At 28.5% G+C, this 115,343-nt stretch carries 99 protein-coding genes, 1 pseudogene and 2 other annotated features (1 of these 102 running past the window's edge); of the genes and pseudogenes, 84 read left to right on the forward strand and 16 right to left on the reverse strand.

Annotated features, from left to right (window positions below; all coding sequences use genetic code 11):
* Positions 1-483 precede the first annotated feature (483 nt).
* A complete protein-coding gene (locus tag IC175_RS09950; protein WP_227483798.1) occupies positions 484-1,695 on the forward strand; it encodes a dicarboxylate/amino acid:cation symporter in 1,212 nt (403 codons plus the stop codon).
* Positions 1,696-1,814: 119 nt separating this feature from the next.
* Here IC175_RS09950 and IC175_RS09955 read toward each other — a convergent pair whose 3' ends face one another.
* Positions 1,815-2,891, reverse strand: coding sequence for a pyridoxal phosphate-dependent aminotransferase (locus tag IC175_RS09955; RefSeq protein ID WP_227845583.1), 1,077 nt, complete (start codon positions 2,889-2,891; stop codon positions 1,815-1,817).
* Between the two features lie 228 nt (positions 2,892-3,119).
* On the opposite strand from IC175_RS09955, the gene hpt reads away from it, so the two are divergent.
* The 5 genes from hpt (at position 3,120) to IC175_RS09980 (ending at position 6,630) form a co-directional block, all read left to right on the forward strand.
* A complete protein-coding gene (gene hpt, locus IC175_RS09960; protein WP_227432377.1) occupies positions 3,120-3,647 on the forward strand; it encodes a hypoxanthine phosphoribosyltransferase in 528 nt (175 codons plus the stop codon).
* Between the two features lie 88 nt (positions 3,648-3,735).
* Positions 3,736-4,668 (forward strand): phosphatase PAP2 family protein, encoded by a 933-nt coding sequence (locus IC175_RS09965; RefSeq protein WP_227483796.1) that lies wholly within the window; start codon positions 3,736-3,738, stop codon positions 4,666-4,668.
* A gap of 70 nt (positions 4,669-4,738) precedes the next feature.
* On the forward strand, positions 4,739-5,965 hold the full coding sequence (locus IC175_RS09970) for an NAD(P)/FAD-dependent oxidoreductase (protein WP_227851483.1): 1,227 nt from the start codon (positions 4,739-4,741) through the stop codon (positions 5,963-5,965).
* A gap of 83 nt (positions 5,966-6,048) precedes the next feature.
* Complete coding sequence (locus IC175_RS09975) at positions 6,049-6,270, forward strand: alpha/beta-type small acid-soluble spore protein (RefSeq protein WP_227432380.1); 222 nt, start codon at positions 6,049-6,051, stop codon at positions 6,268-6,270.
* 189 nt (positions 6,271-6,459) lie between these two features.
* The gene (locus tag IC175_RS09980; RefSeq protein WP_003416012.1) at positions 6,460-6,630 is read left to right on the forward strand and encodes a hypothetical protein; all 171 of its coding nucleotides are present in this window, start codon (positions 6,460-6,462) and stop codon (positions 6,628-6,630) included.
* Positions 6,631-6,727: 97 nt separating this feature from the next.
* Here IC175_RS09980 and IC175_RS09985 read toward each other — a convergent pair whose 3' ends face one another.
* Positions 6,728-7,189: a hypothetical protein gene (locus tag IC175_RS09985; RefSeq protein ID WP_227432381.1), complete on the reverse strand. Its 462-nt coding sequence runs from the start codon at positions 7,187-7,189 to the stop codon at positions 6,728-6,730.
* Between the two features lie 191 nt (positions 7,190-7,380).
* Here IC175_RS09985 and IC175_RS09990 point away from each other — a divergent pair, with 191 nt between their 5' ends.
* The 6 genes from IC175_RS09990 to IC175_RS10015 all read left to right on the forward strand — a co-directional run bounded on the left by IC175_RS09990 (position 7,381) and on the right by IC175_RS10015 (position 15,548).
* Positions 7,381-7,842 (forward strand): hypothetical protein, encoded by a 462-nt coding sequence (locus IC175_RS09990; protein ID WP_227483794.1) that lies wholly within the window; start codon positions 7,381-7,383, stop codon positions 7,840-7,842.
* 42 nt (positions 7,843-7,884) lie between these two features.
* The gene (locus tag IC175_RS09995; RefSeq protein WP_227432383.1) at positions 7,885-9,648 is read left to right on the forward strand and encodes a GAF domain-containing SpoIIE family protein phosphatase; all 1,764 of its coding nucleotides are present in this window, start codon (positions 7,885-7,887) and stop codon (positions 9,646-9,648) included.
* A 7-nt stretch (positions 9,649-9,655) separates the two neighbouring features.
* A complete protein-coding gene (locus tag IC175_RS10000; protein WP_227835290.1) occupies positions 9,656-10,264 on the forward strand; it encodes a flavodoxin family protein in 609 nt (202 codons plus the stop codon).
* A 72-nt stretch (positions 10,265-10,336) separates the two neighbouring features.
* Entirely contained in the window at positions 10,337-10,906 is a 570-nt protein-coding gene (gene pduL / locus IC175_RS10005) for a phosphate propanoyltransferase (protein ID WP_227432385.1), read from the forward strand.
* Between the two features lie 514 nt (positions 10,907-11,420).
* On the forward strand, positions 11,421-14,960 hold the full coding sequence (gene nifJ, locus IC175_RS10010; RefSeq protein ID WP_227432386.1) for a pyruvate:ferredoxin (flavodoxin) oxidoreductase: 3,540 nt from the start codon (positions 11,421-11,423) through the stop codon (positions 14,958-14,960).
* Between the two features lie 285 nt (positions 14,961-15,245).
* Positions 15,246-15,548 (forward strand): hypothetical protein, encoded by a 303-nt coding sequence (locus tag IC175_RS10015; RefSeq protein ID WP_227851484.1) that lies wholly within the window; start codon positions 15,246-15,248, stop codon positions 15,546-15,548.
* A 293-nt stretch (positions 15,549-15,841) separates the two neighbouring features.
* Here IC175_RS10015 and IC175_RS10020 read toward each other — a convergent pair whose 3' ends face one another.
* From IC175_RS10020 to IC175_RS10045, 6 genes are all read right to left on the reverse strand, one after another.
* Positions 15,842-16,807 (reverse strand): CAP domain-containing protein, encoded by a 966-nt coding sequence (locus tag IC175_RS10020; RefSeq protein ID WP_227851485.1) that lies wholly within the window; start codon positions 16,805-16,807, stop codon positions 15,842-15,844.
* Between the two features lie 409 nt (positions 16,808-17,216).
* Positions 17,217-18,551 (reverse strand): GntP family permease, encoded by a 1,335-nt coding sequence (locus IC175_RS10025; protein WP_227432389.1) that lies wholly within the window; start codon positions 18,549-18,551, stop codon positions 17,217-17,219.
* Positions 18,552-18,614: 63 nt separating this feature from the next.
* Positions 18,615-19,391: a 3-hydroxybutyrate dehydrogenase gene (locus IC175_RS10030; RefSeq protein WP_227851486.1), complete on the reverse strand. Its 777-nt coding sequence runs from the start codon at positions 19,389-19,391 to the stop codon at positions 18,615-18,617.
* A gap of 97 nt (positions 19,392-19,488) precedes the next feature.
* Positions 19,489-20,154 carry a 3-oxoacid CoA-transferase subunit B gene (locus tag IC175_RS10035; protein WP_227824225.1) on the reverse strand — a complete coding sequence of 222 codons (666 nt, stop codon included), beginning with the start codon at positions 20,152-20,154 and terminating at the stop codon, positions 19,489-19,491.
* A complete protein-coding gene (locus IC175_RS10040) occupies positions 20,154-20,810 on the reverse strand; it encodes a CoA transferase subunit A (protein WP_227824224.1) in 657 nt (218 codons plus the stop codon). Before IC175_RS10040 ends, IC175_RS10035 begins: the two co-directional genes overlap by 1 nt.
* Before the next feature lie 8 nt (positions 20,811-20,818).
* Positions 20,819-21,997, reverse strand: coding sequence for an acetyl-CoA C-acetyltransferase (locus IC175_RS10045; RefSeq protein WP_227851487.1), 1,179 nt, complete (start codon positions 21,995-21,997; stop codon positions 20,819-20,821).
* A gap of 352 nt (positions 21,998-22,349) precedes the next feature.
* Between IC175_RS10045 and IC175_RS10050 the strand changes: the two genes are divergently transcribed.
* The gene (locus IC175_RS10050) at positions 22,350-23,252 is read left to right on the forward strand and encodes a LysR family transcriptional regulator (protein WP_227432394.1); all 903 of its coding nucleotides are present in this window, start codon (positions 22,350-22,352) and stop codon (positions 23,250-23,252) included.
* 476 nt (positions 23,253-23,728) lie between these two features.
* Here the strand turns inward: IC175_RS10050 and IC175_RS19660 are convergent, their stop codons facing one another.
* The gene (locus IC175_RS19660; protein WP_413927242.1) at positions 23,729-23,923 is read right to left on the reverse strand and encodes an ABC transporter permease subunit; all 195 of its coding nucleotides are present in this window, start codon (positions 23,921-23,923) and stop codon (positions 23,729-23,731) included.
* A gap of 133 nt (positions 23,924-24,056) precedes the next feature.
* On the opposite strand from IC175_RS19660, the pseudogene IC175_RS10060 reads away from it, so the two are divergent.
* The 4 genes and pseudogenes from IC175_RS10060 to ptsG form a co-directional block, all read left to right on the forward strand.
* Positions 24,057-24,197, forward strand: a pseudogene (locus tag IC175_RS10060) (oligopeptide/dipeptide ABC transporter ATP-binding protein); the annotation flags it as partial.
* A gap of 151 nt (positions 24,198-24,348) precedes the next feature.
* Positions 24,349-26,388: a cation:proton antiporter gene (locus tag IC175_RS10065; protein ID WP_227851488.1), complete on the forward strand. Its 2,040-nt coding sequence runs from the start codon at positions 24,349-24,351 to the stop codon at positions 26,386-26,388.
* Positions 26,389-26,644: 256 nt separating this feature from the next.
* Entirely contained in the window at positions 26,645-27,487 is an 843-nt protein-coding gene (gene licT, locus IC175_RS10070) for a BglG family transcription antiterminator LicT (protein WP_227483783.1), read from the forward strand.
* A 289-nt stretch (positions 27,488-27,776) separates the two neighbouring features.
* Positions 27,777-29,858: a glucose-specific PTS transporter subunit IIBC gene (gene ptsG, locus IC175_RS10075; protein WP_227851489.1), complete on the forward strand. Its 2,082-nt coding sequence runs from the start codon at positions 27,777-27,779 to the stop codon at positions 29,856-29,858.
* Positions 29,859-30,043: 185 nt separating this feature from the next.
* On the opposite strand, the gene IC175_RS10080 is transcribed toward ptsG, so the two are convergent.
* A complete protein-coding gene (locus IC175_RS10080; protein WP_227851490.1) occupies positions 30,044-30,922 on the reverse strand; it encodes an AraC family transcriptional regulator in 879 nt (292 codons plus the stop codon).
* Positions 30,923-31,076: 154 nt separating this feature from the next.
* Between IC175_RS10080 and IC175_RS10085 the strand changes: the two genes are divergently transcribed.
* Positions 31,077-32,531 carry a UDP-N-acetylmuramoyl-L-alanyl-D-glutamate--2,6-diaminopimelate ligase gene (locus IC175_RS10085; RefSeq protein ID WP_227835294.1) on the forward strand — a complete coding sequence of 485 codons (1,455 nt, stop codon included), beginning with the start codon at positions 31,077-31,079 and terminating at the stop codon, positions 32,529-32,531.
* 295 nt (positions 32,532-32,826) lie between these two features.
* Complete coding sequence (locus IC175_RS10090) at positions 32,827-35,094, forward strand: EAL domain-containing protein (RefSeq protein WP_227835295.1); 2,268 nt, start codon at positions 32,827-32,829, stop codon at positions 35,092-35,094.
* A gap of 538 nt (positions 35,095-35,632) precedes the next feature.
* On the opposite strand, the gene ychF is transcribed toward IC175_RS10090, so the two are convergent.
* Positions 35,633-36,730, reverse strand: coding sequence for a redox-regulated ATPase YchF (gene ychF, locus IC175_RS10095; RefSeq protein WP_227482907.1), 1,098 nt, complete (start codon positions 36,728-36,730; stop codon positions 35,633-35,635).
* A 315-nt stretch (positions 36,731-37,045) separates the two neighbouring features.
* Between ychF and yfmF the strand changes: the two genes are divergently transcribed.
* From yfmF to IC175_RS10260, 33 genes are all read left to right on the forward strand, one after another.
* The gene (yfmF, locus tag IC175_RS10100) at positions 37,046-38,311 is read left to right on the forward strand and encodes an EF-P 5-aminopentanol modification-associated protein YfmF (protein ID WP_227851491.1); all 1,266 of its coding nucleotides are present in this window, start codon (positions 37,046-37,048) and stop codon (positions 38,309-38,311) included.
* A gap of 14 nt (positions 38,312-38,325) precedes the next feature.
* Positions 38,326-39,612 carry an EF-P 5-aminopentanol modification-associated protein YfmH gene (yfmH, locus tag IC175_RS10105; RefSeq protein ID WP_227432404.1) on the forward strand — a complete coding sequence of 429 codons (1,287 nt, stop codon included), beginning with the start codon at positions 38,326-38,328 and terminating at the stop codon, positions 39,610-39,612.
* Between the two features lie 369 nt (positions 39,613-39,981).
* Entirely contained in the window at positions 39,982-40,728 is a 747-nt protein-coding gene (lgt, locus tag IC175_RS10110) for a prolipoprotein diacylglyceryl transferase (protein WP_227432405.1), read from the forward strand.
* Positions 40,729-40,757: 29 nt separating this feature from the next.
* Complete coding sequence (gene rsmH / locus IC175_RS10115; protein WP_227851492.1) at positions 40,758-41,693, forward strand: 16S rRNA (cytosine(1402)-N(4))-methyltransferase RsmH; 936 nt, start codon at positions 40,758-40,760, stop codon at positions 41,691-41,693.
* A gap of 277 nt (positions 41,694-41,970) precedes the next feature.
* Positions 41,971-42,552 carry a TVP38/TMEM64 family protein gene (locus IC175_RS10120; protein WP_413927243.1) on the forward strand — a complete coding sequence of 194 codons (582 nt, stop codon included), beginning with the start codon at positions 41,971-41,973 and terminating at the stop codon, positions 42,550-42,552.
* A 196-nt stretch (positions 42,553-42,748) separates the two neighbouring features.
* On the forward strand, positions 42,749-43,096 hold the full coding sequence (locus IC175_RS10125) for a hypothetical protein (RefSeq protein ID WP_227432407.1): 348 nt from the start codon (positions 42,749-42,751) through the stop codon (positions 43,094-43,096).
* 11 nt (positions 43,097-43,107) lie between these two features.
* A complete protein-coding gene (locus tag IC175_RS10130) occupies positions 43,108-45,087 on the forward strand; it encodes a stage V sporulation protein D (RefSeq protein ID WP_227432408.1) in 1,980 nt (659 codons plus the stop codon).
* 167 nt (positions 45,088-45,254) lie between these two features.
* The gene (locus IC175_RS10135; protein ID WP_227851493.1) at positions 45,255-46,628 is read left to right on the forward strand and encodes a UDP-N-acetylmuramoyl-tripeptide--D-alanyl-D-alanine ligase; all 1,374 of its coding nucleotides are present in this window, start codon (positions 45,255-45,257) and stop codon (positions 46,626-46,628) included.
* Between the two features lie 40 nt (positions 46,629-46,668).
* Positions 46,669-47,637, forward strand: coding sequence for a phospho-N-acetylmuramoyl-pentapeptide-transferase (gene mraY, locus IC175_RS10140; RefSeq protein WP_227432410.1), 969 nt, complete (start codon positions 46,669-46,671; stop codon positions 47,635-47,637).
* Positions 47,638-47,655: 18 nt separating this feature from the next.
* The gene (gene murD / locus IC175_RS10145; protein ID WP_227482902.1) at positions 47,656-49,011 is read left to right on the forward strand and encodes a UDP-N-acetylmuramoyl-L-alanine--D-glutamate ligase; all 1,356 of its coding nucleotides are present in this window, start codon (positions 47,656-47,658) and stop codon (positions 49,009-49,011) included.
* A gap of 51 nt (positions 49,012-49,062) precedes the next feature.
* Positions 49,063-50,193: a stage V sporulation protein E gene (gene spoVE, locus IC175_RS10150; protein ID WP_227432412.1), complete on the forward strand. Its 1,131-nt coding sequence runs from the start codon at positions 49,063-49,065 to the stop codon at positions 50,191-50,193.
* A 17-nt stretch (positions 50,194-50,210) separates the two neighbouring features.
* The gene (murG, locus tag IC175_RS10155) at positions 50,211-51,428 is read left to right on the forward strand and encodes an undecaprenyldiphospho-muramoylpentapeptide beta-N-acetylglucosaminyltransferase (protein WP_227482901.1); all 1,218 of its coding nucleotides are present in this window, start codon (positions 50,211-50,213) and stop codon (positions 51,426-51,428) included.
* A 269-nt stretch (positions 51,429-51,697) separates the two neighbouring features.
* Positions 51,698-52,438, forward strand: a complete 741-nt coding sequence (locus IC175_RS10160; protein ID WP_227482900.1) for a cell division protein FtsQ/DivIB — start codon at positions 51,698-51,700, stop codon at positions 52,436-52,438.
* Between the two features lie 22 nt (positions 52,439-52,460).
* On the forward strand, positions 52,461-53,159 hold the full coding sequence (locus IC175_RS10165) for a DUF881 domain-containing protein (RefSeq protein ID WP_227432415.1): 699 nt from the start codon (positions 52,461-52,463) through the stop codon (positions 53,157-53,159).
* 4 nt (positions 53,160-53,163) lie between these two features.
* The gene (locus IC175_RS10170; protein ID WP_227432416.1) at positions 53,164-53,838 is read left to right on the forward strand and encodes a DUF881 domain-containing protein; all 675 of its coding nucleotides are present in this window, start codon (positions 53,164-53,166) and stop codon (positions 53,836-53,838) included.
* Positions 53,839-53,936: 98 nt separating this feature from the next.
* Complete coding sequence (locus IC175_RS10175; RefSeq protein WP_227432417.1) at positions 53,937-54,290, forward strand: small basic family protein; 354 nt, start codon at positions 53,937-53,939, stop codon at positions 54,288-54,290.
* A 189-nt stretch (positions 54,291-54,479) separates the two neighbouring features.
* Positions 54,480-55,640, forward strand: a complete 1,161-nt coding sequence (gene ftsZ, locus IC175_RS10180) for a cell division protein FtsZ (protein WP_227432418.1) — start codon at positions 54,480-54,482, stop codon at positions 55,638-55,640.
* 262 nt (positions 55,641-55,902) lie between these two features.
* On the forward strand, positions 55,903-57,177 hold the full coding sequence (locus IC175_RS10185; RefSeq protein ID WP_227482899.1) for an ABC transporter substrate-binding protein: 1,275 nt from the start codon (positions 55,903-55,905) through the stop codon (positions 57,175-57,177).
* Positions 57,178-57,501: 324 nt separating this feature from the next.
* Complete coding sequence (locus IC175_RS10190; protein ID WP_227432420.1) at positions 57,502-58,347, forward strand: sigma-E processing peptidase SpoIIGA; 846 nt, start codon at positions 57,502-57,504, stop codon at positions 58,345-58,347.
* Between the two features lie 24 nt (positions 58,348-58,371).
* Positions 58,372-59,094 (forward strand): RNA polymerase sporulation sigma factor SigE, encoded by a 723-nt coding sequence (gene sigE, locus IC175_RS10195; protein WP_227432421.1) that lies wholly within the window; start codon positions 58,372-58,374, stop codon positions 59,092-59,094.
* 91 nt (positions 59,095-59,185) lie between these two features.
* Positions 59,186-59,959: an RNA polymerase sporulation sigma factor SigG gene (gene sigG, locus IC175_RS10200; RefSeq protein ID WP_169468424.1), complete on the forward strand. Its 774-nt coding sequence runs from the start codon at positions 59,186-59,188 to the stop codon at positions 59,957-59,959.
* A 104-nt stretch (positions 59,960-60,063) separates the two neighbouring features.
* Positions 60,064-60,327, forward strand: a complete 264-nt coding sequence (locus tag IC175_RS10205; RefSeq protein WP_227432422.1) for a YlmC/YmxH family sporulation protein — start codon at positions 60,064-60,066, stop codon at positions 60,325-60,327.
* Positions 60,328-60,348: 21 nt separating this feature from the next.
* The gene (gene nrdR / locus IC175_RS10210; RefSeq protein ID WP_227824212.1) at positions 60,349-60,810 is read left to right on the forward strand and encodes a transcriptional regulator NrdR; all 462 of its coding nucleotides are present in this window, start codon (positions 60,349-60,351) and stop codon (positions 60,808-60,810) included.
* On the forward strand, positions 60,807-61,568 hold the full coding sequence (gene pgeF, locus IC175_RS10215; RefSeq protein WP_413926908.1) for a peptidoglycan editing factor PgeF: 762 nt from the start codon (positions 60,807-60,809) through the stop codon (positions 61,566-61,568). The genes nrdR and pgeF overlap by 4 nt, the downstream gene beginning before the upstream one ends.
* Positions 61,569-61,582: 14 nt before the next feature.
* Positions 61,583-62,275: a winged helix-turn-helix domain-containing protein gene (locus IC175_RS10220; RefSeq protein WP_227432425.1), complete on the forward strand. Its 693-nt coding sequence runs from the start codon at positions 61,583-61,585 to the stop codon at positions 62,273-62,275.
* Between the two features lie 29 nt (positions 62,276-62,304).
* The gene (locus IC175_RS10225) at positions 62,305-63,594 is read left to right on the forward strand and encodes a HAMP domain-containing sensor histidine kinase (protein ID WP_227432426.1); all 1,290 of its coding nucleotides are present in this window, start codon (positions 62,305-62,307) and stop codon (positions 63,592-63,594) included.
* Positions 63,595-63,648: 54 nt separating this feature from the next.
* Positions 63,649-64,581: a YIEGIA family protein gene (locus IC175_RS10230; RefSeq protein ID WP_227432427.1), complete on the forward strand. Its 933-nt coding sequence runs from the start codon at positions 63,649-63,651 to the stop codon at positions 64,579-64,581.
* A gap of 45 nt (positions 64,582-64,626) precedes the next feature.
* Positions 64,627-65,559, forward strand: coding sequence for a YIEGIA family protein (locus IC175_RS10235; protein ID WP_227432428.1), 933 nt, complete (start codon positions 64,627-64,629; stop codon positions 65,557-65,559).
* 1 nt (position 65,560) lies between these two features.
* Entirely contained in the window at positions 65,561-65,761 is a 201-nt protein-coding gene (locus tag IC175_RS10240) for a capping complex subunit for YIEGIA (RefSeq protein ID WP_227432429.1), read from the forward strand.
* Positions 65,762-65,997: 236 nt separating this feature from the next.
* The gene (locus IC175_RS10245) at positions 65,998-67,326 is read left to right on the forward strand and encodes a DUF512 domain-containing protein (protein ID WP_227482895.1); all 1,329 of its coding nucleotides are present in this window, start codon (positions 65,998-66,000) and stop codon (positions 67,324-67,326) included.
* Between the two features lie 27 nt (positions 67,327-67,353).
* Positions 67,354-68,679: a ribosome biogenesis GTPase Der gene (gene der, locus IC175_RS10250; RefSeq protein ID WP_255612844.1), complete on the forward strand. Its 1,326-nt coding sequence runs from the start codon at positions 67,354-67,356 to the stop codon at positions 68,677-68,679.
* A gap of 33 nt (positions 68,680-68,712) precedes the next feature.
* A complete protein-coding gene (plsY, locus tag IC175_RS10255; RefSeq protein WP_227432431.1) occupies positions 68,713-69,327 on the forward strand; it encodes a glycerol-3-phosphate 1-O-acyltransferase PlsY in 615 nt (204 codons plus the stop codon).
* Positions 69,328-69,357: 30 nt separating this feature from the next.
* On the forward strand, positions 69,358-70,377 hold the full coding sequence (locus tag IC175_RS10260; RefSeq protein ID WP_227432432.1) for an NAD(P)H-dependent glycerol-3-phosphate dehydrogenase: 1,020 nt from the start codon (positions 69,358-69,360) through the stop codon (positions 70,375-70,377).
* Positions 70,378-70,450: 73 nt separating this feature from the next.
* Here IC175_RS10260 and IC175_RS10265 read toward each other — a convergent pair whose 3' ends face one another.
* A complete protein-coding gene (locus tag IC175_RS10265; protein WP_227482894.1) occupies positions 70,451-71,101 on the reverse strand; it encodes a TetR/AcrR family transcriptional regulator in 651 nt (216 codons plus the stop codon).
* Positions 71,102-71,419: 318 nt separating this feature from the next.
* Between IC175_RS10265 and IC175_RS10270 the strand changes: the two genes are divergently transcribed.
* The 8 genes from IC175_RS10270 (at position 71,420) to IC175_RS10305 (ending at position 83,231) form a co-directional block, all read left to right on the forward strand.
* Positions 71,420-72,559 carry a M24 family metallopeptidase gene (locus tag IC175_RS10270; RefSeq protein ID WP_227432434.1) on the forward strand — a complete coding sequence of 380 codons (1,140 nt, stop codon included), beginning with the start codon at positions 71,420-71,422 and terminating at the stop codon, positions 72,557-72,559.
* 14 nt (positions 72,560-72,573) lie between these two features.
* On the forward strand, positions 72,574-74,028 hold the full coding sequence (locus IC175_RS10275; RefSeq protein WP_255612845.1) for an amino acid permease: 1,455 nt from the start codon (positions 72,574-72,576) through the stop codon (positions 74,026-74,028).
* A gap of 162 nt (positions 74,029-74,190) precedes the next feature.
* Entirely contained in the window at positions 74,191-75,486 is a 1,296-nt protein-coding gene (locus tag IC175_RS10280; RefSeq protein WP_227432436.1) for an MFS transporter, read from the forward strand.
* 170 nt (positions 75,487-75,656) lie between these two features.
* Positions 75,657-77,132, forward strand: a complete 1,476-nt coding sequence (gene spoIVA / locus IC175_RS10285) for a stage IV sporulation protein A (protein ID WP_227432437.1) — start codon at positions 75,657-75,659, stop codon at positions 77,130-77,132.
* A gap of 182 nt (positions 77,133-77,314) precedes the next feature.
* Complete coding sequence (locus tag IC175_RS10290) at positions 77,315-79,246, forward strand: hypothetical protein (protein WP_227432438.1); 1,932 nt, start codon at positions 77,315-77,317, stop codon at positions 79,244-79,246.
* 66 nt (positions 79,247-79,312) lie between these two features.
* The gene (locus IC175_RS10295) at positions 79,313-81,289 is read left to right on the forward strand and encodes an Ig-like domain-containing protein (protein WP_227432439.1); all 1,977 of its coding nucleotides are present in this window, start codon (positions 79,313-79,315) and stop codon (positions 81,287-81,289) included.
* A gap of 291 nt (positions 81,290-81,580) precedes the next feature.
* Entirely contained in the window at positions 81,581-81,850 is a 270-nt protein-coding gene (locus IC175_RS10300; protein ID WP_227432440.1) for an ACT domain-containing protein, read from the forward strand.
* Positions 81,851-81,875: 25 nt separating this feature from the next.
* Positions 81,876-83,231 carry a PFL family protein gene (locus tag IC175_RS10305; protein WP_227432441.1) on the forward strand — a complete coding sequence of 452 codons (1,356 nt, stop codon included), beginning with the start codon at positions 81,876-81,878 and terminating at the stop codon, positions 83,229-83,231.
* A gap of 464 nt (positions 83,232-83,695) precedes the next feature.
* Here IC175_RS10305 and IC175_RS10310 read toward each other — a convergent pair whose 3' ends face one another.
* Positions 83,696-84,736: a PTS sugar transporter subunit IIC gene (locus IC175_RS10310; RefSeq protein ID WP_227432442.1), complete on the reverse strand. Its 1,041-nt coding sequence runs from the start codon at positions 84,734-84,736 to the stop codon at positions 83,696-83,698.
* A gap of 359 nt (positions 84,737-85,095) precedes the next feature.
* Between IC175_RS10310 and IC175_RS10315 the strand changes: the two genes are divergently transcribed.
* The 9 genes from IC175_RS10315 (at position 85,096) to IC175_RS10355 (ending at position 93,762) form a co-directional block, all read left to right on the forward strand.
* A complete protein-coding gene (locus tag IC175_RS10315) occupies positions 85,096-85,731 on the forward strand; it encodes an HlyD family efflux transporter periplasmic adaptor subunit (protein WP_227482890.1) in 636 nt (211 codons plus the stop codon).
* A gap of 9 nt (positions 85,732-85,740) precedes the next feature.
* Positions 85,741-86,445: a YggS family pyridoxal phosphate-dependent enzyme gene (locus tag IC175_RS10320; RefSeq protein ID WP_227432444.1), complete on the forward strand. Its 705-nt coding sequence runs from the start codon at positions 85,741-85,743 to the stop codon at positions 86,443-86,445.
* A gap of 39 nt (positions 86,446-86,484) precedes the next feature.
* A complete protein-coding gene (locus IC175_RS10325) occupies positions 86,485-86,943 on the forward strand; it encodes a cell division protein SepF (protein ID WP_227432445.1) in 459 nt (152 codons plus the stop codon).
* 18 nt (positions 86,944-86,961) lie between these two features.
* Entirely contained in the window at positions 86,962-87,219 is a 258-nt protein-coding gene (locus IC175_RS10330) for a YggT family protein (RefSeq protein WP_054274603.1), read from the forward strand.
* A 9-nt stretch (positions 87,220-87,228) separates the two neighbouring features.
* Complete coding sequence (locus tag IC175_RS10335; RefSeq protein WP_227482889.1) at positions 87,229-88,014, forward strand: RNA-binding protein; 786 nt, start codon at positions 87,229-87,231, stop codon at positions 88,012-88,014.
* A gap of 34 nt (positions 88,015-88,048) precedes the next feature.
* Complete coding sequence (locus IC175_RS10340) at positions 88,049-88,576, forward strand: DivIVA domain-containing protein (RefSeq protein ID WP_227432447.1); 528 nt, start codon at positions 88,049-88,051, stop codon at positions 88,574-88,576.
* Positions 88,577-88,749: 173 nt separating this feature from the next.
* Positions 88,750-88,982, forward strand: a binding site (T-box leader).
* An 89-nt stretch (positions 88,983-89,071) separates the two neighbouring features.
* Complete coding sequence (ileS, locus tag IC175_RS10345; RefSeq protein ID WP_227432448.1) at positions 89,072-92,179, forward strand: isoleucine--tRNA ligase; 3,108 nt, start codon at positions 89,072-89,074, stop codon at positions 92,177-92,179.
* Positions 92,180-92,505: 326 nt separating this feature from the next.
* A complete protein-coding gene (locus IC175_RS10350; protein WP_227851494.1) occupies positions 92,506-93,378 on the forward strand; it encodes a YitT family protein in 873 nt (290 codons plus the stop codon).
* A 111-nt stretch (positions 93,379-93,489) separates the two neighbouring features.
* Positions 93,490-93,762: a hypothetical protein gene (locus IC175_RS10355; RefSeq protein ID WP_227432450.1), complete on the forward strand. Its 273-nt coding sequence runs from the start codon at positions 93,490-93,492 to the stop codon at positions 93,760-93,762.
* A gap of 143 nt (positions 93,763-93,905) precedes the next feature.
* Here IC175_RS10355 and IC175_RS10360 read toward each other — a convergent pair whose 3' ends face one another.
* On the reverse strand, positions 93,906-94,478 hold the full coding sequence (locus IC175_RS10360) for a TetR/AcrR family transcriptional regulator (protein ID WP_227432451.1): 573 nt from the start codon (positions 94,476-94,478) through the stop codon (positions 93,906-93,908).
* Between the two features lie 184 nt (positions 94,479-94,662).
* Here IC175_RS10360 and IC175_RS10365 point away from each other — a divergent pair, with 184 nt between their 5' ends.
* A complete protein-coding gene (locus tag IC175_RS10365; RefSeq protein ID WP_227482886.1) occupies positions 94,663-95,505 on the forward strand; it encodes a DegV family protein in 843 nt (280 codons plus the stop codon).
* Positions 95,506-95,593: 88 nt separating this feature from the next.
* On the opposite strand, the gene IC175_RS10370 is transcribed toward IC175_RS10365, so the two are convergent.
* Entirely contained in the window at positions 95,594-96,670 is a 1,077-nt protein-coding gene (locus IC175_RS10370) for a M24 family metallopeptidase (RefSeq protein ID WP_227432453.1), read from the reverse strand.
* Between the two features lie 494 nt (positions 96,671-97,164).
* On the opposite strand from IC175_RS10370, the gene IC175_RS10375 reads away from it, so the two are divergent.
* The 13 genes from IC175_RS10375 to cplR all read left to right on the forward strand — a co-directional run bounded on the left by IC175_RS10375 (position 97,165) and on the right by cplR (position 112,243).
* Entirely contained in the window at positions 97,165-98,568 is a 1,404-nt protein-coding gene (locus tag IC175_RS10375; protein ID WP_227432454.1) for an APC family permease, read from the forward strand.
* Between the two features lie 93 nt (positions 98,569-98,661).
* Positions 98,662-98,902, forward strand: a binding site (T-box leader).
* Between the two features lie 42 nt (positions 98,903-98,944).
* Positions 98,945-99,643 (forward strand): 5'-methylthioadenosine/adenosylhomocysteine nucleosidase, encoded by a 699-nt coding sequence (locus tag IC175_RS10380; protein WP_227432455.1) that lies wholly within the window; start codon positions 98,945-98,947, stop codon positions 99,641-99,643.
* 23 nt (positions 99,644-99,666) lie between these two features.
* Entirely contained in the window at positions 99,667-100,668 is a 1,002-nt protein-coding gene (gene trpS, locus IC175_RS10385; RefSeq protein ID WP_227482885.1) for a tryptophan--tRNA ligase, read from the forward strand.
* Between the two features lie 531 nt (positions 100,669-101,199).
* Complete coding sequence (locus tag IC175_RS10390; protein ID WP_227432457.1) at positions 101,200-102,402, forward strand: sensor histidine kinase; 1,203 nt, start codon at positions 101,200-101,202, stop codon at positions 102,400-102,402.
* Positions 102,403-102,406: 4 nt separating this feature from the next.
* Complete coding sequence (locus IC175_RS10395; protein WP_227432458.1) at positions 102,407-103,177, forward strand: LytR/AlgR family response regulator transcription factor; 771 nt, start codon at positions 102,407-102,409, stop codon at positions 103,175-103,177.
* A gap of 145 nt (positions 103,178-103,322) precedes the next feature.
* Entirely contained in the window at positions 103,323-104,744 is a 1,422-nt protein-coding gene (locus tag IC175_RS10400) for a carbon starvation protein A (protein ID WP_227432459.1), read from the forward strand.
* A 181-nt stretch (positions 104,745-104,925) separates the two neighbouring features.
* Positions 104,926-105,408, forward strand: coding sequence for a TraR/DksA C4-type zinc finger protein (locus IC175_RS10405; protein WP_227432460.1), 483 nt, complete (start codon positions 104,926-104,928; stop codon positions 105,406-105,408).
* A 50-nt stretch (positions 105,409-105,458) separates the two neighbouring features.
* Positions 105,459-106,238, forward strand: a complete 780-nt coding sequence (locus tag IC175_RS10410; RefSeq protein ID WP_227432461.1) for a polysaccharide deacetylase family protein — start codon at positions 105,459-105,461, stop codon at positions 106,236-106,238.
* Between the two features lie 302 nt (positions 106,239-106,540).
* Positions 106,541-106,987: a signal peptidase II gene (gene lspA / locus IC175_RS10415; protein ID WP_227432462.1), complete on the forward strand. Its 447-nt coding sequence runs from the start codon at positions 106,541-106,543 to the stop codon at positions 106,985-106,987.
* Entirely contained in the window at positions 106,956-107,903 is a 948-nt protein-coding gene (locus tag IC175_RS10420; protein ID WP_413927244.1) for an RluA family pseudouridine synthase, read from the forward strand. The genes lspA and IC175_RS10420 overlap by 32 nt, the downstream gene beginning before the upstream one ends.
* 362 nt (positions 107,904-108,265) lie before the next feature.
* Positions 108,266-108,799, forward strand: a complete 534-nt coding sequence (gene pyrR, locus IC175_RS10425) for a bifunctional pyr operon transcriptional regulator/uracil phosphoribosyltransferase PyrR (protein ID WP_227432464.1) — start codon at positions 108,266-108,268, stop codon at positions 108,797-108,799.
* A gap of 284 nt (positions 108,800-109,083) precedes the next feature.
* Positions 109,084-110,292 carry a uracil-xanthine permease family protein gene (locus IC175_RS10430; RefSeq protein ID WP_227432465.1) on the forward strand — a complete coding sequence of 403 codons (1,209 nt, stop codon included), beginning with the start codon at positions 109,084-109,086 and terminating at the stop codon, positions 110,290-110,292.
* 292 nt (positions 110,293-110,584) lie between these two features.
* Entirely contained in the window at positions 110,585-112,243 is a 1,659-nt protein-coding gene (gene cplR, locus IC175_RS10435; RefSeq protein ID WP_227824208.1) for an ABC-F type ribosomal protection protein CplR, read from the forward strand.
* 189 nt (positions 112,244-112,432) lie between these two features.
* On the opposite strand, the gene IC175_RS10440 is transcribed toward cplR, so the two are convergent.
* The gene (locus IC175_RS10440) at positions 112,433-114,208 is read right to left on the reverse strand and encodes an NFACT family protein (protein WP_227432466.1); all 1,776 of its coding nucleotides are present in this window, start codon (positions 114,206-114,208) and stop codon (positions 112,433-112,435) included.
* Positions 114,209-114,518: 310 nt separating this feature from the next.
* On the opposite strand from IC175_RS10440, the gene ltaE reads away from it, so the two are divergent.
* A protein-coding gene (ltaE, locus tag IC175_RS10445) for a low-specificity L-threonine aldolase (protein WP_227830781.1) crosses the window boundary here: on the forward strand, positions 114,519-115,343 show its 5' portion. 210 nt of this gene lie beyond the right edge of the window; only the first 825 of its 1,035 coding nucleotides appear in the window; its start codon is at positions 114,519-114,521; its stop codon lies off the right edge, out of view.

Here is a 115,343-nt window from a genome sequence, read left to right on the forward strand (position 1 = left end):
CATAACAATCCTTTATCAGAACTAATTTCAAAGCTACATAAAGAGGAAATAACAGAAGACAAAATAACAGAAATATGAGAATGGATAAAAACTTGGAAAGATGAAGATTAATAGAGTAAAAGGTAGCATCTATATAAATAGTTGCTACCTTTTTTATTGCTGTGGATAGTTGTGTTAATAAGTTGTGGAAAACTTATATAAAAATTGTGGATAAAATATTTTACTGACATCTAACTGACAAAAGTTAAAAAAATAAATAGTCTGAACATTAAAAAATATTGAAAAATAGCCATATATAAAAAATAAAATAAATAAAAGTAACACTTTATAAGTGTTATTCTTTTTATTATTAACAAAAAATGGTTAAAATGTTGACGGAGAGATAAAACTCTATTATCATAAGAAGTGGGGGGATTCAATGATTGACAAAGTATTCAATGTACAAGAATACTTAATCTAAAAAAATTTATGGAGGGAAAAATTATGAGTAAGAAAAAGATAGGTTTAGTGCCTAAACTAATCATCGGTATCATAGTCGGTATTTTAATCGGAAGTTATGCACCAGAAATAATAGTTCAAATATTAGTAACAGTTAGTACTTTATTCTCAGCATTCTTAAAGTTTGTCATACCATTTATAATTATAGGATTTGTAACAGCAGGGATAGCTGATTTAGCAACAGGAGCAGGAAAGTTATTAGGAATAACTACAGGAATAGCATATGGTTCTACTTTAATTGCAGGAGTATTGTCATTTGCAGTATCTATGTTAATATTTCCAAATTTTATTGATGCAAGTGTAGCAAGTCAAATTGGAGACCCAGAAGCAGGAATGTTAGCACCAATATTTACAATTCCACTAGAGCCTATGGTAGATGTAACAGCAGCAATAGTGTTTGCATTTGTAATGGGACTTGGAATATCAGCTTTAAGAAATCATGGAAAAGGAGAAGTTCTATTTAATTTCTTCCAAGAATTCCAAGAAATAGTAACGAAAACGTTGTCAACAGTAATTATACCCTTATTACCATTATATATAGCAGGAACTTTTGCAAATATAACTATAGCAGGACAAGTATGGACAATATTAGGAGTATTCTGGAAAGTTTATTTAGTTGTAATACCATTACACTTTGTATACATGGCATGTCAATTCACAGCAGCAGGAGCATTCTCAGGAAAGAATCCAATCAAAATGTTAAAAAATCAAATACCTGGATATTTAACAGCTATAGGTACTCAATCTTCAGCAGCAACTATACCAGTTAACGTTGGTTGTGCAGAAAACAATGGTGTAAGTAAACAAATAAGAGAATTCGTTGTACCTCTTTGTGCAACAATACATCTATCAGGTAGTATGATATCTATAACTGGATTTACAACAGCAGTTTTAATGATGAATGGTATGCCTCATGGAATCAATGTATTATTCCCTTACATTGCAATGTTGGGGATAGCAATGGTTGCAGCACCAGGAGCACCAGGAGGAGCTATAATGAGTGCACTTCCTTTCTTACCAATGGTTGGAATACCATCAGATGGTGGTCTTGCGAGCTTAATGATAGCTTTATACTTAACTCAAGATAGTTTTGGTACAGCATGTAATGTATCAGGAGATAATGCAATAGCAGTAGTTGTCGATAAAATAAATGATGGAATGAGTAAAAAAGGAAATAAAGAAAAGCAAAGTGCTTAATTTCTTAATAAATAAAAATGAGTTATCTCAAAAAGAGATAGCTCATTTTTTTATAATTATAAGTCTTTCGTAATTATATATTTTTGTATTCTTTATGCTAATCTGTATCTAGTATTTTTCTATCTAAAAACTGTTTTAAGAGATGATATTAATAATTTATTTTCATCAGGCTTTAATATACATACTCTAAAAAAGTATTCATCTAAACCTTCAAATGAATAACAATCTCTTATTATTATCTTTTGAGGAATTAGTTTCTCACGAAGAGCTTTAGCAGTAAATTCCTTTGTTTTAATTTTACATAATATAAAATTACCTTGAGTATCATATACATCTAGGCTGTCTATGCTTTTAAGCTCCCCAAGTAAGTAATTTCTTTCAGTATTCATTAAGGAAATAGTACTAGAGATAAAGTTTGAATCTCTAAACATTATTTCTCCCATCTTAGAGGCTATTATGTTGATATTCCATAAATCTAAGTTGTTATTTATTTTATTCTTAACAGCATTATCAGATATAAGTCCATATCCAAGTCTTATGCCTGGTGTTGAAAAAAATTTTGATGTTCCTCTTATAACAAATAAATTAGAATAATCATCGACTAATTGAGTAGAAGAGTATATATTTGTATCAGTAAACTCTACATAAGTTTCATCAATCATTAAAAATTTATTTGTGTTTTTTAATATTTCTTTTATTTCTATTTTGTTAAATGCAAATCCAGTTGGATTGTTAGGATTGCAGATTACAACTAAATCATAGTCTTTAGAATTAATAGTCTTTATAAGATTTTCTAATTTTATATGAAAATTATCTTCTTCATTAGCAAAATATTTATCTATAGAACAATTAATTTTAGATAGTTCTTTTTCATACTCTGAATAAGCAGGAGAAAGTAAAAGAGCTTGTTTAGGGTTAATTGTATGTATAAAAGATGAAATTAATTCTGTAGCTCCACTACCAAGTACTATATTATCTATAGAACACTTACAGTAGTTAGATATAGAAGTTTTTAAGTCTATGTAATCAGGGTCAGGATACATAGATACTATATCTATATTGTTTACAATGTATTGTTTGGCTAAAACTGATGTACCAAAAGGGTTTATATTAGAACTAAAATCCATAAATTCTTCTTTTGAAAAGCCATACTTACTAGATAAACTATATAAATTAGCTCCATGATTTGTGCTCATAAAAGTACCTCCAAAAATAAAATTATATAATTAATAAAAATAACTGATTAATATATTTACATATAGATTATAATACAAAGGAATATTTATTCCAAATTTTTAAGAGAAAAAGCAAAAAAGTATGGATAAGCTGTTAATTTAGGTTTAAAAATGATGAAAAAGATTTTAATTGATATTTCAGTATGCTATAATATATAGGTTAATAGATGGAAAGCGGGAGGATTCAAGATGTACAAAGTTACAGGAAAAATGTTGACAGAAGAACAGATAAAAGCAAAAGTTTATGAATTAGGTAAAAAAATAGAAGAAGATTTTAAAGGTGAAGATTTACTAGTAGTAGGTATACTTAAAGGAGCTAGTGTATTTGTTTCAGATTTAATAAGATGTATAGATTTAGATGTAAATATAGATTTTATGAGTGTTACAAGTTATGGAAATTCAACAGAATCTTCTGGTACAGTTAAAATATTAAAAGATTTAGATGTAGATATTGAAGGAAAGAATGTGTTAATTGTAGAGGATATAATAGATTCTGGTTTAACATTAAGTAATCTAGTTGCAGCTTTAAAAACTAGAAATCCAAAATCTCTAAAATTATGCACTCTACTTGATAAGCCTCAAAGAAGAAAAGCTAATATACCTGTAGACTATGTTGGATTTGTTATAGAAGATAAATTCATTGTTGGTTATGGAATAGATTATGCTGAAAAATACAGAAATTTACCTTATATAGGTATAGTTGAGGATGTAGAATAGACTTAAATGTGAATTAAAAGCACTAATCTCTGTAGGAGTTAGTGCTTTTTAATTAAGTATATAAAATTTTAGTAAAGGAGACATCGGTATGGATATTCAATTGAGTATATTATTATTTTTCCAGAGTTTAAGAAATCCAATTTTAAATTTTATATTTCTTGTATTTACAGTAAGTACAGAAGCACCATTATTGATATTAATTACAGCAGTTATATATTGGTGTATAAATAAAAAATGTGGACAAAAAATGTTGTTCGCGATAGTTGGAAATTTTATTGTGAACCTAGGTATTAAAGAATTTATAAAAGCTCCTAGACCAATAGGTATAAAAGGTCTTGAATCACTGAGAGTTTCTACCGCTGGAGGATACTCTTTTCCAAGTGCACATACTCAAACTGCAACTACATTTTGGGTTAGTATTATGACTATATTTAAAAGAAACTATATACGTTTGTTGGGTGCAGTGATGGTTTTAGGAGTAGGATTATCTCGACTATATTTGGCTGTTCATTGGCCTATAGATGTAATTGCTGGTTGGATACTTGGCATATTTTTTACCATTGTATTTGTAAAAGTATTTGACTATATCGATGATAATAAAAAATATATTTTTCTTGTAGCATTACTCATCCCATTTATATTAATAGCAATATTTCTAAAAAGCCCTGAATATTTTGAAAAATTTGGTATTCTAGTAGGATTTATATTTGGGTATATAGTTGAAGATAAGTTTGTTAAATTTACTACAGAAAATAATAATAAAAAGATTAATTTTAGTAATAAAAATAAAAAGAGCAAAAACATAGTATTTTCGAGAATATGTAGGTTTTTGATTGGAATAGTCACAATAGGAATTTTATATGTTGCTATTAAAGTGTTGATTTCAATATTAATAACGACTTTAAATATAAGTGACTCTAGTATGAGTATAATTTTCATGAATTTTATTAAGTATACATTGGTTGTTTTTTATGGAATAGCAGGAGCTCCTGCATTATTTAAAATTTTGAAATTAAATTAATTTAATTTGTACTATTGTATAGAGACTAATTTAATTTTAAGAAAATTTAAGGGTAGAAAAGAGTGATTATTTGAAGAAAATAGTAGTAATAGGCGGTGGACCAGCAGGGATGATAGCAGCCTCAACTGCATCTAAAAGAGGGTTTGATGTAACTTTAATTGAAAAAAATCATAAGTTAGGCAAGAAGCTTGCAATAACAGGAAAAGGTAGATGCAATATAACTAATGATTGTGATATAGAAGAATTAATAGAAAATGTTCCTACAAATGGTAAATTCTTATATAGTGCTTTTTACACTTTTACAAATGATGATGTAATAAGTATGTTTAATAATCTTGGAGTAAAAACTAAAACAGAAAGAGGAAAAAGAGTTTTTCCAGAAAGCGATAAAGCGTTTGATGTTGTAAAAGCTCTTGAAAAACAAGTAAGAAGCAAAAAAGTAAATATATTATTAAACTCTAAGGTAGAAAAAATAATATCTAAAAATAATAAAATTGAAAAAGTAGTTCTAAACAATAAAAAAGAAATCAAGTGTGATTCTGTCATAATAGCAACGGGTGGATTAAGTTATCCACTTACTGGCTCTACTGGTGATGGATATAAATTTGCTATTTCGCAGGGTCATACTATTGTAGATACAAAACCATCTTTGATTGGTATGGAAGTTCAAGAAGGTTTTGTAAAAGATTTAGAAAAATTATCATTAAGAAATGTTGAGATAAGTGTGTTTAATAGTAAAAAAAAGAAAGTGTATAATGATTTTGGAGAACTTGAATTTACTAAATTTGGTTTAGATGGACCTATAATAAAGTCTGCAAGCTGTAGGATGAAAGATACAACTAAAGAAAATTATACTATACTGTTGGATTTAAAACCTGCATTAGATGAAGAAAAATTAGATAAAAGAGTTCAAAAAGATTTTCAAAAATATACAAATAAAAAATTTGAAAAAGCATTGGATGACTTGCTTCCTAAAAAACTTATACCTATAATAATAAATTTAAGTGAGATTTCTCCAGATACAGTTGTTCATCAAGTTTCTAGAGAACAAAGAAAAAATTTAGTTCATTTACTAAAAAATTTGAAATTTACAGTAAAAAGATATAGACCTATTGACGAAGCCATAATAACTTCTGGTGGAGTAAAAGTGAATGAGATAAACTCAAGTACAATGGAATCAAAATTGATAGAAGGTTTATTTTTTGCTGGTGAAGTAATAGATATAGATGCGTACACAGGAGGATTTAATTTGCAAATAGCTTTTTCGACTGGATATTTGGCAGGTTTTAATTGCTAAAAATTACCTGAATTAAAAATGTTTAAAATCACATAATATTATCAGCAACACAAAATAAATTAAACAGAAGGAAGGTAATCAACATGGCAAGTAACAATAACAACAACAAAACAGTAGTACCAGGAGCAAAAGAAGCTTTAAACCAAATGAAATTAGAAATAGCTAATGAACTTGGTATGAGTAATTATCAACAAGTTGATAAAGGAAACCTTACTGCAAGAGAAAATGGTTATGTAGGTGGATACATGACTAAAAAATTAGTTGAAATGGCTGAACAACAAATGGCTGGAAAAAACAACAGATAGTTAATAAATAATTATTTATAACTATTAGGCTATTGTTATAGCTAGAGCTATCTCAAATATAGAAAGTAATTTCTAAATTGAGATAGCTTTTTTTTATTAAGTTTTATATGTCGATATTTTTATGTAATAAATTTTAGAAATCTGGATAAAATAGTACAAATGAATATATTACATAAGGAGTGATGTAAAATGAGTAGTGTAAACTTTGAAGATTTAAAAAATAAATTTATTAATAGTGATTTAGATGAAAAAATAAGAATATATACGACAACAGAAGGATTATCAGTAGAACAGTTTAAAGAACTATTAAAATATTATCCAATACAACACTTATCTAAATTAGAAAAAGCTCTTGGATAATATCATATAGAAATAAAAATTAAAAAGGCAATTTGTTTAATATAAAAAAATAGATTTTATATTAAATAAATTGCCTTTTTATAATAAATTTATTTTATTATGCTTTTGATATATAATTATATATTCTTTCATTTCCAAGTTCAATAGACCCAGTATTGATAAGTGTAATAATACCTTCTATATCCTTAGGAGTCAGGTACTTGTATGGAATTGATAGATTATAACCAGTATCATGTAATAAATTTTTCAATTGAATTATTTGAGTGATATTAAAACTTTTTATAGACTTAGTAGATTTTTTTCTTGAATTAGACAAATTTTCATTTTGTATTTTTATTAAAGTTTCAATATAGTCTATATAAGATAACTTAAATTCATATTCACTTATTATTTTTTCATCAAGTATACTATTTATAAAATCTTGAGATAATATATTATCTGCAAATTTATCTGCTGTTAATTTTCCAGATATAATACCTTTTTGGTATTTTCTAAGAATTTTTTTTGTATAGCAGTATATTTTATTTCTTGTTTCTAAATCGAGTTGTTCTATTTGCACAAAAACACTTCCTTTTAATTGTAAGAATATTTATTTTGAAAAGTTTATACTTAGTCTATAAAGTTTTAATAATTTATTTACAATAAATACTAAATTATAAAATATTTGTTATTTTTTATTATTACCAAGTATAAAAAATATTATAATTGTAAAACTTACAAATATATGTAAAATATTTAGGAGTGATGAAAATGTTAAATGGGATAATAAAACTTTTTTATTCTGAAATTGTAAAAACAAAGATTAATAACTTAGATTCAAGTGGATATTCATTAAGGGATGAATGTAAAGAAATCAGAAATATAACTTTAAAGATAGACAGTGTGTTTTTTAAACTTTTAAAGTTAGTTTTTGGTTCAATACTGCTTATTGTAGCATTTAATCTAAATTGGATATTAGGTATAGGAGTATTTTTAGTTGGAGTGGTATACATTCTTTATAAGAGAAATATGGAAGAACAAGTGAAGGAACATATAAACAATGTAAAAAATAATATCGACATCTCTAAGATAACTTTTATGGATGAAAAGGGAAGAACAGGTCTAAATGCATTGATTACACTACTTCTTATAGGAATATTGACAGGATTTAACTGGATATTAGTTCTTAGTTTTGTCGTTGTTTTTGTTTTTACTATAAAGAATGTATGTTAAAATACTAATAAATAGTTTAATATATAGGGGGAGAAATTGAGTATGACTAATGGCAATTATAAAATGAAGAATTTAGTGGAAATATCTGCTATGGTGACTGAATCTACAGATTTTTTTAATATAAAAGATAAAATAATAGAAAAAATGTTAGAGGTTGTTCACCCTACAAAGGCATGTGTAAATCTATTTTATAAAAATGATTCTAAATATGCCTATTTAGTATGTTCACAAACTTTAGAATATGTACCTCAAATTTTTCCAATCAATAGTCTTAAAGGTGCAAAAATTGATTTTGACACATATCCAGAATATATCCATGAAGCTGTAAATGAGAAAAAGATAATATATGTAAAAAATGTATTTGAAGATTCTAGAGCAGAAGGGGAACGAGATTTAGCAAAATCTGAAGGTTACATTGGTAGAATAGTTTTTCCTTTTATCATAAATAATGAAGTAGTTGGATTTATGACTTGCTTTTTGACAGAAGAAGATTTTCTAACAGAACAAGATATAGACTTTATATCTTCTGTTGCATCTCTCTTAAGTTTATCAATAGAAATAACTAATAAAAATAATAATGTACAAATTTTGGTTGATAAATTAAGAGGTTCAATAAGTGCTATAAATGAAGCTACTAAAAAATTATATCTCAATAAAAGTATAGATGGATTTTTAGAAAACTTAAGTAAACAGGCGTGTAACATCACTAATAGTAAAGAAGCTTTGATAATTATAACAGGTCATGATAATAAAGATAAGATATTTAGCTGTTATAATACAGAGCATAAGAAGAAAACAAATTTATATCCTATGTTGGACAAGTTTGTAAATAAAGAATCCTTAGGAGGATATTTAAATAATTTAAAACCATGTTCACAAAAAGGGATAAACTTGGAAAGTTATATATATTACAAACTCCAAGATAAAAATGAGACTATAGGATGCATTGTTTGTGCAAACAGCAAAAACTACACTAGTGATGATTTAAATATTCTTAGTATATTATCTAAACAGGTTTTGGTTGGTATGCAGTTATATGAGCACAATGAAAAAGAAGTAAAGCACAAGGTTCTTGAGAATGAGTTAAATGTATTAAATAAACAGCAACAACTTATTATGGACAAAGGTAAAATGGATTGTAATGATGAAAAAGAACTTTATTTTTATCATAAACCAGCAAGAGTAGTAGGTGGAGATTTTTACTATGCTACAAAGGTAGATTCTGAACACATAGTTTATATTGTTGCTGATGTAATGGGTCATGGAATGGTTTCGAATTATGTTGTTGCAATGATAAAAGGTGCTTTTAAAGTGTTATGTAATCAGTATAAGACACCACAGGAAATAATGACAAATTTAAATAGTATGTTATATGATGAATTTGACAAGATGGGAGTATTTACAACTTGTTTGATTGGACTTATAGATATTAAAGAAAATATGATTACAGTATCTAATGCAGGACACTATAGCCCTGTAGTTGTAAAAAAAGATGGAACAATAGAAACTAACTTAAATTGTAAAAAGGGAATACCTATTGGGGTAATGGAAGATGCAACATATGAAAACAATACTCTTTCAATGGAAGATTATGCAATGGTATGTATGTATACTGATGGAATTTTAGAAATAAAAAATAAATCAAAAGAAGAATATGGTATAGATAGATTAGAAAACTTTTTAAAAGAAAATTTTAGATTAAATCACCAGTTGATAGTAGAAAATTTAAAGTTAGATTTAAGAAACTTTTCATCAAAAGATAATTATGATGATGATATTTTAATCGTTATGTTAAAGGATAGGTAGATTGATTATGGATTTAAATAATAAAATAGAACTTGAAAGTCCAGAAATTATAATAATAAATGGAAGTCCGAGAAATAATAGAAACTGTAGTTTTATAGCAAATGAAATAAAACTTAAATTAGAAGAGAGTGGACTTAGTAGTAAAATATTCAATATATATGATATGTATATTGAATATTGTACAGCATGTGGGTTTTGTAATAAGACAGGGTATTGCAAATTTAATGATGATATGAAACCTTTATATAAAATGTTTGATAAATCAAAAGGAACTATAGTAATAAGTCCTGTACATTTTGATTCAATATCAGCTAAAGTAAAAACTGTTGTTGATAGAACTCAAGCTATCTATGCGAGTAAGTATATATTAAATAAGCCTTCAATTGATAGGAATAAAAAGCGTATAGGTATGTACATTGCAGTAGGAGGTAGTAAACCTTATGATTCACAATTTAAAGGTGGGCAAATAGTTATGGACTTTTTCTTTAAGAGTATAAATACTAAACTTTTACACAATATATATTTAAACAATACAGATAATATACCCTACAGAGATAATCAAGAGTTTAAAGACACTCTGTCGAAGAGTCTAAAAGTTTATATTGATTCAATATAATTTGATTTTGTAAGTAATATTATGTATAATTGTATTGCAATAATTTAAAAATAATTAAAGGAGGGAATTTCAATGAAATTACCAATAGCATTATCTAATAAACATGTTCATTTGAGTCAAGCTGATATAGACGTATTATTTGGAGCAGGTCATGAATTAACTAAATTTAAACCATTATCTCAACCAGGACAATTTGCCTGTGAAGAAAAAGTTGATTTAGTCGGTCCAAAGGGGACTCTAAAAGGAGTTAGAGTTTTAGGACCAGCTAGACCTCAAACTCAAGTTGAGATTTCTTTAGCAGATGGATTCCCATTAGGAGTAAAAGCTCCAATAAAAGAATCTGGTGATATAGCTGGAACTCCTGGTGTTAAATTAGTAGGACCAGCTGGAGAAGTTGAAATGAAAGAAGGAGTTATAGTTGCTTCTAGACATATACATATGAGCAATGAAGATGCTGCTAAATTTGGTGTAACTGATAAACAAATAGTAAAAGTTAAAACATCTGGACCAAGAGCATTAGTATTTGAAAATGTATTAGTAAGAGCTAGTGATAGCTTTAATTTAGAAATGCATGTTGACATGGAAGAAGGAAATGCAGCAGGTGTTAAAAATGGAGATTTAGTAGAATTAATAGTTGATTAGTTTTATGTATGAAATTTATGCTAGTGAATATTTTATTTACTAGCATATTTTTTAATGTAATAAATTTCTATATTATAAATTTAATCTATCAGATTAATTTATAATATAAAGGGGTATTATGAAAATTATAATAAAAACTTACAAAAATATGATATAATATGGTAAAATTAGATATATAAAATTTATATATGATAAAGAAGGCTCTTTTACTCCTAATACCAATATATGCAAATAGATAAAAAAGTTTGAAAAATCTAACTTAATTTATTATATATTGTATACAAAATTATGAAAAAAACTTAACATATTTAATTTAAAAAAAAATCTACTTAAATATGTAATTAATTTACAATTTTCAAAGGAATTTTATCCAATCTGTAGTATTATATTAGAAGATAGAGTATTTGCGCGACTATGTGTGTTTATATTTTTGTTGTGTAAATTATATGTAAATATAAAAAAATAGACTTGTTATAAACAAGTACAATTGTAGCTATCAAGGAGGATACATATTATGGCTAAGTTTATGAAAACACTTGATGGGAATACAGCTGCAGCTCACGTTGCCTATGCATTTACAGATGTAGCAGCTATATACCCAATCACACCATCTTCAACTATGGCTGAAGTAGTTGATGAATGGGCGTCACAAGGAAGAAAAAATATATTTGGACAAAAAGTTAATGTTGTTGAAATGCAATCAGAAGCAGGAGCAGCAGGAGCATTCCACGGTTCTTTACAAGGTGGAGCTTTAACTTCTACTTTTACAGCATCTCAAGGTTTATTATTAATGATACCTAACATGTATAAAGTTGCAGGGGAGTTATTACCAGGAGTATTCCATGTAAGTGCTCGTGCTTTAGCATCTCAAGCTTTATCAATATTTGGGGATCATCAAGACGTTATGGCTGCTAGACAAACTGGATGTGTATTATTAGCTTCTGGTTCAGTTCAAGAAGTAGCTGATATAGCACCTGTTGCACATTTAGCTGCAATAGAAGGTAAATTACCATTTATACATTTCTTTGATGGATTCAGAACTTCACATGAAATCCAAAAAGTGGAATTATTAGAAAATGAAGATTATGCAAGTTTATTAAACTTTGAAGCAGTTCAAGCATTTAGAGATAATGCTTTATCTCCAAATCACCCAGTTACTCGTGGTACTGCTCAAAACCCAGATATATATTTCCAAACTAGAGAAGCTTCTAACAAATACTATCAAAATATAGTGGGTATAGTTGAAAAATACATGGAAAAAATGAGTGATTTAACAGGTAGAAAACATAGTTTATTTGATTACTATGGAGCAGAAGATGCTAAATCTATATTAATTGCTATGGGTTCTGTAACAGAAACAATAGAAGAAACTATAGATTACTTAAATGCTAAGGGAGAAAAATATGGTTTAGTTAAAGTTCATTTATATAGACCATTCTCAATGAAACATTTCTTAGATGCTGTGCCATCTACTGTTGAAAGAATATGTGTACTTGATAGAACTAAAGAGCCAGGTTCAACTGGTGAACCATTATACTTAGATGTACGTGATGTATTCTATGGAAAAGAAAATGCTCCTATGATAATAGGTGGAAGATACGGATTAGGTTCAAAAGACACTACTCCTTCAGATATAAAAACTGTTTTTGATAACTTAGTTTCAGAACAACCTAAGAATGGATTTACAGTAGGTATAGTTGATGATGTAACTAATACTTCTTTAGCTCCATCTGAATCAATTAAAATAGCTTCTAAAGGGACTATAAGATGTAAGTTCTGGGGATTAGGTTCTGACGGTACTGTTGGAGCTAACAAACAAGCTATAAAAATAATCGGTGACCACACTGAAAAATATGCTCAAGCTTACTTTGATTATGACTCTAAAAAATCTGGTGGTATAACTATGTCTCACTTAAGATTTGGTGATACTCCAATAAGAGCTACTTATTTAATAGATGAGGCTGACTATATTGCCTGTCATAAACAATCATATGTTTATCAATATGATTTATTAAAAGGTCTTAAAAAAGGTGGTACATTTGTACTTAACACTATATGGGACCAAGCAGGAATTGAAGAAAACTTACCAGCTCATATGAAACAATATATAGCTAAAAATGATATAAAATTCTATACAGTTAATGCTGTTAAACTAGGACAAGAAATAGGTCTTGGAAATAGAATAAACATGATAATGCAATCTGCATTCTTTAAATTAGCTGAAATAATACCAGAAGAAGATGCTGTTAAATACTTAAAAGATTCTATAGTTAAAGCTTATGGTAAAAAAGGTGAAAAGATAGTTAACATGAACTATGCTGCTGTTGATGCAGGAATAAATGCTTTAGTTAAAGTTGAAGTTCCAGCTTCTTGGGCAAATGCTGTTGATGCAGATAAAGAAGAAGTTAAAGAACCAGAATTTATAAGAAATATATTAAGACCAATGACTGCACAAGAAGGTAATAACTTACCAGTAAGTACATTCAATGGTATAGAAGATGGAACATTCCCTTGTGGTACTTCAGCTTATGAAAAACGTGGTATAGCTGTTGATGTTCCTGAGTGGGTAATGGATAACTGTATCCAATGTAACCAATGTTCTTTTATATGCCCTCATGCATGTATAAGACCAGTTTTAGTTACAGAAGAAGAATTAGCTAATGCTCCAAAAGGATTTGAAGCTAAAAAAGCATTAGGTAAAGGATTAGAAGGATTAAAATATAGAATCCAAGTTAGTCCACTAGATTGTACAGGATGTGGAAACTGTGCTGACATATGTCCAGCTAAAGAAAAAGCTTTAGTTATGAAACCAATAGATACTCAACTTGATACAGAGTTAGATAATTGGGCATTTGCAGTAAATCCTGAAGAGGTAGCTCCAAAAGTTGATGTTATGCCTGCAAACACTGTTAAAGGAAGTCAATTTAGACAACCATTAATGGAATTCTCAGGAGCATGTGCTGGATGTGGAGAAACTGCATACATCAAGTTAGTTACACAATTATATGGAGATAGAATGATGATATCTAATGCTACTGGATGTTCTTCTATATGGGGAGCTTCTGCACCTTCAACTCCTTATACTTGTAACCATGAAGGCAAAGGTCCATCTTGGGCAAACTCTTTATTTGAAGACAATGCTGAATACGGATTTGGTATGTATACAGCTGTTAAACAAATAAGAGGAAAAATAGTAGATGCTATGACAGAATTAGTTTCTATGGATATCTGTGAAGATGCTAAAGCAGTATTTACAGAATGGTTAGATTCTAGAAATGATGGAGAAGCATCTAAAGTAGCAAGTGCTAAAGTTGTTGAATTATTAGAAAAACCAGCTTGTGATTGCACAGATGAAAAAGCTAAAGAATTAGTAAAAGCTATAAGAGATAGAAAAGATTATCTAGTTAAGAGATCTCAATGGATACTAGGTGGAGACGGTTGGGCATATGACATCGGTTACGGTGGATTAGACCATGTTCTTGCATCTGGCGAAAATGTAAATGTACTTGTATTTGATACAGAAGTATATTCAAATACAGGAGGTCAAGCTTCTAAAGCTACTCCAGCTGCTGCTATGGCTAAATTTGCTGCAGCAGGTAAACAATCTAGAAAGAAAGACCTAGGTATGATGGCTATGACTTACGGAAACGTATATGTAGCTCAAGTTGCTATGGGTGCTGATAAAAACCAATTTATCAAAGCTGTTCTAGAAGCTGAAAAACATGATGGACCATCTTTAATAATAGCTTACGCTCCATGTATAAACCATGGATTAAAAGAAGGTATGGGAAGAACTGTAGCTAACGAAGCACAAGCTGTTGCTTGCGGATACTGGCATTTATACAGATTCAATCCAGAAGTAAAAGCTGAAGGTAAAAACCCATTCACTTTAGATTCTAAGGAACCAACTGCAAGCTTCAGAGATTTCATACTTGCACAAGTAAGATACTCTGCTATAGCTAAACAATTCCCAGAAGAAGCTGATGGATTATTTGCAAAAGCTGAAGCTGATGCTAAAGAAAGATACGAAGGATATAAAAAATTAGCTGAATAATAATTAAAATATTATAATGCTTATTTAAGATATGATTTGATAATAATTAGGGATACTATTAAAAAATAGTATCCCTTTTTTATTTATATCAAACTGTGAGAATTAAGATTTTGTTTCGGTATATTGTCCATGTTTTTTTAGGCGTATTTTAGGAAGAAACATACCTGTTTTGTTGCGATAAATAATATAATTGTTTCCAAATTCATTTATCATGTCTTTTTCTTCTTTTTTTGCTAATCTATAATATACAATTACTAGTATAGACCACATAATTTTTCAAAACTGATGTTATTATTTCAAAGTTATATAACATCAACAGTTGAATCTTCAATTGATGAATATCTTCATCAACAATTTAATGTTTCAATCCATGAAAAATCTCTTGCAGAAATACTTACTTCACTTTCTACTATTGTTGCAGAACTATTTCAACAAGGAGTGGAAGAAGGCATATTTAAATGTGAATATACTTTAGAAGTATCAGAGATAATTTTATCTGTTTTTACTTTTTTACTTGACCCAGGTATTTTTTATTGGAATAAAGAGGAGAAAAAACGCAAATTAGAAGCATTAAGTTTGATTTTATAAAGAAGTCTAATGGCACCAAAAGGAAGGTTTAATTTTTTTATAAGGGATTTTTAAATTATTTAATTATTAAATAATATTTATAATATAGGAATTTATATTTTATATTCAAATATAAGTATTCATTTTTGTGATTTAGCTTTGAATCTATCATTTTAAAAGAATCTATATTTAGTATAAAAAATATATTAAAGATAAAACACTATATAATAGTATAGATACAAAAGAGTATCCCATTTAAGATTTTTAAAAATCATCTTGAGATACTCTTTTTGTATATATAGAAAAAGAGTATTTTATCCTACAAAGATTTGTGTCCAGTAAATTGAACCACCACTTTTTTGTGCTACTCCAACACCTATTTTACTGTAATTTGGATTTAATATATTTTTTCTATGACCTTCAGAATTCATCCAAGCATTTACAACTTCTTTTGGTGTTTTTTGTCCCATTGCTATATTTTCACCAGCTGTTTTATAGCTTATCCCAAACTTTTTCAACATGTCAAATGGAGAACCATAAGTTGGAGAATTATGTGCAAAGTAGTTGTTGTCAATCATATCTTGAGATTTTTTTGTAGCGACATTTGATACATCAGCATCAAGAGTAAGTGGATTTAATCCAGCTTTAGATCTCTCTACATTTACTAAATCAACAACTTCTTTTTGGTAAGCTGAAAAATTTCCAGTTGTAGAGCCTGAATTGTTATTATCTTCAGGTTTATTAGATTCTGAGTTATTATTATCTTCAGGCTTATTAGTAGAGTCTGAATTGTTGTTGTCCTCAGGTTTATTAGATTCTGAGTTATTATTGTCTTCAGGCTTATTAGTAGAGTCTGAATTGTTGTTGTCCTCAGGTTTATTGTCTTCTGGTTTATTACTATCTTCAGGCTTATTAGTAGAACCTGAATTGTCATTATCTTCAGGCTTAGTAGAGTCTGAGTTATTATTATCCTCAGGTTTATTAGTAGAACCTGAGTTATTGTTGCCATTAGGCTTGTTAGTAATATTACAATTCTTGTCATTGTGATTTTTATCTTTACAAGAATTATCTTTGTCAGGTTTAAGTTCTGGTTTTACAGAACAATTTGGTTTTGCTGAAAACTTAAATTTAGCATTAGTATATACTAAATTTTTATTACTTATATTCATATTATTTTCAAGTGACGAAGCACTTGCAGTAACAGCACTGGAAGCTGTTGCTAAGGTTAACACTCCTAAAGCTAGTATAGTTTTTAATTTTGTTGGTATATTTTTTCTCATTATAAACACCTCTCAATCTAAAAATTCTAAAAATGTTACTAAATTGTAACCTTTAGTGTAGGGGGTACCCGTGCATTTATACTAACATAGAATCAAGTGTTTTTTTACTGTAAAGATATGTAAATAAAATATACCTGGAATAAATAGGTATATTTTATGATGTTTGATAATTTTCATCATTAATCTGCATAGTATGGCATAACTGCTTTAGAAGAAATAGTGTTTTTATAATAATTCTATGATGTAAAATTCTGGTTGTGGTAAATTTTTTTTATAGTTAGTGATATTTATTTAATATATACTTTGAAAATCAGTAAAAAAAGTATCTTTAATTAGATTCTTGAAAATAGAAAAGCCATCTATCATAAATAGATGACTTTTTATATAATAAATTGTAGTTTGATTTAGTTTAATACATTAGTAATCCTAATGTAATTACAATGATTTCTGCTATTAATGAACCAACTGCAACCACAATAAAAGTTTCTTTAAAACCAGTTTTATGTGTTAATTTAGATAAACTCAAGAATGTAAGAAACACACCACTTTGAGGTACTATTGTTAATATATTTGAAGCAATTGTAGCAACACGATGGATTAACTCTGGGTTCATACCAGTACTTAGATAATAATCTGCAAAGTTCGGCATTACTATTCCCAAAGCCCCAGAAGAGGAGCCTGTTATTGCTGACATTGTTGAAGTTAAAACAGTAAGACTTATAAGTGGACTACCTGGTATTGACATGATAAGTTTACTGAATATATCAAAGCCTGGTGCAGCCATTATTACAGCTCCAAATGCAACAGCAGAAGATGTTGCAAAAATAGGTCCTATAGAACCACTAGCACCAATACTCAATGTTTGTATTTTTGATGATAAAAATTTACGGAATAGAAAAGCAGATAAAACAATTGCAACTATTAAAGCTATGTAAATTACATTTTTTTTCATAAACTCTGAACCAAAAGTACTTCCAGATATTGCTATGACTACAAGTGACAATAGAGGAAAAATACTTGCAAAAAACCCTGGTAACTCTCTATCTAAAGATTCTTCTTCTACATCTGAAGTGTAAGTTGCATAAGTTTCTCCTTTCCTAAGACTCTTGTTTAAAGTATATTTCATGTATACCAGACCAAATACAGCACAACCTATACTTCCTGCAATACTTGGTATAGCTGCTGCAGTAAGAGATGTGTTTAAGTACTGAATAGGAATAACATTTTGAATAGCTGGTGTACCAGGAATCATAGTCATAGTAATTGTTGCAATTCCAAGCCAAAGAGGTATCTGAATAAGATTCCAAGAAATATCAAGTTTTTTAAATAGAGTTCTTGCAAGTGGAATAACTGCAAACATAACTACAAATAAACTTATTCCACCATATGTTAATATAAAACTTACTATAAATATAGCCACTAAAACTCTATAAGGGTGATTAGAACCAAATTTATTTAGAATAAAATCAGCTATAGATACAGTAGCTCCACTTTCCTCCATAAACTTGGCAAGTATAGAACCTAACAAGAATATTGCAAAGTAACTCATTATATAGTTTCCAAGTGCTCCCATATAATTATTTTTGTCAGCACCCAGCATTGATGTCACAACATCCATTTTATTTAAGAGAACAACTATCAAAGTTGCTATTGGAGCAGCTATAGTTATATGAATTTCTTTAACTGAAAAATATATAATAGCTATAATACCAATAATTATACCAATTGGTGCGATAATACTCATAAATATCCCTCCTTAGTAGAAGGACCTGAAGAATAAATTCCTCAAGTCCTAAATATGTAATAATTATTGTGCAGTATATCCTCCATCTAGTAGGCAAGCTTGTCCTGTAATTCCTTTAGCCTTATCACTAGCTAAGAACATTGCATAATCAGCAATTTCTTGAACATCTAGTAGACGTTTTTGAGGTACAAGTGGATATAGAACTTCTTCTAATACATTTTCTAGTGGTACATTACGAGTTTTTGATAGGTCATTAAATTGACCTCTAACAAGTGGAGTATCTACATATCCAGGGCATATAGCATTAACTGTTATACCTGAGTCAGCAGCTTCAAGTGCAGCAACTTTTGTTAGACCTATAAGTCCATGTTTAGCTGAATTGTAAGCAGCTTTACCAGCAAATCCAATTACACCATTGATTGAAGCCATGTTTATTATACGACCAAATCCTTGTTTTTTCATTATAGGGAATACTTTTTTAGTAGCTATAAAAGGTGCTGTTAACATTATTTTTATCATAAATTCAAATTTATCAGTTGGGAAATCTTCTATCATAGCAACATGTTGAAGACCAGCATTATTTATTAGTATGTCCAATCTTCCATATTTTTCTATAGTTTTATCTATTGCACGGTTAATTTCTTCTTCTTTAGTTACATCACACTTTACATTTGCACAATCATAACCTTCTTTTTGTAATTCTGCTGTAACTTTATCTAGCGCTTCTTGATTTATATCAGAGAATACTACCTTAGAACCATTCTTCAAGAATGATTCAGCTATTTGTTTACCTATTCCACTTGCAGCTCCTGTTACGAATACAACTTTGTCTTTAACCATTTTTATTTCCTCCAATTTAATTTTATTTTTATATTAATTTTTTGTATTAATATTTTACATCTTTTAAATTTATTTTCTGATGTAATTTTGATTAATTTTAAATAATCGATGCCTCTTTATTTAATGAATCTGACAATATTAAAGGTGCTTCAGTAGCAGAAAGAACTTCGTCTAATGTGAAGATAGGATTTATTTCTATAAGAAGGAGTCCATCTGTAGTTACTTCTATAACTCCCATCTCAGTTACAATTAAATCTACAGCATTGGTTGCAGTAAGTGGGAGAGTACAGTTATTTAATATTTTTGCTGAACCTTTTGAAGTGTGTTCCATTGCTACAATGACTTTTTTTGCTCCAGTTACTAAATCCATAGCTCCACCCATCCCAGGAACCATTTTACCTGGAATCATATAATTTGCTATGTTACCATATTTGTCAACTTGGAGTGCTCCAAGAACAGTTATATCTACATGACCTCCTCTAATTATTCCAAAAGAAGTGGCACTATCGAAAAAACAACCTCCAGGAAGGATAGTAACTGGCTGACCACCAGCATTTACAATAGTTTCATCACTTGAATTTCCACTTTCAGCTGGTCCTAGACCTAGAAATCCATTTTCAGATTGTAAAATAACGTTTACCTCATCTGGAATATAATTGGCTACTTTGGTTGGTAAGCCTATACCAAGGTTTACAACAGCTCCATCCTTTAATTCCTTAGAGACTCTGTTTGCAATATATTCTTGTATTTCTAATTTATCCATTATAAATTACCTCCTTCAACGATGTAATTCACAAAAATACCTGGTGTAGTAACTTCATTTGGGTCGATATCACCTATTTCAACAATTTCGCCTGCCTCGACTATTGTAATATTAGCAGCTGAAGCCATTAAATTATTAAAGTTATTCATAGAACCTTTGTAAACTAAGTTACCTGCTTTATCTACCTTTGAAGCAAATAAAAGAGCAACATCAGCATGAATTGGTTTTTCAAGAAGATATTCTTTACTATCGACAACAATCTTTTGCTTTCCTTCTTCTATAAGAGTACCAATGCCAGTTGGTGTTAGTATTCCACCTAAGCCATAACCAGCTGCACGAATTTGTTCAGCAAGAGTTCCTTGAGGAACTAATTCAACACATGTTTCATTATCATTCATCTGTCTTCCTGTTTCTTTGTTTAATCCTATGTGAGAGGCAATTATCTTTTTGAACTGCTTATTAACAACCATCTTTCCAACACCCTTGTCAATAAAACCAGTATCATTACAAACTAATGTTAAATCTTTTATACCTTTATCACATAAATAATCAATTAAATTTTCTGGGGAACCATTGGCCATGAATCCACCAACCATTACTGTATCTCCATCTTTGATGTGAGATAGAGCCTCATCAATGCTAACTATTTTATTCATATTTCCTCCTATCGTGAAACTATCATCGCTATTCCTTGACCACCACCAATACAAAGTGTTGCAAGGCCAGTTTCTACTTTACGTTTTTGCATTTCATAAATAAGGGTTACAAGTACTCTAGCTCCACTTGCTCCTATTGGATGTCCTAGTGCTATTGCACCACCATTTACATTTAGTTTAGACGAATCTATTTGAAGTTCATTTTTAACTGCAAGTGCTTGTGCTGCAAATGCTTCATTCGCCTCTATCAAGTCTATATCGTTAATATTAAGACCTACTTTTTCTAGTGCTTTTTTAGTTGCAGGAATTGGACCAGTTCCCATTATTTCAGGTTCTACACCAGATGATGCATATGATTTTATTGTAGCAAGCGGCTTAAGCCCAAGTTCATCTGCTTTTTGTTGACTCATTAGTATCATCATTGCTGCACCATCATTAATTCCTGATGCATTTCCAGCTGTTACAGTACCATCTTTTTTAAAGGCAGGTTTAAGCTTGGATAGTATTTCAGATGTCATGCTTAATTTAGGATATTCGTCTGTATAAATAGTTTTAATTTCTCTATGATTTATCGCAGCTTCTACTGGAACAATTTCGTCTTTAAAACGATTGTTTTTTATAGCTTCTTCAGCTTTATTTTGGCTTTCTAGTGCTATTTTATCTTGCATTTCCCTTGTAATTCCAAATTTATCAGCAACATTTTCGGCAGTAATTCCCATATGATATTGATTGAAAGCATCTATAAGACCATCTGTTAGCATACTATCTACCATAGTAACATTGCCCATTTTACTACCAAAACGAGCAGTAGGAATAATGTAAGGTGATTGACTCATATTTTCAGTACCACCTGCAATTACTACATCATTTTCACCAGCTATAATTGATTGAGCTGCTAGTTGAATGCTTTTAAGTCCTGAGCCACATAATTTATTTACTGTGTAACTTGGTACAGAACTTGGTATACCTGAGTTTATGGCAATTTGCCTAGCAACATTTTGTCCAAGACCTGCTTGTAGAACATTTCCAATTATCACTTCATCTATCTCAGATAAATCAAGTTTTATACGTGATATAGCTTCCTTAACAGCTACAACTCCAAGTTGAACAGCAGAAGTATTTTTAAATACGCCACCAAAGTTTCCTATAGGTGTTCTTACTGCTGATACAATTACTACATCTTTCATATTTAATAGTTCCTCCTTGAATGATTATTTGAAATTTTCTGAATAAAAAACTTTGAAGAACACTATAATAAATTACTTATAATACAAGCTTGTTTTTAAGTAGTTTAATTATTTTTATTCCTAATGCATTAGGTTTTCCTCTTTCTAACTATAGATTACGGCTAAAAATGTGTTTTGTCTAAGTCTAATTTTTTATACAACATATAAGGAAAATTTATAGGATAAAAATTTAGAATATATATATAGGAATATTTTGTTAAAATATTAATGAAATTATTTCGCTTTTCTTATAAAATGTTCTTATAAGAAAAAATATTAATATCAACTATACTTGTAAGAAAGGTGGTTTGAAATGGATATAAAACAGTTAAAATATTTTGTTGAAATAGTGAAATCTGGTTTTAATTTATCAATTGCATCAAAAACTCTTCACATATCTCAACCAGCCTTAAGTCAAATTATAAAAACCTTTGAAGAAAATGAAAATGTATATTTATTTGAGAGATATAAAGGCAGGTTAAATGGCTTAACTCCAGCAGGAGAAAGATTTTATGTAAATGCAGAAAATATTATAAATGAATATAAAAATATGATGGAGGATTTGCGAGAAGATTCTGTTCAGTTTAAAGGGAAAGTTAGAATAGGAATACCACCACTTATACTTGGAATAGCTTTTTCTGATGTAGTTGCACAATTAGTTGCAAACAATCCAGACATAGAATTTGATATAGTAGAGAAGGGGGCATACGATTTAAGTAGAATGCTTATTTTGCAAGAATTAGATTATGCAGTTCTTTTACACCCACATAAAATTGATAGGAGTGTAGTAACAGAACATGTACTTCAAGAAGACGAACTTACAGCATTTTTAAATATAAATCATCATCTCGCAAAGAAAAATAAAATAGATTGGAATGATTTAAATGAAGAACTGCTTGCAATATTTAATCCTACATTTATGATACATCATAAATTAATGCAAAAATTTACTGATGAAAAAGTTAAACTTAAGAGGTATATTATGTCTGGTTCGTGGGATTTCTTGTTGTTGTCAACTACAAATTCTGACTTTATAACTATTTTACCATCACCAGTACACGATTTTTTTGAAAATAGTCAAATTATAGAAAAACCATTTAATGACCCTATCACATGGAAGGTTGTGTTATGTAGACCTAAAAAAGAGCGTTATAGTCATGTAGATGAACATGTATTTAAATTTATTATAGATTTCTTTAGTAAAAAGAATCTATGATTTGTTATTTTAATAACAAATCATAGATAAAATAATTAAGTTCAATTACAATAAACTATTAGTTTTTCAACTACATATTAATTAAGGGAAAATAAATTTTATATAATATATAAATAATTTAGAAGGTTATTAAAGTTACTTAATATATAACTTCATTAAATTCTATAATATATAAAATTTTTATTTTGAAATATATAAAAAGCAGTGAGTGTATTTATACACTCACTGTAAAATATTTTGTATTTTTATTTTAAAGTATTGATATTATCAAGTGTTATTAGAGAACTTTTTACTTATTATAGTTAAACTCATAACTGTTAAGAAGATAAGTAAGCCAGGAAATACAGCTAAGTATAACTTATCAAAAATATGTCTTTGAGCATCTTGAAGCATGTTACCCCATGATGCAAGAGGTAACTGTATACCAAGTCCTAAAAAACTAAGTGCAGATTCAGTTAAGATAGCATTTGCAATATTTAATGAACCAGCAACTGTGATAGTTTCTTTATAGAAGCCTTAGGAGCTAGATAAGTATTTAATACAATTAAAACTAAAAAACTTGGAATACTCATAAGCATGTCTACTAATCTCATCAAGAACTGGTCTAGTTTCCCACCAATATAGCCACTAATAACACCTATAGTAGTACCAAATACTATAGAAATAAGCATTGATAAGATACCAACACTAAGTGAAATTCGTCCACCATAAAGTGTTCTAGCAAAGTAATCTCTTCCTAGTTCATCTGTACCAAAAATATGTTTTAACCTAGGTTCTTGAAGTTTAGTAGTAGTATCATAGAGAGATATTCCATCTCCAACAAACCCACCATCTGGATGTAAGTTCCATACAAGATGTCCTTATTGTAAGGAAATATGTAAAATAGAAGTGCCAGCTTTAAAGGAAATCTCAAAAAATCATATGGTTGCATCTCACTTAGTATAGAGGTTTTCAAAACTAAATTTGGCGTATATAATAAGAATAATAGATTAAAGTAAATATTTTATAATTACATGTAAAGTGTAATACTATCAATATTAAGATAGTTAATATATAAGTCTAATCTATAAATTATATATTGAAAAGAGATGTAGCTATGTCAATTTTAGTAACTTTATTAGGTTTGTTGGTCTGTACAATAATTTCAACTATACTTAGTAAAAAATGGAGCAATATTCCTCTTGCAATTTATCAAATTGTATTAGGTGTTTTATTGTCTATTTTACCATTTAAATTTTCCTTTTCGTTTAGTCCAGATATATTCGTAATATGTGTCATAGCTCCACTATTATTTAGTGAAGGTCAAAATGTATCAAGAAGAGAATTATTAGAACTTAGAAGACCAATTTTACTTCTTGCATTTGGACTGGTTTTAACAACAGTATTTGCAGGTGGGATTTTTATACATTTTCTTATTCCTGAAATGCCACTATCAGTTTCATTCGCTTTGGCAGCAGTAATATCTCCAACTGATTTAGTAGCAGTAAAATCAATTACACAAGGTTTAGATTTTCCTAAAAATATGATGAATATACTTGAAGGAGAATCGCTATTAAATGATGCTGCAGGAGTAGTGGCATTTAAAGTTGCAGTACTTGCTACCGTTACAGGCTTTTTTTCAATAAAAGAAGCAAGTATTCAATTTTTGATTACTGCATTTGGAGGAATAATAGTAGGAAGTATTTTAGGATATATAATTATAAAAATAAGACTTAATTTGCACAAGTGGAATTTAGAAGAAATACCAATGGTAATAGTAATACAGATAATGACTCCACTTTTTGTGTATTTTGTGTCAGAAGAGCTAGGAGTATCCGGAATTTTAGCAGTTGTAATGGCAGGTATAGCCCATGGAATCGAAAAAGAACATTTACAAAATACAACAACTAAATTGAGAATAATATCAGATAATACATGGTATGTTTTGGAGTATGTACTGAATGGGTTTGTCTTTACATTACTTGGTTTTTTGTTGCCATGTATATATCAAGGAATTATCACTAACAACGAAGATATAGCATTAAATTTAACTTTTATTGCTATTTTAATTGTAGTTATATTATTTATTATAAGATTTATATGGGTGTATTTATGGCACAGTTCTTTTATAAAAATCAAGAAAAATCCTTTAAATAATTTCTTTACAGGTTTTTTAGGATTTAAGAATGAAGAATTTGAAAAAGATGATACTTCTAGATGGAAATATTCATTAATAGTTGCTACTTGTGGTGTTCATGGTACATTTACACTTGCAACTGCTCTATCTATACCATTTTACCTAGACAATAAAGATATGTTTCCAATGAGAGATATTGTTTTGTTTATATCATCAGAAGTCATACTTATAAGTTTATTACTCGCAACAGTTTTATTGCCAGTACTATTAAAAAAGAATGTACAAAAGTCAGAAGACTTATTGTCTGATAGAGAGGCATATAAATTAATTTTAAAAGAAGCTATTTTAAAACTTAGCAATGAAAAAGCGCAAGAGGTACAGCCAGTAATACATGATTTAAATGAGCAGCTAGTAGATTTAGAAAAGGGTATATTAAATATTCCAGATAACAAAATTATAAATATGATGATTGCAGAGGCAGATAATCAAGGCTTAATAGCTGTTCATAAATTATTGAATGATGGAAAAATTTCTGGTAGAGCATTTGAGTTATATAGATTTTATATTACAAAATCGAGAAAATCTGTCCAAAAATCAATATTTAAGATTGTAAAATTAAAAATAAGTATGTGGATTATAGATAGAAAGGTAAAAACAGAAGTAAAAGAAAAGATTACAAAAATAATATCTGAAAATAAGGAACTAATTAAAGAGTTTCACCATGCATATGCACTTTCTACAAAGACAGCTATATCATTTATAAATAAAAATATTAATGAAGATAATAGGCATGAATCATTAATAGTAATTAGATTTTATAATCGTTATCTAAATTGGCTAACTAGAAAAATTCATAATGATGAGAAATTTGAAGCAAAAGTAGTATACTATAGATTAATGGCAATACAAAGTGAAAGAGATAGTATTCAACAACTAGTTGAAACCAAACAAATATCAAGAGACGTAGCTAAAGAACTATTGGAAAATATTCTCTATGATGAAATGATGATGATAGAATGAAAAAAATAAACTGTATAGGATTTAAATTTTATTGGTACTAAAAAATAGGAAACAGTTTTCAATAATTGCTTGACATAGATATCCATTTATAATAGAATAAAGCTATAAATTGAATACAATATTTATGAGCGTTAACAAATTGGATTGTTACTGGGAAGCAGGCAATACCTAAGTTAGGATATACAGGTGAATTGTATCTTAATTTAGGTGTTTTTTTATGAATAAGGGAAATTGTATTTTGGGAGAGATATTGATTATGATTATTCAACAAATTTACAATAATAATGTTGTGTTAGTTTTAGATGAAAACCAAAAAAAAGAATTAATACTAACAGGATGTGGAATAGGATTTCAAAAAAAGAAAGGTCAAGAAGTAGATAAAAGTAAAATTGAAAGAACCTTTGTAACACAAGATGAAAGTTTTATAGATAAAATTGGAAAATTAGCAAGCCAGGTTGATGAGAAGTTTTTTGAAGTGAGTACAGAGGTAATTGCTCATGCAGAAGGCATTTTAAATACTGAACTTTATGAGTACATATATGTAGCACTTACTGACCATATTGCATTTGCAATTAAAAGATATCATGAAAATATAAATATAAAAAATGATTTACTACATGAAATAAAAAGAATTCACAAAAAAGAATACGAGATTGGAAAATGGGCTGTAGATTATATAAATAAAGAATTTAATGTAGAGTTTCCTTTAGATGAGGCAGGATTTATAGCTATGCACATAGTAAATTCAAATTATAAAGGCAGTTCAAAGGAATCCCTGTTAATTACTAAAATTGTAAAAGACATACTAAATATTATAAGATATTATTATAGAGTTGAGTTTAAAGAAGATGATATAAATTATGATAGACTTCTTACACACTTAAAATTTTTTGCAAATAGATTAGTAAAAAGAGAGGAACTCAATGATACTAATAATGATATTGTAGATATAATCAAGATAAAGTATGAAAAAGACTATAATTGTGCATATAAAATAAAGACACATGTAGAGAAAAACTATGAGTACTATGTAAGTCAAGATGAATTATTATATTTAACACTACATATTAAAAGAGTCATATCTGTGTTGAATTCATGATAAACATACTAAATAAATATAAATTCAATATCGGTGTTTAAGATATTATGTAAAATTTAATAGCAATATAATAATTTTAAAACATTAAGATTGTTACTGATAATGCAGGCAAGACTTAGGTTTATAAGAAAATTATAACAGTTTATTTTTAATTCTAAAATTAGGTTGATATAGGTTTATTTATATTAACATGAGGTTTATTTTTAGGATTAAAGTTACTAGTGTAATTTTTTATAAACTTAAGTCTTTTTTATTTAAAAAATATAAAATAATAAGGAGAGAGAAGTAAATGAAAAAAATATTTGGTGTTTTACAAAAAGTAGGAAAATCTTTAATGTTACCAGTTGCATTACTTCCAGCAGCAGGTATATTGCTTGGTGTAAGTAATGCTTTAGCAGGAGATGCGTTACTTGCTCATTTTCCAGCACTAGCAAATCCTACATTCCAACTTATAATAAGTATAATGGAAAGTTCAGGGCAAATCATATTCAATAACTTGCCACTTATATTTGCAGTTGGTGTAGCCGTGGGTCTAACCGAAGGCGAAGGTGTAGCAGCATTGGCAGCTATAGTAGGTTTTTTAATCCTTAATACGTCTATGGGTGTTATGGCAGGTGTCACAGAAGATATGATAGATAATTCTATGTATGCAAGTATTGTTGGAATACCAACAATTCAAACAGGTGTATTTGGTGGTATTATAATAGGCATAGTGGCTGCTTATCTTTATAAAAAATTTTATAAAATTGAACTACCTCAATATTTAGGTTTTTTTGCAGGTAAAAGATTTGTGCCTATTGTTACATCATTAACAGCAATAGTAATAGGAATTATATTATCATTTATTTGGCCACCAATACAAGAAGGATTACTTAGTTTTTCAAAAAATGTTATAGAAGCAAATCAAACATTAGCAGCATTTATGGAAGGGTCTTTAGAAAGGTTATTAATACCATTTGGTTTACATCATGTTTTCCATAATCCATTTTGGTATCAATTTGGAGAATATGTAAACAAAGCAGGTGAACTTGTAATGGGTGACCAAAAGATATTCTTTGCTCAACTTAAAGATGGAGTAAATTTCACAGCAGGTACTTTTATGACAGGGGCGTTTCCGTTTATGATGTTTGGTCTTCCAGCAGCAGCACTTGCTATGGTACATGAAGCAAAGCCAGAAAAGAGAAAATTTGTAGCAGGAATAATGGTATCAGCTGCACTTACATCTTTTTTAACAGGAATAACTGAACCAATAGAGTTTGCATTTTTATTTGTTGCACCAGCATTATTTGTAGTACATTGTTTGTTTTCAGGTTTATCATATGCAGTAATGCAACTATTAGGAGTTAAAATCGGATTCACATTTTCAGGAGGATTAATAGATTTCTTACTATTTGGTGTACTTCCTAATAGAACTCCATGGTATCTAGCTATTTTAGTAGGTATTGGATTTGCAGTATTATATTATAGTGTGTTTAGATTTATGATAAGAAAGTTTAACCTAAAGACGCCAGGAAGAGAAGATGAATCAGAGTCTAATGTGGAGACTAGTGAGATTTCAAAAGATAAGTTAGCATCAGAAATACTAATAGCTTTAGGAAATAAAGAAAATTTAAAAAGTTTAGATGCTTGTATAACAAGACTTAGATTAGTTGTAAATGATATAGATAAAGTGGATAAAGAAAAGTTGAAATCACTTGGAGCAGCAGGTGTAATGGTTATTGGAAACAATGTCCAAGCTATATTTGGTCCAAAATCAGATGCAATAAAATCTAATATAAAAGATATAATAGAGGGAAAAGTAAAGATTGAAAATACTGATATTAAAAATATAGATAAAAAGAAAATGGAAAAAAATAATAACACAGAAAACACTAATATAGGTAATACTTTGGTGGAAGAAGAAATTTATTCATTGACAAATGGAGAAATCTTAGGTATAGAAGAAGTTCCAGACTCTGTATTTTCAAGTAAATTAATGGGCGATGGTTTTGCAATTAAATCTGATGATGGATTAATTTATTCACCAGTAGATGGAACTATTGGAGTTGTATTTCCAACTAAACATGCAATAATAATCAAATCTAAAAAAACTGGAGTAGAAATACTTATACATTTAGGTATAGAGACTGTAAACTTAGAAGGAAATGGGTTTGATGTATTTGTAAATGTAGGAGATGAAGTTAAATCGGGTGATAAACTGGTTAATATGGATTTAGAATATATTGAAAAAAATGGTTTATCAACAATAAGCCCAGTAGTATTTACTAATTTAGAACAAAATCAAAAACTAAACATTAAAAAGGGAAAAGTCACAGCAAAAGAAAGTAATCGTGTAAGTATATTAAAAGAGAGTATTGAAAAAATAGGATAGACACATCAGTATGTATACTTAAAACTTGTATGAGTTTTAGTAATTATATAAGCATAATTTTAATTTATATATTTTAGTTTAATTAATAAAAATATATGATTTATATTTCAATCAATTAGAGGTACTAGTATATCTATTTTACTAATACCTCTAATTTTTCTTGAAATAAAATCTATAATAATTATTTATTCATCTAACAAATTACTATCTAAAGGGCTTTTATTGTTTAGATAGTTTTTAGGAGATACACCATAATACTTTTTAAATGCTCTTACAAAGCTAGAATAATCATTAAATCCACATTTACTACAAACTTCACTCATAAGATGTCCATTGGTTATTAATGATTTAGCTAAAATCAGTCTTTTTTGAATTATATAATTGTGTATGGATGTTCCAGTATGAGATTTAAATCTTCTCATGAGATAATATTTGCTTATAAAAAATTCAGATGCAATGCAGTCTATAGAAAGTTTATTCTCTATATTTAAGTTTATATAGTTTAATATTTTTTTTATAGTTTCATCATAAAATACATCTTCTACAGATTCTATGTTCTCGCTTTTTAAGAAAATTCTATTTAAAAATATCATAAGCTGTATGAACAAGGTATTTCTCAGTATTTCATTTCCAAATTCATTACTAGATTCAGAAATATTTATTTGCTCAATAAAAAGTTTGAGTGATTCGATGTCATGTATCTTTAAACGCAATAGATTACATTTATTTTCTGTGGCTGTCTTAAAACATTTTTCTAAATCACTAGTATTATCACTGTTTTTTTTCATAAATTCTGGGCTAATCCATATTGCAATTCTTTCATAAAATACATTTGAATCTATAACTGGTTTGTGAATTTCATTACTACTAATAAAAAGTATGTCCCAAGGTTTTAGTTTATATGGAATTCCTTCAACAAAATAAGTTACATTTCCATCTATAAATATAATTATCTTATTAAAATCGTGATTATGGTATTCAAATTCTATGTCTTTTTTATCTCGGATACTAAATATTTTAAAATTATCATTTAAGTATCCAATTTTATTGTCTGTAATTTTCATAAAAGACCTCTCTTAGATTATATTATAGAGAATTATAGAGCATTTTTTACAATATTTCAAGCATTTTTAACCATTCACATAGTAAAAAATTCTTAATATAATATTACATGAAGTGTAATTTTAGCAAAAAGAGTTTAAAGGGAGGAAAGCATTTATGAAATTAAATGATATTATACAGGGGTTGGATATAATCAGTGTCAAAGGTGAATTAAATATAGATATTAATAGTGTACAATATGATTCAAGAAAGGTTACAGAAGGTACATTATTTGTATGTATAAAAGGATTTGTGTCAGATGGTCATAAATATATAAAAGATGCTATAAACAAAGGAGCAAAAGCTTTTATTGTTGAAGAAGATGTAGACATAAAAGGGTATACGTTTATAAAAGTAAAAAATACAAGAGAAGATATGGCAAAGATAGCTGACAATTTTTATAATCATCCATCACAAAAATTTAATGTTATAGGAGTTACAGGTACTAACGGAAAAACTAGTATAACTACTATACTAAATGAAATATTAACTTTGAATAAAAATAAAGTTGGTCTTATTGGTACTATAAAAATATTTGATGGTGAAAAAGACATTATTTCTAATTCAACAACTCCAGAAAGTATAGATTTACAATATCATTTTAATAATATGTTAAACAATGGATGTGATTACTGTGCTATGGAAGTTTCATCACACTCATTAGCATTAAATAGAGTTGATGAAACAGACTTTAAACTAGGAATATTCACAAACTTAACACCAGACCATTTAGATTTTCACAAAGATTTAGAAGACTATAGAAAAGCTAAAGAAAAATTGTTTTTTAAGACTACTATGGCAAACATAATAAATATGGATGATGAGGGTGGTAAAAAGATATACGAAAATATAAAAGATATAGATGTTCCTTGTTACACATATGGAGTTGAAACTAATGCTGATTTTATGGCTAGAGATATAAAATCAGATTCAGATGGTGTATCTTATAGATTAATAACTCCTTCTTATGAAGAAGTTATATTTATACCAGTTCCAGGAATGTTTACAGTATATAATACTTTAGCTGTTATAGCTGCTTGTTATGTACTTGGCATACCTAAACCAGTATATAAAGAAGGTCTTAGACTTTCTAATGGAGTATCAGGAAGATTTGAAACTGTACCAAACGATAAAGGTATAAGTGTAATTGTTGATTATGCTCATACTCCTGACGCACTTGAGAATGTATTAAAGACAACACAACAATTTGCAGAAGGAAAAATAATTTCTGTATTTGGATGTGGTGGAGATAGAGATACTGAAAAGAGACCTTTAATGGGTGCTATTGGACAAAAATATTCTGATATATGTATTGTAACTTCTGATAATCCAAGAACTGAAGAACCAGAAGCAATAATAAAGGATATACTTGAAGGAATAGATAAGGAAAAGAAAAATTATCATGTTGTTGCTGATAGAAAGCAAGCTATAGAAGAAGCTATAAGTATGGCAAAGAAAGATGATGTTGTAATTATAACAGGTAAAGGGCATGAAAATTACCAAATAATAGGTAAGGTTAAGCATCATTTTGATGATAAAGAGATTGCCAATGAATGTTTAAGTAAAATGTAAGGTGAAAATTTAATAAAATATATATTTTAAGAATATAATATCAAAATTATTTTGATATTATATTCTTTTTATGTAGTGTACATTAATACAAATTATGTTAGTAACCTTTAATATAGATAATATAATTTATTAAAATTGTATTATCTATATTAATTAATTTTTTATTGTAATAAAGTTGATAATTTTGTATAATTACAGTAAATATGGAAAAATAAGTATTGTCGCAAAATTGTTAGAATAATTGATATAAAATAATAATTGTATACATATAGATTCCAGAAAGGCAGGAAGCGTGATGTTGGGTGATGCAAAAAATAATAGGCAGGGTTTGTCCATAATTGCTATCATAAGTATCTTAGTAGTTACAATTTCCTGTTTGATTTATGGTTCAAAGTTGAATAAGACACTAGGTGAGGAAACGAATCAATATCTTTCAGAAATAGCAAATCAAAGTGTCAATGTGTTAAAAAAACAAATTAATGGCGATATAAAATTGTTACAATCAATTTCAATATGTATTGAAGGAGAAAAATCTTTTGAATTGGACAATATTATTTCAATACTTAAAAGAGAATCTGTAAATAGTTCATTTAAAAGAATGGGTGTTATTCTACCAGATGGTATGGCATATACTACAGATGGTTATGTAGAAGATTTTTCTAAGAGAGATTATTTTTCCAAGTCAATGCAAGGAGAAGTAGTCATAACAGGTAAGTTAAAAGATGTAATAAAAGATCATAAAGACATTAATGTGTACTCTGTACCAATTTATAAGGGGAACAAGATTATTGGTGTTATATTTGCTACACATAGTACAAAGTTATATGAAAAGATACTCTCTGTACCAACTTTTAATGGAAAAGGATATTCTTATATAGCTAATAGTAATGGTGATATTGTTTTAAATCCAAGTAGCAAAAACGCAAACTCTAATATGGAAAATTTATTTTCATATATAAATAAAAGTAATGCCTTATCAAAATCTACTCTTAATGATATGAAGTTAAATATAAAAAATTCTAAATCAGGTTCATTAAGTTATAATATGTCTGGAAAAGGATATTATTTAAGTTATGCTCCAATAGGAATTAATGATTGGTATCTTTTTTCTGAAGTTCCTAGAACTGCTGTATCTGAAAAATCATATGCTATTATAAAACTTACACTATCAGCATGTATAGTTTTAATTGTGATATTTACATCATTAATAATTTATATCTTGATTATGCAAAAAAAGAGTAAGGAAAGGTTAGAAGAATTTGCGTTTAAAGACAGTATTACAGGAATTGGAAATTCAAATAAATTTAATCTGGAAGGTGGTAAATTTTTATCCACTCATGAGAAAAAAAATCTAGTTTTAATTTATTTTGATATAGATAAATTTAAGTTAGTAAATGATAGATTTGGATATGAAGAGGGAGATAGAGTATTAAGAAAAATTGCAGAGATGATTGAAAATATGTTTAAAGAAGAGTCTGTATTTTCAAGAATTTCAAATGATAATTTTGCTATAATATTTGAAAAAAAGAAGGATAAAGAATCAGTTATAGAGATATGTGAAATTATGCGTAAAAAATTATCTATGATAAAAACTAGCTTAGATGTAGAACTTAATCTGATACCATCTATAGGAGTGTATTTTATTGAAGAGGGAGAAACGAATATATCTACTTGTCTTGATAAGGCTATGATTGCAAAGACTACAGTAAAAAGAAAATACTTAAAAGTGTATGAAATTTATGCTGAGAATTTAAAGGAAACTCTTATAGAAGAACGTGATATTGAGCAAGAGATGCACGATGCTTTAAAAAATGAACAATTTAAGGTGTATTTGCAACCTAAAATTGAATTATCTACAGGTAAAATAGTAGGTTCTGAAGCTCTTGTACGTTGGCAACATCCCAAAAAGGGATTAATAAGTCCAGGTGTGTTTATTCCTATTTTTGAAAAGAATGGTTTTATAACAGAATTGGATATGTTTGTATTTATTCAAGTTTGTAAAAACTTTAAACGTTGGGAAAATGAAGGCTTACCTAGATTTCCTATATCAGTAAATTTATCAAGAGTACATCTTGAAAATCCAGACTTTATAGAAAAGTTTGAAAACATTGCAAAAGAATATGATATTGAACCAAATTTAATTGAAATTGAACTAACAGAGAGTGCAATATTTGATAATACAAAAATGTTATTTAAAATAATGCAGAATTTAAAATCTGTAGGATTTAAAATATCTATGGATGATTTTGGCTCAGGGTATTCTTCTTTAAATATGCTTAAAGATATGCCAATTGATGTATTGAAATTAGATAGACAGTTTTTTATAACAGTAGAAGATACAAAAAAGAGTCAAATTGTGGTTTCAAGCATTGTTCAGATGGCAAAGCAACTTGATATAAAAGTTGTTTCAGAGGGAGTTGAAACCTTAGAGCAAGCAGAGTTTTTAAGATTTATAGGATGTGATATGGCTCAAGGATTTTTATTTGCAAAACCAATGCCAATAGAAGAATACGAAAAGTTGATATTAAATAGGAATGATATTGAAGGTATGAGTACAAATTAAAAAACTTAGTACAAAATGAAATAAAGATTTGTAAGAAGAGTGAACTTTGTATAGTCAAAGTTCACTTTATTTATGTAAAAATACTTTGGTATAAAAATATGAATTAGGTTTAGAGTATTACTTTACATTATATGGAGCATATAATATTTTCTAAAAGAGATATAATTTTTCTATGACTAGAAGTTTTTAATTTGAGTGTAGCAGTTTGTGAATATAAGAATATCAGCAATTATGTAAGTACTTGAGGGAGGAAAATTTTTGAGTAATATAACAATTAGGGAAATGGTAAATGATGAAAGAAAGCTTGTTTTGGTGGAAAGCGTATTTGGGATTACAGTAAAGTACTGTCGTTGTTGACAATCATAATTTCTGTGGGAATACTATAAAAAAGAGAGCTTCTATTATGATTTTTAAAAATCATTTAGAAAAACTCTCTTTTTTATAAAATCTAAATAGCTATTATAATATAATAGAAGTTTCTATTATTCTAATTTTCTTATTGTAATACAATAGTTAAGATTGTAGATAAATAAGCATTTTAAACATTAAATCTAAATAATATTACATCTCCATCTTTAACTATGTATTCTTTGCCTTCTAATTTAACTAATCCTTTTTCTTTTGCAGCTGCCATAGTACCATGTTCAACTAAATCATTAAAAGCAATTGTTTCAGCCCTGATAAATCCTCTTTCTATGTCAGAATGTATCTTTCCTCCTGCTTGAGGTGCTTTACTTCCAATCTTTATAGTCCATGCTCTGACTTCTTTTGGACCAGCTGTTAAGAATGAAATTAGACCAAGTAAGGCATAAGATGATTTTATAAGTTTATCAAGCCCTGATTGTTCAAGACCTAATGTTTCTAAAAATTCTTTCTTTTCTTCAGCAGAATCAAGTTCAGAAATTTCTGCTTCTATTTGTGCACATACAACAACAACTTCAGCATCTTCTGTTTCTGCAAATACTTTAACTTGTTGAACATACTTATTACTTTCTCCATCATCTGCCAAATCATCTTCTGATACATTTGCAGCGTATATTACAGGTTTAGATGTAAGTAAATCTAATGAATTTACAAAGCTTTGTTCATCTTCTGTAAATTGCATAGTTCTTACACACTTACTATTTTCTAAAGTAGACATGATTGAATTTAACAAATCAAGCTCAGAAACTAAAGTTTTATCAGCTTTAGCGGCTTTTTGAGTTTTATGAATTCTTCTTTCAAGAATCTCTATATCAGAGAAAATTAATTCTAAATTTATAGTTTCTATATCGCGAAGTGGTTCAACAGAACCATCTACATGTATAACATTTTCATCTTCAAAACATCTAACAACATGTACGATTGCATCAACTTCTCTTATATGTGATAAAAATTTATTTCCTAAGCCTTCTCCTTTAGAAGCACCTCTAACTAAACCAGCTATGTCACAAAATTCTATAGCAGTAGGAACTATTTTTTCAGAGTTGTACAATTCTTTTAGTTTATCTAATCTTTCATCTGGAACAGATACAACTCCAACGTTTGGGTCTATTGTACAAAAAGGGTAATTTGCAGATTCTGCGCCTGCTTGAGTTATTGCGTTAAATAGTGTGCTTTTACCTACATTTGGTAAACCAACTATACCTAATTTCATATTAATCGTCCTCTCTCTTATTCTTTTTATATTCTTTATATAACTTTAAACAATCAATCTATGGGATTGTAAAATTGTTTTAATTATAGACATACATATTGATTATACATCATATATATGAAGCTTGTAAACTAGACTTTAAAGCAGACTGCTCTAAATAACTTTATATTTAAATTTAAATAAAAATATTACTTTTAGAAAATAATAAAAAGGATATAATTAAATAGAAGGTTTTTATATATAAATATATACAATCAAAAAATGAATAAATTTCAATTTTAAAATTGATGTTTAAATAAAAAATAGGAGGTACATATGGTTAATACTAAGAAAATAATAAATTTAGGTAATAATATTAATTTGACTTTGATAAAAACAGAAAAGTTTAAATCAAATCTTATAAGTTTGTATGTTCAGAGATTGTTGGATAAAAAAGAAACTACAAAAAATGCTTTGATACCATCAATAATAGCAAGTGGAAGTGAAAAATATCCTAGTGCCAGAGCAATATCCAATAAACTAGATGATTTATATGGTTCGTCTATGGGAGCTGATGCTGTAAAACGTGGAGAGCGTCAAGTACTAAGTTTTAAAATAATTAATATAAGTGAAAAGTATTTAGATGAAAATATATTTGAAGAAGTAGTAGAATTTTTTAATGAAGTAATAAATAATACACTTGTTGTAGATGGTGGATTTAAAGAAGAATATTTAAATATTGAAAAAGAAAATTTAAGAGATAAGATACAATCAATAATAAATGATAAAAAAGAATATGTACAAGATAAATGTATAGAAGCTATGTGTGGAAATGAAAGATACAGTATAAGTGAGTTTGGTTACGAAGATGAAATAGATAACATAACTTCAAAAGAGCTATATGAGCATTATAGAAATATACTTAAAACATCTCCAATAGATATAGTTGTAGAAGGTAATTTTGATGAAGATAAGGTTGTAGACATAATAAGTAAGAATTTAAAATTCGAAAGAGAAGATATTATAGATATACCAAAAGAAGATTTCATAAAACATGTAGATGAAGTAAAAGTAATAGACGAAAAAATGGAAATAACTCAAGGTAAATTAGTTATGGGGTATAGAGCAAATGTAGATTATGTAGATAATGATAAATATTATGCCCTTGTGGTCGGAAGTAATGTATTAGGTGGTGGTCCACACTCTAAACTATTTGTGAATGTAAGAGAAAAGGAAAGCTTATGCTATTATATTTTCTCTTCAATAGAGAAGTATAAAAGTATTATGCTTATATCATCTGGAATAGAAACTAAAGATTATGATAAAGCTGTAAAATTAATAAAAGAACAATTAGAAAGTTTAAAAGCAGGAGATATATCTGATGAAGAGTTAGAAAATAGTAAGCTTGCTTTAGTTAACTCTATGAAATCTATAACAGATAATATAGGTGGAATGTCTGATTTTGCTTTTTCTCAGTCTATGGCAAAGACAAATTCTGAAGTAGAAGACATAATATCTAGCATAGAGAAAGTTACTAAAAAAGATATAGTTGAGGCTGTAAAAGATATAGAACTTGATACTGTATACTTTTTAAGAAATTAATGGAGGAGATGTCTATGGAAAAAATAGTTAATGATATATTAAGAGAAGAAGTTTATTATGAAAAATTACAAAATGGCTTAGATGTATATTTTATGCCAAAGAGAGGCTTTACAAAAAAATATGCTATTTTAGCTACTAATTATGGTTCAAATGACTTAGAATTTATTCCAATAGGAGAAGATAAAAAGATTAGAGTAAATGAAGGAATTGCACATTTTTTAGAACATAAGATGTTTGAACAACCTGATGGAGGAGATGCTTTTGAAAAATTTTCTAAATTAGGTGTAAGCGCAAATGCATTTACTAACTTTACAATGACAGCATACTTATTTTCAGCTACGGAAAATTTTTATGAAAGTTTAGAGCACTTAATTGATTATGTTCAAACACCTTATTTTACAGATGAAAATGTTGAAAAGGAAAAAGGTATAATAGCACAAGAGATAAAAATGTACAATGATGATCCAGACTGGAATGTGTATTTTAATTGTCTAAAGGCTATGTATGTAAATTATCCTGCTAGAATTGATATAGCTGGTACAGTAGATAGTATATATAAGATAACTAAGGAAGAACTATATAAGTGTTACAATACTTTCTATAATCCAGGAAATATGGCTTTATTCGTTGTAGGTGATTTGGATGTAGAAAAGGTAATAGATGTAACTAAAAAAGCAAACAATTATGATGTGGATAAACTTTCTAAGAATATAGAAAGATTTTATCCTGAAGAACCAGCAACTGTAAAGGAAAAAGAAGTTATAGAAAAGTTTCCTATATCTATACCTATGTTTAACATAGGTTTTAAAGATAATAATGTAGGTGTAAAAGGAAAAGAACTTTTACGTAAAGAAATTGTAACTGATATCCTTATAGGTATGTTATTTAAAAAGGGCAGTAAACTTTATGAAGATTTGTATATGCAAGGTCTAATAAATGAAAATTTTGGAGCTGGATTTTCATCTCAAGTAGACTATGCTTTTAGCGTAATTGCTGGAGATTCTAAGGAACCTAAAAAAGTAAAAGAGATAATTCTTGAATATATAGAAAGAGCTAAAAAAGAAGGATTATCTAAAGAGGAGTTTGAAAGAACTAAAAAGAAAAAAATTGGTTCATTTATTAAATGTTTTGATTCTATAAACTTTATAGGAAATAGTTTTATATCTTATATCTTTAAAGATATAAATATATTGGATTATTTAGATATTATTAAGGATGTTGCTTTTGAGGAAGTTGAAGAGAGATTAAAAGAACACTTTAAAGAAGAGTATTGCGTTATTTCTATTGTAGAACCTAAGTAGAACGTTTGAATATTACAAATAAGTAGCTAAAGGCCAAATAGTTAATTTTGATACTTGTTTTATTTAGGTAGCAAGTGATTTTGTTGAATATACTTATACAAATTAAGTTAGTAAAAATTAAATATTATTAATAAAAATTTGTAGAGAGATTGGTGTATAATATACACCAATTTCTTTGCTTGTAAATAATTTATGCATAATTTTGTTGAGACAGCATGTATAATATATTTTAAGTATTTGTAGAATCAACATCAATATGTTTTGTAGAATTAACATTAATATGTTATCATAATTTAGTATAATTACAATTAATTGTAAACATGGTGTATTGCTTTGGAAATATTTTAATTAAGATAAAGAGGTGGAGTTATGGATAGAGTCGCATTTACACTGTTTGGGATAGACATAATGTGGTATGGAATACTTATGGCTAGTGGCATGATTTTGGGAACTTTAATAGCAATAAAAGAGTCGAAAAGAGTTGGGCTTAAAGAAGATGATGTATTAAATATAGCTATCATAGCAATTCCTGTTGGATTAATATGTGCAAGAATATATTATGTTATATTTAATTGGAGTTATTATGCTCAAAATCTATTTCAAATACTTAATTTCAGAGGTGGCGGACTTGCTATACATGGAGGGTTAATAGGTGGAATCTTAGCTGGCTATATATACACTAAGTTTAAAAATATTAATTTCTTAAAAATGGCTGATACTGTCATACTTGGAATGCCTTTAGCACAAGCTATAGGAAGATGGGGGAACTTTATTAACGGAGAAGCTCATGGAGGTACAACTAATTTACCATGGGGAATAATGGTTGATGGAGTAAAGGTTCATCCAACTTTTCTATATGAGTCTATATGGGATTTTGGAATATTTATAGTTTTATTATTGTTTAGAAAAAATAAAAAATACGAAGGACAAGTTATAGTGACTTATATAACCCTTTATTCAATAGGAAGATTTTTTATAGAAGGACTAAGAACAGATAGTTTAATGTTAGGACCACTTAGAATGGCTCAAGTGATAAGTTTAGTTGGTGTTATTGGTGGTATAATAGCACATATTTATTTATCAAAGAGAAATAAAAGCAACAGTATTGAAGAATAATTTAAATAGTAAGTTTGAAGGAGGTAGTTATGGAATTTCATCATGTATCAGTTCTTTTAAATGAATGTATAGAAAATTTAAAGATAAAACCAGATGGAGTATATGTTGACTGTACTATGGGTGGTGCAGGACATTCCAAAGAAATAGTAAAAAAATTATCAGATAAAGGATTATTTATAGGGTTTGACCAAGATAAAAATGCTATAAATACAGCAAGAGAAAGATTAAGTGAATATGAAAGCAGAGTAAAATTTGTTCATAGCAATTTTGAAAATATAAAAGAAGAATTGGAAAAAATCGGAGTTTATAAGATAGATGGTGTATTAGCAGATTTAGGAGTTTCATCTCATCAACTTGATGAAGCTGAGAGAGGATTTTCTTATATGCAAGATGCACCACTTGATATGAGGATGGATGTTAGGTGTGAATTTTCAGCATATGATGTTGTAAACACTTATGCAGAAGATGAGCTAGCTAAGATAATTAAAGATTATGGTGAAGATAACTGGGCTAAACGTATAGCTAAATTTATAGTTGAGGAAAGAGTGAACAAAACAATAGAAACTACAGGTGAATTGGTTGATATAATTAAAAAAGCTATTCCTAAAAAAGCTAGAATAGATGGGCCTCATCCAGCTAAAAGGACTTTTCAAGCTATACGAATAGAAGTAAATAATGAACTTGGAGTAATTACAAAAATGATAAATGATGCCTCTTCTATAATGAATGAAGATGGTAGAATTTGTATAATAACATTTCATTCGTTAGAAGATAGAATAGTAAAGAATGCATTTAAATATCTCGCATCAGATTGTATATGCCCACAGCATTTACCAATATGTCAATGTGATAAAGAATCTGAAGTAAAAATAATAACTAGAAAACCAATATTACCTAGTGCTGAAGAAATAGAAGTAAATCCACGTTCAAGAAGTGCTAAATTGAGAGTAGCGGAAAAAATATAATTTATATAGTTTGAGAGTAAGGACTAGCGATGTAATAAAATAATAAACTTCTTAATTATAGTTAAAACCTATTATAGTTTTTATTAGAATAGAAAACAACTATGATATAATCGACAATATAGAAAAATATTTTCTGTTATAATATAACTAAAGTAGATATTAGGAGTGGAGAAAAATAGAGAATAAGCATAAAAAATTATTAATAAAAATTTGTATTATATTGGGGGTATTTGGTATTTACTTTTTTATACCTCCTGTTAAAAAAATGGTAAATCAGATGATATTTTATCTGAGTATGTTAAATCTAGATGCAATTAAGGAGTACATATTATCATTTGGAGTTTGGGCACCGATAATATCATTTGCACTTATGATATTACAATCAATAGCTGCACCTCTTCCTGCATTTTTAATTACTTTTGCAAATGCAGCCTTATTTGGATGGGTAAATGGTGCTATACTGTCATGGATTAGTGCAATGGCAGGTGCTGCAATTTGTTTTGTAATTGGAAGATTTTTAGGTAGAGATGTAGTTGTAAAACTTACAAGCAAATTTGCACTAGAAAGTATAGATGGTTTTTTTGATAAGTATGGAAAACATACGATTTTAATTGCAAGATTGCTTCCTTTTATATCTTTTGACCTTGTGAGCTATGCAGCAGGTCTAACATCCATGAGTTTTATATCTTTCTTTATAGCTACTGGAGTAGGACAATTACCAGCAACCATTGTATATTCTTATGTTGGTGGTATGTTGACTGGTGGAGCTAAAGTCATGATGACAGGACTTTTAATATTATTTGCTTTAAGTGTATTGATTTATATGTTAAAGAAAATATATAGTGATAAAAATAAATAAAAATTAGTGTAAAATCTATAGGTTTGAATTCAAGAATTAGTGAATCTATAGATTTTTTGTTGTGTATAGAAAAAATTACAAATAGATTGTGTAACAGTGTATTAATTTAGCGATGAAATTTTAAAGGAAGAGATATGATTAATAACAAATATAGTATAGAGGAAAATCTAAAAATCTATATTATCGGGGTGATAATTTGAAAAAAAATTATAAAATACATAATCTAAATGAATATAAAAATAAAAAAAAGAATAATTATAAAAAGAGAATTAATAAAAAAATAGGGGCTAAATGTATTTTATTGATTACAACTTTCGTAGTAATAATATTGAATCTATGTGGTTATTCAAAAATTTCAGAAATGAAATATGATATTCATTATTTACAAAAAGATTTAAGAAAAAAAGAGATAGTACTAGAGGAACTAAAGGCAAAAGAAACTGAAAAAACATCAATAAAAGAAATTGAGTTAAAAGCAAAGGAATTGCTCAATATGGACTATCCAAAAGATGGACAAATAAAGTATATAAATGTGGATAACTAGGGGGAATAGGTTTGAGAAAAGTAAAAAGGATAAGCAAAAAAAGACTGGTACTTGTTCTTGTTTTAGCATGTGCACTGTTTTTTTGCCTTGTTATTAGGACTGGATACCTACAACTTATGAAAGGTAATTGGTTAAGTACAAAAGCATTAGAACAACAAACAAGAGATATACCTATAGAGCCTAAAAGAGGAACTATATATGATAGAAACATGAAAGAATTGGCAGTAAGTGTAACTAAATATACAGTTTGGTGCAAACCTGTAGAAGTTGAAGATAAAAAAGAAGCGGCTGAAAAAGTGGCTGAAATTTTGGACGAAGATTATAAAGATATTTATGCTTTAATAAGCAAAAAAAATATGGCTCTTGTAAAGGTCAAAAGATGGATAGATGATGATAAGGCAAGTAAAATAAGAGATGCTAAATTAGGTGGAATATGGGTAGCAGAAGACAATCAAAGATATTATCCTTATGGAAATTTTGCACCATATGTAATAGGTCATACTTCTTCAGATGCAACAGGGATATCTGGTATAGAAATGCAATATGATAAAAAATTAAAAGGAAAAGCTGGAAAATTAATAGTAAGTACTGATGCTTCAGGTAGAGAAATTCCACAAGGTATGGAAAAATATTATGAACCTGTTCAGGGGAATGGTCTTGTATTGTCTATAGATGAAGTAATCCAACATTATACTGAAAAAGCAGTACAAAAGGCTTATGAAATAAATAATGCAAAGAAAGTCACTGCAATAGCAATGAATCCTAAAACTGGCGATATACTTGCTCTAGCATCAAAACCAGATTATGACCCTAATGACTCAAGAACGCCAATATATCCATATTATCAAGAAGAACTTGAAAAATATAGCGATAAAGACAAAATAAAGGGTTATTATCAAATGTGGAGAAATCCAGCAGTAAGTGATACATATGAACCAGGTTCTACATTTAAACTTATTACATCTTCCAGTGCTCTTGAAGAAGGAGTAATAAAAGATGGTGAGAAATTCACATGTACAGGTAGTGTAACTGTAGGAGGAAGAAAGATTAAATGTTGGAGACACTATAGACCTCATGGAACACAAGAGTTTAAACAAGCAGTACAAAATTCTTGTAACCCTGTGTTTGTTGAATTAGGAAGTAGATTAGGTGTTGGTAAAATGTATGATTATATAGAATCTTTTGGTCTTATGAATAAGACAGGTATAGATTTACCAGGAGAAGCTAAAGGAATATTGTATAATGAAAAAAATGTAGGTCCAGTTGAGTTAGCTACAATATCATTTGGTCAATCAATATCAGTAACTCCAATACAACTTATAACAGCTATATCATCAATAGCAAATGGTGGAGATTTAATGCAACCAAGAGTAGTAAAATCTTATACTGATAACAAAGGTAATATAACTGAGACAGTAAAACCAAAAAAAGTAAGAAATGTTATATCTAAAGAAACATCTAAAAAAATGTTAGAAATTGCAGAGTCAGTTGTAACTGATGGTGGAGGAAAAATTGCATATATACCAGGATATAGACTAGGTGGGAAAACAGGTACAGCTCAAAAGGTTATAGATGGTAAATATGCTCAAGGAAAATATATATGTTCATTCGTGGGAATAGCACCTTGTGATGACCCACAAATTGTAGTTCTTGCTATTGTTGATGAGCCAACAGGAGTAAGTGCATTTGGTAGTACTACAGCAGGACCTATAGTAAAAGAAATAATGAATGATTCTCTAAAATATTTAGGGGTCAAACCAGTATATAAAGAAGAAGAAAAAGCTGAATATGAAAAGAAACAAGTCAAAGTACCAGATGTAAGAAATTTAAAAATTGGGGATGCAGTGAAAGCATTAGAAGATGCGAAGTTAAAACCAAATTTAGATACAGATATAGAAATTCCAAAGGATACAAAAGTAAAGGATGTTTTTCCAAAACCTGGAATAAAAGTTAATGAAGATTCAAGTATAACACTATATTTTGAAAACTAAAAAGTAACAGATAATTAACATATATCCATAAACATCTTCAAAAAAACAGAAATATAGTATATAATTATAAAGTTAAGAGTTATCGTAGGCAATGTATATGTAACGGTATACATTGCCTTTTGTTGCTAAGATAATATAGCTAATGTTTTATAAGGAGGAGTTTGAGAATGGAGTGCTTAACAATAAAGGAGTTAGTACTTGCAACTAATGGAAAGTTAATATATGGAGATTATAATGACTGTGTAAGTGATATAGTTATAGATAGCAGGGAAGCAAATGCACAAAATGCATTTGTAGCCATAGTTGGAGAAAATTTAGATGGGCATACCTTTATAAAGTCTGCATATGATAGTGGATGCAAAACTTTTATAAAAAATGAAAGTAATGGAATAAAATTAGAAAGTTCGGATATAAATTTAATAGAGGTAAAAGATACAACTTTGGCTCTAGGAAATATTTCCAAATATTATAAAGAAAAATTTGACATTCCATTTATAGGTGTTACAGGTAGTGTAGGAAAAACAACTACTAGAGATATGATATATGCAGCTATTTCTGCAAAATTAAACATCTTGAAAAATGAAAAGAACCTAAATAATCATTTTGGGGTTCCTTTGACTTTGTTTAATTTAAATAAAGAACATGAGTGTGCTGTAATAGAAATGGGAATGTCTGGATTTAATGAAATAAAGTATTTGGTGGACATAGTAAATCCTAAAATTGCAGTTATATCAAATATAGGATTGTCACACATAGAAAACCTAGGTTCACAGGAAGGGATTTTAAAGGCAAAGCTGGAGATTGCTTCAAATTTTGATGATACAAATACTTTGATTGTAAATGGCGATGATAAATTTTTATCTACATTAAAAGAAAAAGAGCATGTATATCAGTTAAAAACATTTGGATTTAAGAAAGATAATGACATTTATTGTGAAGATTATACTATGGAAGAAGATAGTTTGACATTTACGTGTGTCATAAATGGAAAAAAAGAGGAAATATTTATACCAACAATAGGAGAGCATAATATATATAATGCTATGTCGGCGATATTAGTTGGCATGAGTTTAAATATTTCTTTGGATTGTATAAAAACAGGTTTAAAAAACTTCAAAGGGACAAAAATGAGATTAGATATAATAAAAAATGAAAGATTAACAATAATTAATGACTCATATAATGCCAGTCCAGATTCTATGGAAGCAGCCTTGAAAATACTTGGTAGATATAAAGGTAGAAAAGTAGCAATACTTGGAGATATGCTTGAGATGGGTGAAATTTCAGAGTATGGTCATAGATTAGTTGGAAAATCATCTATGAATAATACTGATATCATAATAACTATAGGTGAAAACTCAGTGTTTATTGGAGACGAAGCAAAACGATTAGGATTCGATTCATCCAATATATATCACTTTAAAAATAGAGACGATGTATTTAATCGATTAGATGAATTAATAAAAACAGGAGACACTATTTTAGTGAAAGGCTCAAGAGGCATGAAATTAGAAAAAATAGTTGAATATCTAAATAAATAAGCTTAAACTAATGAGTTGATTGACAAGGGAGAGGAGTTTTATGATGTTAGGAATAACAGAGCTTACGTACACCGCATTGATTGCGTTTTTGATAGTAATTATAATAGGACCAATATTTATACCAATGCTTAGGAAATTTAAATTTGGTCAGACAGTTAGAGATGATGGACCTCAAACACATCTAGCTAAGAATGGAACACCTACTATGGGTGGAATTATAATGATTGTTGCAATTCTAATAACTGGACTTACAAGAGTAAAAGTTAGTCATGACATGGCAGTAGGTCTTATATGTATTGCTGGTTTTGGTTTTATTGGTTTTTTAGATGACTTTATAAAAATAAAGCTAAAAAGGTCACTTGGACTAAAAGCATATCAAAAAATAATCCTTCAAGTTGCATTATCTTTTTATGTTGCTTTTTATCAGTATACATCGTCATCAAGTGCTTCGCAACTTATGATACCATTTACAGATTTTGTAATAAATGTTGGAATACTATATATACCAATAATGATGTTTATAATAGTAGCAATAGTAAATGCTGTAAATTTAACTGATGGTCTAGATGGTCTAGCATCAGGAGTGACTTTAGTTGTTTCTGTATTTTTTATGTTGTTTGCAAGTTCAGTTGCAGGCAATACAGAAGTTGCAGTTTTAGCAGCAGCAACTGTTGGAGCATGTCTAGGCTTTTTAGGATTTAATTCATATCCAGCTAGAGTGTTTATGGGAGATACAGGTTCAATGGCATTAGGTGGTGCGGTTGTAGCATTTTCAGTTTTAACTAATTCAGTGCTTATAATACCTATAATTGGAGGCATTTATTTTGCAGAAGCTCTATCAGTTTTAATTCAAGTTGGATATTTTAAAGTAACTAGAAAGAGATTCTTTAAGATGGCTCCAATACACCATCATTTTGAACAATGTGGTTGGCCAGAAACAAGAGTTGTATTTGTTTTTTGGATTATTACAGTTGTTTTAGCTTGGATAAGTATAATAGCAGTATTTTAGGCCTAGGGGGAATAAAAAATGGACTTAAGTGGAAAAAAAGTTTTATTAGTAGGGCTTGCAAAAACTGGTATATCTACAATTAAACATTTAGATAAATTAGGAGCAAGTATAATTGTAAATGATATTAAAGATGAAAATAAATTAAAAAACATACTTGATGAATTAAAATCTATAAATGACATAGAATACATATTAGGATGCCATCCAGAGGCTGTAGACGATGTAGATATGGTTGTAGTATCTCCAGGAGTACCATTAGACTTGCCATTTATTTTGAAGCTAAAAAATTCAGGCAAGTATATAATTGGTGAGGTAGAATTAGCTTTTAAATTGTCAAATAATCCAACTTTTATAGGGATTACAGGTACAAATGGTAAGACAACTACAACTAGCTTAGTAGGAGAAATTTTTTCAAGTGCCAAAAAAGATACATATGTAGTTGGTAATATAGGGAATCCTGTAATAGATACTATAGAAACTTCAAATGAAGAATCTATACTTGTAACTGAACTGAGTAGTTTCCAACTTGAAAGTGTGGATGAATTTAGACCTAAAGTAAGTGCAATATTAAATATTACAGAAGATCATTTAAATAGACATCATACTATGGAAAAGTACATAGAAGCTAAATCAAAAATATTTATGAATCAAAATGATGAAGATTTTTGTATATTAAATTATGATGATGAAATAGTGAGAGACCTAGCTGATAAATGTAATGCCAAAGTAATTTACTTTTCAAGAACTCATAGAGTAAATGGAGGAGTATATTTAGAAAATAATGACATAATAATAGATATAGAGGATAAGATTAAGTTTCTAAATAAAGATGATGTAAGTTTGCCTGGAGGCCATAATTTAGAAAATTGTATGGCAGCAATAGCAATAGCATATGTTTGTAAAGTAGATTTAGAAGTAATAAAAGATGTATTGATGACATTTAAAGGAGTTGAACACAGACAAGAGTTTGTAAGAAACTTAGATAATGTAATATATGTAAATGACTCAAAGGGAACTAATCCAGATTCTACTATAAAAGCTGTACAGTCTTATAATAGACCAATAGTGCTTATAGCAGGAGGAATGGATAAGGGAAGCAACTTTGATGAACTTCTTGAAATTGCAAAATCATATGTTAAATCATTAATCTTATTAGGAGAAACTGCACCAAAGATAGAAAATTGTGCTAAAAATAAAGGATTTAATGACATACATATAGTAAAAGATATGGAGGAAGCAGTTAAGACTTCTCATGAGATTTCAAAAAATGGAGATATAGTGCTTCTTTCACCAGCTTGTGCAAGTTGGGATATGTATGAAAGTTTTGAAGTAAGAGGAAAAGACTTCAAAGATAATGTAAACAATTTAAAATAATCTCTTACCTCTAAACTTACTTAGATGGAAGAATGGAGGTAGATTAGTTGGATGCCTAAAGAAAATTTGAAAAAACAAATTGACATAAGGATGAAGACTGAATTTGATGGAGTAGTATTTTATACTACTATGCTTTTAGTATTTGTAGGAATAGTTATGGTGTTTAGTGCAAGTTTTATACAATCTTCATTTAAACACAATGATGCATACTATTTTCTAAAGAAAAATGTAATATATGCTATACTAGGATTTATAGTTATGATTATTACATCTAGAATAGACTATAATTTTTGGAAGAAAAATGCTACAGCAATTGGAGCTATAGCAGTAGTATTATTATTGTTGGTTTTAACTCCTTTGGGAATAGAAGCAAACGGAGCAAAAAGATGGTTAGGGATAGGTGCTTTAACATTTCAGCCTGCAGAAATTGCAAAGTTTGCTACAATAATATTAACTGCAAAATTGATTGAGAAAAATTATGATAAAATAAAATCTTTGACAAAAGGTGTTGTACCACTTCTCGTAGTTCCAGGAATATTTTTTGCGTTGATAATACTTCAACCAAATTTGTCAACAGCAGGTACTGTAATTCTAGTTACATTTGTAATGATATTTGTTGCTGGAATGGATATGAAAATTGTATTTGCTATGATAGGAAGTGGGGCTGCTTTATTTGCTGCATTAGTAATTGCTGAACCATATAGACTTAGTCGTGTTACATCTTTTTTAGACCCATTTCAAGACCCACTTGGTAAGGGGTATCAGGTAATACAAGGTTTATATGCATTAGGTTCAGGAGGACTGTTTGGTTTAGGCTTAGGAAAGAGTAAGCAAAAGTATTTTTATATACCAGAGCCACAAAATGACTTTATATTTGCTATAATAGGAGAAGAGTTAGGATTAATTGGTTGTATAATAGTTATAATGCTATTTGTAGCCTTAGTCTACAGATGTGTAAGAATAGCTTTGAAGACTTCTAATGTATTTGCTTGTATGGTTGTCATAGGTATAGGGGCACAAATTGGAATACAAGCAGCTTTAAATATAGCAGTTGCAACATCATCAATGCCAGCTACAGGTGTAGCACTACCATTTATAAGTTATGGAGGTACCTCACTCACCATCTTTATGGGGGCTGTAGGTATAGTGTTGAACATCTCAAAGCATGTCAAAATTAATTAACAGGAGATGATGATTTGATGAAAGTTTTATTATCAGGCGGTGGAACTGGAGGACACGTATATCCAGCTATAGCTATTGCTAACAAAATAAGAGATGAACATCCAGACGCCGAGATAATGTTTGTTGGGACGGAAAAAGGAATAGAATCAGAAATAGTTCCTAAGTATGGATTTGAATTGAAAACTGTAACAGTACAAGGATTTAAGAGAAAAATAGACTTCGATAATGTAAAAAGAGTTTTTAAGCTTTTTAAAGGATTGGAACAATCAAGAAAAATTGTTAAAAAATTTAAGCCAGATGTAGTCATAGGAACTGGTGGATATGTCAGTGGACCTGTTTTATTTAATGCGTCTATGGGAAAAATACCAGCTATAATACATGAGCAAAATTCTTTTCCTGGGGTAACTAATAAGATTTTATCTAAAACAGTTACAAAGGTACTTACAAGTTTTGAAGATTCACATAAAAGATTCCCTGAGGCAGCAGAAGAAAAATTAGTTTTTACAGGAAATCCAGTTAGAAAAGAAATTTTGTTATCAAGAAAAAATATCGCAAGAAAAAATTTAGGAATAAGTGAAGAGAAAAAAATGGTACTTTGCTACGGTGGTAGTGGAGGTTCAAGAAAAATAAATGATGCAATGAGACTTGTCATTAAAAATATGGTAAATGAAGATATAGCTTTTATATTTGCAACAGGAAAAAGCTATTATGAAGAATTTATGGAAAGTATCAGTAATATAAATCTTAAACCATACCAAAAAGTAGTACCTTATTTAGAAGATATGGCAAATGCACTTGCAGCAAGTGATTTAGTTATAGGTAGTGCAGGAGCAATTTCATTAGCTGAAATAACAGCTCTTGGTAAACCTTCTATAATAATACCTAAAGCATATACTGCTGAAAATCATCAAGAGTACAATGCTAAGAGTATAGAGAAGCAAGGGGCAGGGATTGCAATCTTGGAAAAAAACTTAACTCCAGAAAGCCTGAATACAGCCGTATTTAAACTTTTAGGAGATAGAGAACTTTTAGTTGATATGGCAAATGCAAGTAAAACTATAGGTAGACCTGAGGCTATAGACCTTATATATGATGAGATAATAAAGGTATATAACTCAACACAAAAATCAACAGCTAAAAAACCAAAAAAAGAAAAAGCTATTGAGGAAGTAAAGAAAGAAGCAGCTCCAAGTATAGAAGGTCAGGCTAAAGTAATAGGAATAAAGAAACGATAAATAAATATTTACCCCTAATTTATAATATATTAGATTTTCTAAATTATTCTAAATTAGGGGTTTATTTATGTGTATATAAGTTTTAAGTTATAAAATACATATAGTATTTTATATTTATTTTGATGAAATATCAATTTAATCCTCTTTTTTAATGTTTTATTAGATTGTTTTGTAAGAAAATGAGAAAATTTGACTTTAAATATTATATTTTTTTTGTAGGGAATATAAACTCGAAAGGTGTATTTATTAACCAAAGGGGTTGATTGTATTTGAAGAGGAGAAAGAAGCTAAATACGAATAATGTTATGATAGTTTTAGTTTTTATACTTATGCTATCTTTTGGGATATGTATTATTGTAGGGAGTGATTTATTTGATGTAAATAGGATAGATGTGATTGGAAATAAAAGAGTCACCAAGTCAAATATAATGAAAGCGTTAAATGTAAGTTCACATGAAAATATATTTGCATACAATTTTAAAGACATGAAAAGTAAGCTTATGAAAAATCCGTATATAGAAGATGTAGAAATAAAAAGGAAACTTCCAAATAAGATAATTATAAGCTTAAAAGAAAAAGAAATTTTTGCGGTATTAAAGGATGAAGATAACTATTGTTATATAGATAAAAAAGGGAACTTATTAGAGGAATTAAAAGGCACTAATGAAAGTAAAAATGATTTGATAGTGGAAGTAGATTATAGTATTAATGATACAAAATCAATAAAATTTAAAAATTATAAAACTAAAGAGAGTGTATTTAAGACTTTAAATTATTTAAAAGAAGAAGGTATTTATAGAAAAATAAATTATGTAAACTTTAAAAAAGAAGGGAATGTAGATATGCTTACGAGAAGCAATATAAAAATCTTACTTTCTAATGATGATAACTTAGATTATAATATATCTAGGGTAAATAAAATTTTGATTGACCTGCAAAATAAAAATACCAATGGTGGGACTATAAATCTAAATTATGGAAAGCTAGCTGTATATAGTCCAGAAGGATAGACAATTGTAAGGAAGTGATATTTTGAAAAAAAGGTTTATAAATAAGAGTATAATTATAGGAAGTATTGTATTGGGAGTTCTCGTTAGTTTACAACTAAAAATTATTAATATAGAAAATAGAGGAATGACGACCTTTAAGAGAGGCGAGCAACTTACAGAAGAACTTAAATCTCTAAAAAAAGAAAAAGAAAACCTTCAATCAGAAATTAATAGTGTAAAAAAAGATATAGAGACATATAGAGGTAAAAGTGAAAAAGGAGAGCAAGATATACTTAAATCAGAAATAGAAAAATATGAAACTTTAGCTGGATATACAGATGTAGAAGGAAAAGGTATTGAAGTTGAAATAAATTCTACAAAAACTTTAGGAAGCTTTGATAAAAATGACAGTATACTATATAATTATGATTTATTACTGTCAATGATAAATAAATTAAATTCAGCACAAGCAAGTGCCATATCTATAAATAATCAAAGAGTAGTTTCAAATACATATATGTATTTGAAAGAAGATAAACTTTATATGAATGACACTGTTATAAAGGAGCCAATTACAATAAAGGCAATTGGTGATTCTGATACATTAGCTTCTGCGCTCAATATAAAGTATGGTATTGTCTGGGAAATAGAAACGTATTATAATGCAAAGGTAAAAGTAATTAAAGAAGATAATGTAAAAATAAATGGACATGGTGATACAGATAAAGTAGAGAGGAAATAATAGTATGAAAAAGAAAATGATTATATTAGGAGCATTCATATTAGGCATTTTCATATCAACTTATATAAAATCACTGAACCCAAATAAAGTGTATATAACATTGAGCCAGACTAAAAATATTGAAAGTGAGATAGAAAATACAAATAAGGAAATAAAAAATCTAAAAGAAGCTCTTAAAAGTAACAAAAAGACTTTAGATGAATATAAGCAAGCAGAAAATAATGGAAATGAATCTATTCAAACATTGATGAAAAAAGAACTTGAAGAAGTTAAAGAGTTAAGTGGTTATTCAGCTGTCACAGGTCCAGGAATAACTATTACTATGAAGGATAGTGAAAGAGAATTAAAAGATGGACAAAATCCAAACGACCTGATTATACATGATATTGACATTCTAAGAGTTTTAAATGATTTGAAAAAAGCAGGTGCAAAAGCAATATCTATAAATGGAGAAAGAGTATTGTCAACAAGTAAGATAAAATGTTCAGGAGCAACTATTACAGTAAATGATACTACATATGGACAACCATTTATAATAAAAGCTATAGGAGATATAGATTTATTGAGTGCAGCTATAAATTCTCCAGAATCATATGCTAAATCTCTAAAGGATATATATGGGATTAATATAAAAATAGAGGAAAATAATGGAAATAGAGTGAATTTATTTGCAAAATAAAACGAAAAATACAAAAAAATAAAGAAAAAATAAAAAAAATTAATAAAAAGGATTGTAATATAGTTGTGTTTCAAAGTAAAATAAAGAGGTGAGGATTTATGATATGGATTTTAGGAGGATTGGCATTTGGTGTGGTAGTAGGTTACTACATTCCATTTACATATTCTATGGATTATTCGATATATATGTCAGTAGCTATTCTTGCAATAATGGATTCTATATTTGGAGCTATAAAATCCAGTTTTGAAGATAACTATGATAATGTAATTTTTGTTACTGGTTTCATAGGTAATGCTATCTTGGCTATATTATTGACTTATATAGGAGAAAAGTTGGGAATTTCACTTTACTATGTGGCAGTATTAGTTTTTGGGATGAGACTATTTAATAATTTATCTATAATTAGACGTTATATCATTGCCAATATTATGAATAAAAAACATAAAAATTAAAGAACTTTTGAGATATACATAAAATATTTTATACTTAAAGAGTAATATTTGACAATATAAGTAAGAAAATTAAAAAGGAAAATTTACGTTTTTGTGGAATATGTTACTTAAAGGTTAACAAAATAAAAGAAGAAAATGATATAATTAATACATACGATAACTTTGAATCATGAGATAAGGGGGTTTATGATGCTAAACTTTGACGTAGAATTAGAAGAATGTGCACAAATTAAAGTAATAGGTGTAGGTGGCGGTGGAAACAATGCTGTCAATAGAATGGTAGAAGCTCAACTTAAAGGCGTTGAATTTATATCAGTAAATACAGATAAACAAGCTTTATATACATCAAAGGCTGAATATAAAGTTCAAATAGGAGAAAAATTAACTAGAGGACTTGGTGCAGGAGCTAATCCAGAAGTAGGAAAAAGAGCTGCAGAAGAAAGTAAAGATGAAATAGTAAAACTACTTCAAGGAGCTGATATGGTATTTGTTACAGCTGGAATGGGTGGTGGTACTGGTACAGGAGCTGCCCCAGTAGTTGCAGGCCTAGCTAAAGAAATGGGTATCCTCACAGTAGGTGTAGTTACAAAACCTTTTGCATTTGAAGGTAAGATAAGAATGAAAAATGCTGAAGGTGGAATAGCTGAGCTTAAGTCAAAGGTAGATACTCTTATAACAATACCAAATGATAGACTTTTACAAATAGTACAAAAGAATACTTCAATGCTGGATGCTTTTGCAGTTGCAGACGATGTGTTAAAACAAGGTATACAATCAATTTCTGACCTTATAGCAGTTGAAGGATTAATAAACTTAGACTTTGCAGATGTTACTACTATAATGAAAGATAAAGGTCTTGCTCATATGGGTATAGGTAGTGCTAGTGGAGAAACTAGAGCTATAGATGCTGCTAGACAAGCTATCCAATCACCACTTTTAGAAACATCAATACAAGGAGCAAAAGGAGTACTTCTTAATGTTACAGGTGGTCCTAACTTAGGATTATTTGAAGTTAATGAAGCATCTACTTTAGTTATGGAATCTTGTGACCCAGAAGCAAATGTTATATTTGGTGCTTCTATAAAAGAAGATTTAGGCGATGAAATAATGATTACAGTAATCGCAACAGGATTTGAAGGTTTACAAGGTGGGATTTTAGATTTGGATACTAAGCCTAAATCAAGTATAAGGTCTTCTCTGAATACAACTGTAAAACAAGTTGTAAAAGAAATAGAAGAAGAAGAAATTGTGGTTGAAGAAAAGATAGAAGCTCCTAAAAAGGCAAGTATAATAGAAGAAGATGATGATGAGAGCATGGAAATACCTACATTTTTAAGAAGAAGAAGATAATATGTAAACTTATAAAGAAGTCAATAGACTTCTTTTTATTTTTTGTACTTTAATCTCCTATTTTTTTTAACATATTTTAATATCAAAAAAAAATAAAAAAGTAAAGTTTTTTCTACTGAGTATAGAAAAAAATGATAGTTATATAAATGGTTATAGTTTTTTATAATTAGACAATGACATTTTTATTTGGTAATATTAAACCTGAATTGAATTGTAAAAATTTGAGGAAAAAGAGAAATTAAAGTCTGAAAGGGGATTAAGTATGATTAAGCTAAAAAAAATTCTTTCTTTAGCCATGGTTGCTATTTTGTCAACATCACTTCTTGCTGGATGTACAAAAAAAGAAGAATCTAAAGGCAAAGATGGCAAAGAAAAATTAGTTGTATGGTCTGCACCGTTAACAGATCATGATGAAGATGCATGGAAACCAATACTTGAGAAATTTGAAAAGGAAAATAACTGTGAAATTGAATTCCAAATAGTACCATGGGATAATTATGCAGAAAAATATGCTACTGCAATCAGTGCAGGTGAGGGGCCAGATATAGGGTATATGTATGCAGAAATGTTTCCTCAATTTATAGAAATGGGAGCAGTTGAAGATTTAACTCCTTATTTAGAAAAATCAGGAACTTCAGATAATTATTTATACTTAGATAATGCAAAAATGATGGGTGGAATTTACGGTTTACCTATAGAAGCTGCTAATCCAGGTGTATTATACTATAATAAAGATATACTAGAAAAATTGGGAGAAAAACCTCCTAAAACGTGGGAAGATTTTAAAAGAATATGTGAAAAAGCAACAAAAGATACTGATGGAGATGGAAAAATAGACCAATGGGGTCTTGCACAAGGTTGGGGTTCTAAAGTGTTTGGTAGTTTGAACTGGAACTGGTATCCATATCTATGGCAAGCTGGTGGAGATATATATAATGATGATTTAAAATCAGTTAAATTTAACAATAAAGAAGGATTAAAAGCTGCAAACTTTATAAATGATATGAAAAAATATATACCAGATAATGCTTTATCAAAAGACAGTAATGAGATGGTTGAAAGTGTATTTGGACCAGGAAAAGCTGCATTTACTATAATGCTGTCTTCTGCTGCTACAAGTACTTTTGATAAATCATTCCCAGACTTAAACTGGGGATATGTAACTTCATTAGAAGATAAAACAGTTGGTAGTTTTGCCTCAGTAGATGATTTAACTTTAATGTCAGCGTGTAAAAACAAAGAACTTGGATTTAAACTTCTTGAATATATGTTAAGCAAAGACTCAATGGAAGCTTTCCATAAAGAGATACCAAGAGCACCAGTTGCTAAAGGTGAAAAATATCAAGGAGATCCAAGATTTGAAGAAATGGTAACAAAAGATAAAAATATGTACAGACCATTAACAGTTGGACCTCATGGAGTAGAAATATATGAACACTTATGGAAACAACTTCAAATGATGATAGCTGGAGACAAAACTCCAGAACAAGCACTAAACGAATCTGCAAAATATGCAAATGAATTGTTAGCACAATAATTTAATTTTATATTTGATTTATAGACTATGCAATTTAATTTTATACAAGTAAACGATTTACTTGCTATATTATTAAGTCGCATAGTCTTTTTTTATGGAAATATTCCAAAGGTAGAGTTGAATAACTTCTACCTAGATATATTGAATTCTACAAAAAAGTCTATTTCTTTGATGCTAAAAAAATATCTTTTGACGACATAAAGTATAAGACATATATCATTGTTATTTTTAAATAGAATTTGTTTTGGATTCGACTGTCAAAAGTGACATAAAATTTTGTACATACTATCTTATAATATGTTTAAAGGTTTTAAGGGGGGATACATGGTGTATATTGAGTACTATGTTATAGAAAACCTAGTAATAAATTATATTATTATAAGTTGTACTTCTATTCTTACTAAAAAATATAATCCTAGAAAAAATAAGTTGCTGGGGGCTAGTTTAGGAGGAGCCTACTCTGTTGCTTATTTATACCCATCAATGGATATACTATTTACAGTGCCATTTAAAATAATAATCATGAGTATTATAACTTTAATTTCATTTAGGACTAAGAGCAAAAAAGATTATGCTCATGTAGCATTAGTTTTTTATTTAGTAAATATTTTTATTTCTGGAAGTACTTATTTTGTAATTTATTTTACAGGAATAAGCCATTTAAAAATATCTTTTTTAATTGCATGTACTTATGTAAGTTGTGAACTATTAAAGTACATTTACAAAGACTTGAAGATGCTTAAATACATCAAAGAGCTTACGAAGACCATAAATATAAACTTATTAGAAAAAAGCTTTTGCTGTAAGGCATTAGTTGATAGTGGAAATTTATTAAAAGACCCAATAAGTCAAAGTGATGTAATAATAGTCAAATCAAGTGTATTAGAAGGATTAATTCCAGAAAATCTATTAAATATTAACTATGAAGATATAGATATGAAAAAAGCTCAGGAAATTATATGTAGTTTAGATGACAGAACTTCAGGGAGAGTTAGAATAATACCTTATAAACATGCTGGAAGTAATAAGACAAGCATAATAATTGGTCTAAAAGCTGATTATGTAGAGGTAGATGAGCAAAAGATAGGAAATATAATACTTGGTATTTCAAATTTTAATGATAGAGAATATGGGGCAATAATGAATCCAAATATATTGCCTGGATTCTAGCTAAAAATTTAAGGGGGACAAAGGATGTTACGATTAAAAGAAAGAATCATAAGCTTTATTACGATGTTAGGTATTAAATTAAAAATAATAAAGCCAAAAGGAATATACTATATGGGTGGAGCCAATATTCTTCCTCCACCACTAAAACCAGCAGAAGAAATGGAACTTTTGCAAAAGCTAGAAACTGATGAAACCGTAAAATCAATTTTAATAGAAAGAAATTTGAGATTAGTAGTCTACATATCAAGAAAATTTGAAAATACAGGGATAGATGTAGAGGATTTAATTTCTATAGGGACTATAGGTTTGATAAAGGCAGTCAATACTTTTAAATTAAATAAAAATATAAAATTAGCAACCTATGCTTCGAGATGTATAGAAAATGAAATACTAATGTATCTAAGAAAAAATAATAAAAAGAAAACGGAGGTATCATTTGATGAGCCTTTAAATATAGACTTAGATGGAAATGAACTTCTATTATCAGATGTTTTAGGTACAGAAAATGATGAAATATATAAAATAATCGAAGAAGAAATAGATAGAGATTTATTGGTTATGGCACTTGACAGATTAAGTGACAGAGAAAAGCAAATTATGGAATTAAGGTTTGGACTTATAGATAAAGGTATTGAAAAAACACAAAAGGAAGTTGCTGGAATGCTTGGAATATCTCAATCCTACATATCTAGACTTGAAAAGAAAATAATTTCAAGATTACAAAAAGAAATGAAAAAATTTGTATAATGCTAAATTAATTCTTCTTAAAAAGTATAAAAAAATTGGAAATGTAAATAATTTCAATAGATGAATACTTTTTGAGAGAGGACTGAAATGTATGCAAGTTAATAAGGTTGAAATATGTGGTGTTAATACATCTGAACTTCCAGTTCTTAAAAATAAGCAAATGAAGGAACTTTTATTACAAATAAAAAGTGGTGATGAAGAAGCCAGACAACAATTTGTAAGAGGAAATTTAAGGTTAGTCTTGAGTGTAATAAAAAAATTTAACAACAGAGGAGAAAATATAGACGATTTATTTCAAATAGGTTGTATTGGTCTTATAAAAGCTATAGATAATTTTGATTTAAGTCAAAATGTCAGATTTTCAACTTATGCTGTTCCTATGATTATAGGAGAAATTAGAAGATACTTAAGAGACAATAATCCAATCAGAGTTAGTAGATCATTAAAAGATATAGCATATAAGGCACTACAAGTTAGAGAAAGATTAATTAGAACAAATTCAAAAGAACCAACAGTATCAGAAATAGCAAAGGAATTAGAATTAGAAGTAGAGTCAGTTGTAATGGCACTTGATGCTATACAAGATCCAATATCTTTATTTGACCCAGTATATCAAGATAATGGAGATGCCATATTTGTAATGGATCAGGTTCAAGACAAAAAAGATACTGATGAAAACTGGTTGCAAGAAATATCACTTAAGGAAGCTATTAAAAAATTAAATAGTAGAGAAAAGTTGGTATTAGATTTAAGATTTTACAAAGGAAGAACTCAGATAGAAGTTGCTGATGAAATCGGTATATCTCAAGCACAAGTATCAAGAATTGAAAAAAATGCTTTAAAAAATATGAGAAAGTATGTATAAGTAATCCATGGAATGTAAACATAATTTTAAATTTAAATGACCTATATAGGTCATTTTTTTTTATCCAAATACATATTTATTTTTAAAGGAAGGGTGAGTATAATATGATTAGAGTTTCTGATATAATGGAAAAAGAAATTATAAATGTAAAAAATGGAAAAAGGATGGGTTTCATAATCGACATAGATATGGATATTCATGAGGGAAAAGTAGTCTCATTTACCATTTTTGGAGATGGAAGTAGAAGTTTTTTTTCAAGAGGAGGGGATGAAGAAGTTATATTTTGGAATGATATACTTAAAATAGGTTGTGATACAATAATAGTAAATATAGGTTCAGAATTAAGCTTAGATGAATTTGATATATAGCTAAACAAAGGAGGAATACAGATGCAATGTCCTTATTGCAATTATAAAGAATCAAAGGTAATAGATTCTAGACATACAGATTTAAAATCTATTAGAAGAAGACGTGAATGTGAATTATGTAAAAAGAGATTTACTACTTATGAAAAAATAGAAACTACTCCTTTAATGGTTATTAAAAAAGATAATAGTAGAGAGTATTTTGATAGAGAAAAAATAAAATATGGACTATTAAAGGCATGTGAAAAAAGACCTGTATCTGTTGAAGATATTGAGAATATAGTTGTACATATTGAAAATGAAATAAATAAATGCTTTATAGAAGAAATCGAAACCAAAAAAATTGGTGAAATGGTAATGGATAAATTGAAAGATTTAGATGAAGTTGCCTATGTAAGATTTGCTTCTGTGTATAGACAATTTAAAGATATAAATACTTTTGTAAATGAACTTAAAAGTATACTAATAGAAAAAGGAGACAAATGATGAAAGATTATATAAATCTAAAAAGTGTAGAAGATATTAAAGAGTATGTTAACTTAAGTAGCAATTGTAAAGAAATTGATGAAAAATTAAATTCTATAAATCTAGTTATAACTTGTAAAAATATAGATGCAAAAAGTAAAGAAGACATGTTAAGGGTTTGCAAGGAATGCGATTTAATGTTTGAAAATTTAACTAGTAATTCTCAAATACATTCAGACATAGTTAACATAGTTAGTAGAGAGAATATAGGACAAAGAATAGAAGGAGATGCACTTATAACAAACTTAGAGAAAGTACCACTTTTATTGTTTACAGCAGATTGCGTACCTATATCAATTATAGATGCTAAAAATAAAGCCATAGGACTGGCACATGCTGGCTGGAAAGGTACTTTTAGTAATATAGGTCACAAAACAATAAAATTGATGTCTGAGACTTATAAAACAGCTCCTGAAGATTTGATATGTATAATTGGACCATCAATTGGACCTTGTTGTTATGAAGTTTCTGAGGAGTTAGTAGAAAAATTTAACACAATTCTTACAAATAATGATGAAAAGTTCTATATAATAAAAGAGGGAAGTTACTATTTAGATTTATGGAAAATTAATGAGTATATGCTGAGATGTAGTGGAGTCAAAAAAGAAAATATAATAAATTTAAATCTATGCACTAGTTGTAGAGCAGATGAATTCCACTCTTATAGAAAACATAATAAGGCATCAGAGCGAATAGGAACGGTACTACAGATAAAATAGAGAGGAGCTTTTTAATGAATACTAAAGTGCTTGTTATAGACGATGAAATGCATATAGTTGAGCTATTAAAATTCAATTTGGAGGTGTCAAACTACGAAGTTAGTTATTCATATGATGGATTTGATGGATTTATAAAAGCTAAGGAAGTTAAACCAGATTTAATACTTTTAGATTGGATGCTACCAAATATAAGTGGAATAGAAGTATTGAGAAAAATAAGAAGTGATAAAGACTTGAAAAATATTCCTGTTATAATGCTTACTGCTAAAAATATGGAAAATGACAAGGTTGAAGGGCTTGAAGTAGGTGCTGATGATTATATAACCAAGCCATTTAGTATAAAAGAATTGTTAGCTAGGGTTAGCTCTGTTTTAAGAAGATATAACTTAACTAGTACAGGCGAAGAAAATAATATACTTACCACAGGTAATTTAAAACTAGATTTATCAAAACATGAAGTTACTAAAGGTTCTGAAAAGATAGAGTTAACACTTAAAGAGTTTGAACTGTTAAAATTATTAATTCAGAATAAAGGTAAAGTACTTTCAAGAAACTATCTTTTAGATAAAATATGGGGCTATGAATACTATGGAGAAACTAGAACAGTAGATGTCCATATAAGATATTTAAGAAAAAAAATAGAAGATGAAGATAAATCAGAAAAATATATAGAAACTATAAGAGGTGTAGGATACAAAATAGATTAGAAAAAGTTATATTTTAGGAGTGTTATCTTGTGGAAGAATTAAATAGCATATATTTTTTTATTGTTATGTTGTCTATAGCCATTGTAATATTGTCTGTAAGATATACAGTAACACTGAGAAAATATTTAAAAGAGTTTATATACGTTTCAAAAAAAGTAAGTAACAAGGAATTTCATGCTAGGTTGAATATATCAGCTAAAGGCGAATTAGGCGAATTAGCCAGAAATTTTAATCATATGATAAAAAATATGGATGATACATTGGAAGAAGTACAATATAAACATTTACAATTAAGGTCTATATTAAAGAGTATATCTCATGGAATTTTAGCTATAGATGTAAATGGAAACATATTATTGATAAATGATGAAGCTAAAGAAATGATAAAGAGTGAACCAAACAAACTAGTTGAAGGACATAATATCAATGCTGTAATAAAAGAAGAAGAAATATTAAAGCAGATACTTCAATTTATAGGTTCTAAAGAAAATGAAACTGCAAAGATTACTACTAAAGATGATATAGTATACAAAATAAAAGTGGATCCAGTTTATCTTCAAAATACCAATAATGTAATAATTGGCTCAATAGTAAACATAGAAGATATTACTAAAAAAGTGAAGCTTGAAAATATGAGAAGTGATTTTGTTGCTAATGTAAGTCATGAACTTAAAACACCACTTACATCTATAAGTGGATTTGTTGAAACATTAAAATCCAATGAAAATATAGATGCAAACACTAGAAATAGGTTTTTGGAAATAATAGAAAGTGAATCAGACAGATTAAAAAGATTGATTGACGACATATTATTATTATCATTTGTAGAAAATAAAGACACTCTTCTAATGGAAGATGTTGTAATATACGATGTATTTAGAGAAGTATATGAAATAACTCAACGTTCAGCTAGTGAAAAAAACATAGAAGTTTTATATAAATGTGATGATAAATCAATAAACATACTTTCTAATAGAGATTATATCAAACAAGTATTTTTAAATTTAGTTGATAATGCTATAAAATATACTCAAGATAATGGTATTGTACAAGTGGTAGTTTTAAAAGATGAAGAAAAAATAATAATCAAAGTTATAGATAATGGTGTTGGAATACCAAAAGAAGATGTAGAACGTATCTTTGAACGCTTCTATAGAGTAGATAAAGCAAGAAGTAGAGATGTAGGAGGAACGGGTTTAGGATTGGCTATAACGAAGCATATAGTCAAATCATTAAATGGATGTATAAAAGTAAAAAGTGAACTTGGTATTGGTAGCGAATTTATTGTTACAATCCTACAAAAAAATTTCCTTAAATAGAAGGAAATTTTTTTTGTTTTTTGCACAAACTATATAAGAGAAGGAGCTGAGAAAATGGAAGAAAGCTTATTAGGTGCCAATTTATTTAGACACTCTTTTATAGTAGCAGTAATTATAGGAATATTATGTAGAGGATTAGTTTTAAGAGTTACAGACAAGCAATACCCATCCAGACCACAAGATTATTTAGAGCAAATAATAATATCAGGGCTTTCAGCTTCATTGGGTGCAATAGCATTACCTGCACTTATAGATAAGGAGTTTGCAGCATTAACATTTTTTGCAGTAGCGATACAACAATTTCAAGGTCTTGCAGAGCAGGAAAGAATAACATTAAAAAATATAGACAATGAAGAATTAGTACCAAAGGGAGATGCTTATGTAGAAGAAATAGCATCTACGTATGAATCTAGAAGTTATATCAGTCTTTTTTCTGCATTAGTATCTTCTATAGTTTATATTACTGTTTCAAAACGATATGACCTTAGCTTTATTTATTGTACAATACTAGCTGTTATAGCAGGAGCTTTGGTTGGTTTAATTTTTAGAAGGTTTCTAAGACGAAATAGTATAGCAGATATAGCAGATATAGTTCCTGCTGAAGTAAGTTTTGAAGGGCCTATTTTAAAAGTAAATGGTGTAATAATAACTAATATAGGTTTAGAGAATACAAGAGAAAAATATAAAAATGAATGTTTAGCTATAGAAATTATACCAAGAGATTTGGGTGCATTTGGGATAGTAAATGATATAGGACAAAGACAAGCTATAATACATAATCTATTTATTCATATGGGTATAGATAAAGATGTAGATGAGGTTGATATTGTAGCTATATCTAAAACTAACTTAGAAAAAAGCACTGTGGTTATACCATATATACCAATAATCAAGGATATAGATGTAATGATAGATGTAGTAAAAAGTACTCCTATCATAGAGACATCAAAAGGAAAACAGAGTGATTTTTCTAGAAAGACTTTGTAGATTTATAAGTGAACATTTTATATTAGATATTTTAGGAGTGATTTAATGGATAGAGTATTTTTTGTTGCAGTTATTATTGGTATAACATCAAGAGTTATAATGTTGAATTTAGACCAAAAACAGTATCCTACACAACCAAATGTTTTACTATCTCAGCTCATATTAGCCTTTGTTGCTTCGGCATTAGGAGCATTACTAGTTCCAGCTCTTATAAATCGTTCTTATACATCGATAACATTTTTATCTTTGGCAGCAGAACAGTTTAGACAAGTAAGAGCAAATAGAAGGAATACATTACAAAACTTAGAAGAAGTTCAACTTGTAAAAAGAGGAGCTGCATTTATAGAAGAGATAGCTAGAACTTATGAAGTAAGAAATTATATGTGCATAGTTACATCTTTTTTAACAATAGGATTATATTATGTAATTATTGAAGAAACTAAAATAAGTGAAGGTATGAGTTTGATAATAAGTTCAATTTGTGGTTTATTATTAGCTTTCATACTTAAAAAACTTCTTACTAGAAAAAGTATTGGAGATATAGCTGATGTAATGCCTGCTGATATTAGCTTCGTAAATGAATCTATATTGAAGGTGGGAGATTTAAAAGGAATAACAAATATAGGTCTAAAAAGTGATAGAGAAGTATATATTAATAGAGGTGTAGGAATACAAATAATTCCTAAAAATAGAGATTATGCTAATGCAGGAATATTATTTGATTCGGGTCAAAGACAAGCTATAGTATACAATATATATTCAAGATTAGGTTTATATGGAGATTATGAAGAACCTGCATTTGTACCATTACCTAGACGAAATAAAGATGATGAAAGTATAATGATTGCTTATTTACCAATAGATAGGAATGTTGAAAAGGTAATGGAAGCTGTAAAATCATGTCCAATACTTTCAAGTTCTAAAGGTAAAAACTTATCACTGAAAAACTATAAAATAGGAAAGAAAGGAAGTGCATAAAATGGGAATGGATATAGGTCTAAATGAATATACCCTAGCAATAGTTACACTAGATAAAAATATGAGAAATGGTGGAGGTTGTCCAATATTTTATGCAAATGATGAAAAAGACTTGCAAAATAAGGCGATGCTCATGTCAAAGTGTGTAGGTGGAATGGTTCACGATATGACTAATGGAACATTAATAATAGTAAAGCATTAAAACGATAAGATACTTTTAAGGGCAAATAATGTTCAAATTTATAAAATATTTAAATTTGAATATTATTTGTTTTAATCTTTTTATAGCTATTTACTTATATTGACTATTAGAATTAAAATGTGTTATTATGACATGAAATGTTTAAAAATGCTATTGTAAAATATAATAAAGTAATAAACTGTATATGAAAATATATTATAATAAATATTGATGAATATAAAAGAGTGGTGAAAAAAATGGAAGTAAATGTAAAAAAAATAAATAATATTATAAGTAAAGTTTACAAAGATAGTATTGCAGAAGAAATAGGTATAGAAGTAGGAGATTTACTTATATCTGTAAATGAACAGCCAATACATGATATAATAGAGTATAGATTCTTACTAAGTGATGAGTATTTAGAGGTAGAGATACAAAAAAAAGATGGCGAAGTCTACATATATGAGATAGAAAAAGACTATGATGAAGATTTGGGTGTTGAATTTACAAATCCAATAATTGACCAAGCTAAAAGTTGTAGAAATAAATGTATGTTTTGTTTTATAGACCAATTGCCAGAAGGAATGAGAGAAACACTTTATTTTAAAGATGATGACTCAAGATTGTCTTTTTTACAAGGAAATTTTGTTACACTTACAAATATGAGCGAAGAAGATATAAATAATATAATTAAATACAGAATAAGTCCTATAAATATATCTGTGCACACAACTAATCCAGAATTAAGACAAAAAATGATAAGTAATAAATTTGCAGGAAAATTATATGGTATAATGAAGAGATTGGCAGATGCTCATATAGAGATGAACTGTCAAATTGTTTTATGTCCAGGTATAAATGATGGAAAGGAATTGGATAGAACAATAAAAGAATTAGCTCAACTTTATCCATATGTAAATAGTGTTGCTATAGTTCCAGTTGGAATTACAAAGCATAGAGAAAATTTAGTAGAATTAAATATATTTGATAATAAGGGTGCAAGTAAAACTATAGAGCAAATACATGAAATACAACAGATATATCTTGAGAAAATAGGAACTCGATTTGCATTTTTATCAGATGAATTTTATATATTATCTAGTAGAGAATTGCCTGGATATGAAGAGTATGAAGGATTTTTACAGTTTGAAGATGGTGTAGGTATGATACGTAAGTTAAAAACAGATATTGAAGAGTATCTAAACACATTGTCTGAGAATATTCTCAAAAGAGATAAAAAGGTATCAATAGCTACTGGACATTCTGCATATGAATTTATACAAAGTATGGCAGATGCTATGATGGACAAGTTTAAAAATCTTCAAATAGATGTTTATGAAATAAAAAACAAGTTTTTTGGAGAAACAATAACAGTATCAGGCCTTTTAACAGCTAAAGATTTAAAAGAGCAACTTGAGCATAAGGAATTGGGAGAAGCTCTTTATATAACAAGAAGTATGTTAAAAGCAGATGAAGAAATTTTCTTAGATAATATTGAACTAAATCAGTTAGAAGAACTTATGAAAATAAAAATTATCCCATGTTTAAATGAAGGAAAAGATTTTGTGGATAAAATTTTAAAATAGAAAACAAAAGATGGAAGGAGAAACAACATGAGTATAAGTAGGCCAGTTGTAGCTGTAGTTGGGAGACCAAATGTTGGTAAGTCTACAATATTTAATAAATTTGCAGGAAAAAGGATATCAATAGTTGAAGATACACCAGGAGTTACAAGAGATAGAATATTTGCAGAAGTAGAATGGTTAGATAAATATTTTACATTAGTAGATACAGGAGGTATTGAGCCTGATAGCGAAGATATAATATTATCTCAAATGAGAAATCAAGCTATGCTTGCAATGGATATGTCACATGTAATACTTTTTATAGTTGATGGCAAGGCTGGAATAACAGCTGCTGATAAAGAAATTGCTCAGATACTTAGAAAAACAAAAAAACCAGTAATTTTAGTGGTTAATAAAATTGATAGTCAAAGTCAGTTTGATAATATATACGATTTTTATGAATTAGGTTTTGGAACTCCTTTTGGAGTGTCAGGAGCCAATAGTATGGGATTTGGAGACTTATTAGATGAGATAGTTCAAAATTTTCCAGCAGGATTAGATACAGAGTATGAAGAAGATATAATAAGAGTAGCTATAACAGGTAAGCCAAATGCAGGAAAGAGTTCTATACTTAATAAGATATTAGGAGAAGAAAGAGTAATTGTAAGTCCAATTGCAGGAACTACTAGGGATGCAATAGATACTTATTTTGAAAAAAATGGACAGAAGTTTCTTCTTATAGATACAGCAGGGCTTAGAAGAAAGAGCAAAATATATGAGACGATAGAAAAATACAGCGTAATAAGAGCTATGAGTGCTGTAGATAGAGCAGATGTTGTGTTAATAGTTATAGACGCTTTGGAAGGCGTTACAGAACAGGATACAAAAGTTGCAGGTATAGCACATGATGAAGGCAAGGGATGTATATTTGTAGTCAATAAATGGGACTTAATAGAAAAAGATAATAAGACAATGAGTAATTACACAAAAGATATAAAAGAAAAATTCCCATTTATGATGTATGCTCCAATAGTATTTGTTTCTGCAAAGACTAATCAAAGAATGAATAAAATATTAGACACAGTTGAATATGTATCAAATGAGCATTCTAAGAGAATATCAACTTCAGCATTAAATGAAGTAATTGGAGAAGCTGTAATGTTAAATCAGCCACCATCTGATAAAGGTAGAAGATTAAAAATTTACTATGGAACTCAAACAGACATTAGACCTCCTAAAATTACTTTATTTATAAATGACAAGAACTTAACTCACTTCTCATATCAAAGATACCTTGAAAATAAGATAAGAGAAAACTTTGGATTTGAAGGAACTTCTATAAAGTTTGAGTATAGACAAAAAAATAAAAAGTAAATATCTAAAATATAACTAAAGGGGGTAAGTTCAGTGGAAATATTTAGTTATATAATTATTGCTGTAATTGCATACTTATTAGGCAATATATCAACTTCGTATATAGTTGCAAAGCGAATTGCTGGGGTTGATATAAGGACTCAAGGTTCAGGTAATGCAGGCTCGACAAATGTACTTAGAACACTTGGGAAAAGAGCAGGAGCAATGACTTTTTTAGGTGATGTTTTTAAAGGTGTAATTGCTGTTTTGATATCGGAAATTGCAGCAAAGTTGGTTGGTATAGATACTCTTTTAGCTGGATATCTAGCAGTTATATGTGTTGTAGCAGGTCATAATTGGCCAGCAGTTTTAGGATTTAGAGGGGGTAAAGGTGTTGCAACTTCACTAGGTGCAATGCTTGCTGTAAATCCAGCAATAACATTAATGTGTTTGGCAGTGTTTATATTGGTGGTAATTATAACAAAATATGTCTCATTAGGTTCTGTTGTTGGTATAGGTTGTTCACCAATATTTATGATTATAGCAAAAAATAAAGCAGGGTTAGTTGTAGCTTTGTTTTTAACCATATCAGTAATATATAATCACAGAGCAAATATAAAGCGATTATTAAATGGGACAGAAAGAAAAATTGGTCAAAAGAAAGAATAGTAAATATATTATACTCAGGTGGTGTTAAACATGGAGAAAGTATGTGTATTAGGTACTGGAAGTTGGGGAAGTGCATTAGCTTTAGGCCTTGCAAATAAAGGTAATGATGTTAGCATGTGGACTCGAAAAGAAGAACAAGCTAAAAAAATAAACAGGACTAAAGAAAATACAGACTATTTACCAGGAGTATTATTTCCACATAATATAACTATAAGTACTGATATAGAAAAAACTATAGAAAATTGCAAAGTAATAGTTTTAGCAGTTCCATCTCAAGCAGTAAGAAGTACTTGTGAAAAAATAAAACCCTTTGTAAAAGCTGGACAGATTATCGTTAATGTAGCAAAAGGTCTTGAAAAAGGCACTGGACTTAGATTGTCTCAGGTATGTGAAGAAGAATTGCCACAAAATCCATATGTAATACTATCTGGCCCATCTCATGCTGAAGAAGTAGCAAGAAATATACCTACTACAGTAGTAGTAGCCTCTAAAGAATTAAAAATAGCACAGAGTATACAGGATTTATTTATGAGCCCTAAACTTAGAGTTTATACAAATCCAGATATAGTTGGAGTTGAACTTGGAGGAGCATTAAAAAATATTATAGCTTTTGGCGCTGGTATATGTGATGGTTTAGGGTATGGTGACAATGCAAAAGCAGCTCTTATGACAAGAGGAATTAGTGAAATGAGTAGACTTGGTACTGCTATGGGAGCTAACATGTCTACATTTGCAGGCCTTTCAGGCATTGGAGATTTAATAGTTACTTGTACAAGCATGCATAGTAGAAATAGAAGAGCGGGTATACTTATAGGACAAGGTATGAGCTTAGAAGATACATTAAAAGAAGTAAAGATGGTTGTAGAAGGAATAACGGCTACTGAAGTAGCACATGATGTTGCTGAAAAGCTGAATATAGATATGCCAATAACTAATGCTATATATTCTGTGATAACTAAAGGTGCAAATCCTAAAGAAGTTGGAATAGAGCTAATGATGAGAAGCAAAAAGCACGAAATGGAAGAAGTAGTTTTAGGTGATGATATATAAACTTATTGCATAATAAAATAAAAAAATAATAGACGTGTTTTAGCCCTCTTTATATAAAGAGGGCTATTTAATATTACTTAGCATGTTTTATTATGTATTCAATAGAAGAAATCATTTTCATAGTTAATTCATCATCATTAGAATTTTTTCCTGTGTTCTTTTTTAAGAATAATAGATTTTGATAAAAAGAAATAATTATATCATTGATTATGTCTAAATCTTTAGCTGGTATATATCCAGTATCTACAAGATTGTTCAACAGTATTTTATTTCTTTCTTTTATACTTTTTCCTGTAATCATTAAAGATATATCACTGTCATGAATACCTAAATCTTCTGGAAACATATCATAATATTGTTTTGTTATATAACTAAGCTCATCACTGGACAAGTTAAAAAATACCTGATAAAAAGCTTGAGCATTTTCAAAAGAATGTTTACAAAATAATTTCCACATAATTATATATTTCTTATATTCATCATTTACATTCTCTATACACCTCGAAATATTCAAGTTATAATCTTTAAAATATTTTATAGATGCAAATGATATTAGATGGTCTAAATTTTTAAAGTAGTTGTATAGGGTTGAACTGTTATAGCCAGCCATATCTGCAACCTTACGAAGTGTAATATTTTCTATTCCTTCATTTTCCATAATGTTTTGAGCAGCTTCTATGAAATACATCAATATCCTTTTCTTTTGTAACTCTTTATTTGTCATTTTATTCACCTACAAATAATCAATATAGTTTATATAATCGTGATTTTATCATTAAATTTACCATAAATCAAGAATAATATTCCAAAATATAATGTATACTTGTTATATTTTAGATAATTTAAAATCATAATAATATAAAAAATATTTTAAAATTAAATCATGATTGACAAAATAATCATGATTATGATAAAATAATCACAAATAAATTTAATTTACATACGAATACAACAATTAATAAAAATGTTAATAATTTTAAAATAATATGTTTATCTTTGTTGTGTTGAATAAATTATCTAAATATTGAGAAAGAGGTGCACTATGTCAAATAATATGAGACTAGAAAGATTAAGAAAGTATATGAATGAAAAAAACATTGAAATTGCCCTAATATTTGAACCAGACAACCAATTTTATATTAGTGGATTTAAAGCAATAACTTACTCTAGACCAATTGTAACAGTAGTAACTCAAGATAAAATAGAATTAATAGTACCTGGATTAGAGGAGCTACATGCTAAAGAAGTTGCAAAAGTTGATAATGTATATGTATATTATGAAATACCAGAGATGAAAGAACATGGAATATCACATAAACATTACTTAGATATAATTTTAAATAGATATCCTAAAGGAATAACTGTTGGGATAGAAAAAGATATAGTATCTGCAAGCTTTTCAGAATATATAACTGAGAAATCATTTGCTATTAAAGATGTTGGAAGTAAAATATTTGAAATGAGATATGTAAAAGATGCAAGAGAGATAGAATTTTTAAAGATAGCTGGTTACTTATCTGATATAGGAATAAAAGGTTCTTTGGAAAATGTTAGAGTTGGGATGAGTGAATTGGAATTTGACGTTGCAGGGGATAATGCTTTACTAAAATATGTATCTGAAAATTATCCTGATACATATATCGGATTTGCAAACTGGACTTGTTCAGGCATCGATAGAACAGCACAACCACATTTAGACTCCAATACTAGGATACTTCAAAGAGGAGATATAGTAATACATAGTAGACAGGTTTGGTATGAAAACTATAGAGCAGAAAATGAAAGAACTTTTATTATAGGTAAGCCAACAGAAAGACAAAAGGAAGTATTTAAGATTGCAGTAGAAGCTCAACAAGCTGGATTAGATACAATAAAAGCTGGTATACCAGCAAGAATGGTGGATGAAGCAGCAAGAGCTGTTGTTGCAAAGCATGGTCTAGAGTTATATTCAAATCACAGAATTGGTCATGGTTTAGGTTTATCAGAACATGAGGAACCATATTTAAGATTTGACAATGAATTAATATTAGAAGAAGGAATGGTATTTTCTATGGAACCAGGAATATATATACCTGGAATTGGTGGATTTAGACATTCAGATACAGCAATAGTAGGTAAAAATAGTGCTACAATTATAACTAATTATCCAAGAAGTGTTGAAGAGCTTATACTTGATATTTAAATTAGTACATATGTATGAATTTAAGTAAATTTGAAATTGGAGGAATTACAGTGAAAAAGAAGATTGGATTTTGGGATTTAGTATTTATGAATATATCAGCATTATTTGGGATTAGATGGATAGCTAAATCTACTGCCTCTAGTTTTGGGTTGGGTCTTGGTTCGATACCAGTTTGGTTATTGTTTGCTTTTATATTCTTTGTTCCAGCATCACTTATATGTGCAGAGTTGGCTGCAACATATCCAAAAGATGGTGGACTTGGAGAATGGGTTAAACAGGCTTATGGAGAGAAGTGGGGATTTATGGTGTCATGGTTAAATTGGACATCAAAGATATTTTGGTATTCCTCATTCTTGACATTCTTAGCTATAAATATTGCTTATATGCTTGGAAATCCAGCTCTATCAAACAATAAGATGTTTATTTTAGTGCTTTCACTCATAATATTCTGGATGTTATCCTTAGTAAGTACTCGTGGAATGGCATTTGGAAAATTCTTTACAAATACAGGAGCATTAGGTTCTACAATTCCTGCTATATTACTTATAGTGATGGCATTTATGTCTGTAGTTATTCTCAAAAAAGCTCCATCAGCATCTGTATATACAATCCAAAATATAATACCAAAGATAGATGCTAATTCACTAGTTTCTATATCTGCTATAATATTTGCACTATCAGGAGCTGAAACAACTGCTAATTTCATAACCGAAATGGATAATGCTAAGAAAAACTTCCCTAAAGCTATATTGACAGTAGCTGTTTTAATAGGAGGAATCTATATCCTAGGTTCAGTAGCAATAACAATGATACTTCCTCCAGATGAAATTGCAGCATCGACAGGAATACTAGATGCGCTAGCTAAAGTTGCACAAGATTTAGGAATAGGAAGCTGGTTTATAAGAGTAGTAGCATTTGGGATAACTTTATCAGTACTTGGAGCACTAATACTTTATATAGCAGGTCCAGTAAAGATGCTTTTTGGAAATGTAAAAGAAGGTGTATTTCCTAAGCAATTAACTGTTACAAATAAACACAATATACCATCAAATGCTGTAGTAATTCAAGCTATAATAGTGAGTCTACTTCTTATAGGAACAAATTTACTGCCGTCAGTAGATAATATATATAATGTCCTTGTAACTATGACAGCCTTAACAGCCTTGTTTCCATATGTATTACTTTTTACGTCATATATAAGACTTAGAAAGACAAGACCAAACGAAGAAAGACCATACTCAATTGCAAAAAGTGATTCAGTTTGTATCAATATAGCCAGAATGGTACTTGTAGTGACTGTAGTAGGGATACTTTTCTCAACAGCACCAGTTATGGAGACTTTAAAGGATAATATAGTCTATGAGATTGAAATGATAGGTGGAGGTCTTTTTGTTATAATAACAGGTTTAATGATATGGAAGAACTATGAAAAGAAGGTATCTAATAATTCTGGAGATTCCTATAAATAAAAATATAATTATTTTAGTGAACTAAAAGCGTATCTCTTTAGTTCACTAAAAATTATGGATAAATTAACTTAACATATCAATAAATTTATAATATATTGATATGTTAAAAAATCAATAATTAGTTGTCATAAAAATTTATAAGTATTTACATAAGGAGGAAATATGTCAGTTGAAGTGAATAAACCAAGCATTTGGAAAAATTTCAAAGTCTTGATAATACTCTTTGTAGCAGGAGCCTTTATATATGCTTTACCATATTTAAAGAATTATTACTATGACACTTTTGCACAAGCATTTAATCTTACAAATACACAAATGGGGAGTTTAGGAAGCATTTATGGTCTACTTGCAATGGTATCATACCTTTTTGGTGGTTTCTTAGCAGACCGTATTTCAGCCAGAAAACTACTTTCAGGTTCTTTAATTATTACAGGGGTATCTGGTCTTGTATTAACGCTTTATCCTCCATATATTGTTGTATTTTTAATCCATGCTTTATGGGGAATAACAACAATACTTACTTTTTGGCCAGCTCTTGTAAAAGCTGTCAGGATGTTAGCATCTGAAAATGAACAAGGAAAAGCTTTTGGATTTATGGAAAGTGGTCGTGGAATTACCAATGCAATTCATTTATCTATAGTCTTAATATTATTTGGATATATTTCATCAAAAGTAAGTGATAAATCTGGTCTTACAGCTATTATAGTACTGTATTCAGCTATAAATGTAATAGTTGGATTATTAGTATTTTTTAAGTTAAAAGATAATGAAAAAGAGGTATCAGCCAAATTTGATAAAGAAGCTTTCTTTACAGTAATAAAAATGCCTCATACATGGATAATAACAATAATAATGTTTTGCTCATATTCAGCTAATATGTCATTTTATTATTTTACGCCGTATTCAACTGAAGCATTTGGAGCTACTGTAGTATTTGCATCTGCAATATCAATATTAGCTCAGTACTGTAGACCAGTAGCATCAGCTGCTTCTGGATTGCTTGGAGATAAAGTTGGTTCATCAAAGATTATATCTTATGGATTTATACTTATGATTGCAGGACTTTTAGGTGTAATCTTTACACCAACGAAATCTTCTATGATTTATGTACTATTGATTGGATGTGTTGCAATATATGTATCTATGTATGCAATTCAAGGTTTACATTATTCATTACTTGAAGAAGGTAATTATTCACTATCAATATCAGGAACTGCTATAGGTATAGTTGCTACATTAGGATATCTTCCAGAAGTACTTTGTCCTCTAGCAGCAGGAAAGATATTAGATGCATTTCCAGGTGTAACTGGATATAAGTACTACTTCATTGTTCTTACTATAGTAGCCATAATTGGATTGGTGTTTACATTTATATGGATGAATATGACTAAAGAAAGACGTAAAGAGCTTATTGAAATGAATAGTAAGTCAAATGAAAATACTACTAAAGTTAGTTAATATAATACATTACTATTTAGGCTAGCATTATAATTTAATTTACATTGAAATTTGCAAATTTCTATATGTAAACTAAATTAATATTGCTGGTCTTTATTTTTCTATTTTAAGAATATTAACCTCGAAATCTAAATATAATTTAATAAGATTAGATGTATAGGAGGAATAATATGAATAATAACATATACGAAGATATATCCAAAAGGACTCAGGGGGATATATATATTGGAGTAGTGGGGCCTGTAAGAACAGGAAAATCAACTTTTATAAGAAAGTTTATGGAAAAGTTGGTTATCCCAAATATAGACAATGAGTTCAAAAAAGATAGAACAAGAGATGAGATACCTCAAAGTGGTTCAGGCAAAACTATAATGACAGTAGAGCCAAAATTTGTACCAGCAGATGGTGTAGAAATTAAAATAAAAGACACAGTATCTTTAAAAGTGAGAATGGTAGATTGTGTTGGATACATAGTTGAAGGAGCTTTAGGTCATGAGGAAGGTGGAAAGCAAAGATTAGTATCCACTCCTTGGTCACAAGAAGCTATGACATTTGAGAAAGCAGCAGAGATAGGGACTAAAAAAGTTATAAAAGACCATTCTACAATAGGAATAGTTGTCTTGACAGATGGCTCAGTTACTGGTATTGATAGAAAAAGCTATGTAGAGCCAGAAGAGAGAGTTATACAAGAATTAAAAAATCTTAAAAAACCATTTGCTGTAGTTTTAAATACGTTAAGTCCTAGAAGTGAAGAAACAAGTCTGCTTAGAAATGAATTAGAGGAAAAATATGAAGTTCCAGTCCTTCCAATGAATATAGTTGAAATGGAAGATGAGGATATAGAAGAAGTTATGGAAACTGTACTATATGATTTCCCACTTACAGAAATAAGAATAAACTTACCTAAATGGGTGGAAGGTCTTGAGAGAAATCACTGGATAAAAAGCAGTATAATAACAACATTAAAACAGAGCATTATAGATATAGGTAAAATAAGAGATATAGAAGGAATTATGCAAGGTTTCTCTGAGTTAGATTTTTTAGATGATACAGGTGTTGACCATGTAGAGTTAGGGGAAGGTGTCATAAACATTGACTTACAAACAAAGCAAGATTTATTCTATAATGTCCTTGAAGAAAAAAGTGGATTTAAAATTGAAGGGGATTATCAATTACTTAGCCTGATAACTAGACTATCTAAAGTTAAAAATGAGTATGATAAGATAGAAAGCGCTTTAATAGATGCTAAGATAAAAGGATATGGAGTAGTAGCCCCTTCTTTAGAAGAACTTAGCTTGGAAGAACCAGAAATAATGAAACAAGGAAAACAGTATGGTATTAAGTTAAAAGCTAACGCACCATCACTTCACATTATAAAAGCAGATATATCTACAGAAGTTTCTCCTATAGTTGGAAATCAAAATCAAGGTGAGGAGATGATAAAATATCTTATGGAGGTATTTGAAGAGCAACCAGCAGATTTATGGGAATCAAATATGTTTGGGAAGTCACTTCATGATTTAGTAAAAGAACAGCTTCAAAGTAAATTGTATACTATGCCAGAGGAAATAAGAGTCAAGATGCAAAAGACTCTACAAAAAATTGTAAATGAAGGAAGTTCTAATATCATAACTATTTTGTTATAAAAATATAGCTACTTGTTAAAGTAAAATATTTGTTTACTTTAACAAGTAGCTTTTTATTTATAAAAATCAATAAAAGTTTTTATATAAATTGACAATAATTGATAATTGTGGAAAAATTATAATGAGTAAAGTATATTTTTATACAAGGCTGTTTTAAGCTAAAAAAATTCTAGAGGTGTAGTATGAGAAAGTATGAGATATTTATTTTTGTAAATATAATATTTTTATGTTTTATAAGTTTTCCACATAAAGTCTTTGGACAAGAGGATAATTGCCTTGAAGATTTTAAAATATGGTATCAAGAAAATAAAAACAATACTGGAGAGATGGTCTACACTCTTTCTTGTGATATGGTGATAGATGAAGAATATAGGTTTTTCACTCCAGATGAAGCTAAACTCACAATAGATACTAATAAATATAAAATTTTAATAAAAGACCAAGGGAATTTTATAATTCAAGAAAATGAATTGAATATAGTAGGAGAGGGTGGAGAAGATGGAGTAATACATGTAGAAAAAGGAGGGAGATTAAATATAGGTATAGATAATATAATTGCTACCAACGGAACTGCCTTATATATTGAAGAAGGAGGTTATTTAAGATTTAGTTCATACTATGAAAGTATTGGAAATATAAGGGCAAATGGAAATAATGCTATAGGAATTTATTCTGAAAATGACATTAGAGTGCCATATAAGGATATAGAGGTAAGAGGGAAAAATGCTGTAGGAGTATATTGTAAAGGTGATATTGAGTTGGAAAGCACATCAGTAAGAGCTTATGATAATGACAACAAAACTAGATTATTAAGAAGTTCAGATAAAACTGTTAAATCAATTGTATCAAAAAGTAAAAATATTTATATAATTGATAGTTATAATGAGTTTATACCAGCCATATCTGAAGATTCTGGATATAATATTGTAAAATGTTGTCATAGGGGAATTAATGTATTTAGTGAAGAAATAAAAGTAAGTAAAGATGATAAAATAGAAAATATAAAATTTCCCAAAGATATGGTATTAGAAACATCTAGTAGTAATCAAATAGATATAGATGTAGAATGGGATTTTACTGATTATTATAAAAAGCTAAAAAAAGAAGAAAATTTTAGTATAACAGGAAAGTTTAAAACAGAAACATTAAATAAAGAAAAAATTATAATAAATGATGATGTTGTTCCTATTTTGAATATATCTGTTATAGAGAAAAAACCAATAGATAATTTGGAATTGGAATTTCAAAATACAAGAAATGGATATGTAGCTGCTTTGTATTATGACATGCCATATAGTGCAAGTAAAGTTTTTGTTGAATATTCAAGTGACGGAATAAATTGGATATCTGAAGAACAGGAGGATATTAGAGACCAAGCTATACTTTTCTTTGAAGATTTTAAGCTGCGTTGTTTTAGAGTAAGAGTGGAAGGAGGATTAAAAGAAGGGTATTCAAATATAGTTTTTAAACCAGGATTTATAACGGGAGGTGGCGATAGCCAAGAGACACCAGATGATGAACGGGAAAATGATGATATTGATGGAGACCGTGGTGGTGGCGGTAGAGATGACCCAGATAGAGAAGATTCTGAGATTATTGGAGATACAAATGACAATAATGAGAATGAAGCTATTGATAAGCAAAGACCTGAAGATTCTAATAAAGATACAGAATCTAATGATGAAGAAAAAGACAATAAACTTCAGCAAGATGAAAAAAATGATAAGTCAGATGAAAAAGATATTAAGACAGAGAATGAAACAAACAAAAACATTAATAATCAAGACAAAAACTTTAAGAGTAATGATTTAATCATGAAAAATAAAATTGAAAGTAGTTTAAAGGAAATATTAACAGAAAGTCATAATGAAAATTATAAATCTCCTCAAAATACATTTAATGACGATAATGCCTTAAATCGAGAAGATACTTCTGAAGTAGGTAAGTTTAATGATAAATTAGACTCTCCTTCTCAATCACAGAATAAAACTCAAAATTTTAATAGTGGAATCATCATTGGAATTGGAATTGTAGTTTTAATCATGCTATGTTCAATAATAGCAGTAAATCCTGGTATCATAAAGTATATAAATAAATTTATAAAATTTAAATAGTAAAATAAGTAAAATTGTTTAAAATAACTCAATTTTATTTGATAAGAGAATTAGTAGGAGAAAAATATGAGCAAAACAAACAAAGCTTTTATTCTTATAAATTTGTTAATTATGATTTTTGCACTTTTCCCAAATAAGAGTTTTTCCCAAGAAAATAATTGTCTGAATGATTTTAAAAGTTGGATTTTGAAAAATGAATATAATAATAAAAAAATAGTTTACACTCTTTCTTGTGATATGGTAATAGATGGTTATTTTGAACTTAGTATTCCATATGGAACTAAGATTACAATAGATACCAATAAGTATAAAATACTCATAAAAGATAAAGGGAACTTTTTTATCAATGGGAATGAATTAAATATAATTGGAGAAGGTGAAACAGACGGTGTAATTCATGTAGAACGAGGAGGAAAGCTAAGGATAGGGATAGATAATATAACTGCTTTAAATGGAACTGCTTTGTATGCAGAAGAAGAAGCTGATTTAATTATAGATACATATTATGGTGAGGTTGGAAACATAAAAGCAAGTGGAGAAAACGCTATAGGAATTTATTCGGAAAATAATGTTAGAGTAGACTGTAAAACGATTGAAGTTGATGGAGAAAATGCTATAGGAATTTATTCTAAGGGAGAAGTCGAAATAGAGGATACTTCAGTAATTGTCAATGATGATAATAAACAGCAAAGTTTAGGGTTAAGAAGTAACAATAAAAAAGGACGGTCAATTGTATCAGAGATCAAGAATGTCTATATTATAGGAGAGCAAAATACAATAATGCCAGATATACCTCAAGATGATGATTATAATATTATAAGGTGTAATTGCAGAGGTATTGGAGTCTTTGAAGAGGAAATAATGATAACAAAAGAAGATAAAATAGAAGATTTAAAATTTCCTCAAACTGTAACTTTAAAAACTTCTAGTGGAAAGTTTAAAAGGTTAGATGTGGACTGGGATTTATCAAATTACTATACTGATTTAAATAAAAATGCAGAGTTCGTGATAAAAGGAAAATTTAAAGAAGAATATCTAAATGAAAATAATATAGTGCTAAATCATAATGTTGCGCCTATTTTATATGTTCATGTTACAAATAAAGGACCTATAAACGATTTAGAAGTATCTTTTATAAACTCAAAAAAGGGTTATTCAGCTATTTTAGATTACAGTATGCCATATAATGCCAAGAAGGTATTTGTAGAATATTCTGATGATGGTATAAATTGGGTAAGCAAAGAATTAAATTATATTAGTAACCAAACTATACTTGATTTTGAAGATTTTAAATTGAGATGTTTTAGAGTAAATGTAGAAGGTGGATTAAGGGACGGATATTCAAATATATTTTTAAAACCAGGATTTGTGATGGGTGGAGGCAATGGTCAGATGACACCAGAAGATGACCGAGACGTTATTATAGATGGAGGTGATCGTGGAGGTGGTGGTAGAGATGACCCAGATAGAGATGGCAGTAGTGAAAATGAGGGTAATAACAATAAAAATAAAGAAGAAGATAATAATGAAAATAAAGAAAATACTGACAATGGTAGTAATGAAAATAATGATTCTAATGGAGGAAAACCAAATGATTCAGAAGATAACATAGGACCAAGTGCTGGTGGTGTCGATAATAAAAATCATCAAAATAATAAAGAAAATACTGATATAAATGCTGATAAAGAAAATGATTATGAGTATAAAAATAAATTTAATAGTAAAAATTTAATGATAGAAGATGATAGCAATTATAATTTAAAACAGAAATCAGTATTTAGCAATAATAATCAATATTTCTCTTATGGAGAGGCTTTTGTAAACGGAAATAAAGAAATAAACAATGAAAAATCAGGAGTAAATAATTATGATGAAATAGCAAATGACAATGAGAATCTTAAATCTATATTTAAAAAATATAATTTAAATAGAGAGATTTTCTTTTTACTTTGTATATTAACTCCAACTATGATTGTTTCTATATTAGCTGTAAATCCAAGTGTAAGAAAAAATGTAATAGAATTCATACAAATAAAAAAATAATTTTTAAAAAGGTATTATTTAGTAAATTATAAAGCTACTAAGTAATGCCTTTCATTATTATGAAAACTATATATAACTATTAATAAAATGATATATAATATACAGTTTGGTTAAATAGTATAAAAATAATAGAATATTGAAAAAAAATTGACAAATGAATATATAGGTATTAAAATATATTAAATATATACATAAAAAGTGATTTACCAACAAATAAATGAAATATATGTTAGCAACTAGTTCAATTTGTAAAAATGTAAGATTTATAAAAAAATAAGGGAGGATATTATTATGAGAGCAATTTTAACAGTGATTGGAAAGGATAAACCAGGTATAGTAGCAGGAATTAGTGATGAGCTATACAAGCAAAATATTAATATAGTAGATATTTCACAAAAAATACTTCAAGAATATTTTACAATGATTATGGTAGTTGATTTAGAAAAAGCATTAAATTCTTTTGAGCAAACGGTTGAAGATTTAATTGAAAGAGGAAAGAAATTATCAGTAGATGTAAAAATTCAAAGAGAAGAAATCTTTAATTCAATGCATAATCTGTAGTAAATAGTAAGGGGAGGTGATAACAGTGAATGTAGGAAATATACTTGAAACAATCAAGATGATAGATGAAGAACAGTTAGATATAAGAACTATAACTATGGGGATTTCATTACTAGATTGTATAGACCCTGATGGAGATAAAGCGAGAGAAAAAATATATAATAAAATTATGAATTCTGCTAAAGACTTAGTAAAAGTTGGTAAGGATATAGAACGTGAATTTGGTATTCCAATTGTAAATAAAAGAGTATCAGTAACTCCAATATCCATTATTGCAGGTGCAACAGATGAAGAAGATTATGTGAAATTCGCACAGACATTAGATAAAGCAGCAGAGGATTTAGGAATAGACTTTATTGGTGGATTCTCAGCATTGGTTCAAAAGGGATATACAAAAGGTGATAAGATATTAATTAAATCAATTCCAAGAGCTTTGGCAAGTACTAATAAGGTATGTGCTTCAGTAAATGTAGGTTCTACACGATGTGGTATAAATATGGATGCAGTAAAAGAAATGGGAGAAATTATAAAAGAAACTGCAGAAATGACAAAAGATGCAAAAGGATTTGGTTGTGCAAAACTAGTAGTATTTTGTAATGCAGTAGAAGATAATCCATTTATGGCAGGAGCATTCCATGGTGTTGGTGAAGCAGATAGAATTATCAATGTTGGTGTAAGTGGTCCTGGTGTTGTTAAGAGAGCTTTAGAAAAGGTAAAAGGAGAGCCATTTGATGTTGTTGCAGAAACTGTTAAAAAGACAGCATTTAAAATTACAAGAGTTGGACAACTTGTAGCGAAAGAAGCTTCTAGTAGACTAGATGTTCCATTTGGAATAATAGACCTATCATTAGCCCCTACACCTGCAATTGGAGATTCAGTAGCAAATATATTAGAAGAGATGGGACTTGAAGTTGTTGGTACTCATGGTACTACAGCAGCACTAGCTCTTTTAAATGATGCAGTTAAAAAGGGTGGAGTTATGGCATGTTCACATGTTGGAGGACTCAGTGGAGCGTTTATACCAGTATCTGAAGATGCAGGTATGATTGATGCTGTTATTAAGGGTGCTTTAAGTATAGATAAACTTGAAGCTATGACTGCAATTTGTTCTGTAGGTCTTGATATGATAGCTGTGCCAGGAGATACTACAGCAGGTACACTTGGAGCTATGATAGCTGATGAAGCAGCAATAGGTATGATTAATAATAAGACTACAGCAGTTAGAATTATACCAGCACCAGGATGTGATGTAGGTGATATGGTCGAGTTTGGAGGTCTTTTAGGACGAGCACCAGTAATGCCTATAAATAAAAATTCATCTGAACTGTTTACTCAAAGAGGAGGAAGAATTCCAGCTCCTATACATTCATTTAAAAACTAAGTACATTACATATAATAATATTCAAATAAAGATTTATATGACAGAATTAAAGTTGTCTATGTGAGTCTATATATTGAAAGATTATAATTAAAATAATAAATTTTAAAATTTTTGTTGAGATTGTGATAACAACAAAGCGATACATAGACTTTTTAAAAGGTCATGTATCGCTTTTATTTTTTAATATTATCTAATTATTAAATAGAACTTTTTATGTACCTTAAAAGTTATGATATCTAATAGTAATAAATTATACTAACATTTATTTTTAATACATCAACTAAATAAAAAACTAAATAAAAAGTAAATTAAAAAAATAAAAAACTATCTAAATATTTAACACACATAATAATCATAAATAAATATAAAAATAAAACGCTTGCAATTAATAAAATTGCCTACAATATAAAACTTTATCATTTAAAATATTAACTTAAAATATTAATTTATAAATCTTATTATTTTTAAGCAATTTCTTTTTCTACATCAGTACCACGTATTTCACCAGCAGTAAGAACTTTAAAAGTACTGAATATTTTCGAGCCTAAAAATCCTGCAGCTACATTAAATAAGGCACATAAGCCAGCTGTTATGAGTACTTGATTAACTGGATTATAGGCAAACATTATAGCAAATCCAGCTACAGGTGTAGCTGTACCTGGAGTCATATTTACAAGACCCATCAAAGCTACAATGATACCAGAAAAAGCACCTCCAAAGAAATTAGTACAATATATAGGTATTGGATTTGCCGAAATTATGTCTGATTGAGTCAATGGTTCAATAGCAACAGATATAATATCTTTTTTAGATCCTAACTTCAATCTTGCAAATAATGTTGAGTTCATAAAAGCTGAACCAAAAGCACCTAATGCTCCTATTGCCATAGGAAGACCAGTAAGACCAATTATAGACGTAAGCGCCATTGAACTAAGTGGAGATGTACCAACTACTGTTATTAAGCCTCCTAATATAATTCCCATTACTATAGGACTAATATTAGTAGCCTCTATTAAAACTTGTCCGATTTGTAGTAGTGTACTATTAACTAATGGGTCTACATTTGATGCTATAAGACGAGATAGTGGTGCACATAGAAGGATTACAACTACTAAATCCACTCCAGGTGGTACCTTTTTCTCTATAAACTTAATTAAGAAAGAAACAAAGTATCCAGCAACGAATCCAGATAATATAGAAAAATCTAAACATGATAATCCTATTAAAACAGCATAAACTGGAGATACACCAAGAGCTAATGGCACAAGTATAGCAGCAGCAACTCCACCAAGGCTACCATTAGCGGCTCCAACACTTCTAAAAAATTCCATACCTAAAACGTCGCCAAGTAAAGAAAGATTGAATGCCTCGACTAAGAAAGTAGCACAAGCAGCACTTGCAAGAGCTCCCATAGCTTTCATACCATATGGAGCTTTGTAACTAAAAATTGTGAAACAACATAGAACCAATAAAAGTAAACCTGTTCCTAATAAAATTTCTGACATAAGAAAATCCTCCTTGTATTTTTTTTAGGACATAAACTTTTGCTTATGATAACGTTATCCTAATGTGTAAATAATTAACTAATTAATGACAACAGAACAAAAGTAATTTTAAATTTTAATTGGTTTTATATTGTATCTAAAAATAAAAATAACTATAAAGGTATATAAAGCAAGTTTAAAATCTAAGTTAAACTTATACTTTACAATATAATTATATATAAATAATACAATCTTGTATAGGAAGATTGATAAAAAATAAATTTAATATGAAAAAAAACAATTATTATCATATAAAAAAGGAATAAACCTTTTTTAGAAGAAGTATTTATAATGAAAGAAATTATATAGGGGGAGAGTCTTTGAAAAAGGTTAAATATACCAGATTAGTGATACTTGGTATTCTTATATATTTAGTATTTAATATTTTAGTAATGATTATTAGTAAGAATGTAGATACATTAGTATTAAAATCTGAAGTAGTCGATGCAAAAATTAGTACAGAAGGTACTCTAGAAAAAGACTTTAATGACCAGAGTAGTTATTTATCAATATATGTTGATAAAGAAGATTATAAAAGATTTGAAAAAAATCAAGATGTCGTAATTGAATATGACAAACAAAAAATAGATGCAAAAGTTTACAAAATATATAAAAATAATAATAAAATAATGGTAAAATTAAAAATAAGTAACCAAATTATTGGAAATCAGGATACAAGTGTCGAAGAATTTGATATAATATATAATCAGATGGAATGTTTAAAAATACCTAAAACTTCTATAAAAACAAAAGACAATAAACGTGGTGTATATGTAATTGATGAACAATCACAAAGTGTAAAATTTGTCATACTAGAAGGGATAACTTATGAAAATGAATCTTCTGTATTTGTGGATTATTATAAAAATGACATAAATGGAGTTAAAAGTGTTAATCTATATGACAAAATAATTTTAAGACCTAACAAAATAAACACAAATATAAGGATAAAGTAGGTGATAATAATGGGTTCTGTTAAAGAGAATTTATCTGAAATAAGAAGTAAAATTGATGAAGCTGCAAAAAAAGTAAATAGAGATAGTAAAGAAATTACTCTTTTAGCAGTTACTAAAACTGTTGATGTAGATTTAGTTAATGAAGCAATGGAAGAAGGAATTACTTCTGTTGGTGAAAATAAACCTCAAGAATTAGCTAGAAAGTATGATATTATAGGTGACAAACTAAATTGGCACTTAATAGGAACTTTGCAAACAAATAAAGTTAAGTACATAATAGATAAAGTTTGTATGATACATTCTTTAGATAGAGTTGCATTATGCGAGGAAATTCAAAAACGGGCTGAGCAAATAAATAGAGAAATAGATTGCTTAGTACAAGTGAATATATCTAAAGAAGAATCTAAACATGGACTTGACAAAGGAGAAGTTATAGATTTTGTCAAAGAAGTGTCAGAAAAATATAAAAATATAAAAATAAAAGGTCTAATGACAATGGCACCTTTTGTAGCAGATGAAGATGAAATAAGAGGTGTATTCAAAGGTCTTAAAGATTTATCAACACAAATAAAAGAATTAAACATATCTAATGTAGGTATGGATGTTTTATCAATGGGAATGAGTCACGATTATGAAATTGCTATAGAGGAAGGGGCTACCATTGTTAGAGTTGGAACATCAATCTTTGGAGAAAGAAATTACAATAAAAAATAATTACTCAAATCTGAATAAATTCTAAGGAGGAAGTTAATAATGTCAAATGGAATAATATCTAAATTTAAGAACTGGATAGTTGATGAAGATGAAGATTATGTTGAAGATGAATATGAAGGTGGTATGGAAGATATAGTTCAAGAGGAAGAAATAAATGGAGGATTTAGTGCTGCAAAAGCAAATAAAATTGTAAATTTACATACAACTTCTCAAATGAAAGTTGTAATAGTTGAACCTAAAGTTTATGATGAAGCTGCAACTATAGCAGACCATCTAAAACAAAGAAGGGCAGTTATAGTGAATTTGGAAGGATTGACTAATTCTGAAGTTCGTAAATCTATATTTAATTTTATGAATGGAGCGGTTTATGTTTTAGATGGAAGTATACAAAAGGTTTCTAAGTCAATATTTATACTAGCTCCTAATAATGTAGATATAGATGCAAATATGAAAAAAGAATTAGAAAGCAAAGCATTCTTCCCTTGGCAAAATAAATAGTAAAAAGGCGGTTAATGTATGGGAACAATAAGAATTGCACTATATTATCTTTTAGACATAATAGCATGGATGATAGTTATAAAAAGCTTGATGACTTGGTTTCCAAATGGAAGACAAAGCAAAATTTTTGAGATTTTAGAAAATCTTACAGAGCCAATAGAAGGTCCAATCAGGTCTATAATGTACAAATACACAAATGGGCCGATAGATTTTTCTCCTTTAATTGCAATAGTATTATTGATGTTCCTAAGACAATTAGTATTGGTTATATTCTAAGGTGATAACATGGATAAATTGAAATTGACAAATCACATAAAGGATGTAGACTTGAAAAATAAAATGTTTAAAGTAATAGACAAGGCTAATAGTTGTATAAAAAACTATGATGTTAAGTCTACTGAGTTTCTTAATCCATATGAAGTGAGAAATGCTGTAGATATATTAAATTCTACTAATGAAATAAAATACAGTGTGGATGGAGGTTATGAACAAGCTGAAAGAAGCACTGTATTTATTTATCCATTTTACATGGAATATGAGGATATAGAAGATACTCTTAGATTTTTACAAATAGAAGGAAATTTTAAATTTAAAAGTATATCTCATAAAGATTATTTAGGAGCAATTTTGAATCTAGGTATAAAAAGAGACAAAATTGGAGATATAATTATACATGATAGTTTTTGTCAAGTAGTTGTAAGTAGTGATATTTGTGATTTTATAATCATAAATTTAGAGAAAGTTTCAAGAAATAGTGTAATTGTAAAGGAAATTTCCAGAGAAAATATTGTTAATAGTTCTTCAAAATATAAAGAAGTATCATTTACAGTATCTTCAGATAGGTTAGATTGTATCATAAGTAGTCTTTACAATATATCTAGGCAAGATAGTGCAAAATACATAAATGGAGAAAAAGTCCATGTCAATTATGAAAAGATAACTTCAACTTCTAAAATAATTAAAAATGATGATTTAATTTCTATTAGAGGTAAAGGAAGAGCTAAAGTAACACAAATAGGAGATATTACTAAAAAAGGAAGAATAAAAGTTCAAGCAAAATTAATTGTATAAGGACTAATTAAAATTATAGCTGGGAGGAAATGTAATGCTAACTCCAATTGAGATAGAAAATAAAGAGTTTAAAAAAGGTTTAAGAGGTTATAGAGATGAAGAAGTTGATGAGTTTTTAGATATTATCAAAGAAGATTATGAATCTCTATGTAGAGAGAATACAGCTCTTAAAGAAAAATTAGGATTATATCAAGATCAAGTAAATAAATATGAAAATATTGAAGAAACACTAAAAGCTACTTTAATAACTGCTCAAAGTGCAGCAGAAGACACTTGTAGTGCAGCAAATAAAAAGGCTAAGATAATCGTTGAAGAAGCAGATTTAAAGGCTAGACAAATTATAGAACAAGCTAATAATCGTGTTATAGAGATAAGAAAAGAGTACGATGCTTTAGTTAAAGAATTTAAGATATTTAGAAATAAATTTAAATCATTGTTAGAAGATGAAATAAGAAGTGTCGATGAGATTTTTTATGATGTAGATGAAAAATGTGTAAATGCATTTGAAGGTACATCAGTGTATAATTATAGTAATGATGAAGCTGCTACAACTTTAGAATAAACAATAATTTTACTGGATTTTAGGTAGAATTATTGTTTAAGTTTGAGAATACTATAACAAAAACAAAAAATAGGATAAATATGTAAGAAAAATATAAATTATTATATTTTTCAAAAATATATTGACTATTCAAATTATTTGTTATAGAATTTCATATAAACACAGATAAATTTTTAAAAGCGTTGATAGAGACAATTATCTTTAGATAATTTTACAGAGAATTGGGTATGCTGAGAACCAAGGAATTTATAAAGATGAAAATCACTCTTGAGCTGCAGGCTGAACGATTAAACTTTATTAAGCTGTGCCGGTTAGTGCCGTTATACTATTAGAGTGTTATATGTGACTATTGTTAAGTTCACATATAGAATTAGGGTGGTAACGCGATTGATAACTCGTCCCTTTGTTTAAAGGGGACGAGTTTTTTATTATTCAAATTTACGTAAAAGAATAAAAACTTTGGAATTATAATAACTGTAGGAAAGGGTGATTTACATGGCAAAATTTAAGCCATTGGTGGACAGTTCTGTGAAACAAGCAGAAGCACAAGTTTTTGACTATTGGAAAGACATAGATATACTTGAAAAAACTCTAGAAAAAGGTAAAGACGACCCAAGTTTTGTATTTTATGAAGGACCTCCAACAGCTAATGGAAATCCTGGAGTACATCACGTTTTATCTAGAACACTTAAAGATTCTGTTTGTAGATATAAAACAATGTCTGGTTATCAAGTAAAGAGAAAAGCTGGTTGGGATACACACGGATTGCCAGTTGAAATACAAGTAGAAAAAGAATTAGGTCTTACTAGCAAGCAACAAATAGAAGAATATGGAATAGCTGAATTTAACCAAAAATGTAGAGAGTCAGTTTTCTCATTTGAAAAACAATGGAGAATAATGACTGAGAGAATGGCTTATGAAGTTGACTTAGATAATCCATATATAACTTTAGATAATAACTATATAGAATCTGTATGGTGGATATTGAATAAGTTCAATAAAGAAGGATATATATATGAAGGGCATAAAATACTTCCTTATTGCCCAAGATGTGGAACTGGTCTTGCTAGTCATGAGGTTGCACAAGGATATAAAGAAGTAAAGACAAATACAGTTGTAGCTAAATTTAAGAAAAAAGATGCTGATGAATATTTCTTAGCATGGACAACTACTCCATGGACTTTACCATCAAATGTTTCATTAACAGTGAATGCTGATGTTGATTACTTAAAAGTTAAAAAAGGTGATGAGGTATATTATGTATCTAAACCTTTAGCTAATAAAGTACTAGGTGAAGACTATGAAGTTTTAGAAGAAATGAAAGGTAAAGATTTAGAAGGCTTAGAATATGAACAATTAATGCCTTTTGTAGAAGTTGATAAAAAAGCATTTTTCATTACAGTAGGAGATTATGTAACTACTGAAGATGGTACTGGAATAGTTCATACAGCACCAGCATTTGGTGAAGATGACTACAATACAGGTAAAAGATACGATTTACCAGTTGTACAGCCAGTAGATGAAACTGGTAAATTTACAACTACTCCTTGGGAAGGTAGATTTGTAATGGAAGATGGGCTAGATGTTGAAATAATAAAATGGCTAGCTTCTGAAAATAAACTATATAGTAAAGAAAAAGTAGTTCATAATTATCCACATTGTTGGAGATGCCAAACTCCACTTGTGTACTATGCAAAACCAAGCTGGTATATAGAAATGACTAAGCTTAAGGATAAATTAATAGAAAATAATAATGGTGTAAAATGGTTCCCAGGCTTTGTAGGTGAAAAGAGATTTGGAAACTGGTTAGAAAATCTAAATGACTGGGCAATATCAAGAACTAGATATTGGGGAACTCCACTTCCTATATGGAGATGTGAATGTGGTCATACAGATTCAGTTGGTTCAAGAGCAGAATTAGCTGAAAAAGCTATAGAAGATGTAAACCCAGAAACTGTAGAACTTCATAGACCATATGTAGATGATATACACTTGAAGTGTGAAAAATGTGGAAAACCAATGACAAGAGTAACAGAAGTTATAGACTGCTGGTTTGATAGTGGAGCTATGCCATTTGCACAACACCACTATCCATTTGAAAACAAAGAAAACTTTGATGAGCTATTCCCAGCTGATTATATATCAGAAGGTATAGACCAAACTAGAGGTTGGTTCTACTCATTACTTGCAGTATCAACATTTGTATTAGGAAAAGCACCGTATAAGAGTGTCTTAGTTCCAGACCTTGTACTTGATAAAGATGGAAAGAAAATGAGTAAATCAAGAGGAAATACAGTAAATCCTATGCAGTTGTTTGATCAATATGGAGCAGATGCGCTAAGATGGTATTTACTATATGTTTCTCCACCATGGACTCCAACTAAATTTGATATGGATGGATTAAAAGAAATCCAAAGTAAATTTATAGGTACTATGAAAAATGTATATAACTTCTTTACTTTATATGCAAATACAGATGATATAAATCCAACTGAATTCTTTGTAGAATACAAAGATAGACCAGAACTTGACAGATGGATACTATCTAAATTCAATAATTTAATGAAAGATGTAGAAGAAAATTTAGAGATATTTGAATTAAATAAAACTTTAAGAATGATACAAGATTTCATAAATGATGATTTATCTAACTGGTATATAAGACGTTCAAGAAGAAGATTCTGGGCAACTGAATTAACAGAAGATAAAAAAGCTGTATACAATACAACTTATGAATTATTACATGGACTTTGCAGAGCTATAGCACCATTTGCTCCATATATGTCAGAAGAAATGTATAGAAACCTAACTGGAGAAGTATCTGTTCATTTAGCTGAATATCCTAAGTTTAATGAGAGTTTAGTTGATACTAAATTAGAAGAAAAAATGGATTTAGCTAAGAATCTAGTTACTTTAGGTAGAGCTTCAAGAGAAGTTGAGAGAATAAAAGTTCGTCAACCATTACAAAAAGTATTAGTAGATGGTAAATTTGAAGACACAATAAGTGATGTAGTTGATTTAATAAAAGAAGAGCTTAATGTTAAAGAGGTAGTATTTGCTAAAGATTTAGATGAATATATGAACTTTAGCCTAAAACCAAACTTTAAAGAAGCTGGACCAATATTAGGCGCTAAGATGAACTTATTTGTAGGAGCATTAAACAAGTTAAATGCACATGAAACTGCTAATAAACTTGAAAATGGTGAAACTTTAACAGTTGATTTAAATGGAGAAGCATTTGAATTTAATAAAGATTTAGTATTAATAGGTATAACTGCTAAAGAAGGATTTAATGTATCTGTTGAAAATAATCTTTTTGTTATACTAGATACTAAATTAACTGATGAGTTAGTTGATGAAGGATATGCTAGAGAATTTATATCTAAAGTACAACAATTGAGAAAATCTAATAACTTTGAAGTACTAGACAACATAGTAATAGATTACTGTGGTGATGATGAGATTGCTAAAGCTGTTGAGCATTTTGATGAATACATCAAGTCTGAGACTTTAGCTTTAGAAATAAATAGAGTGGATGATAAATCTTTAGAAGAACAAAACTTAAATGACCATATGACAGGTATAAAAGTTACAAGAAAATAAAAAATAACAAGCTGTTAATTAAGAGCCCTATAGAAAATGATTTGTAAATTTCTATAGGGCTTTTTTTAAAAATATAGCTTATTTCTTTATTTAATTAATTGTTTTTGTACTTCAATAATTAAATGTTTTAATATTCCAAAATTTACAACAAATAAATTTATATAAATCATATAAATTATTTATAGCATATGATAAAATGTTAGTGAATAAACGTTTAAGTGAGGATGAATAATATTTTAGAGTGAACTACTTCTGGTAAATTTATTTTTAAATTTATTGTGTATTATGCAGGGTGGTTTATTTATTATGCAAAGGGGTGCGTTTTGATGTATGGTGAAAGCAAAAAACTAAGTATTGATAATAGCATATTTTTGCAATATGGTCTTATTATATTGGGAATGATTTTATCAACCTTAGGAATAAATTTATATCTAGCACCAGCCAAGTTGTTAAGTGGAGGAGTAGCTGGAATTTGTGTTATATTATATAAGTTATTTGGTATAAATCAGGGATTATCTAGTTTTTTGATGAATATACCAATATTTATTATAGCTAAGAAGTATTTTGATAATAAATTTTTGTTAATAAGTTTTGTAAATATGTTACTATTTTCTGTTGCACTTGGTTTAACACAAGATATTGCTAAATATTTTCCAATAGATGATACTATGCTACAATCTATTTATGGTGGTGTTTTAACTGGTATAGGTATGGGATTGACCTTTAAAGCAAGAGCTACTGCTGGAGGGCTTGATATAATAGCAGCTATAATGAAAAGAAAGTACGATATACCAATGAAAAATACATTTTTATTTATTAATTTCTTTGTAGTATGTGCAGGTGCATTTTTATTTGGAGCAAAATTGGTAATGTACACTCTAATTACTATGTATATAATTTCTTTTACAATGGATATAGCAAAAGATTGCTTTGATAGAAAAAAATCTATACTTTTAATATCAAATAGATATGAAGAAATATCAAAAGTAATAATGAATAAGATGGGTAGAGGAGTAACTTTTTTAGAAGCAGAAGGAGCATATACGCAGAATAAGAAAAAAATGATTTACTGTATCATATCTGCAAATGAAGTAGGTAAATTTAAGGATTTAATTTATGATATGGATAGTGAAGCTTTTATTTCTGTAAACAATGTAGAAGAAGTAAAAGGTGGAGGTTTTAAGGATAAATTTTTATAAGATATAAGTGTTAAAAAATACCATATATCTTGTTATTGTACCTAGTTAGATGTATACTGTAACTAATGGGGCACATGAAGTGCTCAATAATATACTAGGAGGTATAATAATATGTTAAGAGAGAGATTTGTAGTAAGAAATCATCATAATCCACATGCTAATGGATGCTGTGGAACTGGAGGAGAAGGATGCTGTGGGGGAGATAACCATCAACATTCACACGAGCATTCTCACAGTCATGGACATGAACATGAGCATGTAAATGGTGTAGGTCATGACCATAATCATGATGATGGATTTTCAGGAACTCATGAGCATGGGCATGAACATACACATATACATGGGCATGAACATTTAGATGGGCATACACATCAACATAAATAGAAGTATTTTAAATTAATAAAATGATTTTTATTTTGTTATTCCATGAAGGTTTAAATAAAAATTATTCATAGCAAATAAAAAAGTGAGCTGTTAAATTAAAAAACTTTAATAGTTCACTTTTATTAATTATTAAAATATCAAGTTTAAATCCAATGGTTAACTAAAAAAGAAGCGATATTTTCATAAGGCATTTTTTCTGTTTTTAACAAGCTTTGGACAACTAAACCATCAACTATAGACATAAGTAAAAAAGAAAAGGATTCAGCATCCTGTTCATTCTCATCACCACTATATTTTTCAAGAGATTCAATAATTTCAGATTTAAGGGTAGCTCGCCATTCAATATATTTCAATCTCATTCTTTCTTTTAAATCATCATTTGAAGTAATAGCTTCACAAATAAGATACATATGTACTCTACCACGACTTTCTATAGTAGATATTTTTTCTAGTATTAAGTTGACCATTTCTATTTGAGAATTTTTGGATTTGACATTTTTTACACAGTTTAATATAGCACTAGTTATAACTTCTAAATGAGTATCAGCAATGTCATATATAATATCATTTTTAGATGAGTAGTGATAATATAGTGTACCCTTACTTATATTCACATCTTTTGCAATATCAGCAAGACTGGTATTTTGAACTCCATTTTTGGCTATTAAATTAGTAGCAGATAATAAAATAGCTTGTTTCATATTATTTGTTTTCATAAAACCTACCTTTCTATGTATATTTATAACAAATTAATAACATTATAAGCTTATAGAAAATTATTGTCAATAAAGCAAGAATCTATATCTATTGACTTTTTTTCATCCAAAATATAAAATAATAATTAAATCGGTCGTACGACCGACTGAATAAACAAAAACAATATCTTATAGTGAGGTTAATATGGATAAAATAAAATTGATAGTAGACAGTGCATGTGACTTACCTAATCATATAATAGAGAAATACAATATTGAAGTTATTGGTTTAAATGTATCTTTTGGAGAAGAGAACTATATATCTGGGAAGGAAATAGATAATGAAACTTTCTACAGAAAAATGGATGAAAGTAAATTATTGCCAAAAACATCATGTCCTTCACCAGATAAGTTTTTAGAAGCATATCAATGCGAAGAGGAAAGTATATTAGTAATTAGCATAAGTTCAGGATTATCTGGAACTTATAATAGTGCACTTTTGGCAAAAGACATGTTCGAAAAAGAAGGAAATAATAAAAAAATTGAAATTATAGATTCACTTAGTGGGTCAATTGGCATAGGACAATTAGTATTAAAAGCGGCAATATTAATAAAAGAAGGAAAAGAACTTGAAGAAATTGTTTCAATAATAGATAGATATAAAGACAATCCACCATTTTATGGAACCCTAGAGACATTAGAAAATGCTATAAAAGGAGGTAGAATAAATCCAATAGCAGGAAAAATTATAAATACATTAAATTTTAAGGCTATAATACAAGTTGCAGATGGGATTGTAACTCCAATAGATAAGGCAAGGGGTGAAGGGAATAGCTTGAAAAAACTGATTCAGTTAGTAGAATCAAAAATTATAGATAAAGAAGAGAAGGTTTTATTTATAGGACATGCTAACTGCCCTGAAAAAGCTCAAAAAGTAAGAGAAGCTATGGAAAAAGATGTTAAATATAAAGACGTTGTAATCTGTGAAGTTGGTTCAGTAATGGGAACATATACTTCAAAAGGTGCAATTTTGATAACTGCAATATAAACAATAAACTAAAAAGCTAAAGCTGTATAAAAATGAATAAAATCATTTTTATACAGCTTATTTTGATGTTATTAAGTTAATCTTATAATTAACCAACCACACATATTTCTTTGTCATATTTGTTTAGTATTTCGCAACCATCTTCAGTAACTAGTACTAAATCTTCTATTCTAACTCCAAACTCTCCTGGTAAATATATACCTGGTTCTATAGAGAATATCATTCCTGGTTGTACAGTATCTGTATTTATAGAAGATACATCTCCCTTATCATGAACTTCAAGTCCTATAGAGTGACCAGTTCTATGAGTGAAGTATTGTCCATATCCTTTTTCAGTTATGTAATCACGAGCAGCTGCATCTATATCACAGAATCTAACTCCTGGTTTTACAATAGCTTCAGCTCTCTTATTGGCTTCAAGAACTATTTCAAATATTTCTCTACCTTTTTCAGGTATTTCTTTATAGAATACAGTTCTTGTCATATCAGCACAATAATTATCTTTTATGCAACCTATATCTAATATTATTGCATCACCAGGTTTTACAAGAGCATTTCCTGGTTCTCCATGTGGATTAGCTCCATTAGGACCAAATCCTATTATAGGGTCAAATGAAAATCCATCAGCACCTAAGTCTTCATATATTTTAGATAATTTACCAACAAGTTGTTTTTCTGTAAGTTCACCAGAAACAGTAGCTTTAAGTTGTTCCATACCTTTGTCATTTAATCTTGAAGCTATTCTCATTAATTCTTTTTCTTCTTCATCTTTACACATTCTTAAAGTATCTATTATATAAGATGAGTTTACAAATTTACTTCCTCCACCTGATTCTATTAAGCTTAATAAGAATCTAGCTGGCCAGTTTTTGTCAACACCCATAGTAGCGTTTTTGTCTACATGTTCAGTTACTATTTCTATTGGATTTTGAGTATCATTAAACCAAACCATTTCAACACCTAAATCTTCTGCAACTGGGAATAATTCATTTATAAATAATTTATTATTACCATTTAAATTTAAGTATAAAGCTAACAGTCTTTCACCTGGGTGGATTAGTAATCCTGTTAAATAAAATATTGAAGTAGGATCACTTACCAACATTTGAGAAATATCATCTTTTTTCATTTGTTCAAGTACAGCATTTAATCTTTGAGTCTTCATAATAATTTCCTCCTAATCAAAATTCGATACAAATCAATTTTAGCACTATTAAACAAAAATTAGTATACTTTTCTTCTAGAAATATAAAAAAATTTTAACATATATTTTTTATATTAAATTTAATTCCCTATTTTACATTAAAAGAAAAGTAAAATAAGTTTATATTGTGAAAATTTTATAAAAATAATAACTTGAATAAGTAAAAATATATATTTGAGATAGTTATATAATTATGAAAATTAATAAAAAAATTTTTATATTAAAATAATATTGAAACAATTTTAATAATTTAGTATCATTAAAGAGAAAGTGATAGAACTTTCAAAATTTATCACTTTTAGTAAATTTTGATTTCAAAATATCTAAATTTGAGGTATAAATATTTTTATTTAAAGTATTTTATAGGTTAAATTGAAGTATTTTATAGGTTAAAGTTATTTTAACTGTTATGAAATCAATTTTTAATTAATAAAGAGAGGGGAAATTATAATAGGATGGAAAAGAAAAAAATAGGCCTATGGAGTTTGGTATTTATGAATGTATCAGCTTTATACGGTATAAGATGGATAGCTAAGTCGACAGCGTCAAGCTTCGGTTTAGGATTAGGTGCAATACCTATGTGGTTATTATTCTCATTTATATATTTCGTACCAGGAGCTTTAATTTGTGCTGAATTAGCTTCTACATATCAAAAAGGTGATGGAGGTTTATATGATTGGGTTAAGGAAGCCTTTGGAGAAAAATATGGCTTTTTAGTTTCTTGGTTAAACTGGACAGCTAAAATATTTTGGTATTCTTCATTCCTAACTTTTTTAGCAGTAAATGTTTCTTATACAATAGGAAATCCAGCACTTGCAGATAATAAGATATTTGTACTTATATTATCTTTAGTAATATTCTGGATATTATCTATTATAGCAACTAAAGGAATAAGCTTTACAAAAATATTTACTAATACAGGTGCATTAGGTTCAACAATACCAAGTGCTATACTTATAATATTTTCATTTTTAGCAGTATTAGTATTGAAAAAACATGATATGGCTTCAACATATACAATAGCTTCAATGACTCCAAAACTTAATATGGATGCATTTGTTGCTATATCAGCTATAATGTTTGGTTTAGCAGGAGCAGAAACTGCAGCTAACTTTATAACAGAGATAGATAAGCCTGAAAAGAACTTCCCTAAAGCTATATTAATATCAGCTGGAATAGTTGCTTCATTATATGTATTAGGTTCTATTGCAATAACAATGATAATACCACCAGACCAAATTACTGCTTCTAAAGGTGTGTTAGATGCGCTTGCAGCTGTTTGTGAATCTTTAGGAATAGGTTCTTGGTTAGTTCAATTGATAGCTTTTGGTATAGCTTTTTCAATATTAGGAGCAATAGTTCTTTATATAGCATCACCAATAAAAATGTTATTTGGTAGTGTTAAAAAAGGAGTATTTCCAGATAGTTTGGTAGAAGTAAATAAACACAAGATACCTTCGAAAGCAGTTATACTTCAAGCAATAATAGTTACTATAATATTATTAGTGACTACATTAATGCCTTCTGTTGATGCTATATACAATGTTCTTGTAACTATGACAGCATTAACTGCATTATTCCCATATGTATTGTTATATGCTTCTTATATTAAGCTAAGAAAAGAGAGACCAGATGAAATTAGACCATATACTATGGCAAAATCAACAGGTACTTGTATAGGTTTAGCGAAAATGGTTTTAACTGTAACTGTAGTTGGTATATTATTATCAGCAGCACCAGTTATGCCTACATTTGCTGAAAATATCATATATGAAATAGAAATGATTGGTGGAGGTCTTCTAGTTATCTTATCTGGTCTATGGTTATGGAATAGATATGAAAAGAGAACAGCTAAATAAAAATGTATTTTAAATATATATTTTGGATATTATTATATATATAGTTGACAATTTATATCATAAGGAATATTATAAAATAAAGAAATTAATAAATTAAATCCTGGGATAAGAAAGAGTAAATAAATAGACTTTTACACAGAGAATTAAGGGTGCTGAGAACTTAATAAAAAGTATTTATTGAATGGGTCTTTGAGGAGTAATGTGAAATGCAGTTTAAGACTGTAGATTATCTGATATCGTGTGTGCACGTTATAGCACATATTAAGATATATATATTCAGCTTTGAGTATATATAAATTTAGGTGGTACCACGGAAAATATATCCGTCCTATTGATTTAGGACGGATTTTTTAATATATAAAATTTAGGAGGAAAGATGAACGTAATAGGAATTATAGGTGCAATGGATGAAGAAGTAAGTATATTAGTGAATTTAATGGATATTAAAGAAATTGTAAAAAAAGCTAGCTTAGAATTTCATAAAGGAACTTTAGAAGGAAAAAATGTTGTTTTAGTAAAATGTGGTATAGGAAAAGTTAACTCTGCTCTTTGTGCACAAATATTAATAAGTGAATTTGAAGTTGATGCTATTGTCAATACAGGTGTTGCGGGGGCTTTAAATGAAAATCTTAATGTCAATGATATAGTAATTTCAACTGATGCGATACAATACGATATAGATACTACTGCATTTGGAGACCCTAAAGGTGTTATACCAAGAATGGAAACATCTGTATTTAAAGCAGATGAAAGACTCGTAGAAGCTGCTTATAAATCTTCTGTAGAAGAAACAAAAACGCATAAAGTATTAAAAGGAAGAGTAGTAACAGGAGATATATTTATAAACTCTAAAGAATTAAAAGAAGAGTTAGTAAATGATTTTGGCGGGTATTGTGGAGAGATGGAAGGTGGAGCTATAGCTCATGTATGTTACTTAAATAATGTTCCATTTGTCATAATAAGAGCAATGTCTGATAAAGCAGATGGAAGTGCTGGCGTTGCATATGAAGTATTTGTACATGAGGCCGCCAACAATTCTAAAGATATCGTATTAAGCATGTTAAAATCAATATAAATATATAAGGAGGTACAAATCATATGAGTGAAAAAAAGGTTATATTTAGTGGTGCACAACCATCAGGTAAGATGACTCTAGGAAACTATTTAGGAGCTATAAAAAACTGGACTGAACTTCAAGAAAATTATAATTGTTATTATAGTATTGTTGATTTACATGCAATAACAGTACCTCAAGACCCTAAAGTTTTGAGAGCTAATACTATAGAATTACTTGCTCAATATCTAGCTTGTGGATTAGATCCAGAAAAAAATACTATATTTATACAATCACATGTTAAAGAGCATGTTGAACTTATGTGGATATTAAATACAATGACTTATATGGGTGAATTAAGTAGAATGACTCAATTTAAAGATAAATCACAAAAGAGTGAAGCAAATCTAAATGCAGGATTATTTACGTATCCAGTTCTTATGGCTGCTGATATACTATTATATCAAGCTGATTTGGTTCCAGTTGGAGATGACCAAAAACAACATTTAGAGCTATCTCGTGATTTAGCAAATAGATTTAATAATAGATTTTCACCTACATTTGTAGTCCCAGAAGGATACTATCCAAAAGGCGGAGCAAGAGTAATGAGTTTACAAGAACCAACTAAGAAAATGAGTAAATCTGATTCAAATGACAACGCATTTATATTATTGGCAGATGATTCAGATACTATAAAGAGAAAGATTAAGAGAAGTGTTACTGATTCTTTAGGTGTTGTAAAGTATACTGATGAACAACCTGGTATTAAAAACTTACTTGATATATATTCTAATTTAAGTAAAAAGAGTGTAGAAGAAATTGTAAACATGTATGAAGGTAAAGGTTATGGAGTATTTAAAGAAGATGTAGCTGAAGTAGTATCAGAAGCTTTAAGACCAATAAGAGAAAAATACGTTGACCTTCTTAATAATAAAGATTATTTAGAAAAAATCTATACTATGGGAGCTGAAAAGGCTGAAAAGCAAGCTAGAAAAACTCTTAGAAAAGTTTATAAAAAGGTTGGGTTTATAGAGAGAAGATATTAATTATATTATATATCTTCTTTAGTAAATAAATATTTAAAGTTATTAAAAAAGTATATGATAGGAAATAGAGAGGATATTATTAAGATAATATCCTCTTTAGTTTTGTAATAAAAAAAGATGAGCTTTTGCTCATCTCAAAGGGGTTAGATTATTCTTACTTTGGGGAAAGTAGAATAAAGGTAAAAGTTAACTGACGTTAACTTTGTTCTTTTTTGCATATCACTACTGAGCATAAAAAAATCAGAAAACCAGAGCCTTCTGAACTAACCTTGAACATACATCCATTATACTTTATACTCAATATGTAATTTATGAATTAATTTTAACTCTTATAAAGAAAATTGTCAATAATATATCAAAAAAACGTTTTAAAAAAATTTATATATATAATTAAATGAGTTTGATTTTATGTTTAACTGATATGATACAATAATTAAGGCAATTATTTTTTATGTATTTAATAAGCCATAAAAATAATACCAATAACATATGTAAAAATTATTTTAAATAGGAAAAATAAGAGGAAAAAACATGAAAACATCAATTTTAATAGCATTAATAGAAAAAACAAGCCTTATTGTAGTATTATTTCTTCTAATAACAAAGCTAAAAACATTTAAACAAATATTTCAAAAAGAAGAATATAGCTTAAATGATTTGATTTGTATATCTTTAGTTTTTACTTTTCTAGCTATATTTGGTACTTACAATGGCATAAATTATATGGGGTCAATAGTAAATACGCGAATAATATCTATAGTATCAGGAGGCGTTTTATTTGGACCAATTGTAGGTATTACAGCAGGGTTGCTATCAGGTATACATAGGTATTTTATGGATATTGGAGGTATAACATCCATGCCATGCCTTTTATCAAGTATACTAGCAGGTGTGTTATCAGGATTTTTGTATAAGAAGATACCAAAGAAGCATAGAGTGATATATGGAATACTAGTAGGTATGATTTCTGAAAGTTTTACTATATTACTTATATATTTAATATCACAGCCTCATTCTCTAGCAATTCAAATAATTAATGGAATATACTTGCCTCTAATTGTCGGACAAATTGGTATAGGATTTGTTATATCTATAGTTGAGGGAATTGAAAAAGATAAAAAGGATATAGAAGCAAGAAATAAAGCAGAAATAAAAGCACTTCAAAGGCAAATTAATCCGCATTTTTTATTTAATTCTCTAAATACAATAGCATCCTTTATAAGATTTAATCCAGATAAAGCTAGAGAACTCATAATAAATTTATCAACTTACTTGAGATACAATCTTGAATATAGTGATAACTTGATAGACATAAATAAAGAGATTGAGCAAGTTAAATCTTTTGTAGAAATAGAAAAGGCTAGATTTGGAGATTTATTAACTATAATTTATGATATAGATGATGTAAATATAAAAATTCCAAGTTTAATTATACAACCAATAGTAGAGAATGCAATTATACATGGAGTTTTGGAAAGTGGAAGAGCTGGTGTGGTAAAAATATCTATAAAAAAATTACAACATTCATTAGAAAATACTATTAGAATATCGATTGAGGATAATGGTATAGGTATAAGTGAAGAAGTTATAAATAATGTATATCAAGATAATATGCCAGAAAATAAGATTGGACTTTATAATGTTCATTTAAGACTTAAGCTAATGTATGGAAGTGGTCTTAATATGAGAAGAACTGATAAAGGAACTTTAATTATGTTTTACGTAAAGGAGTAAGAATATGAAAGCAATAATAGTTGAGGATGAGTTTCCAGCAAGAAAAGAATTGAGATATTTTATTGAAAATAAAAGCGAGATTGAGGTAGTAAGTGAATTTACTAATGGCATAGAAGTACTAGATTTTATTCAAGAAAATAAAATAGATGTAATTTTTTTGGACATAAATATACCTCATCTTGATGGAATGTTACTTGCAAAAACATTAAATCAATTTAAAGCAAGACCTAAAATAGTATTTATAACAGCATATGAAAATTATGCAGTAGATGCTTTTTCATTAGGTGTATTTGACTATGTACTTAAGCCTTATTCTGAGGATAGGATTACATCAATGTTGGATAAGTTAGAGAAAAGTGAAACAAATAGTAGTGAAATATCTAGTGATAATAATTATATATCTAGTGATAAAAAATGTATAATAAATCAAAATATAGAGGAAATAACACATAAAATTAGCCTTTGGAAAGGTGATAAATTGGTTGTAATAGATATTGATGATATATATTACTGTGAGGCTAATGAAAGACAGACATTTATATATACTGAAAAGGAAACATTTATACTAAAAGAGGGTATATCAGAAGTAGAAAACATAATAAATGATAAAACTTTTTTTAGAACACACAGGTCTTACATAGTAAATTTAACTAAAGTAAAAGAAATTATCCCATGGTTTAATAACACATACATATTGAAGTTAAAAGATAGTGATTATGAAGTAACTGTAAGTAGAAGTAGAATAAAAGAATTTAGGCTATTAATGCACATATAAAGTCATTTCATGTATTTAAATATGCACTTAATGTGATTAACATTTATATTAGTACAAAAAAGTATTACTATTTGAACTGGAAATAGTTTTCTTAAACTTATAAAAATTTATAAAGCAATTATAAAAAAACTAAGGGGATGAATTTATGGTAAGTTTTTTAGGTTCAATGGTGGTACTTATAGTAGGTTATTTTATTTATGGTACTTTTGTAGAAAAGGTTTTTGGAATTAATGATAAAAATCAAACTCCAGCTATAGCTTGTAGAGATGGTGTAGATTATGTTCCAATGAAATGGAAAAGAATTTTCTTAATTCAATTCTTAAATATCGCAGGTTTAGGTCCTATATTTGGTGCTATACAAGGTGCATTATTTGGGCCATCAGCATTTTTATGGATAGTATTTGGGACAATTTTTGCAGGTGGTGTACATGACTTTGCTTCTGGATATTTATCTATGAAGAATAAAGGTACATCTGCATCAGAGTTAGTAGGTCTTTACTTAGGCAATAGTGCAAAAATAGCAATGAGAATATTTAGCGTTATTCTTTTGGTATTGGTTGGAGTTGTTTTTATAACAGGTCCAGCAGGATTACTAAAAACATTAACAGGAGTAAATACACAAATATGGGTTGGAGTAATAATTCTTTATTATATAATGGCTACTGTTTTGCCAATAGATAAGTTAATTGGAAAAATATATCCTTTATTTGGAGCAGCTTTATTAATTATGGCAGTAGGTGTAGCAGGAGGATTAATAATAAAGGGATATAACATACCAAATATAAATTTACAAAATATGAATCCAAATGGAACACCCCTATTCCCATATTTATTTATAACAATAGCATGTGGGGCAATATCAGGTTTTCATGCAACACAATCACCACTTATGGCAAGATGTGTTGAAAGAGAAAGTGAAGCAAGACCAGTATTTTATGGTTCAATGGTTGCAGAAGGAATAATAGCTTTAGTTTGGGCAGCAGCAGCTATGTCATACTTCCATGGTATACCTCAACTTAATGTAATATTTAATGATGGTGGAGCAGCTACTGTTGTTAATACAGTATCTGTTGGATTGATGGGGCCTATTGGAGGAGCTTTGGCTATACTTGGTGTTGTAGCATGTCCTATAACTTCAGGTGATACAGCATTTAGAAGTGCTAGATTAACAATAGCTGATGCAATGAACTACAATCAAGATGCAGTTAAAAATAGATTTTTAATAGCTTTACCACTATTTGCAGTAGGTGTTGCTCTTACATTTATAGATTTTAATATAATTTGGAGATACTTCTCTTGGGCAAATCAAACACTTGCTATGATAATGTTATGGACTGGTTCTGCATATTTGGTTAAAGCAAATAAAAACCACTACATAACTACATTGCCAGCGCTTTTTATGACTGTAGTAACATTTAGTTATATAATGCAGGCAAAAGAAGGTTTTAGACTACCAGTAAATATATCTAATGGAATAGGTGTTGCTGTTGCAATAATTCTTGGTATTTTATTCTTTAAAAAAGCTAAAGATATAAAAGAACAAAATACTCATAAATTAGCAAGTTAATATAATTATTATAAAAAATAAAAATATAACATTTAAATGTGTTTTAAAAATTTGTAGGTGAATTTAAAATTTGCCTACAATTTTTTTTGAAAAAATCAAATCTTACTTTTTATTGTATTTTTAATTTAGTTTTCCACATACTATTTTTATGATATAAATATTAAAATTAGAGGTGTTAAAAATGGATACTAAAAAATACAAAGATAAATTATTGAAAGAAAGAGCAAATTTGACTAATTTAGTGGGAGATATGAAAGACAATACTTTATTTGGAGATACAAATAAACATACCAGTGAAAAGTATTCATCAGGAGAGTTATCTAGTTATGATAATCATATAGGAGATATGGGAACAGATTTATATATGCAAAATATGCAAAATAGTTTAATAAATCATGAAGAAGGTAGATTGTATCAAATAGATATGGCATTATCTAAAATAGAAAATGGGACATACGGACTTTGTGATTTATGTCATAATAAAATAGATTTAGAAAGATTGGATATACTACCTGATACAAATTTATGCAATGAGTGTGCAAAAAAAGAAGAGGATTTATTAGGACACGCAAGTGAAACTCCTGAAGTGGAGGATTCTAATTTTTATTCAACAGACCTAACAAATTTAACTGATTTAAACAAAAACGGAACATTAAGAGATTAAAAAATTGACATCATATATTGTTAGAACGAATTAAGAAAAGAGGTAATGACATGAAAAAAGTAATGTGGGGTATATGTATATGTGTATTATCAATAGTAGGCGTATATACATATAGTCATAATACACATAATCAAAATAGCGTAAAAGAAGCTTATAGTCTAAATGACAATATAAAGAACGATTATGAAGATGTAATAATCAAGCAAGGAAATGAGGACGAAAAAATTTTAGCATTGACTTTTGATGATGGGCCAGATGAAGACTTTACACCACAAGTACTTGATATACTAAAGAAAAATAATGTAAAAGCAACTTTTTTTGTGGTTGGAGAAAAAGTTGCATATAACAAGGAATTACTAAAAAGACAGTATGAGGAAGGGCATGAGATAGGTAATCATACATTTACACATATAAATGTTGAAAAAAATAGTTATAATAAAGTAGAAAAAGAAATAACAGATACACAAAATGCTGTAAAGAGTGTAATTGGAGTAGAGCCCAAAATATTTAGACCTCCATATAGAGCTATGAGCAAAAGTGTATGTGATATTATAGTTTCTAAAGGTATGAATATAATTCTTTGGTCAAACTTGGACCCTAGAGATTGGTCAAATCCTGGCGTTGATAGTATTATTAATACCATTCTTACAAAAGTACAAAATGGAAATATAATACTTTTACATGATTATAATAATAAAAGAAACAATAAGTCACAGACTATACAGGCTTTGGAAGTAGTAATTCCCAAGTTAAAAGAAAAAGGGTATAAATTTGTAACAGTATCTGAACTTATACAACATTTAGATAAAAATCAACAAGTACAAAAATAAAAGATATTTGTTTAAAGACTAATGATGCTTGTAAATCTAAAATACAAGCATCATTAATCTTTAAGCTATAAAATACACAAAAAGTATTGAATAATAGAGTATTTTGAAATTTTTTATACATAATAATGTAATTTTAAATTTGTAGCAATTTATAATATAGAAGGGTTAATATTATTTTTGATTAGTTTTACTAAAAAATTCAATTTTAACAGAGTTGCTCTTTATAGTATTTTTTTTGTATAATGGTAATAGTGAATTTCAATCAAAATTGATTTTTAAATAATTTATAGGGGGAAAAATCATTGTTATATGTGTTAATAATAATTCTGCTTATAGGATTAGACCAATTGTCTAAACTATGGGTGTTAAATAATTTGGTGAATGTATCTACAATACCAATAATAAAGAATGTATTTCATCTAACTTATGTTGAAAATAGAGGTGCAGCATTTGGACTATTACAAAATAATCAATGGATATTTATAATAGTTGCACTAATTGCAACAGTATTTGGGTTATATTATCTCAATACAAGAAAAGTACATACATCTGGAAAGTTGGGAATCATATTAATAATATCTGGTGCATTAGGAAATCTAATTGATAGAGTTAGATTAGGGTTTGTAGTAGATTATTTTGACTTTAGGATTATATGGGAGTATGTATTTAATGTAGCTGATGTATTTGTAGTTGTAGGAACTGTATTTTTATGTATATATGTTTTATTTTTTGAAAGTAAAAGTAGGTGATTTGATGGAGAATGTAAGAGAGTTTTTAGTGCTTGAAGAGGAAGAAGAGGTTAGACTTGATGTTTATCTAGCAGAACAATTAGGAGATATGTCAAGAAGCTACATACAAAAAATTATAAAAGATGGTAAAGTAAAAGTTAATAATAAAGTAGAAAAAGCAAAATATTTAGTTAAAGAAGAAGATAAGATTATTATAGAAATACCAGAACCTAAAGTTCTAGAGGTTGTAGCTCAAAATATACCAATAGATATTGTATTTGAAGATGATGATATTTTAATAATTAACAAGTCTCAGGATATGGTTGTTCACCCTGCTCCTGGAAATTATGAAAATACATTGGTAAATGGAATTTTGTATCATTGTAAAGATAAGTTATCATCAATAAATGGTGTTATTAGACCTGGTATAGTTCATAGAATAGACAAAGATACTTCTGGTCTTCTTATGGTAGCTAAAAATAATTATGCACATAATTTTTTAGCAGAACAATTAAAAGAGCATTCTATAACTAGGGAGTATGAATTTATATGTTATGGTGTAGTTAAAGAAGATAAAATAACTGTAGACAAACCAATAGGAAGAAATCCTAAGGATAGATTAAAAATGGCTGTAGTAAAAGATGGAAGAAATGCAGTAACTCATTTTGAAGTGGTAGACAGATTTGATAAATTTACTCATATGAGAGCTAGACTTGAAACTGGTAGAACTCATCAAATAAGAGTTCATGCCTCATCTATAAATCATCCGCTTTTAGGTGATAGTGTATATGGACCTAAAGAAAATAAGTTTAAACTAAAGGGACAAACTTTACATGCTAAGAAATTGGGATTTATACATCCTACCACTAAGGAATATATTGAATTTGATTCAGAATTACCAGAATACTTTAAGGAAGTTCTTAGAAAAATTAAATAAAAGTTTGTATGATATTATAAATCATCTAATTAGATTTATACAAGTGATAAAATTAGTGAAGTTTAGCTAAAATATTTTATATTAAAGTATTTTGATTAAAAAAGCTTGAAAAATTTGAAATATAAATATATAATTTGAGTTAATGGAGTATAAAAATTATCTTTAAACGATACAGAGATATCGTAAGACAATTGCTGAATTAGACTATATATTTTTTTATATAAAAGCTTCTTGTCTTGTGATGAGAAGTTTTTTGTTGTTTAAATTGAAAATTTTAATAAAGTGGTTCTATAAAAATTTAAGAGAGAGGAGTAGATTTGTCAAAATAAAAGAGAATATATTTTTTTGACAATAGTTATGATATGGTAGAAAAAGCTCAATTAATGGATGAAAAGGCTATAGCAAGAGCAATTACTAGGATAAGTCATGAGATAATTGAAAGAAATAAAGGTGTAGAAAACCTAGTTTTAGTTGGAATAAAGACTAGAGGTGTACCAATCGCAAATAGAATATCTAAAAAAATAGAACAAATAGAAGGAACAAAAGTAGATACTGGTGATATTGATATAACACTTTATAGAGATGACTTAGAAAAAATTAATGTTGAACCAGTAGTCAAAGGAACATATCTAGATTTTAATGTAGATGATAAAACAGTAGTTTTAGTTGATGATGTGTTATATACAGGAAGAACTGTAAGAGCAGCACTTGATGCTATTATTGATATAGGAAGACCTAAATCAATACAATTAGCAGTATTAGTGGACAGAGGACATAGAGAATTGCCTATAAGAGCAGATTATGTAGGAAAAAATGTCCCTACTTCAAGACATGAAATTATATCTGTTAGTTTATTAGAAATTGATGGAGAAGATTCAGTTACAATCAAAGAATAGTGGTTTTTTAATATTATATAAAAGCTCAGCATTGTATAGTCATGGAGGAGGATAAAGCTTACATATATTGCACAAAATAAATAATACAAGTTTATTAATGTGTATATTAATGTAGTCTCTATTCTCCTTTATTTTGGTTTTCAATGTCGTAAAATGTAAAAAAATGATAGTTTGTACAGTAAGTATATAGAGATTAAAAAATAGAATCTAGGGAATTATAATTAATTAAAAGATATTAATTGAACAAAGGATTTATTCATATATAATAATTTTTGGAGGTTTTTATGAAAAAAACGATAATGTCTTTACAACATTTATTGGCCATGTTTGGAGCGACAGTATTAGTTCCCATTTTAACAGGCTTTAATCCATCAGTTGCAATTTTTTGCGCTGGTGTTGGTACATTGATATTTCATTTTTGTACAGAAGGAAAAGTACCTGCATTTTTAGGTTCAAGTTTTGCTTTTATTCCTGTTATACTAGCAGCTAAAGAAGCTTATGGAGGAGATTTGGCATATGCTCAGGGTGGTATAATAGTAGCAGGATTAATTTATATTATAATGTCAATTATAGTAAAATTAGTTGGGGTGGATAAAATTAAGTTATATTTTCCAGCACAAGTTACAGGAGCTATGATAGCAGTTATAGGTTTGAATTTATTACCAACAGCTTTTAATATGGCTTCAGCTAATTTTATAATAGCTTTTTTGACTTTAGCAATAGCAATTTTGACTAATAAGTTTGGTAGAGGATTTATAAAACAATTAGGTATATTAATAGCTGTTTTTTCTGGATATATAATATGTTTGGTACTAGGATTAGTAGACATAACTACAATTACAGAAGCAAGTTTACTTGCTATACCTGACTTTACAATTCCTAAATTTAGCTTAGGAGCAATTGTGATTATATCTCCAGTTGTTTTAGCTGTATTTATGGAGCATATAGGAGATATGACTACTAATGGTGCTGTTGTAGGAAAAAACTTTATAGAGAATCCAGGATTAAACAGAACATTACTTGGTGATGGATTTGCAACTATAGTAGCAGGATGCTTAGGTGGACCAGCTAACACTACTTATGGGGAAAACACAGCAGTACTGGCGATAACTAAAAACTATGACCCTTCAATACTTAGACGTACAGCAGTATTTGCTATATTGCTTGCATGTGTAGGAAAGTTTGGAGGATTTCTTCAAAGTATACCAGGTTCAGTTATGGGTGGAATCAGTATAATGTTATTTTCAATGATAACTTATGTTGGATTAAAAACTATAAAAGATAGTTCTTGTGTAGAAAGTAAAGTAAATATATTGATAATAGCAGTTATATTATTGATAGGTCTTGGAACAACTTACTTATCTAATAAAGGGATTTCTATAGGAATTCCTATAACAAGTACTGTAAAGATAACTGGTCTTAGTTTGGCTGCGATTGTAGGTATTGTACTAAATAGAATATTGAATAATCAAGATTTTAAAGTTGAAAAATAATAATTAATTAAGTATATATTATTTTAAATTATCAATTTTTTATAGACATTGGCAATCAATGTTGATATAATGATTAAAAATAAATAAAAGAAAGGGTAAGGTAACTGGGAAGATGAGAATATAATCTATTTTTTATAATTTAAAGTATTGTAAATTTTGAAAAGCCTATATTGGTGGCTTTATTTATAATGCTTAAATTAAGGAGAGTAGATTATAGTCTATACGTTTAGTTATTGTGCCTATTTATGTAAATCTCTCCTTATATTTAAGTATACCAGGGAGGGATTTTTTTATGATGTTAATAAAAGTAGAAAATTTAAAAAAATATTATGCTGATAAATTAATTTTGGATATAGATAAACTTGAAATATTAGAGAATGAGAGAATAGGTTTAGTGGGTTCAAATGGTCAGGGAAAAACAACTTTATTAAAAGCAATATTGGGTGAAATAGAAATTGATGAAGGTTGTGTTTATCTTACAGATAGCTATTCATATATAAGTCAGAGTGAAAATAATATTGAAAAATGTAATGATAGTAAAGAAAAAAGTCTATTAAATGCGCCAGATAAATTTGAAGATTATTTATCTGGAGGAGAAAAAGTTAAGCTAAAGATAGCAGATGCACTGAATAATAAGAAAAATATAATAATAGCAGATGAACCAACTTCAAATTTAGATAAAAAGAGTATAGATATTTTGGAAAATATGTTTAAGAGACATAAAGGAGCATTATTATTAATATCTCATGACAGACGTTTTTTAGATGAATTATGTACAACTATATTGGAATTGGAAGGTGGCAAATTAAAAGTTTATAAAGGTAATTACACTGATTATTTAGAACAAAAGGATGCGGATACAAAAAGATCTGACTTTGAATATCATGAATATATAAATGAAAAAAAAAGATTGGAGAAAGCTCTTTTAGGCAAAAAAGCTTTAAGTGATGGTATAAGGAAGACTCCAAAACGAATGGGGAATTCAGAAGCTAGACTCCATAAAATGGGTGGTCAAACAAATAAGAAAAAAATAGATTCAAGTGTAAAAGCATTAAAAAGTAGAATTGAGAAATTGGAAGTAAAGGATAAGCCTAAAGTTTGTACAAATATGAATATTAAAATACAGGATGGTATGGAAATAATCAGCAAAAACTTAGTGGAATTAAAGGATTTAAGTTTAAATGTGGGAAAAAAGCTTTTACTAGATAATATTTCTTTCAAGGTAAAAAGAGGTAAGAAAATAGCTTTATTAGGCGATAATGGATGTGGAAAAAGTACTCTGATAAAAGAAATACTTAGTAATAAAAATGATTGTATAAGGATAAATAACAAAGTAAAGATAGGTTATTTTGACCAAAATCAAGATTTGTTAGATGAGGAAAAGAGTATTTTGTACAATATCAAAGCAAATAGTTCATTTGCTGAGTCTTTTATAAGAATAAATTTAAATTTATTTGGATTTAAAGGTGATACTGTTTATAAAAAAGTTAAAGTTCTTAGTGGGGGTGAAAAAGTAAAGATAGCTTTATGCAAAATAATACTAGAAGATAATAATTTTTTAGTTCTTGATGAGCCAACTAATTACTTGGATATAAAATCTATGGAAGCATTGGAAAAAGCATTGATAAATACTGATAAAACTATGCTTATAGTATCTCATGATAGAGTATTTATATCTCATATTTGTGACTATTTTTTAGAAATAAAAGATAAGAATATAAAGGAGTTTGATTGTAACTATAGTGATTATATCATTAGTAGAAATAAAAAAACTTCTAGTAGAGAAAGTAAAGTTAAACAAGAAAATCTTTTAGTATTAGAAAATAGACTTACAAACATTATATCTATGCTGTCAATAGAAAAAGATAATGCAAAAAAAGAGTGTTATGAATTAGAATATAATGAGCTATTAGAAAAAATTAGACGTATAAAAAATAATGTTCAAAATTAAACTAATCGTTGTTTTTTTATAAAAATAGAAATTAATCAATTTAAATATAAGTATTGATTATTAAAAAACTAAAAATAAACAAATTTAAAAGTGGCATTCTTGTACAATAAGAATGCCACTACTTTTAGTTAATATGATAAATATATTATTATTTACCAGTCAGAAATTTTTATATCTATGAGATATATTTTATTCGGATTTAATTTTAAGCTTAGCTACCATTTCTTCTTCAGGAGTAACATAAATAGTACTATTAGTTTCATAGATAACCATGCCAGGTTTAGAACCACTAGGTTTCTTTACATTTTTTTTCTTTGTGTAGTCCACAGGTACTTGAGAAGAAATCTTTGATTTGCTAAAGAATGCAGCTAACATAGCTCCTTCAAATATAGTATTATCAGTAATTTCTTTACCAGCACATTTTATTATTACATGAGAACCTGGAATATTTTTTGTATGCATCCATAAGTCATCATTATCAGCAAGTCTTAATGTAAGATAATCATTTTGTTTGTTATTTTTTCCAACCAAGATTTTAAATCCATCAGAAGAAATAAATTCATGAGGTTTTGTAGAAGGAATAGTGTCTTTTTTACTACTTTTCTTTTGGGCTTTGATATATCCAACTTTACCAAGTTCTTCTTTTATATCTTGTAATTCAGCCAAATTTTCACAGTTTTCAATACTCAAAATTATGTTTTCTAAGTAATCTATTTCTTCTTTGTTTAATGAAATTTGGTGAGATATTTCAACTTTGGCATGTTTCATTTTAGTATACTTTTTAAAATATTTTTGAGCGTTTTCAGATGGAGTCAAATTTTTATTTAATTCTATTGTTACATTTTTACACTCTTCATCATAGAAGTTGGCAACATCAACACTTTCCATCCCTTTTTCTACCATATATATATAAGATGTAATTAGTTCACCCTTTACTTTATAAATATCTGCATTTTCAGACTCTAATAATTCTTCTTCTTGTTTTCTAAGTTTGTTATAAAGTCTATCCAGTTTAACAGATATGCTTTTCTTTAAGTCAGATGAACGTTGATTGATTCTATCTTTAATATCTTTAGTTCTGTAGAAATCCTCTAGTATATTAGAGATGCTTTCTTTATTGATATATGATAAATCATTAAACAATGTAAGATTGACACAACTGAAATCAACGACTTTATCTAATTTTTTATCTATAACAATACAAGGTGAAAACTTATTAGAATTTATATCATTAAATAAACTACAAAATTCTTTGTATAAAGAATCAAACTGTTGACTAGATATATCTTTGCTAATAGCGTTTTGATTTACATCTGCTCTATAACAAATTTCTTTGGCGATAGTAGGGCTTATACCTAAAAATTTAGAATATATAGACTTAAAAATAGGTCCATCAAATTCATTTAGATTGTTAATAAACGAATCTTTAGATATATTATCAAGAGGGTTAAGTTTATCTTGCTTTGGTGGCAATGAGTAACTATGTCCAGGTAAAACCTGACGAACTCTACTTATACTAAAAGGCACTCTTTTTATAGAATCTATAATTTTATCATCTTCATTATGAGTTACTATTATATTACTATGTCTTCCCATAATTTCAATTATAATATTTTTGATTGTCTTTTCTTTTAATTCATCTAAAGATTCAACACTGATTTTTATTATTCTTTCAAAACCAATTTGAGAAATTTCTATAATATTTCCACCTTGTATATATTTTCGAAGCAACATACAAAACATAGGCGCCTTTAGCGGATTTTCTTTTTTATAATTGCTTGTTAAATAAACCCTAGGATTTGAAGCACTTGCACTTAAAACCAATCTAAAATTTTCTTTGTTGTTTCTTATATTAAAAATTACTTCATCATCTTCAGGTTGATGAATCTTATCTATTTTTCCACCTGTAAGCTTTGATGATAATTCATCTACTATTGAATGTATAACTAATCCATCTAATGCCATGTATAGCACCCCTTTCTTTGACCAAAATAAGTCAGTAAATTAATTATACACATAATATATGCTCTATGACTAGGGGGAATTTAAACAACATGGATTAATGTGTAAATTTTATAATTATTTATACTTACAGGATATACTCACAAGAGAATAGGAAGTATATTTTTAAATTAATAATTTAAATTTGCTTAAATATAAAACAAATGTAGTATAATTAGTGTGTAAAGAATAACTTATAAAAGTATATAAACTTTACAAAGCTAAATAAATATTAAAGCTGTATAGTATATGAATATGAAAGAAGGTTGAAAAAATGAAATTTATTGATTTAAGAAGTGATACTGTTACTATGCCTACTGATGAAATGAGAGAAGCCATGGCAAAGGCTCCTGTTGGAGATTCAATCTTTAGAGATGACCCTACTGTAAATAAACTTGAAGAATTAGCAGCAGCTAAAGTTGGAAAAGAAGATGCTATTTTCCTTCCAAGTGGAACTTTTGGAAATCAGTTAGCTTTGTTTACTCACTGCCTAAGAGGTCAAGAAATCATTATTGGTAAAGGGTATCATATTGTGACTCATGAAGTTGGAGCACCTGCTGTAATAGCTGGAGTTCAACTTAGAACTATAGATGAAGATGAAAGTGGAGCTCTTAATCCTGAGCTTGTTGAGAAGGCAATTAGGAGAGATGATATACATGAACCACAAACAGGTCTTATATGTGTAGAAAATGCATATTCAGGTGGAACTGTTGTAAGCCTTGACAATTTAAAAGAAATTAAAAAAATAGCTGAAAAACACAATTTACCAGTGCATTTAGATGGAGCGAGATTATTCAATGCAGCATTAACTTTAGGTGTAGAAGCTAAAGAAATTGCACAATGTTGTGACAGTGTTATGTTCTGTGTATCAAAAGGTTTAGCTGCACCAATGGGTTCTATTCTTGCTGGAAGTAAAGAATTTATAGCAAAAGCTAGAAGAAAGCAAAAAGTTATGGGTGGAGGCATGAGACAAGTTGGTATAGTTGCAGCAGCTGGTATAATTGCCATTGAAAAAATGACACTGAGATTAAATGAGGACCATGATAATGCAAAATATTTAGCTTGTGAGTTGGATAAAATTGAAGGAATTGAAGTAAAT

The sequence above is a fragment of the Clostridioides sp. ES-S-0123-01 genome (assembly GCF_020658415.1).
Taxonomy (GTDB): domain Bacteria; phylum Bacillota; class Clostridia; order Peptostreptococcales; family Peptostreptococcaceae; genus Clostridioides.

Bases quoted from the DNA above. Each gene is read 5' to 3' on its own strand.
- IC175_RS09950 (WP_227483798.1), top strand. From the start codon at position 484: ATGAGTAAGAAAAAGATAGGTTTAGTGCCTAAACTAATCATCGGTATC.
- IC175_RS09955 (WP_227845583.1), bottom strand. From the start codon at position 2,891: ATGAGCACAAATCATGGAGCTAATTTATATAGTTTATCTAGTAAGTAT.
- hpt (WP_227432377.1), top strand. From the start codon at position 3,120: ATGTACAAAGTTACAGGAAAAATGTTGACAGAAGAACAGATAAAAGCA.
- IC175_RS09965 (WP_227483796.1), top strand. From the start codon at position 3,736: ATGGATATTCAATTGAGTATATTATTATTTTTCCAGAGTTTAAGAAAT.
- IC175_RS09975 (WP_227432380.1), top strand. From the start codon at position 6,049: ATGGCAAGTAACAATAACAACAACAAAACAGTAGTACCAGGAGCAAAA.
- IC175_RS09980 (WP_003416012.1), top strand. From the start codon at position 6,460: ATGAGTAGTGTAAACTTTGAAGATTTAAAAAATAAATTTATTAATAGT.
- IC175_RS09990 (WP_227483794.1), top strand. From the start codon at position 7,381: ATGTTAAATGGGATAATAAAACTTTTTTATTCTGAAATTGTAAAAACA.
- IC175_RS09995 (WP_227432383.1), top strand. From the start codon at position 7,885: ATGACTAATGGCAATTATAAAATGAAGAATTTAGTGGAAATATCTGCT.
- IC175_RS10000 (WP_227835290.1), top strand. From the start codon at position 9,656: ATGGATTTAAATAATAAAATAGAACTTGAAAGTCCAGAAATTATAATA.
- pduL (WP_227432385.1), top strand. From the start codon at position 10,337: ATGAAATTACCAATAGCATTATCTAATAAACATGTTCATTTGAGTCAA.
- nifJ (WP_227432386.1), top strand. From the start codon at position 11,421: ATGGCTAAGTTTATGAAAACACTTGATGGGAATACAGCTGCAGCTCAC.
- IC175_RS10015 (WP_227851484.1), top strand. From the start codon at position 15,246: ATGTTATTATTTCAAAGTTATATAACATCAACAGTTGAATCTTCAATT.
- IC175_RS10020 (WP_227851485.1), bottom strand. From the start codon at position 16,807: ATGAGAAAAAATATACCAACAAAATTAAAAACTATACTAGCTTTAGGA.
- IC175_RS10025 (WP_227432389.1), bottom strand. From the start codon at position 18,551: ATGAGTATTATCGCACCAATTGGTATAATTATTGGTATTATAGCTATT.
- IC175_RS10030 (WP_227851486.1), bottom strand. From the start codon at position 19,391: ATGGTTAAAGACAAAGTTGTATTCGTAACAGGAGCTGCAAGTGGAATA.
- IC175_RS10035 (WP_227824225.1), bottom strand. From the start codon at position 20,154: ATGGATAAATTAGAAATACAAGAATATATTGCAAACAGAGTCTCTAAG.
- IC175_RS10040 (WP_227824224.1), bottom strand. From the start codon at position 20,810: ATGAATAAAATAGTTAGCATTGATGAGGCTCTATCTCACATCAAAGAT.
- IC175_RS10045 (WP_227851487.1), bottom strand. From the start codon at position 21,997: ATGAAAGATGTAGTAATTGTATCAGCAGTAAGAACACCTATAGGAAAC.
- IC175_RS10050 (WP_227432394.1), top strand. From the start codon at position 22,350: ATGGATATAAAACAGTTAAAATATTTTGTTGAAATAGTGAAATCTGGT.
- IC175_RS19660 (WP_413927242.1), bottom strand. From the start codon at position 23,923: ATGCTTATTTCTATAGTATTTGGTACTACTATAGGTGTTATTAGTGGC.
- IC175_RS10065 (WP_227851488.1), top strand. From the start codon at position 24,349: ATGTCAATTTTAGTAACTTTATTAGGTTTGTTGGTCTGTACAATAATT.
- licT (WP_227483783.1), top strand. From the start codon at position 26,645: ATGATTATTCAACAAATTTACAATAATAATGTTGTGTTAGTTTTAGAT.
- ptsG (WP_227851489.1), top strand. From the start codon at position 27,777: ATGAAAAAAATATTTGGTGTTTTACAAAAAGTAGGAAAATCTTTAATG.
- IC175_RS10080 (WP_227851490.1), bottom strand. From the start codon at position 30,922: ATGAAAATTACAGACAATAAAATTGGATACTTAAATGATAATTTTAAA.
- IC175_RS10085 (WP_227835294.1), top strand. From the start codon at position 31,077: ATGAAATTAAATGATATTATACAGGGGTTGGATATAATCAGTGTCAAA.
- IC175_RS10090 (WP_227835295.1), top strand. From the start codon at position 32,827: ATGTTGGGTGATGCAAAAAATAATAGGCAGGGTTTGTCCATAATTGCT.
- ychF (WP_227482907.1), bottom strand. From the start codon at position 36,730: ATGAAATTAGGTATAGTTGGTTTACCAAATGTAGGTAAAAGCACACTA.
- yfmF (WP_227851491.1), top strand. From the start codon at position 37,046: ATGGTTAATACTAAGAAAATAATAAATTTAGGTAATAATATTAATTTG.
- yfmH (WP_227432404.1), top strand. From the start codon at position 38,326: ATGGAAAAAATAGTTAATGATATATTAAGAGAAGAAGTTTATTATGAA.
- lgt (WP_227432405.1), top strand. From the start codon at position 39,982: ATGGATAGAGTCGCATTTACACTGTTTGGGATAGACATAATGTGGTAT.
- rsmH (WP_227851492.1), top strand. From the start codon at position 40,758: ATGGAATTTCATCATGTATCAGTTCTTTTAAATGAATGTATAGAAAAT.
- IC175_RS10120 (WP_413927243.1), top strand. From the start codon at position 41,971: ATGATATTTTATCTGAGTATGTTAAATCTAGATGCAATTAAGGAGTAC.
- IC175_RS10135 (WP_227851493.1), top strand. From the start codon at position 45,255: ATGGAGTGCTTAACAATAAAGGAGTTAGTACTTGCAACTAATGGAAAG.
- mraY (WP_227432410.1), top strand. From the start codon at position 46,669: ATGATGTTAGGAATAACAGAGCTTACGTACACCGCATTGATTGCGTTT.
- murD (WP_227482902.1), top strand. From the start codon at position 47,656: ATGGACTTAAGTGGAAAAAAAGTTTTATTAGTAGGGCTTGCAAAAACT.
- spoVE (WP_227432412.1), top strand. From the start codon at position 49,063: ATGCCTAAAGAAAATTTGAAAAAACAAATTGACATAAGGATGAAGACT.
- murG (WP_227482901.1), top strand. From the start codon at position 50,211: ATGAAAGTTTTATTATCAGGCGGTGGAACTGGAGGACACGTATATCCA.
- IC175_RS10170 (WP_227432416.1), top strand. From the start codon at position 53,164: ATGAAAAAGAAAATGATTATATTAGGAGCATTCATATTAGGCATTTTC.
- IC175_RS10175 (WP_227432417.1), top strand. From the start codon at position 53,937: ATGATATGGATTTTAGGAGGATTGGCATTTGGTGTGGTAGTAGGTTAC.
- ftsZ (WP_227432418.1), top strand. From the start codon at position 54,480: ATGCTAAACTTTGACGTAGAATTAGAAGAATGTGCACAAATTAAAGTA.
- IC175_RS10185 (WP_227482899.1), top strand. From the start codon at position 55,903: ATGATTAAGCTAAAAAAAATTCTTTCTTTAGCCATGGTTGCTATTTTG.
- IC175_RS10190 (WP_227432420.1), top strand. From the start codon at position 57,502: ATGGTGTATATTGAGTACTATGTTATAGAAAACCTAGTAATAAATTAT.
- sigE (WP_227432421.1), top strand. From the start codon at position 58,372: ATGTTACGATTAAAAGAAAGAATCATAAGCTTTATTACGATGTTAGGT.
- sigG (WP_169468424.1), top strand. From the start codon at position 59,186: ATGCAAGTTAATAAGGTTGAAATATGTGGTGTTAATACATCTGAACTT.
- IC175_RS10205 (WP_227432422.1), top strand. From the start codon at position 60,064: ATGATTAGAGTTTCTGATATAATGGAAAAAGAAATTATAAATGTAAAA.
- nrdR (WP_227824212.1), top strand. From the start codon at position 60,349: ATGCAATGTCCTTATTGCAATTATAAAGAATCAAAGGTAATAGATTCT.
- pgeF (WP_413926908.1), top strand. From the start codon at position 60,807: ATGATGAAAGATTATATAAATCTAAAAAGTGTAGAAGATATTAAAGAG.
- IC175_RS10220 (WP_227432425.1), top strand. From the start codon at position 61,583: ATGAATACTAAAGTGCTTGTTATAGACGATGAAATGCATATAGTTGAG.
- IC175_RS10230 (WP_227432427.1), top strand. From the start codon at position 63,649: ATGGAAGAAAGCTTATTAGGTGCCAATTTATTTAGACACTCTTTTATA.
- IC175_RS10235 (WP_227432428.1), top strand. From the start codon at position 64,627: ATGGATAGAGTATTTTTTGTTGCAGTTATTATTGGTATAACATCAAGA.
- IC175_RS10240 (WP_227432429.1), top strand. From the start codon at position 65,561: ATGGGAATGGATATAGGTCTAAATGAATATACCCTAGCAATAGTTACA.
- IC175_RS10245 (WP_227482895.1), top strand. From the start codon at position 65,998: ATGGAAGTAAATGTAAAAAAAATAAATAATATTATAAGTAAAGTTTAC.
- der (WP_255612844.1), top strand. From the start codon at position 67,354: ATGAGTATAAGTAGGCCAGTTGTAGCTGTAGTTGGGAGACCAAATGTT.
- IC175_RS10260 (WP_227432432.1), top strand. From the start codon at position 69,358: ATGGAGAAAGTATGTGTATTAGGTACTGGAAGTTGGGGAAGTGCATTA.
- IC175_RS10265 (WP_227482894.1), bottom strand. From the start codon at position 71,101: ATGACAAATAAAGAGTTACAAAAGAAAAGGATATTGATGTATTTCATA.
- IC175_RS10270 (WP_227432434.1), top strand. From the start codon at position 71,420: ATGTCAAATAATATGAGACTAGAAAGATTAAGAAAGTATATGAATGAA.
- IC175_RS10275 (WP_255612845.1), top strand. From the start codon at position 72,574: ATGAATTTAAGTAAATTTGAAATTGGAGGAATTACAGTGAAAAAGAAG.
- IC175_RS10280 (WP_227432436.1), top strand. From the start codon at position 74,191: ATGTCAGTTGAAGTGAATAAACCAAGCATTTGGAAAAATTTCAAAGTC.
- spoIVA (WP_227432437.1), top strand. From the start codon at position 75,657: ATGAATAATAACATATACGAAGATATATCCAAAAGGACTCAGGGGGAT.
- IC175_RS10290 (WP_227432438.1), top strand. From the start codon at position 77,315: ATGAGAAAGTATGAGATATTTATTTTTGTAAATATAATATTTTTATGT.
- IC175_RS10295 (WP_227432439.1), top strand. From the start codon at position 79,313: ATGAGCAAAACAAACAAAGCTTTTATTCTTATAAATTTGTTAATTATG.
- IC175_RS10300 (WP_227432440.1), top strand. From the start codon at position 81,581: ATGAGAGCAATTTTAACAGTGATTGGAAAGGATAAACCAGGTATAGTA.
- IC175_RS10310 (WP_227432442.1), bottom strand. From the start codon at position 84,736: ATGTCAGAAATTTTATTAGGAACAGGTTTACTTTTATTGGTTCTATGT.
- IC175_RS10320 (WP_227432444.1), top strand. From the start codon at position 85,741: ATGGGTTCTGTTAAAGAGAATTTATCTGAAATAAGAAGTAAAATTGAT.
- IC175_RS10325 (WP_227432445.1), top strand. From the start codon at position 86,485: ATGTCAAATGGAATAATATCTAAATTTAAGAACTGGATAGTTGATGAA.
- IC175_RS10330 (WP_054274603.1), top strand. From the start codon at position 86,962: ATGGGAACAATAAGAATTGCACTATATTATCTTTTAGACATAATAGCA.
- IC175_RS10335 (WP_227482889.1), top strand. From the start codon at position 87,229: ATGGATAAATTGAAATTGACAAATCACATAAAGGATGTAGACTTGAAA.
- IC175_RS10340 (WP_227432447.1), top strand. From the start codon at position 88,049: ATGCTAACTCCAATTGAGATAGAAAATAAAGAGTTTAAAAAAGGTTTA.
- ileS (WP_227432448.1), top strand. From the start codon at position 89,072: ATGGCAAAATTTAAGCCATTGGTGGACAGTTCTGTGAAACAAGCAGAA.
- IC175_RS10350 (WP_227851494.1), top strand. From the start codon at position 92,506: ATGTATGGTGAAAGCAAAAAACTAAGTATTGATAATAGCATATTTTTG.
- IC175_RS10355 (WP_227432450.1), top strand. From the start codon at position 93,490: ATGTTAAGAGAGAGATTTGTAGTAAGAAATCATCATAATCCACATGCT.
- IC175_RS10360 (WP_227432451.1), bottom strand. From the start codon at position 94,478: ATGAAAACAAATAATATGAAACAAGCTATTTTATTATCTGCTACTAAT.
- IC175_RS10365 (WP_227482886.1), top strand. From the start codon at position 94,663: ATGGATAAAATAAAATTGATAGTAGACAGTGCATGTGACTTACCTAAT.
- IC175_RS10370 (WP_227432453.1), bottom strand. From the start codon at position 96,670: ATGAAGACTCAAAGATTAAATGCTGTACTTGAACAAATGAAAAAAGAT.
- IC175_RS10375 (WP_227432454.1), top strand. From the start codon at position 97,165: ATGGAAAAGAAAAAAATAGGCCTATGGAGTTTGGTATTTATGAATGTA.
- IC175_RS10380 (WP_227432455.1), top strand. From the start codon at position 98,945: ATGAACGTAATAGGAATTATAGGTGCAATGGATGAAGAAGTAAGTATA.
- trpS (WP_227482885.1), top strand. From the start codon at position 99,667: ATGAGTGAAAAAAAGGTTATATTTAGTGGTGCACAACCATCAGGTAAG.
- IC175_RS10390 (WP_227432457.1), top strand. From the start codon at position 101,200: ATGAAAACATCAATTTTAATAGCATTAATAGAAAAAACAAGCCTTATT.
- IC175_RS10395 (WP_227432458.1), top strand. From the start codon at position 102,407: ATGAAAGCAATAATAGTTGAGGATGAGTTTCCAGCAAGAAAAGAATTG.
- IC175_RS10400 (WP_227432459.1), top strand. From the start codon at position 103,323: ATGGTAAGTTTTTTAGGTTCAATGGTGGTACTTATAGTAGGTTATTTT.
- IC175_RS10405 (WP_227432460.1), top strand. From the start codon at position 104,926: ATGGATACTAAAAAATACAAAGATAAATTATTGAAAGAAAGAGCAAAT.
- IC175_RS10410 (WP_227432461.1), top strand. From the start codon at position 105,459: ATGAAAAAAGTAATGTGGGGTATATGTATATGTGTATTATCAATAGTA.
- IC175_RS10420 (WP_413927244.1), top strand. From the start codon at position 106,956: ATGTTTTATTTTTTGAAAGTAAAAGTAGGTGATTTGATGGAGAATGTA.
- pyrR (WP_227432464.1), top strand. From the start codon at position 108,266: ATGGTAGAAAAAGCTCAATTAATGGATGAAAAGGCTATAGCAAGAGCA.
- IC175_RS10430 (WP_227432465.1), top strand. From the start codon at position 109,084: ATGAAAAAAACGATAATGTCTTTACAACATTTATTGGCCATGTTTGGA.
- cplR (WP_227824208.1), top strand. From the start codon at position 110,585: ATGATGTTAATAAAAGTAGAAAATTTAAAAAAATATTATGCTGATAAA.
- IC175_RS10440 (WP_227432466.1), bottom strand. From the start codon at position 114,208: ATGGCATTAGATGGATTAGTTATACATTCAATAGTAGATGAATTATCA.